The 113,374-nt window shown below is 56.3% G+C and carries 107 protein-coding genes, 5 tRNA genes and 1 riboswitch (2 of these 113 cut by a window edge); of the genes, 66 read left to right on the top strand and 46 right to left on the bottom strand.

Annotation, left to right across the window (positions count from 1 at the left end; translation table 11 throughout):
• The 22 genes from sdhA to ACN28Q_RS05455 all read left to right on the top strand — a co-directional run.
• A protein-coding gene (gene sdhA / locus ACN28Q_RS05560; protein WP_095845432.1) for a succinate dehydrogenase flavoprotein subunit crosses the window boundary here: on the top strand, positions 1-518 show its final stretch. It extends 1,249 nt beyond the left edge of the window; only the last 518 of its 1,767 coding nucleotides appear in the window; its start codon lies beyond the left edge, outside the window; its stop codon occupies positions 516-518.
• 17 nt (positions 519-535) lie between these two features.
• Positions 536-1,252 carry a succinate dehydrogenase iron-sulfur subunit gene (locus ACN28Q_RS05555; RefSeq protein WP_095845431.1) on the top strand — a complete coding sequence of 239 codons (717 nt, stop codon included), beginning with the start codon at positions 536-538 and terminating at the stop codon, positions 1,250-1,252.
• Positions 1,253-1,670: 418 nt separating this feature from the next.
• Positions 1,671-4,478, top strand: coding sequence for a 2-oxoglutarate dehydrogenase E1 component (gene sucA, locus ACN28Q_RS05550; protein ID WP_095845430.1), 2,808 nt, complete (start codon positions 1,671-1,673; stop codon positions 4,476-4,478).
• Positions 4,479-4,495: 17 nt separating this feature from the next.
• The gene (gene odhB / locus ACN28Q_RS05545; RefSeq protein WP_095845429.1) at positions 4,496-5,725 is read left to right on the top strand and encodes a 2-oxoglutarate dehydrogenase complex dihydrolipoyllysine-residue succinyltransferase; all 1,230 of its coding nucleotides are present in this window, start codon (positions 4,496-4,498) and stop codon (positions 5,723-5,725) included.
• A 226-nt stretch (positions 5,726-5,951) separates the two neighbouring features.
• Entirely contained in the window at positions 5,952-7,118 is a 1,167-nt protein-coding gene (gene sucC / locus ACN28Q_RS05540; protein WP_095845428.1) for an ADP-forming succinate--CoA ligase subunit beta, read from the top strand.
• On the top strand, positions 7,118-7,990 hold the full coding sequence (gene sucD / locus ACN28Q_RS05535) for a succinate--CoA ligase subunit alpha (RefSeq protein WP_095845427.1): 873 nt from the start codon (positions 7,118-7,120) through the stop codon (positions 7,988-7,990). Before sucC ends, sucD begins: the two co-directional genes overlap by 1 nt.
• A gap of 953 nt (positions 7,991-8,943) precedes the next feature.
• On the top strand, positions 8,944-10,512 hold the full coding sequence (gene cydA, locus ACN28Q_RS05530) for a cytochrome ubiquinol oxidase subunit I (protein ID WP_095845426.1): 1,569 nt from the start codon (positions 8,944-8,946) through the stop codon (positions 10,510-10,512).
• Positions 10,513-10,526: 14 nt separating this feature from the next.
• A complete protein-coding gene (gene cydB / locus ACN28Q_RS05525) occupies positions 10,527-11,666 on the top strand; it encodes a cytochrome d ubiquinol oxidase subunit II (protein WP_095845425.1) in 1,140 nt (379 codons plus the stop codon).
• A 17-nt stretch (positions 11,667-11,683) separates the two neighbouring features.
• A complete protein-coding gene (gene cydX, locus ACN28Q_RS05520) occupies positions 11,684-11,797 on the top strand; it encodes a cytochrome bd-I oxidase subunit CydX (RefSeq protein ID WP_021805265.1) in 114 nt (37 codons plus the stop codon).
• On the top strand, positions 11,797-12,090 hold the full coding sequence (ybgE, locus tag ACN28Q_RS05515) for a cyd operon protein YbgE (protein WP_095845424.1): 294 nt from the start codon (positions 11,797-11,799) through the stop codon (positions 12,088-12,090). Before cydX ends, ybgE begins: the two co-directional genes overlap by 1 nt.
• Before the next feature lie 130 nt (positions 12,091-12,220).
• Entirely contained in the window at positions 12,221-12,625 is a 405-nt protein-coding gene (ybgC, locus tag ACN28Q_RS05510) for a tol-pal system-associated acyl-CoA thioesterase (RefSeq protein ID WP_095845423.1), read from the top strand.
• 5 nt (positions 12,626-12,630) lie between these two features.
• On the top strand, positions 12,631-13,305 hold the full coding sequence (tolQ, locus tag ACN28Q_RS05505) for a Tol-Pal system protein TolQ (protein ID WP_183096480.1): 675 nt from the start codon (positions 12,631-12,633) through the stop codon (positions 13,303-13,305).
• Positions 13,306-13,318: 13 nt separating this feature from the next.
• On the top strand, positions 13,319-13,741 hold the full coding sequence (tolR, locus tag ACN28Q_RS05500; protein ID WP_095845421.1) for a colicin uptake protein TolR: 423 nt from the start codon (positions 13,319-13,321) through the stop codon (positions 13,739-13,741).
• A gap of 78 nt (positions 13,742-13,819) precedes the next feature.
• Positions 13,820-15,049 carry a cell envelope integrity protein TolA gene (gene tolA, locus ACN28Q_RS05495; RefSeq protein ID WP_095848927.1) on the top strand — a complete coding sequence of 410 codons (1,230 nt, stop codon included), beginning with the start codon at positions 13,820-13,822 and terminating at the stop codon, positions 15,047-15,049.
• Between the two features lie 133 nt (positions 15,050-15,182).
• Positions 15,183-16,475 carry a Tol-Pal system beta propeller repeat protein TolB gene (gene tolB / locus ACN28Q_RS05490; RefSeq protein ID WP_095845420.1) on the top strand — a complete coding sequence of 431 codons (1,293 nt, stop codon included), beginning with the start codon at positions 15,183-15,185 and terminating at the stop codon, positions 16,473-16,475.
• Positions 16,476-16,519: 44 nt separating this feature from the next.
• Positions 16,520-17,035 carry a peptidoglycan-associated lipoprotein Pal gene (gene pal / locus ACN28Q_RS05485; protein WP_095845419.1) on the top strand — a complete coding sequence of 172 codons (516 nt, stop codon included), beginning with the start codon at positions 16,520-16,522 and terminating at the stop codon, positions 17,033-17,035.
• Between the two features lie 9 nt (positions 17,036-17,044).
• Positions 17,045-17,821: a cell division protein CpoB gene (cpoB, locus tag ACN28Q_RS05480; protein ID WP_095845418.1), complete on the top strand. Its 777-nt coding sequence runs from the start codon at positions 17,045-17,047 to the stop codon at positions 17,819-17,821.
• Between the two features lie 177 nt (positions 17,822-17,998).
• A tRNA-Lys gene (locus ACN28Q_RS05475) sits at positions 17,999-18,074 on the top strand.
• A gap of 32 nt (positions 18,075-18,106) precedes the next feature.
• Positions 18,107-18,182: transfer RNA gene (locus tag ACN28Q_RS05470), tRNA-Val, on the top strand.
• Positions 18,183-18,189: 7 nt separating this feature from the next.
• Positions 18,190-18,265 (top strand) — tRNA-Lys (locus ACN28Q_RS05465).
• Between the two features lie 64 nt (positions 18,266-18,329).
• Positions 18,330-18,405 (top strand) — tRNA-Lys (locus ACN28Q_RS05460).
• A gap of 63 nt (positions 18,406-18,468) precedes the next feature.
• Positions 18,469-18,544 (top strand) — tRNA-Lys (locus tag ACN28Q_RS05455).
• Positions 18,545-19,135: 591 nt separating this feature from the next.
• Here ACN28Q_RS05455 and ACN28Q_RS05450 read toward each other — a convergent pair.
• The 5 genes from ACN28Q_RS05450 to ACN28Q_RS05430 form a co-directional block, all read right to left on the bottom strand.
• Positions 19,136-19,468 carry a hypothetical protein gene (locus ACN28Q_RS05450; protein ID WP_095845417.1) on the bottom strand — a complete coding sequence of 111 codons (333 nt, stop codon included), beginning with the start codon at positions 19,466-19,468 and terminating at the stop codon, positions 19,136-19,138.
• A 1-nt stretch (position 19,469) separates the two neighbouring features.
• On the bottom strand, positions 19,470-22,100 hold the full coding sequence (locus ACN28Q_RS05445; RefSeq protein WP_095845416.1) for a family 78 glycoside hydrolase catalytic domain: 2,631 nt from the start codon (positions 22,098-22,100) through the stop codon (positions 19,470-19,472).
• A gap of 47 nt (positions 22,101-22,147) precedes the next feature.
• Positions 22,148-23,428, bottom strand: coding sequence for an MFS transporter (locus ACN28Q_RS05440; protein ID WP_095845415.1), 1,281 nt, complete (start codon positions 23,426-23,428; stop codon positions 22,148-22,150).
• A 141-nt stretch (positions 23,429-23,569) separates the two neighbouring features.
• The gene (locus ACN28Q_RS05435; RefSeq protein WP_095845414.1) at positions 23,570-24,265 is read right to left on the bottom strand and encodes a FadR/GntR family transcriptional regulator; all 696 of its coding nucleotides are present in this window, start codon (positions 24,263-24,265) and stop codon (positions 23,570-23,572) included.
• Positions 24,266-24,291: 26 nt separating this feature from the next.
• The gene (locus tag ACN28Q_RS05430; protein ID WP_095845413.1) at positions 24,292-25,323 is read right to left on the bottom strand and encodes a zinc-binding dehydrogenase; all 1,032 of its coding nucleotides are present in this window, start codon (positions 25,321-25,323) and stop codon (positions 24,292-24,294) included.
• Between the two features lie 764 nt (positions 25,324-26,087).
• On the opposite strand from ACN28Q_RS05430, the gene nadA reads away from it, so the two are divergent.
• The 3 genes from nadA to aroG all read left to right on the top strand — a co-directional run bounded on the left by nadA (position 26,088) and on the right by aroG (position 29,236).
• Complete coding sequence (gene nadA / locus ACN28Q_RS05425) at positions 26,088-27,149, top strand: quinolinate synthase NadA (protein WP_095845411.1); 1,062 nt, start codon at positions 26,088-26,090, stop codon at positions 27,147-27,149.
• Between the two features lie 28 nt (positions 27,150-27,177).
• Positions 27,178-27,903, top strand: coding sequence for a nicotinamide riboside transporter PnuC (gene pnuC / locus ACN28Q_RS05420; protein WP_095845410.1), 726 nt, complete (start codon positions 27,178-27,180; stop codon positions 27,901-27,903).
• A 280-nt stretch (positions 27,904-28,183) separates the two neighbouring features.
• Positions 28,184-29,236 (top strand): 3-deoxy-7-phosphoheptulonate synthase AroG, encoded by a 1,053-nt coding sequence (gene aroG, locus ACN28Q_RS05415; RefSeq protein WP_095845409.1) that lies wholly within the window; start codon positions 28,184-28,186, stop codon positions 29,234-29,236.
• 119 nt (positions 29,237-29,355) lie between these two features.
• On the opposite strand, the gene gpmA is transcribed toward aroG, so the two are convergent.
• The 6 genes from gpmA to ACN28Q_RS05385 all read right to left on the bottom strand — a co-directional run bounded on the left by gpmA (position 29,356) and on the right by ACN28Q_RS05385 (position 35,191).
• The gene (gene gpmA, locus ACN28Q_RS05410; protein WP_095845408.1) at positions 29,356-30,108 is read right to left on the bottom strand and encodes a 2,3-diphosphoglycerate-dependent phosphoglycerate mutase; all 753 of its coding nucleotides are present in this window, start codon (positions 30,106-30,108) and stop codon (positions 29,356-29,358) included.
• Positions 30,109-30,325: 217 nt separating this feature from the next.
• Entirely contained in the window at positions 30,326-30,667 is a 342-nt protein-coding gene (locus tag ACN28Q_RS05405) for a PsiF family protein (RefSeq protein WP_095845407.1), read from the bottom strand.
• A 194-nt stretch (positions 30,668-30,861) separates the two neighbouring features.
• Positions 30,862-31,902 (bottom strand): galactose-1-epimerase, encoded by a 1,041-nt coding sequence (galM, locus tag ACN28Q_RS05400; RefSeq protein WP_095845406.1) that lies wholly within the window; start codon positions 31,900-31,902, stop codon positions 30,862-30,864.
• A complete protein-coding gene (gene galK / locus ACN28Q_RS05395; protein ID WP_095845405.1) occupies positions 31,896-33,047 on the bottom strand; it encodes a galactokinase in 1,152 nt (383 codons plus the stop codon). The genes galM and galK overlap by 7 nt, the downstream gene beginning before the upstream one ends.
• A gap of 4 nt (positions 33,048-33,051) precedes the next feature.
• Entirely contained in the window at positions 33,052-34,098 is a 1,047-nt protein-coding gene (galT, locus tag ACN28Q_RS05390) for a galactose-1-phosphate uridylyltransferase (RefSeq protein ID WP_095845404.1), read from the bottom strand.
• Positions 34,099-34,372: 274 nt separating this feature from the next.
• Positions 34,373-35,191 carry a CPBP family intramembrane glutamic endopeptidase gene (locus ACN28Q_RS05385; protein ID WP_095848926.1) on the bottom strand — a complete coding sequence of 273 codons (819 nt, stop codon included), beginning with the start codon at positions 35,189-35,191 and terminating at the stop codon, positions 34,373-34,375.
• A gap of 450 nt (positions 35,192-35,641) precedes the next feature.
• On the opposite strand from ACN28Q_RS05385, the gene ACN28Q_RS05380 reads away from it, so the two are divergent.
• Both ACN28Q_RS05380 and ACN28Q_RS05375 read left to right on the top strand, forming a co-directional pair.
• Complete coding sequence (locus ACN28Q_RS05380; protein WP_183096671.1) at positions 35,642-37,174, top strand: carbohydrate porin; 1,533 nt, start codon at positions 35,642-35,644, stop codon at positions 37,172-37,174.
• Positions 37,175-37,393: 219 nt separating this feature from the next.
• Positions 37,394-38,764 carry a sucrose-specific PTS transporter subunit IIBC gene (locus ACN28Q_RS05375; RefSeq protein ID WP_095845403.1) on the top strand — a complete coding sequence of 457 codons (1,371 nt, stop codon included), beginning with the start codon at positions 37,394-37,396 and terminating at the stop codon, positions 38,762-38,764.
• Between the two features lie 48 nt (positions 38,765-38,812).
• Here the strand turns inward: ACN28Q_RS05375 and ACN28Q_RS05370 are convergent, their stop codons facing one another.
• From ACN28Q_RS05370 to modE, 3 genes are all read right to left on the bottom strand, one after another.
• Positions 38,813-39,385: a cysteine hydrolase family protein gene (locus ACN28Q_RS05370; RefSeq protein ID WP_095845402.1), complete on the bottom strand. Its 573-nt coding sequence runs from the start codon at positions 39,383-39,385 to the stop codon at positions 38,813-38,815.
• Positions 39,386-39,503: 118 nt separating this feature from the next.
• Complete coding sequence (gene modF / locus ACN28Q_RS05365) at positions 39,504-40,976, bottom strand: molybdate ABC transporter ATP-binding protein ModF (protein ID WP_095845401.1); 1,473 nt, start codon at positions 40,974-40,976, stop codon at positions 39,504-39,506.
• Positions 40,977-41,068: 92 nt separating this feature from the next.
• On the bottom strand, positions 41,069-41,860 hold the full coding sequence (gene modE / locus ACN28Q_RS05360) for a molybdenum-dependent transcriptional regulator (protein ID WP_095845400.1): 792 nt from the start codon (positions 41,858-41,860) through the stop codon (positions 41,069-41,071).
• 174 nt (positions 41,861-42,034) lie between these two features.
• Here modE and ACN28Q_RS05355 point away from each other — a divergent pair, with 174 nt between their 5' ends.
• The 4 genes from ACN28Q_RS05355 (at position 42,035) to modC (ending at position 44,947) form a co-directional block, all read left to right on the top strand.
• Complete coding sequence (locus tag ACN28Q_RS05355) at positions 42,035-42,196, top strand: AcrZ family multidrug efflux pump-associated protein (RefSeq protein ID WP_095848924.1); 162 nt, start codon at positions 42,035-42,037, stop codon at positions 42,194-42,196.
• A 179-nt stretch (positions 42,197-42,375) separates the two neighbouring features.
• The gene (gene modA, locus ACN28Q_RS05350) at positions 42,376-43,146 is read left to right on the top strand and encodes a molybdate ABC transporter substrate-binding protein (protein ID WP_095845399.1); all 771 of its coding nucleotides are present in this window, start codon (positions 42,376-42,378) and stop codon (positions 43,144-43,146) included.
• Positions 43,146-43,835: a molybdate ABC transporter permease subunit gene (gene modB / locus ACN28Q_RS05345; RefSeq protein ID WP_095845398.1), complete on the top strand. Its 690-nt coding sequence runs from the start codon at positions 43,146-43,148 to the stop codon at positions 43,833-43,835. The genes modA and modB overlap by 1 nt, the downstream gene beginning before the upstream one ends.
• Positions 43,836-43,837: 2 nt before the next feature.
• Entirely contained in the window at positions 43,838-44,947 is a 1,110-nt protein-coding gene (modC, locus tag ACN28Q_RS05340) for a molybdenum ABC transporter ATP-binding protein ModC (protein WP_095845397.1), read from the top strand.
• 122 nt (positions 44,948-45,069) lie between these two features.
• Here modC and ACN28Q_RS05335 read toward each other — a convergent pair whose 3' ends face one another.
• Together ACN28Q_RS05335 and ACN28Q_RS05330 are read right to left on the bottom strand one after the other, a co-directional pair.
• Positions 45,070-45,891: a pyridoxal phosphatase gene (locus ACN28Q_RS05335; protein ID WP_095845396.1), complete on the bottom strand. Its 822-nt coding sequence runs from the start codon at positions 45,889-45,891 to the stop codon at positions 45,070-45,072.
• A 90-nt stretch (positions 45,892-45,981) separates the two neighbouring features.
• A complete protein-coding gene (locus ACN28Q_RS05330) occupies positions 45,982-47,538 on the bottom strand; it encodes an L-lactate permease (RefSeq protein WP_095845395.1) in 1,557 nt (518 codons plus the stop codon).
• Positions 47,539-47,884: 346 nt separating this feature from the next.
• Between ACN28Q_RS05330 and pgl the strand changes: the two genes are divergently transcribed.
• Positions 47,885-48,880: a 6-phosphogluconolactonase gene (gene pgl, locus ACN28Q_RS05325; RefSeq protein WP_095845394.1), complete on the top strand. Its 996-nt coding sequence runs from the start codon at positions 47,885-47,887 to the stop codon at positions 48,878-48,880.
• A gap of 53 nt (positions 48,881-48,933) precedes the next feature.
• Here the strand turns inward: pgl and ACN28Q_RS05320 are convergent, their stop codons facing one another.
• Positions 48,934-49,416, bottom strand: a complete 483-nt coding sequence (locus tag ACN28Q_RS05320; RefSeq protein ID WP_095845393.1) for a kinase inhibitor — start codon at positions 49,414-49,416, stop codon at positions 48,934-48,936.
• Between the two features lie 32 nt (positions 49,417-49,448).
• Complete coding sequence (gene dmeF, locus ACN28Q_RS05315; protein ID WP_269467120.1) at positions 49,449-50,348, bottom strand: CDF family Co(II)/Ni(II) efflux transporter DmeF; 900 nt, start codon at positions 50,346-50,348, stop codon at positions 49,449-49,451.
• Between the two features lie 142 nt (positions 50,349-50,490).
• Between dmeF and ACN28Q_RS05310 the strand changes: the two genes are divergently transcribed.
• Positions 50,491-50,766: a metal/formaldehyde-sensitive transcriptional repressor gene (locus tag ACN28Q_RS05310; protein ID WP_095845391.1), complete on the top strand. Its 276-nt coding sequence runs from the start codon at positions 50,491-50,493 to the stop codon at positions 50,764-50,766.
• A 2-nt stretch (positions 50,767-50,768) separates the two neighbouring features.
• The gene (locus ACN28Q_RS05305) at positions 50,769-51,170 is read left to right on the top strand and encodes a YkvA family protein (RefSeq protein WP_095845390.1); all 402 of its coding nucleotides are present in this window, start codon (positions 50,769-50,771) and stop codon (positions 51,168-51,170) included.
• Positions 51,171-51,197: 27 nt separating this feature from the next.
• Here the strand turns inward: ACN28Q_RS05305 and bioA are convergent, their stop codons facing one another.
• The gene (gene bioA, locus ACN28Q_RS05300; protein ID WP_095845389.1) at positions 51,198-52,472 is read right to left on the bottom strand and encodes an adenosylmethionine--8-amino-7-oxononanoate transaminase; all 1,275 of its coding nucleotides are present in this window, start codon (positions 52,470-52,472) and stop codon (positions 51,198-51,200) included.
• Positions 52,473-52,560: 88 nt separating this feature from the next.
• On the opposite strand from bioA, the gene bioB reads away from it, so the two are divergent.
• Genes bioB through bioD form a run of 4 tightly spaced genes read left to right on the top strand, consistent with a single transcriptional unit; the run spans position 52,561 to position 56,173 of the window.
• Positions 52,561-53,598 carry a biotin synthase BioB gene (bioB, locus tag ACN28Q_RS05295; RefSeq protein WP_095845388.1) on the top strand — a complete coding sequence of 346 codons (1,038 nt, stop codon included), beginning with the start codon at positions 52,561-52,563 and terminating at the stop codon, positions 53,596-53,598.
• A complete protein-coding gene (gene bioF / locus ACN28Q_RS05290) occupies positions 53,598-54,749 on the top strand; it encodes an 8-amino-7-oxononanoate synthase (protein WP_095845387.1) in 1,152 nt (383 codons plus the stop codon). The genes bioB and bioF overlap by 1 nt, the downstream gene beginning before the upstream one ends.
• Positions 54,733-55,500 carry a malonyl-ACP O-methyltransferase BioC gene (gene bioC, locus ACN28Q_RS05285; protein WP_095845386.1) on the top strand — a complete coding sequence of 256 codons (768 nt, stop codon included), beginning with the start codon at positions 54,733-54,735 and terminating at the stop codon, positions 55,498-55,500. The genes bioF and bioC overlap by 17 nt, the downstream gene beginning before the upstream one ends.
• Positions 55,493-56,173: a dethiobiotin synthase gene (gene bioD / locus ACN28Q_RS05280; RefSeq protein ID WP_095845385.1), complete on the top strand. Its 681-nt coding sequence runs from the start codon at positions 55,493-55,495 to the stop codon at positions 56,171-56,173. Before bioC ends, bioD begins: the two co-directional genes overlap by 8 nt.
• Before the next feature lie 43 nt (positions 56,174-56,216).
• On the opposite strand, the gene ACN28Q_RS05275 is transcribed toward bioD, so the two are convergent.
• On the bottom strand, positions 56,217-56,927 hold the full coding sequence (locus ACN28Q_RS05275) for an ABC transporter ATP-binding protein (protein ID WP_095845384.1): 711 nt from the start codon (positions 56,925-56,927) through the stop codon (positions 56,217-56,219).
• 1,331 nt (positions 56,928-58,258) lie between these two features.
• Here ACN28Q_RS05275 and uvrB point away from each other — a divergent pair.
• Entirely contained in the window at positions 58,259-60,271 is a 2,013-nt protein-coding gene (gene uvrB / locus ACN28Q_RS05270) for an excinuclease ABC subunit UvrB (protein WP_095845382.1), read from the top strand.
• Between the two features lie 115 nt (positions 60,272-60,386).
• Positions 60,387-60,632, top strand: coding sequence for a VF530 family protein (locus ACN28Q_RS05265; RefSeq protein ID WP_095845381.1), 246 nt, complete (start codon positions 60,387-60,389; stop codon positions 60,630-60,632).
• A gap of 18 nt (positions 60,633-60,650) precedes the next feature.
• Here the strand turns inward: ACN28Q_RS05265 and yvcK are convergent, their stop codons facing one another.
• Complete coding sequence (yvcK, locus tag ACN28Q_RS05260; RefSeq protein ID WP_095845380.1) at positions 60,651-61,568, bottom strand: uridine diphosphate-N-acetylglucosamine-binding protein YvcK; 918 nt, start codon at positions 61,566-61,568, stop codon at positions 60,651-60,653.
• Between the two features lie 259 nt (positions 61,569-61,827).
• Positions 61,828-61,971, top strand: a riboswitch (molybdenum cofactor riboswitch).
• Between yvcK and moaA the strand changes: the two genes are divergently transcribed.
• From moaA to ACN28Q_RS05225, 7 genes are all read left to right on the top strand, one after another.
• Positions 61,958-62,944 carry a GTP 3',8-cyclase MoaA gene (moaA, locus tag ACN28Q_RS05255; RefSeq protein ID WP_095845379.1) on the top strand — a complete coding sequence of 329 codons (987 nt, stop codon included), beginning with the start codon at positions 61,958-61,960 and terminating at the stop codon, positions 62,942-62,944. (Overlaps the previous riboswitch by 14 nt.)
• A gap of 53 nt (positions 62,945-62,997) precedes the next feature.
• Positions 62,998-63,510, top strand: a complete 513-nt coding sequence (gene moaB / locus ACN28Q_RS05250) for a molybdenum cofactor biosynthesis protein B (RefSeq protein WP_095845378.1) — start codon at positions 62,998-63,000, stop codon at positions 63,508-63,510.
• Between the two features lie 4 nt (positions 63,511-63,514).
• Positions 63,515-63,991 (top strand): cyclic pyranopterin monophosphate synthase MoaC, encoded by a 477-nt coding sequence (gene moaC / locus ACN28Q_RS05245; protein ID WP_095845377.1) that lies wholly within the window; start codon positions 63,515-63,517, stop codon positions 63,989-63,991.
• A gap of 3 nt (positions 63,992-63,994) precedes the next feature.
• Positions 63,995-64,240, top strand: coding sequence for a molybdopterin synthase sulfur carrier subunit (moaD, locus tag ACN28Q_RS05240; RefSeq protein WP_095845376.1), 246 nt, complete (start codon positions 63,995-63,997; stop codon positions 64,238-64,240).
• Positions 64,241-64,242: 2 nt separating this feature from the next.
• Entirely contained in the window at positions 64,243-64,695 is a 453-nt protein-coding gene (gene moaE / locus ACN28Q_RS05235) for a molybdopterin synthase catalytic subunit MoaE (protein WP_095845375.1), read from the top strand.
• 140 nt (positions 64,696-64,835) lie between these two features.
• On the top strand, positions 64,836-65,546 hold the full coding sequence (locus tag ACN28Q_RS05230; protein ID WP_095845374.1) for a Bax inhibitor-1/YccA family protein: 711 nt from the start codon (positions 64,836-64,838) through the stop codon (positions 65,544-65,546).
• A 157-nt stretch (positions 65,547-65,703) separates the two neighbouring features.
• Positions 65,704-66,174 carry a DUF2628 domain-containing protein gene (locus ACN28Q_RS05225; RefSeq protein WP_230469397.1) on the top strand — a complete coding sequence of 157 codons (471 nt, stop codon included), beginning with the start codon at positions 65,704-65,706 and terminating at the stop codon, positions 66,172-66,174.
• Positions 66,175-66,224: 50 nt separating this feature from the next.
• On the opposite strand, the gene ACN28Q_RS05220 is transcribed toward ACN28Q_RS05225, so the two are convergent.
• The 6 genes from ACN28Q_RS05220 to ACN28Q_RS05195 form a co-directional block, all read right to left on the bottom strand.
• Positions 66,225-66,539, bottom strand: a complete 315-nt coding sequence (locus tag ACN28Q_RS05220) for a hypothetical protein (protein ID WP_230469396.1) — start codon at positions 66,537-66,539, stop codon at positions 66,225-66,227.
• A 55-nt stretch (positions 66,540-66,594) separates the two neighbouring features.
• A complete protein-coding gene (locus tag ACN28Q_RS05215) occupies positions 66,595-67,701 on the bottom strand; it encodes an ABC transporter permease (RefSeq protein WP_095845372.1) in 1,107 nt (368 codons plus the stop codon).
• A 9-nt stretch (positions 67,702-67,710) separates the two neighbouring features.
• A complete protein-coding gene (locus ACN28Q_RS05210) occupies positions 67,711-68,847 on the bottom strand; it encodes an ABC transporter permease (protein ID WP_095845371.1) in 1,137 nt (378 codons plus the stop codon).
• Entirely contained in the window at positions 68,844-70,583 is a 1,740-nt protein-coding gene (locus tag ACN28Q_RS05205) for an ATP-binding cassette domain-containing protein (protein WP_095845370.1), read from the bottom strand. Before ACN28Q_RS05205 ends, ACN28Q_RS05210 begins: the two co-directional genes overlap by 4 nt.
• 72 nt (positions 70,584-70,655) lie before the next feature.
• Positions 70,656-71,651, bottom strand: a complete 996-nt coding sequence (hlyD, locus tag ACN28Q_RS05200; RefSeq protein ID WP_095845369.1) for a secretion protein HlyD — start codon at positions 71,649-71,651, stop codon at positions 70,656-70,658.
• A gap of 21 nt (positions 71,652-71,672) precedes the next feature.
• Complete coding sequence (locus tag ACN28Q_RS05195) at positions 71,673-72,371, bottom strand: CerR family C-terminal domain-containing protein (protein ID WP_095845368.1); 699 nt, start codon at positions 72,369-72,371, stop codon at positions 71,673-71,675.
• 354 nt (positions 72,372-72,725) lie between these two features.
• Between ACN28Q_RS05195 and rhlE the strand changes: the two genes are divergently transcribed.
• The 4 genes from rhlE (at position 72,726) to ACN28Q_RS05175 (ending at position 77,399) form a co-directional block, all read left to right on the top strand.
• Complete coding sequence (gene rhlE, locus ACN28Q_RS05190; protein ID WP_095845366.1) at positions 72,726-74,093, top strand: ATP-dependent RNA helicase RhlE; 1,368 nt, start codon at positions 72,726-72,728, stop codon at positions 74,091-74,093.
• Positions 74,094-74,304: 211 nt separating this feature from the next.
• Positions 74,305-75,270 carry a D-2-hydroxyacid dehydrogenase family protein gene (locus tag ACN28Q_RS05185; RefSeq protein ID WP_095845365.1) on the top strand — a complete coding sequence of 322 codons (966 nt, stop codon included), beginning with the start codon at positions 74,305-74,307 and terminating at the stop codon, positions 75,268-75,270.
• Between the two features lie 66 nt (positions 75,271-75,336).
• Positions 75,337-76,281, top strand: coding sequence for a tRNA dihydrouridine(16) synthase DusC (gene dusC / locus ACN28Q_RS05180; protein ID WP_165907004.1), 945 nt, complete (start codon positions 75,337-75,339; stop codon positions 76,279-76,281).
• 242 nt (positions 76,282-76,523) lie between these two features.
• Positions 76,524-77,399: an ATP-grasp fold amidoligase family protein gene (locus ACN28Q_RS05175; protein ID WP_329957312.1), complete on the top strand. Its 876-nt coding sequence runs from the start codon at positions 76,524-76,526 to the stop codon at positions 77,397-77,399.
• A 79-nt stretch (positions 77,400-77,478) separates the two neighbouring features.
• On the opposite strand, the gene ansP is transcribed toward ACN28Q_RS05175, so the two are convergent.
• From ansP to ACN28Q_RS05160, 3 genes are all read right to left on the bottom strand, one after another.
• Positions 77,479-78,945, bottom strand: a complete 1,467-nt coding sequence (gene ansP, locus ACN28Q_RS05170) for an L-asparagine permease (RefSeq protein ID WP_095845362.1) — start codon at positions 78,943-78,945, stop codon at positions 77,479-77,481.
• Between the two features lie 304 nt (positions 78,946-79,249).
• A complete protein-coding gene (locus ACN28Q_RS05165; protein WP_095845360.1) occupies positions 79,250-79,810 on the bottom strand; it encodes a DedA family protein in 561 nt (186 codons plus the stop codon).
• A gap of 79 nt (positions 79,811-79,889) precedes the next feature.
• Entirely contained in the window at positions 79,890-80,573 is a 684-nt protein-coding gene (locus tag ACN28Q_RS05160; RefSeq protein ID WP_095845359.1) for a DJ-1/PfpI family protein, read from the bottom strand.
• A gap of 118 nt (positions 80,574-80,691) precedes the next feature.
• Here ACN28Q_RS05160 and ACN28Q_RS05155 point away from each other — a divergent pair, with 118 nt between their 5' ends.
• The 3 genes from ACN28Q_RS05155 (at position 80,692) to ACN28Q_RS05145 (ending at position 84,157) form a co-directional block, all read left to right on the top strand.
• Complete coding sequence (locus ACN28Q_RS05155) at positions 80,692-81,795, top strand: adenosylhomocysteinase (RefSeq protein WP_095845358.1); 1,104 nt, start codon at positions 80,692-80,694, stop codon at positions 81,793-81,795.
• Between the two features lie 363 nt (positions 81,796-82,158).
• On the top strand, positions 82,159-83,085 hold the full coding sequence (gene pbpG / locus ACN28Q_RS05150; RefSeq protein ID WP_095845357.1) for a D-alanyl-D-alanine endopeptidase: 927 nt from the start codon (positions 82,159-82,161) through the stop codon (positions 83,083-83,085).
• A gap of 154 nt (positions 83,086-83,239) precedes the next feature.
• Positions 83,240-84,157: a DUF808 domain-containing protein gene (locus ACN28Q_RS05145; RefSeq protein WP_095845356.1), complete on the top strand. Its 918-nt coding sequence runs from the start codon at positions 83,240-83,242 to the stop codon at positions 84,155-84,157.
• Positions 84,158-84,186: 29 nt separating this feature from the next.
• Here the strand turns inward: ACN28Q_RS05145 and ACN28Q_RS05140 are convergent, their stop codons facing one another.
• From ACN28Q_RS05140 to ACN28Q_RS05120, 5 genes are all read right to left on the bottom strand, one after another.
• Positions 84,187-84,741 (bottom strand): GNAT family N-acetyltransferase, encoded by a 555-nt coding sequence (locus tag ACN28Q_RS05140; RefSeq protein WP_095845355.1) that lies wholly within the window; start codon positions 84,739-84,741, stop codon positions 84,187-84,189.
• Between the two features lie 126 nt (positions 84,742-84,867).
• Positions 84,868-85,893: a MerR family transcriptional regulator gene (locus tag ACN28Q_RS05135; protein ID WP_095845354.1), complete on the bottom strand. Its 1,026-nt coding sequence runs from the start codon at positions 85,891-85,893 to the stop codon at positions 84,868-84,870.
• Between the two features lie 144 nt (positions 85,894-86,037).
• A complete protein-coding gene (locus ACN28Q_RS05130; protein WP_095845353.1) occupies positions 86,038-86,850 on the bottom strand; it encodes a MetQ/NlpA family lipoprotein in 813 nt (270 codons plus the stop codon).
• A gap of 120 nt (positions 86,851-86,970) precedes the next feature.
• The gene (locus ACN28Q_RS05125; protein WP_230469394.1) at positions 86,971-87,690 is read right to left on the bottom strand and encodes an N-acetylmuramoyl-L-alanine amidase-like domain-containing protein; all 720 of its coding nucleotides are present in this window, start codon (positions 87,688-87,690) and stop codon (positions 86,971-86,973) included.
• 33 nt (positions 87,691-87,723) lie between these two features.
• Positions 87,724-88,191, bottom strand: coding sequence for an acyltransferase (locus tag ACN28Q_RS05120; RefSeq protein WP_095845351.1), 468 nt, complete (start codon positions 88,189-88,191; stop codon positions 87,724-87,726).
• Between the two features lie 174 nt (positions 88,192-88,365).
• Here ACN28Q_RS05120 and ACN28Q_RS05115 point away from each other — a divergent pair, with 174 nt between their 5' ends.
• The gene (locus ACN28Q_RS05115) at positions 88,366-88,956 is read left to right on the top strand and encodes a Yip1 family protein (RefSeq protein ID WP_095845350.1); all 591 of its coding nucleotides are present in this window, start codon (positions 88,366-88,368) and stop codon (positions 88,954-88,956) included.
• A 58-nt stretch (positions 88,957-89,014) separates the two neighbouring features.
• On the opposite strand, the gene dld is transcribed toward ACN28Q_RS05115, so the two are convergent.
• The gene (dld, locus tag ACN28Q_RS05110) at positions 89,015-90,730 is read right to left on the bottom strand and encodes a D-lactate dehydrogenase (RefSeq protein WP_095848922.1); all 1,716 of its coding nucleotides are present in this window, start codon (positions 90,728-90,730) and stop codon (positions 89,015-89,017) included.
• A gap of 481 nt (positions 90,731-91,211) precedes the next feature.
• Between dld and ddlA the strand changes: the two genes are divergently transcribed.
• Complete coding sequence (gene ddlA / locus ACN28Q_RS05105) at positions 91,212-92,318, top strand: D-alanine--D-alanine ligase (RefSeq protein WP_095845349.1); 1,107 nt, start codon at positions 91,212-91,214, stop codon at positions 92,316-92,318.
• Positions 92,319-92,840: 522 nt separating this feature from the next.
• Here the strand turns inward: ddlA and ACN28Q_RS05100 are convergent.
• Complete coding sequence (locus ACN28Q_RS05100; protein ID WP_095845348.1) at positions 92,841-93,623, bottom strand: ABC transporter substrate-binding protein; 783 nt, start codon at positions 93,621-93,623, stop codon at positions 92,841-92,843.
• Between the two features lie 34 nt (positions 93,624-93,657).
• Positions 93,658-94,812 (bottom strand): methionine aminotransferase, encoded by a 1,155-nt coding sequence (locus tag ACN28Q_RS05095; RefSeq protein WP_095845347.1) that lies wholly within the window; start codon positions 94,810-94,812, stop codon positions 93,658-93,660.
• 118 nt (positions 94,813-94,930) lie between these two features.
• Here ACN28Q_RS05095 and ACN28Q_RS05090 point away from each other — a divergent pair, with 118 nt between their 5' ends.
• Positions 94,931-95,863: a LysR substrate-binding domain-containing protein gene (locus ACN28Q_RS05090; protein WP_095845346.1), complete on the top strand. Its 933-nt coding sequence runs from the start codon at positions 94,931-94,933 to the stop codon at positions 95,861-95,863.
• Between the two features lie 113 nt (positions 95,864-95,976).
• Positions 95,977-98,274 carry a beta-glucosidase BglX gene (gene bglX / locus ACN28Q_RS05085; RefSeq protein ID WP_095845345.1) on the top strand — a complete coding sequence of 766 codons (2,298 nt, stop codon included), beginning with the start codon at positions 95,977-95,979 and terminating at the stop codon, positions 98,272-98,274.
• Between the two features lie 231 nt (positions 98,275-98,505).
• On the opposite strand, the gene ACN28Q_RS05080 is transcribed toward bglX, so the two are convergent.
• The 3 genes from ACN28Q_RS05080 to yajD all read right to left on the bottom strand — a co-directional run bounded on the left by ACN28Q_RS05080 (position 98,506) and on the right by yajD (position 100,084).
• Complete coding sequence (locus tag ACN28Q_RS05080; RefSeq protein ID WP_095845344.1) at positions 98,506-98,805, bottom strand: hypothetical protein; 300 nt, start codon at positions 98,803-98,805, stop codon at positions 98,506-98,508.
• Positions 98,802-99,437, bottom strand: coding sequence for a division plane positioning ATPase MipZ (locus tag ACN28Q_RS05075; RefSeq protein WP_095845343.1), 636 nt, complete (start codon positions 99,435-99,437; stop codon positions 98,802-98,804). The genes ACN28Q_RS05080 and ACN28Q_RS05075 overlap by 4 nt, the downstream gene beginning before the upstream one ends.
• Positions 99,438-99,742: 305 nt before the next feature.
• The gene (yajD, locus tag ACN28Q_RS05070) at positions 99,743-100,084 is read right to left on the bottom strand and encodes an HNH nuclease YajD (protein ID WP_095845342.1); all 342 of its coding nucleotides are present in this window, start codon (positions 100,082-100,084) and stop codon (positions 99,743-99,745) included.
• 295 nt (positions 100,085-100,379) lie between these two features.
• Here yajD and ACN28Q_RS05065 point away from each other — a divergent pair, with 295 nt between their 5' ends.
• Positions 100,380-101,291, top strand: a complete 912-nt coding sequence (locus tag ACN28Q_RS05065; RefSeq protein WP_095845341.1) for an EamA family transporter — start codon at positions 100,380-100,382, stop codon at positions 101,289-101,291.
• A 168-nt stretch (positions 101,292-101,459) separates the two neighbouring features.
• Here the strand turns inward: ACN28Q_RS05065 and ACN28Q_RS05060 are convergent, their stop codons facing one another.
• The 3 genes from ACN28Q_RS05060 to dapF form a co-directional block, all read right to left on the bottom strand.
• A complete protein-coding gene (locus ACN28Q_RS05060; protein WP_095845340.1) occupies positions 101,460-102,311 on the bottom strand; it encodes a PA4780 family RIO1-like protein kinase in 852 nt (283 codons plus the stop codon).
• A gap of 117 nt (positions 102,312-102,428) precedes the next feature.
• Positions 102,429-103,919: an alpha-amylase gene (gene amyA, locus ACN28Q_RS05055; protein WP_095845339.1), complete on the bottom strand. Its 1,491-nt coding sequence runs from the start codon at positions 103,917-103,919 to the stop codon at positions 102,429-102,431.
• A gap of 162 nt (positions 103,920-104,081) precedes the next feature.
• Complete coding sequence (dapF, locus tag ACN28Q_RS05050) at positions 104,082-104,957, bottom strand: diaminopimelate epimerase (RefSeq protein WP_095848921.1); 876 nt, start codon at positions 104,955-104,957, stop codon at positions 104,082-104,084.
• A 256-nt stretch (positions 104,958-105,213) separates the two neighbouring features.
• Between dapF and ACN28Q_RS05045 the strand changes: the two genes are divergently transcribed.
• The 6 genes from ACN28Q_RS05045 to ACN28Q_RS05020 are packed head-to-tail and all read left to right on the top strand — an operon-like array spanning position 105,214 to position 111,567.
• A complete protein-coding gene (locus ACN28Q_RS05045; RefSeq protein ID WP_095845338.1) occupies positions 105,214-106,416 on the top strand; it encodes an SfnB family sulfur acquisition oxidoreductase in 1,203 nt (400 codons plus the stop codon).
• Between the two features lie 10 nt (positions 106,417-106,426).
• Positions 106,427-107,632: an SfnB family sulfur acquisition oxidoreductase gene (locus tag ACN28Q_RS05040; RefSeq protein ID WP_095845337.1), complete on the top strand. Its 1,206-nt coding sequence runs from the start codon at positions 106,427-106,429 to the stop codon at positions 107,630-107,632.
• Positions 107,629-109,014: an LLM class flavin-dependent oxidoreductase gene (locus ACN28Q_RS05035; RefSeq protein WP_095845336.1), complete on the top strand. Its 1,386-nt coding sequence runs from the start codon at positions 107,629-107,631 to the stop codon at positions 109,012-109,014. Before ACN28Q_RS05040 ends, ACN28Q_RS05035 begins: the two co-directional genes overlap by 4 nt.
• An 18-nt stretch (positions 109,015-109,032) precedes the next feature.
• The gene (locus ACN28Q_RS05030; protein ID WP_095845335.1) at positions 109,033-109,845 is read left to right on the top strand and encodes a MetQ/NlpA family ABC transporter substrate-binding protein; all 813 of its coding nucleotides are present in this window, start codon (positions 109,033-109,035) and stop codon (positions 109,843-109,845) included.
• 2 nt (positions 109,846-109,847) lie between these two features.
• Complete coding sequence (locus ACN28Q_RS05025; protein ID WP_095845334.1) at positions 109,848-110,933, top strand: methionine ABC transporter ATP-binding protein; 1,086 nt, start codon at positions 109,848-109,850, stop codon at positions 110,931-110,933.
• A complete protein-coding gene (locus tag ACN28Q_RS05020; protein WP_095845333.1) occupies positions 110,917-111,567 on the top strand; it encodes a methionine ABC transporter permease in 651 nt (216 codons plus the stop codon). The genes ACN28Q_RS05025 and ACN28Q_RS05020 overlap by 17 nt, the downstream gene beginning before the upstream one ends.
• A 36-nt stretch (positions 111,568-111,603) precedes the next feature.
• Here ACN28Q_RS05020 and ACN28Q_RS05015 read toward each other — a convergent pair whose 3' ends face one another.
• Together ACN28Q_RS05015 and bhsA are read right to left on the bottom strand one after the other, a co-directional pair.
• Positions 111,604-112,563, bottom strand: coding sequence for a sulfonate ABC transporter substrate-binding protein (locus ACN28Q_RS05015; protein WP_095845332.1), 960 nt, complete (start codon positions 112,561-112,563; stop codon positions 111,604-111,606).
• 214 nt (positions 112,564-112,777) lie between these two features.
• Positions 112,778-113,035 (bottom strand): multiple stress resistance protein BhsA, encoded by a 258-nt coding sequence (bhsA, locus tag ACN28Q_RS05010; RefSeq protein WP_095845331.1) that lies wholly within the window; start codon positions 113,033-113,035, stop codon positions 112,778-112,780.
• A 166-nt stretch (positions 113,036-113,201) separates the two neighbouring features.
• Here bhsA and ACN28Q_RS05005 point away from each other — a divergent pair, with 166 nt between their 5' ends.
• Positions 113,202-113,374, top strand: partial view of a TetR/AcrR family transcriptional regulator gene (locus tag ACN28Q_RS05005; protein WP_095845330.1) — the 5' end (the start) only. 481 nt of this gene lie beyond the right edge of the window; 173 of the gene's 654 nt are visible here — the first part of the coding sequence; the start codon lies at positions 113,202-113,204; its stop codon lies off the right edge, out of view.

The raw sequence follows: 113,374 nt of genomic DNA, 5'->3' as shown, positions 1-113,374 counted from the left end.
TGCATCTGCAGGAATCCCTGGAAGAACAAGGCGCCAGCCGTGACGCCAGCGATTCCGACGTTGAGGCCTCGCTGGAGCGCCTTAACCGCTGGAACAATAACCGCAGCGGTGAAGATCCGGTTGAAATCCGCAAAGCGCTGCAATCCTGCATGCAGCACAATTTCTCGGTGTTCCGCGAAGGCGACGCGATGGCCAAAGGGTTGGAAGAGTTGAAAGTGATCCGCGAGCGCCTGAAGAATGCGCGCTTGGACGATACCTCAACGGAGTTCAATACCCAGCGCATCGAATGCCTGGAGTTGGATAACCTGATGGAGACGGCGTTTTCCACCGCCGTATCGGCCAACTACCGCACGGAAAGTCGCGGCGCCCACAGCCGTTTTGACTACCCGGATCGGGATGACGCTAATTGGCTGTGCCATTCGCTGTATCTGCCGCAGTCGGAAAGCATGACGCGCCGTAGCGTGAATATGCAGCCGACGTTGCGCCCGGCATTCCCGCCAAAAGTGCGTTCTTATTAATTGCGGAGAAGGGATAAATGAAACTCGAATTTTCAATCTATCGCTATAACCCGGATGTTGATGATGCGCCGCACATGCAGGATTACACGCTGGAAGCGGAAGACGGCCGGGATATGATGTTGTTGGACGCGCTGATCCAACTGAAAGAAAAGGATCCGACCTTGGCGTTTCGCCGTTCCTGCCGTGAAGGGGTCTGCGGCTCCGACGGGCTGAATATGAACGGTAAAAACGGCCTGGCCTGTATCACCCCGGTATCTGCGCTGCGCAAAGGCAATAACAAGATCGTGATCCGGCCGCTGCCGGGATTGCCGGTGATCCGCGATCTGGTGGTGGACATGGGGCAGTTCTATACCCAGTATGAAAAGATTAAGCCTTACTTATTGAATGACGGTAAAAATCCACCGGCGCGCGAACACCTGCAATCGCCGGAGCAGCGCGCTAAACTGGATGGTTTGTATGAGTGCATTCTGTGTGCCTGCTGTTCAACCTCGTGCCCGTCATTCTGGTGGAACCCTGATAAGTTCGTTGGGCCGGCTGGGCTGCTGGCGGCATACCGCTTCCTGATCGACAGCCGCGATACCGAAACGGCAGAACGTTTGGATGATCTGAACGATGCTTTTAGTGTTTTCCGCTGCCATAGCATTATGAATTGTGTCAGTGTATGTCCCAAAGGCCTTAATCCAACGCGTGCAATTGGCCATATTAAGTCAATGTTGCTGCAGCGTAGCGCTTAAAGAGTACAAGATGCTGTGCCGGGGTTTCCCCGGCCTCATCGCTGGGCAGGAAGCGCCTAAAAACCGATGGTGATTGCCATGCTGGCAAACTTTGTTTTTCCTCGGTTTTTAGATGTTCCTTGTAATGGGCCGCGAGGCCCGGGATAAAACGTACGTGAGGCTTGAATTCGGCAAGCGGTTATTTTTTGGCAATGGGGAACGGCGCGCCTGAGCATATTTTCGCCAGTCGGCGCTGGTAAGGGCATTTAAACGCCGGTATCGCGTTTGTGCGCTGTCCTGGCAATAATAACGCGGTTGTGACGAGTTCAGGATAAGGCCGCAGGTACGGCGAGTGAACCGTTTTACGGCAAACCGTCTTTTTCACGGTAACCATGTTAACCACGGCGAAAACTGAAGCTTTAAAGCTTAAGGGATCATAATGCAGAACGGCGCAATGAAGGCCTGGCTGGATTCCTCCTATCTGGCGGGCGCGAACCAGTCCTACATAGAGCAGCTCTATGAAGATTTTCTAACCGATCCGGGCTCCGTTGAGGATAGCTGGCGTTCTATCTTTCAGCAGCTTCCTACCGTAAGAGCCACACCCGATCAGCTCCATTCCCAAACGCGCGAGTATTTCCGCCGCCTGGCGAAAGATAGCGCACGTTATCACTCCACCATCAGCGATCCGCAGACCGATGCCAAACAGGTCAAGGTGCTGCAATTAATCAACGCATTCCGCTTTCGCGGGCACCAGCATGCCAACCTGGATCCGCTTGGGCTATGGCAACAGGAACGGGTGCAGGATCTGGATCCTGCCTACCACAACCTGACTGAAGCCGATTTTCAGGAAACCTTTAACGTGGGGTCTTTCGCCATTGGCAGAGAAACCATGCGGCTGAGCGATTTGTATGCCGCGCTGAAACAAACCTATTGCGGTTCGATCGGCGCTGAATACATGCACATTACCAATACTGATGAAAAACGCTGGATCCAGCAGCGTATTGAATCGGTTGTCGGCCAGGCCAGCTTCAGCAACGAGGAGAAGCGCCGTTTTCTGCAAGAACTGACGGCGGCCGAAGGGCTGGAACGCTATCTGGGGGCCAAGTTCCCCGGCGCGAAGCGCTTCTCGCTGGAAGGCGGCGATGCGCTGGTGCCGATGCTGAAAGAAATGGTGCGCCATGCCGGCAGCAATGGCACGCGTGAAGTGGTGCTTGGTATGGCCCACCGCGGCCGCCTGAACGTGCTGATCAATGTGCTGGGTAAAAAGCCGGCTGATTTGTTCGACGAGTTTGCCGGTAAGCATAAAGAACACCTGGGCACTGGCGATGTGAAATATCACCAGGGCTATTCGTCCGACGTGGAAACCGAAGGCGGCATGGTTCACCTGGCGCTGGCGTTTAACCCCTCGCACCTGGAAATCGTTAGCCCGGTGGTGATGGGCTCGGTACGCGCCCGCCGCGATCGTCTTGATGAAGCGCACAGCAACATGGTGTTGCCGATCACTATCCATGGTGATGCCGCTATTACCGGCCAGGGGGTTATTCAGGAAACCCTGAACATGTCGCAGGCCCGCGGCTATGAGGTGGGCGGTACGGTGCGCATCGTGATTAACAACCAGGTGGGTTTCACCACCTCCAACCCGTATGATGCACGCTCCACCGAGTATTGCACTGATATCGCTAAAATGGTGCAGGCGCCGATTTTCCATGTGAACGCAGACGATCCGGAAGCCGTTGCCTTCGTGACCCGGATAGCGTTGGATTTCCGTAACACCTTCAAACGTGACGTGATGATCGATCTGGTCTGTTACCGTCGTCATGGCCATAACGAAGCGGATGAGCCGAGTGCCACTCAGCCGTTGATGTATCAAAAGATCAAGAAACACCCAACGCCGCGCAAGCTCTATGCTGACAAACTGACAGAGCAGAATATCGCCAGCCTGGAAGATGCCACGGAAATGGTCAATCTGTACCGTGATGCGCTCGATGACGGTGAGTGCGTTGTGGATTCATGGCGCCCGATGAACCTTCACTCTTTCACCTGGTCGCCTTATCTGAACCATGAATGGGACGAAGAATATCCAAGCAAAGTGGATATGAAACGCCTGCAGGAGCTGGCGCGCCGTATCAGCCGCGTGCCGGATGGGGTCGAAATGCAGTCCCGCGTGGCGAAAATCTACGGCGATCGCGCCGAGATGGCCGCGGGCAACAAGCTGTTCGACTGGGGCGGGGCCGAAACATTGGCGTATGCGACGCTGGTGGACGAAGGTATCCCCATCCGTATTTCCGGCGAAGACTCCGGCCGCGGGACGTTCTTCCACCGCCACGCCGTGGTGCATAACCAGAAAGATGGTTCGGTCTATGTGCCGTTGGCCAATATCCACAGCGGGCAGGGCGAGTTCAAGGTGTGGGATTCCGTGCTGTCTGAAGAGGCGGTGCTGGCGTTCGAATATGGCTATGCCACCGCCGAACCGCGCACCTTGACGATCTGGGAAGCGCAGTTTGGTGATTTCGCCAACGGCGCCCAGGTGGTGATCGATCAGTTCATCAGCTCTGGCGAGCAAAAATGGGGCCGTATGTGCGGCCTGGTGATGCTGCTGCCGCATGGCTATGAAGGGCAGGGGCCGGAACACTCCTCCGCCCGCCTGGAGCGTTATCTGCAGCTGTGTGCGGAACAGAATATGCAGGTGTGCATTCCGTCGACGCCGGCGCAGGTTTACCACATGTTGCGCCGCCAGGCGCTGCGCGGTATGCGCCGCCCGCTGGTGGTGATGTCGCCCAAATCTCTGCTGCGCCACCCGCTGGCGACCTCTTCGCTGGACGAGTTGGCCAACGGCGCCTTCCAGCCGGCGATTGGCGAGATCGATGAGCTGGATCCGAAAGCGGTGAAGCGCGTCGTGCTGTGCGCCGGCAAGGTGTATTACGACCTGCTGGAACAGCGCCGTAAGAATGAGCAGCAGGATGTGGCGATTGTGCGTATCGAGCAATTGTATCCGTTCCCGCATCAGGCGGTTCAGGCGGTGCTGGAAAAATACGCCCATGTGCATGATTTTGTCTGGTGCCAGGAAGAGCCGTTGAACCAGGGGGCCTGGTACTGCAGCCAGCATAATTTCCGTGAAGTGATCCCGTTCGGGGCCTCTTTACGTTACGCCGGGCGGCCAGCCTCCGCCTCGCCGGCGGTGGGTTATATGTCCGTGCACCAGAAGCAGCAACAGGCTCTGGTGAATGACGCGCTGAATATTGATTAAAAATTAAGGGAAAGCTAATGAGTAGCGTAGATATTCTGGTTCCTGACCTTCCTGAATCGGTTGCCGATGCTTCGGTTGCCACCTGGCACAAAAAACCGGGCGATAGCGTTCAGCGTGACGAAATCTTGGTTGAGATTGAAACCGACAAAGTGGTGCTGGAAGTGCCGGCCAGCGAAGCGGGCGTGCTTGATGCCATTCTGGAAGATGAAGGCGCCACGGTGACTTCCCGGCAGATCCTCGGCCGCATTCGCCAGGGCGACAACTCCGGCAAGCCGACGGCGGAAAAAAGCCAAAGCAAAGAAGCCACGCCGGCCCAGCGCGCCACCGCCAGCCTGGAAGAAGAGAGCAATGACGCATTAAGCCCGGCGATTCGCCGCCTGATTGCTGAACATGAACTTGATGCCAGCGCCATTAAAGGCAGCGGCGTGGGTGGCCGTATCACCCGTGAAGATGTGGAAGCGCATCTGGCCAACGCGGCGAAGCCCGCTCAGCAGCCTGCCGCTGCGCCGGCGGCCGAAGCGGCGCCTCAGCCCGCGGCGTTGAACGGCCGCAGTGAAAAACGCGTGCCAATGACCCGCCTGCGCAAACGCGTGGCGGAACGCCTGCTGGAGGCCAAAAACAGCACGGCCATGTTGACGACTTTCAATGAAATCAACATGAAGCCGATCATGGATCTGCGTAAACAGTACGGCGAAGCGTTTGAAAAGCGTCACGGCGTGCGCCTGGGCTTCATGTCCTTCTACATCAAGGCGGTGGTTGAAGCATTGAAACGCTATCCGGAAGTGAATGCTTCCATTGATGGCGAAGACGTGGTTTATCACAATTACTTTGATGTCAGCATTGCGGTATCGACGCCGCGCGGCCTGGTGACCCCGGTTCTGCGCGATGTAGATAGCCTCAGCATGGCGGACATTGAGAAAAAAATTAAAGAGCTGGCGGTGAAAGGCCGTGACGGCAAGCTGAAAGTGGAAGAACTGACCGGCGGTAACTTCACCATCACCAACGGCGGCGTGTTCGGTTCACTGATGTCGACACCTATCATCAACCCGCCGCAAAGCGCCATTTTGGGGATGCACGCGATCAAGGATCGGCCGATGGCGGTAAACGGCCAGGTGGTGATCCTGCCGATGATGTATCTGGCTCTCTCTTACGATCACCGGCTGATCGACGGGCGTGAGTCCGTGGGTTATTTGGTGGCGGTCAAAGAGATGCTGGAAGATCCGACTCGCCTGCTGCTGGACGTCTAGTACCAGGCCATTGCCGCCCTGCGCTGTGCTGCCGGGCGGCTATTTGACGCAGCATAAGGTGTGCTTGGCCGTGTGTGCTGGTCTATGATGGCAGCCATACCCGAATACGGCGGGGAGACACATGGCGCGCGGTATCGTGCCTTCACGGTACTCTGTGGCCGATAAGTCATGCGGTTTTCGCAATCGTGGCCCGGCTAAAACTTTCAGACAGAACGGATTGAATATCATGAACTTACACGAATATCAGGCAAAACAGCTGTTTGCTCGGTATGGCTTGCCGGCTCCCGCCGGTTACGCCTGCACGACGCCGCGTGAAGCAGAAGAAGCCGCTTCCAAAATCGGCAGTGGTCCATGGGTGGTCAAATGCCAGGTGCATGCGGGCGGCCGTGGTAAATCGGGCGGCGTCAAGGTAGTGAACAGTAAGGAAGAGATTCGTGCTTTTGCTGAACAATGGCTGGGCAAACGCCTGGTGACCTACCAGACGGATGAGCTGGGCCAGCCGGTTAACCAGATCCTGGTTGAAGCGGCCACCGACATCGACAAGGAACTGTATCTGGGCGCAGTGGTGGATCGCAGTAGCCGCCGCGTGGTCTTCATGGCCTCTACTGAAGGCGGTGTGGAAATCGAGAAGGTTGCCGAGCACACCCCTGAATTGATCCACAAGATGAGTATCGATCCGCTGACCGGGCCACAGCCTTATCAGGGCCGCGAGCTGGCATTCAAGCTGGGGCTGTCGGGGAAACAGGTTAGCCAGTTCAGCAAAATTTTCATGGGATTGGCGAAGTTGTTCCTGGAACGCGATCTGGCGCTGGTTGAAATCAACCCGCTGGTGATCACCAAACAGGGCGATTTAATCTGCCTGGACGGCAAGTTGGGCGTTGACGGCAATGCGCTGTTCCGCCAGCCGGAACTGCGCGAGATGCATGATATCTCGCAGGAAGATGAGCGCGAATCCCGTGCGTCCCAGTGGGAACTGAACTATGTCGCCCTGGACGGAAACATCGGCTGTATGGTGAACGGCGCCGGGCTGGCGATGGGCACCATGGACATTGTCAAATTGCACGGCGGTGAGCCGGCCAACTTCCTTGACGTGGGCGGCGGCGCAACCAAAGAACGCGTGACCGAGGCGTTTAAAATCATCCTGTCTGACGACAAGGTGAAGGCGGTTCTGGTGAATATTTTTGGTGGTATCGTGCGCTGCGATCTGATCGCCGACGGTATCATTGGTGCGGTGGCCGAGGTGGGCGTGAATGTCCCTGTAGTGGTGCGCTTGGAAGGTAACAATGCCGAATTGGGCGCCAAAAAACTGGCGGACAGCGGTTTGAACATCATTGCTGCGACCAGCCTGACAGATGCGGCTCAGCAAGTTGTTGCGGCAGTGGAGGGGGAATAATGTCCATTTTAATTGATAAGAACACCAAAGTAATTTGCCAGGGCTTTACCGGTAGCCAGGGCACCTTCCACTCCGAACAGGCCATTGCCTACGGCACGAAAATGGTCGGCGGCGTGACGCCGGGCAAAGGCGGCACCACCCATTTGGGGCTGCCGGTATTCAATACCGTACGCGAAGCGGTAGAAGCCACGGGCGCTACGGCATCGGTAATTTACGTGCCGGCCCCGTTCTGCAAAGATTCTATCCTGGAAGCGATTGATGCCGGTATCAAGCTGATTATCACCATTACGGAAGGCATCCCGACGCTGGATATGCTGACCGTTAAAGTGAAGCTGGACGAGGCCGGTGTGCGGATGATCGGCCCGAACTGCCCGGGCGTGATCACCCCAGGCGAATGTAAAATCGGTATTATGCCGGGCCATATTCACCTGCCGGGCAAAGTAGGTATTGTTTCCCGCTCCGGTACTCTGACCTATGAAGCGGTGAAACAAACCACCGATGTGGGTTTGGGGCAGTCCACCTGCGTTGGCATCGGCGGCGATCCTATCCCAGGCTCCAATTTCATCGATATCCTGAAACTGTTCCAGGAAGATCCGCAAACTGAAGCCATTGTGATGATCGGTGAAATCGGCGGCAGCGCGGAAGAAGAAGCCGCGGCGTACATCAAGGCGCACGTGACCAAGCCTGTGGTTGGCTATATCGCCGGCGTCACCGCGCCTAAGGGCAAACGTATGGGCCACGCGGGCGCGATCATAGCCGGCGGTAAAGGCACTGCGGATGAAAAATTCGCGGCGCTGGAAGCGGCAGGGGTGAAAACCGTACGCAGCCTGGCTGATATTGGCGATGCCATCAAAACCGTATTGGGCAACTGAGCCATAGCGTAATCTGGTAATAACTTATGTGTTGTAGGCCACCCACTGGGTGGCTTCTTTTTTTGGGTGCAGTTTAGCAGCGCAGATGGTTTTTTTATGAGAGAGGGACGTTTTTTGCTAACACGCCGTTTTTACCCTGCGAGTCGCCGTAATGTATTTCCGTAACGCAGTTAATTAAAATGACTCTAAATGTTATTTTTTTATTTCTTTTTACGTTTATTAATCGTGATTGCATCTCAACGCTGGTTTATTAATAGCTAAATTATCACGCAGGCGTTTGCCGTGTCTGGCGCGTAAGGGCGTCGTCGCGCGGTTGAGCACCGGGCATGGCGTGAAGGGAAAAGCATTCTCTCGGCGGCAGAAAAAACGGCTATGATTAATGTAGTAAATCGATTTTGTGATGTAAGTCACTATGTTCGATATATGGGAATAAATGGTTAATATATTTCGTGTCATAAGTAGGTGAAAATAAAAACACCCATCTTTTATGCTACATTAAATTAACATAATGAACATGATGGAAAAACAATTAACTCATTGATTAACATGTCATAAGAAAATTATGCGAAATAGTGTGATGAATCTGGAAATAAAAGCGATATAGGCTTAAATTGTTCCAGATCAAATTAAGCCTGAGCACCTCTTTTGGCTGTCTTTTGACCTATAGCCAAAAGTCTAACCCACGTCACGTAAAAACCTATTTATTGTGTGGGATTGGGCGAGTATCATCCATTCTGTATTCAGGCATGGGCGATCTTGTTGTATTTGTTACCCGCTGTCGGTTTTCAGTGTTGTGCTTTGTGTCTGTTGTGATGCGCGGGCCTGAGCATGTTGTTGAAAGCGGAGAGGCTGGATCAATTTGTTGTGTTTTTAGGGCATTCACTGCGGGGCGTTAGCGGCACTATGCCGGTAACCGCAAGTCGGAGTCTTCCTGCGAGGAGCAAGGAGTCAAGATGTTTGATATTGTCGAGCTGTCGCGCTTACAGTTTGCGTTAACGGCGATGTACCATTTCTTATTTGTTCCACTAACGCTCGGTATGGCGTTTCTGTTGGCAATTATGGAAACGGTATATGTGCTGTCAGGCAAACAAATCTATAAAGATATGACCAAATTCTGGGGCAAGCTGTTTGCAATCAACTTTGCCCTGGGTGTGGCCACCGGTTTGACCATGGAGTTCCAGTTCGGGACCAACTGGTCTTACTTCTCTCACTACGTCGGTGACATCTTCGGGGCCCCGTTGGCTATCGAAGGTCTGATGGCGTTCTTCCTTGAATCGACGCTGGTCGGCCTGTTCTTCTTCGGCTGGGATCGTCTGAGCAAGGTGCAGCACATGGCGGTAACCTGGTTTGTGGCCCTCGGCTCCAACCTTTCCGCTTTGTGGATCCTGGTCGCTAACGGCTGGATGCAGAACCCTATCGCCTCTGACTTCAACTTCGAAACCATGCGTATGGAGATGGTGAGCTTCTCCGAACTGGTTTTGAACCCGGTTGCGCAGGTGAAGTTTGTGCATACCGTCGCTGCCGGTTACACCACCGGTGCGATGTTCGTGTTGGGCATCAGCGCTTACTACCTGCTGAAAGGCCGTGATGTGGCGTTCGCCAAACGCTCCTTCGCCATCGCCGCCAGCTTCGGTATGGCCGCCGTACTGTCCGTTATCGTGCTGGGTGATGAGTCCGGTTATGAAATGGGCGACGTGCAGAAAACCAAACTGGCAGCGATCGAAGCCGAGTGGGAAACCCAACCGGCGCCGGCGGCCTTTACCCTGTTCGGTATCCCGAACCAGGATAAACAGGAAAACGCATACGCGATCCAAATCCCTTATGCGCTGGGCCTGATCGCGACCCGCTCCACCAATACCCAGGTTACCGGCCTGAAAGATTTGATGGCGCAGCATGAATTGCGTATCCGTAACGGTATGACCGCTTACCACCTGCTGGAAGAACTGCGCGCTGGCAATACCGATCCGAACGTGCGTGCCGAATTCAACAAGACCAAGCAGGATCTGGGCTATGGCATGTTGCTTAAACGCTATACGCCGAACGTGACCGATGCCACGGAAGCGCAGATTGCTCAGGCAACCAAAGATTCCATCCCACGCGTGGCGCCGCTGTACTTTGCTTTCCGTATCATGGTGGCCTGTGGCGTGCTGATGCTGATCATTATCGGCCTGTCTTTCCTGAGCGTTGTGCGTGGCCGTATCGGCCAGAAAAAATGGCTGCTGCGTGCTGCGTTGTTTGGTATTCCGTTACCGTGGATTGCAGTGGAAGCCGGCTGGTTCGTGGCTGAATATGGCCGCCAGCCTTGGGCGATCGGTGAGGTGCTGCCGACGGCCGTTGCCAACTCGTCACTGACGGCGGGCGATATCCTGTTCTCCATGGGGCTGATTTGCGGTTTGTATACTCTGTTCCTGGTGGCTGAGCTGTATCTGATGTTTAAATTCGCGCGCCTGGGCCCTAGCAGCCTGAAAACCGGCCGTTACCATTTTGAACAATCGACTGCCGCCTTGCAGGAAGCACGTTAAACAGGAGTCCACGTATGTTTGACTATGAAGTACTACGATTTATCTGGTGGATACTGGTTGGCGTGCTGCTGATCGGTTTCGCTATCACCGACGGTTTTGATATGGGCGTCGGCATTTTGGTGCGCCTGATCGGGAAAACCGATACCGAACGCCGTGTGATGATCAACGCTATCGCCCCGCACTGGGACGGTAACCAGGTTTGGTTGATCACCGCCGGTGGCGCGCTGTTTGCTGCCTGGCCAATGGTCTACGCCGCGGCCTTCTCCGGCTTTTACGTGGCGATGATCCTGGTGCTGGCTTCGTTGTTCTTCCGCCCGGTCGGTTTTGACTACCGCTCCAAGCTGGAAAACAGCCGCTGGCGCAATATGTGGGACTGGGGCATCTTCATCGGCTCATTCGTGCCGGCCTTGGTATTCGGCGTGGCCTTCGGTAACCTGCTGCAGGGCGTGCCGTTCCACGTGGATGAGTATCTGCGCCTGTTCTATACCGGTAACTTCTTCCAACTGCTGAATCCGTTTGGCCTGTTGGCCGGTATCGTCAGCCTGACCATGCTGATTACTCAAGGGGCGACCTATCTGCAGATGCGCACCACCGGTGAGATTCACCTGCGTTCCCGTACTGCGGCACAGTTGGCAACGCTGATCATGGCGATCTGCTTCCTGTTGGCCGGTGTCTGGTTGGTGAAAGGCATTGATGGCTATGTGATCACCTCTGCGCTGAACACGATGGCGGAGTCTAACCCGCTGCGTAAAGAGGTGGCCCATCAGGCTGGTGCTTGGCTGATCAACTACAACAAATATCCGCTGCTGTGGGCATTGCCGGCGCTGGGTGTGGTACTGCCACTGTTTACCATCCTGTTCTCCCGGTTGGAAAAAGGCGCGCTGGCATTTGTGACGTCGTCATTGACCATCGCCTGTGTGATCCTGACGGCGGGTATCACCATGTTCCCGTTCGTGATGCCTTCCAGCACCAACCCGAACGTTAGCCTGACCATGTGGGACGCCACTTCCAGCCTGCTGACCCTGCAGGTGATGACCGTTGTGGCCGCGATCTTCGTGCCCATCGTTTTGGCGTACACCAGTTGGGCGTACTACAAAATGTTCGGGCGTCTGGATAAGAACTATATCGAAAGCAACAAGCACTCGTTGTACTAAGGAAAAGGAGCTAAACCATGTGGTATTTTGCCTGGATTCTCGGAACGCTTCTTGCCTGCGCCTTCGGCATCATCACGGCGCTGGCGCTTGAGCACAGCGAAGATTCAAAAGCGCAGCAAGACGGCAAGTAATGGGTTCGTTAGCCGATAAGCTGTACGCGATTACCGATAAGGGCCCGGTTCGGGCCCTCTCATTGGTGCTGGCGTTGGTGGTTGCGGGGTGTGTGTTCTGGGATCCTTCTCGGTTTGCCGCACGCACCAGCGCGTTTGAAGTGTGGCAGGGTATTTTGCTGATTTGGGCCGTTTGCGCCGGGGTGGTTCATGGCTTTGGTTTCCGCCCGCAACGCGCATTCTGGCGTGCATTTTTCGCGCCACTTCCGGCAATTGTGATCCTCATCGCGGGATTACTTTACGTAACTTTATAATCTGTTCGAAATACCTGAGTTATGGGCCATTCTGGCCCATAATTATTTGCATTCCCCCTCTGGTACCCCATTCCAAACCCGATCTCTCTTGCGTATAGTAGCAGCGTTAATTGCATTGCTGGGAAGTAGAGTGAGTAATATGTTGTTCCGATGGCCGGTGCGTGTCTACTTTGAAGATACCGATGCCGGTGGCGTGGTGTATCACGCTCGCTATGTCGCCTTTTTTGAAAGAGCGCGCACTGAAATGTTGCGTCAGCATAACTTTCATCAGCAGCAACTGCTCAGTGAACACGTCGCTTTTATGGTCCGGCGTATAACGGTGGAGTACCTGCATCCTGCACGCCTTGATGAGCTGCTGGAAGTGCAGAGTGAAATCACCCAGATACGCGGGGCTTCTCTCACGTTTGCTCAACGCATTGTCAATTCTGACGGTACTCTTTTGAGTCAGGCCGATGTGTTGATTGCATGCATTGATCCACACCAAATGAAGCCGGTAGCGCTTCCTAAGTCTATTGTCGCGGAGTTTAAGCAGTGACTGAGATGAATATCCTAGATTTATTCTTGAAGGCGAGCCTGCTGGTTAAGCTTATCATGCTGGTTTTGATAGGCTTTTCCGTAGTCTCCTGGGCGATTATCATCCAGCGTACCCGTATTCTGAATGCGGCGACGCGCGACGCCGAAGCCTTTGAAGACAAGTTCTGGTCCGGTATTGAGCTTTCACGCCTGTATCAGGAAAGCCAGGCGCGCCGTGACAGCCTGACAGGTACTGAACAGATTTTTTATGCCGGCTTTAAAGAGTTTGCCCGCTTGCACCGCGCCAATAACCACGCGCCGGATGCGGTGATTGAGGGTGCTTCACGCGCGATGCGTATTTCGCTCAATCGTGAACTGGAAAGCCTGGAAAACCACATCCCCTTCCTGGGCACGGTCGGCTCCATCAGCCCGTATATCGGTCTGTTTGGTACCGTATGGGGGATCATGCATGCCTTTATCGCCTTGGGCGCTGTGAAGCAGGCAACGCTGCAGATGGTTGCGCCCGGTATCGCCGAAGCGCTGATCGCCACCGCGATCGGTCTGTTCGCTGCGATCCCGGCGGTCATGGCGTATAACCGCCTCAACCTGCGGGTTAACAAGCTTGAGCAGAATTACGACAACTTTATGGAAGAGTTTACCGCCATTCTGTACCGTCAGGCCTTCTCCAGCAGCAGCAAATAAGTAGGAGGATAGCATGGCGCGTAGACGTGGCCGTCGTGAGCTGAAGTCTGAAATCAACATTGTTCCGCTGTTGGATGTGTTGCTGGTGTTGCTGCTGATCTTTATGGCAACCGCACCTATCATCACCCAGAGTGTGGAGGTCGATCTGCCGGATGCCACTGATTCCAAAACGGTATCCAGCGATGATAATCCGCCGGTTATCCTGGAGGTTTCAGGCGTTGGTCAATACACCATGGTGGTTGACCATAACCGTATGGAGCTATTACCGCCTGAGCAGGTGGCAGCGGAGGCCAAATCACGCTTGGCGGCGAACCCGAAGACGGTCTTCTTGATCGGCGGGGCGAAGGAAGTGCCTTATGATGAGATCATCAAGGCATTAAATATCCTGCACCAGGCGGGCGTGGCTTCGGTTGGGTTGATGACTCAACCTATCTAGCCGCCTGGCGAGTGGCACCCGGTTCCTGCGTAACTGATGCGGGAACCCCGTTTAGGCACCAGTTTTTGGGACTCTATTTTGGTAAAACCAACTGAGCAAAACGATAAGCTGAACCGCGCCGTTATTGTTTCGGTGGTTCTGCACTTCGTATTGATTGCCCTGTTGATCTGGGGCTCGCTGCATGAAAATGCCGAAATGAGCGCTGGCGGCGGCGGTGACGGCACCGCTATCGGCGCCGTGATGGTTGATCCGGGGGCGGTGGTCGAGCAGTACAATCGCCAGCAGCAGCAGAACAATGATGCGCAGCGTGCGGAGAAACAGCGCCAGAAGAAGGCGGAACAGCAGGCTGAAGAGCTGCAGCAGAAGCAGGCGGCAGAGCAGCAGCGCCTGAAAGCGCTGGAGCAAGAGCGCCTGGCGGCGCAGGAAAAGGCCGCCCAGGAAAAAGCGGCCCAGGCAGAGCAGCAGAAGCAGGCGGCGGAGCAACAACAGCAGGCCGCCGAGCAGCAGAAAGCGGCGGAAGCCGCCGCGGCGAAGGCCAAACAACAGCAAAAGGCGGCGGAAGAAGCCGCGGCTAAAGCAAAAGCCGAAGCGGATAAAATCGCCCAGGCGCAGGCCGAGGCACAGAAAAAGGCCGAGGCGGAAGCCAAGAAAGAAGCTGCGGCCGCCGCAGCGGCCAAGAAGCAGGCGGAAGAGGCGAAGAAAGCCGCTGCCGCAGCAGCAGAGCAAAAAGCCGCAGAAGCCGCTGAGAAAAAAGCGGCCGCTGACGCAGAGAAGAAAGCCGCCGCAGAAGCCGAGAAGAAGGCTGCCGCCGAGGCAGAGAAGAAAGCTGCCGCCGCTGAGAAGGCTGCGGCAGCCAAGAAAGCCGCAGCGGATGCCAAGAAGAAAGCCGCGGCAGAGGCGGCGAAGCAGTCTTCAGACGTCGACGATCTGTTTGGTGGTTTGGCTGATGGCAAGAATGCACCGAAGGGTGGCGGCGCCACTCAGAAAGGCGACGGTAAACCGGCCGGCCAGGGCAATGCGAAAACGGCGGGCGCCAGTGGGGCGGATATTAGTGGTTATATGGGGCAGATTACCGCAGCTATTGAGAACAAGTTTTATGATCCAAGTTCGTTTTCGGGTAAAACATGCGACTTACGTATTAAATTGGCACCAGATGGCCTGTTGATCAGTGTACAGCCTGCGGGTGGGGATCCTGCACTGTGTCAGGCGGCCGTGGCCGCAGCGAAACAGGCTAATATTCCCAAGCCGCCAAGCGATGCGGTTTATCAGCACTTTAAGAATTCGACCCTTGAATTCAAACCGCGATAACGGTTGATTAACTGAGTAATACCGCAGGGATGTACTAAGGTAACCAACAGGGATTATGTAGTGTTGTGTGTGTTGGTTTGTTAAAATTCTGCTAATTTATCGCAGGCAATCCTGTCTGGATAAGGGAGATGAGATGAAGCAGGCATTTCGAGTAGCGCTAGGTTTTTTAATACTGTGGGCCTCCGTGCTGCACGCGGAAGTTCGCATTGAAATCACCCAAGGGGTCGACTCCGCTCGCCCGATTGGCGTGGTGCCGTTTAAATGGGCGGGCCCAGGTACGCCGCCGGAAGATATCGGCAAAATTGTGGGTGCCGATCTGCGCAACAGTGGCAAATTCAACCCGATTGACGCCGCGCGCATGCCGCAGCAACCGTCCACGGCGTCTGAAGTGACCCCTGCGGCCTGGACGGCGTTGGGGATTGACGCTGTGGTTGTCGGGCAGATCCAGCCTGGTGCTGACGGCAGCTATCTGGTGTCTTACCAACTGGTCGACACTTCTGGCGCGCCGGGCACGGTATTGGCGCAAAATCAGTATAAGGTAACCAAGCAATGGTTGCGTTATGCTGCGCATACCGCCAGCGATGAAGTGTTTGAGAAACTGACAGGCATCAAGGGCGCATTCCGCACCCGCATCGCCTATGTGGTTCAAACCAACGGCGGCAAGTTCCCGTATGAACTGCGCGTAGCGGATTACGACGGCTTCAACCAGTTTGTGGTGCACCGTTCGCCGGAACCGCTGATGTCGCCAGCCTGGTCGCCAGACGGCAGCAAGCTGGCCTATGTGACCTTTGAAAGCGGCCGTTCAGCGTTGGTTGTCCAGACGCTGTCCAGCAGTGCGGTTCGCCAGATTGCCTCGTTCCCGCGCCACAACGGTGCGCCGGCGTTCTCGCCGGACGGTAGCCGCCTGGCCTTTGCGCTGTCTAAATCCGGTAGCCTGAATCTGTACGTAATGAACCTGGGTTCCGGGCAAATTACTCAGGTGACCGATGGCCGCAGCAACAATACGGAGCCAACCTGGTTCCCGGATAGCCAGTCGCTGGCATACACTTCCGATCAGGGCGGGCGTCCGCAGATTTATAAAATTAGTGCAAATGGCGGTGCTCCACAGCGCCTGACCTGGGAAGGTTCTCAGAATCAGGACTCTGAAGTTAGCGCCGACGGTAAATTCCTGGTGATGGTGAGCTCCAACAATGGGGTTCAGCATATCGCCAAACAGGATCTGGGTTCGGGCGCCGTTCAAGTTTTAACGGATACCTTCCTGGACGAAACGCCAAGTATCGCACCTAACGGCACCATGGTGATCTATAGCTCGACGCAAGGTATGGGCTCTGTGCTGCAATTGGTTTCGACCGACGGGCGTTTCAAAGCGCGTCTTCCGGCAACTGATGGACAGGTAAAATTTCCTGCCTGGTCGCCGTATCTGTGATGCATGTGTAAATATGTATGGCAAACTCTAAAAGGAACAAAGAAATGCAACTGAACAAAGTGCTGAAAGGGCTTCTGCTGGCACTGCCAGTTCTGGCTGTAGCAGCTTGTAGTTCTAACAAAAGCGCTAACAATGACCAATCAGGCATGGGCGCTGGCGCCGGCACTGGTATGGAAAGCGGTAGCAGCAACCTGTCTTCCGAAGAACAAGCTCGTCTGCAGATGCAAGAACTGCAGAAGAACAACATTGTTTACTTCGGCCTGGACAAGTATGACATCACTTCTGAGTTCTCTCAGATGCTGGATGCGCACGCGGCTTTCCTGCGTAACAACCCATCCTACAAAGTGACCGTTGAAGGCCACGCGGATGAGCGCGGTACGCCGGAATACAACATCGCCCTGGGCGAACGCCGTGCTAACGCCGTGAAAATGTACCTGCAAGGTAAAGGCGTTTCTGCTGATCAGATCTCTATCGTTTCTTACGGTAAAGAAAAACCAGCAGTACTGGGCCACGACGAAGCGGCTTATGCTAAAAACCGTCGTGCCGTTCTGGTTTACTAAGAGAATCGCATGAACAGTAACTTCAGACGTCATTTTTTGGGTCTGTCGTTACTGGTTGGCGTAGCGGCTCCATGGGCCGCTACTGCCCAAGCGCCAATCAGTAATGTCGGCTCCGGCTCGGTTGAAGACCGCGTCACCTCACTTGAGCGTATTACCAATGCTCAAGGCCAGCTTTTAAACCAACTTCAGCAGCAAGCCTCCGATAACCAGCGTGATATCGATACCCTGCGCGGGCAGATTCAAGAAAGCCAGTACCAATTGAATCAGGTTGTTGAACGCCAGAAGCAGATCTACCAGCAAATTGACAGCCTTAGCCAAGGGGGCGCACAGGCTCCTGCCGCTTCGGCGGGCGCAGGTGCCGCTGCGGCTAATGCGGATTCCGCGAGTTCGGGCGCACAGGCCCCGGCCAGCACGGGCGATGCGAACAGCGATTACAACGCCGCTGTGTCGCTGGCGCTGGAAAAAAAACAGTATGACCAGGCGATCACGGCCTTTCAGTCCTTCGTAAAACAGTATCCGCAGTCTACCTACCAGCCCAACGCCAACTATTGGCTGGGGCAGTTGTTTTACAACAAGGGTAAAAAAGACGATGCGGCCTACTATTTTGCTGTGGTGGTGAAGAACTACGCCAAATCACCGAAAGCGCCAGATGCCATGTATAAAGTTGGGATTATCATGCAGGAAAAAGGGCAGGCCGATAAGGCCAGGGCCGTTTTCCAACAGGTGGTAAAACAGTATCCAACCAGCGATGCGGCCAAACAGGCAAAAAAACGCATCGCCAGTTAAATCAGTAAAAATGAGCCCGGATATTGGCCTTTTTGGCCGATTTCTGGGCTCATTCGTGTGAAGAACAAGCAGTTGAACCGGTGTTAATGAAATTTAGGTTGCGCTGCCAAGATAAATTAGTAATATATGCCGCCGTTGCCAAGACATCTTGCAAGATGTTAAAGCAGCAGGGAAATTGGGTCGTTAGCTCAGTTGGTAGAGCAGTTGACTTTTAATCAATTGGTCGCAGGTTCGAATCCTGCACGACCCACCAATTTCCTGGTAATAGCAGTAACCATATTTAGTGGGTGATTAGCTCAGTTGGTAGAGCATCTCCTTTACACGGAGGGGGTCGGCGGTTCGAGCCCGTCATCACCCACCACTGTTATGGGTCGTTAGCTCAGTTGGTAGAGCAGTTGACTTTTAATCAATTGGTCGCAGGTTCGAATCCTGCACGACCCACCATTTAGTGTTTTGATAATACAGCCCTCCGTTCTGTATTCATCGTTCGGCAGTAAACCACATCAGTGGGTCGTTAGCTCAGTTGGTAGAGCAGTTGACTTTTAATCAATTGGTCGCAGGTTCGAATCCTGCACGACCCACCATCTGGTTTTTGATAATACAGTTCTCCATTCTGTATTCACCGTTCAGCAGTAAACCATATCAATGGGTCGTTAGCTCAGTTGGTAGAGCAGTTGACTTTTAATCAATTGGTCGCAGGTTCGAATCCTGCACGACCCACCAATGTAAAAAAGCGCCCTAAAGGCGCTTTTTTGCTATGCACCGAACTTAATGATTCGAACCTCGTGAGGCGACGGCCCGAAGGGCGAGCAAAGCGAGTTATCCTGCACGACCTGCCAACAAACCTTCCTGGGGTGCCCTATAGGCCCGGAGAAGTAAGAAAACCACATCCCTATCAACAGTGATAAGGCTAGCCGTTTCCCGATGACGCACCTGCTGCTGTAATGGCAGATCTAACGCTCGTACGCCACTCAAGAGGGTATCACAGGGCTATAGAAAAACGGCTCTGGACGCTCTCAATGGCGCATATGACGATGAAACGGGCTCTTTGTTACCATACCGGCGTTGGCCGTATATTCCTGACCACTTCGTCTATAGCGGTGTACCGGCGGCGGTAAGTATCAAGGGAGTTGGTATCCCTGGTTTCTTCTCTGCTGATGGGCCAGCCAGTGCTTCCTCCTGAAACTGTTCATGTGCGGTGCCTGCCGGATTTTTATCGCTAAAGCCATTACAGTGAAGCCACAGATCTCTGGCTGATACGCTGTTAATCGTATAATGGCTATCTAAAGCCAGACGAAAAGCCAAAGAGCCCCATCATTTAGATAACTTTTCCCAGAAATGGAAATATTGTTGAGACTGAAGATTCTCCTCCCATTGCTGGCCATAGGCTTGTTTAGCAATGGGCGCTAACTTATAAAAAACATCGGTAATAAAGAGCTGAATATTGCGTGTGGATATATCTATCTGCCGTTCTGATAAGCCGCTGGCTGGATTTCCATTAAGATCCCAAGATTCGGCATGAACAGTGCCGTCGATACTCATATACTCCCCGAGTAAACATACAGCATGAGTATTATCAATGCTGATGATTTTTGCCACGGTGCCTGAATTGGTCATACATTCGACGGGATGTAGTGGAATTAACATATTATCTTTCCTCCTCGATGAGAATCACAGAGCGCTTTCCATTACCATCCCCCTCTAATTTCCACAGATAATGATAATCACCATGCGTGTTTAGCGGGATGGTTATGTCATCAAGCACCAGTTTTCCGCTACAGCCAAAAGGGATATGAAGCCGGATCGAGATCGCCTCCTCATCACGTAGCCAGTAAATGGATACTTCGCCAAACGGAGAGAGATAACGCGCCTTTGCCCAATCTACTTCTGCAAAACAGTGCGGCTGGAATAGGATCTGTTTATATCCTGGCGTTGCAGGCACTATTCCAGCCAGATACTGATACAGCCAATTGCCCACGGCGCCGAGAGCATAATGATTGAATGAGGTCATTTGGCCGCTATTGACCTTGCCATTCGGCAATAAACTATCCCATCGCTCCCATATTGTTGTGGCTCCCTGCATGACGGGATAAAGCCAGGATGGACAGGTTTCTTCTGTAAGCTGGCGGAAAGCTGTCTGGGAATAACCAGTGAGACACAACGCTTTTGAGATCAGTGGCGTGCCGACAAATCCGGTGGCGATATGGTAACCTGATTGCTTCACCAGGGCGCATAAACGCTGGCCCGCCATCTCACGTTGGCTATCTGTCAGATATAAACCAAAGCATATAATTAACGCATAGGCGGTCTGGCTTTCCCGTTCAACCCTCCCTGAATGGCTGACGTAACGCTGGACGAAAGCCGCGCGGATATCCTCAAACAAACGCCAGAAGGCCCGGTTGTCTTCGGTCTTATTCAGCACGCTGGCCATTTTTGATAAATGGTAAGCTGACCAGGCAAAATAGGCTGTCGCGACCAGCCCCTTATCCGTCATCGCCGCAGAAGGATCTTCAGGCGGAGCCGCTGGATCCAGCCAATCGCCAAACTGAAAGCCCTGAACCCAAATTAACGATTCTCCGGCACGCGTCCGCTCGAGATTTACCCATGCCTTCGCACTTTGGTATTGATCGGCGAGTATCTTTTCGTCAGCCGTGCTCCAGTACAGATCCCAAGGGGTCAGCACTGCTGCATCCCCCCATGCTGCCGTGGCATGCTGACTGTTCCATGTCCACGGCTCATAATCAGGTATAGCCGGAATATACCAGGGAACCACCCCCGAAGCGTGTTGGTCGCAGGCCAGATCTTTTAGCCAACCACGCATCATTCCCGAACAATCATAAAGAAATTGTGCTGTTGGCATAAAAATTTGGATATCTCCTGTCCAGCCCAGCCGTTCATCTCGTTGTGGGCAGTCCGTCGGAATATCCAGGAAGTTACCACGCATTGACCAGATGATATTGTCACTAAGTTTATTCAACCTGTCATCTGAACATGAAAACCAGCCTGTTCTCCGTAGATCGGAATGGTAAATACAGGCGGTAACGTTAATGGTATTGATAATAGCTTCGGGGGCTTCTATTTCCAGATAGCGGAATCCATGAAAAGTGAAACGAGGCTCCCAGTCAATACTGGCTTGGTTAGCAAAAATATAGGCATCAGCCGCGGTGGCGGTACGCAATGTCCGGGTATAAAGGGCATTATCTTGAATAACTTCAGCATGGCGTAGTTTGATGATTTCACCATATTGACCATTGGCCCGTAAACGAACGCGACCAACCAGGTTTTGCCCAAAATCAAAAATCCATTTCCCCTTTCCAACGGCCCAACTATCGACGGGTTGCAGTTGTTCCGTACAGACCACGAGTGGGCCATCGGGTGCTTTGAGGGTTTGGTAATCTTGCCTGCCAGTAGATACGGGGTACCATTGGCTGTCGTCAAATTCGGCCTCTGCCCAGCCTTTAGGTTCAAGCCGCCCGTCGTAAATTTCGCCTTCATAGAGCCCGCTGAATAATACCGGCCCGGGAATGGAACGCCATTGGGAATCGGACGCTATTGTCGTTTTTGTTCCGTCCTGGAACTCAATCTCCAGTTGCGCGATCAATGCAATATCTTGTCCCCATGCATCGCGTAATCCCCCCCTGCATCCTATACGCCCCCGGTACCAGCCATCGCCCATCAGTGCCGAGATAACGTTTTCACCACGAACCAGTAATGATGTTACGTCCAGTGTGATGTAACGAAGCCTATGATGGTAGCTACTCCAGCCCGGAAGGAGGGCAAAATTGTCGGTGCGTTTACCATTGATCGTGGTTTCAAAAAGCCCATGGGCACTAACGTAAAGCCTGCCTTTAACGGCAGCTTTATCGAGAAAAAACCGATGACGAATAATGGGGGGATGTCTGTCACTTCCCGGTATTTCCTGCCAACCCGGCCCGACAGGAAGTGCTTTCCAGTCTGCAGGGGAAAGTCCTCGTTCAACATAGCTATCAGGGCTCCATGCAGAAGAGAGCCCGCCCGCATCTTTGATTCGGACTGCTACGGTTGCGCTTTCACGGGGCGCCAGTGGTTTAGCCGGCCATGGAACAAGAACGGGATCTCTCCATAAGAAGGGGCCATAAATTACGGTTTCGCCATCGCGTGTTATCATGATTTCATAACTGCTTGGGCATAACTCATGTTCGCAATGAACCTGCCAAGATATACGCGGGCAAGGTTCATCGATGCCCAATAACCGGGCATGGTGCTCGAAAACGGGGGCGGTAAGTTGAACTGATAACATAATCACTTCCTGAATGATATTGAACCCGTAATTTCAATCTGATTTTATTACTTTAAAACCAGCTCGGTATTTTCTGTTTTTTCCCGGGATACAACCCCTTTGAAGCCCGTGATAATCAGAAAGGCGAATACGCCGCCGATAAAAGTAATCGACATCAGTAGCCACATTAATAATGAAGGGCTATATTTTATAATCGCAGGCGACGCCAGCGATACCAGAGCAACAATGAAGCGTGAAACTGCATACGTCATTCCCTGTACCGTGGCCCGAATATTTACCGGGAATCGCTCCTGAATCCAGACTTTATAAATGGCTTCACCAGAAAATGGCACGCTTACACTATAAATAAACAGGCAAATGAACATCGTTGTGGCATCCTGCGCACCGTTATAGGCCATAACAGAAATAGCAATCAATTGCCCGGCCAATCCTATAAAGTAAAGGCGGTTACGCCAGGGCGTATCTGCAATGCGGCTAAATATGATTGCACAGATCAATCCAATGACAATCGTTGGAAAAGAGATGCCAGTAGCCATTTCCTGGCTGGCGCCGCTGACTGTGGTGAGGAGATAAAATTTGAATTGCCCGGTAGTATTCGCTGTTATATTTTCAAAGATATAATATCCACCGATTAAAACGAGCGGTAGCAATAGCCCCGTAGAAAAAATAGCCTTATAACCTAACTTGGTTCCATTATATTCATCACTTTCCACCGGCAATTGCTGCTCAAGATCTCGAATGGGTTTATAGAAACAGCGCAGCAACCAGGTTATTGTTCCCAATACGGCAAGGTGCGCCCACAACAATTTTAATCCATTTATCCCCATGGCTGAGACGGCGAAACCAATTGCAGTCACCCCCAGAATGCCGACACTCCACATGACCTGAGTAAACGCGATTAGCTTCCCTTGCTTACCCTTAGGCGCTCGTTCGGATATAATTGATAACGATGTTGGTAAATCAGCCCCTGCCGCAACACCACTGATAATAATGCCAACAAATAATAGATGTAAATCATTAGCGAACACAATACAGTAAACACCTATCGAGTACATCGCGACCGTGATACTGAATACGCGGGTTCTCCCGCAGATATCGGCCAGTCGACCACCAACCAAAGCACCTACTGCAATACAGGCAGTAGAGACTGCAGAAATAGAACCAATAACCAACGCGCTCGCCTTATAATGTGATTCCCATAAGGCAAGACTAATTCCTATTGATACAATAAGTCCTGCATCCAGATAGGACGCCATCCCAGCAAGAACAGTTGTTATCCATAATGATCTATTACGTTGTCTTTCCATATTGTTGTTATGGTTCTTCATATAGTCACCATTAATAAACAATCACAACGTATTGCTGTAATTGTTTTAAGATTCTTGTTTTATAAGAAAGGAAAAGCAATGGTTTATTCTATACTCGTCATACTTCAAGTTGCAGATGTGTTGGCTTTCCTGCAACTCGAATTATTTAGAGTATATATACGAGCTTACCCTTTCAAGATGTTTTAATATACGGGATTTTGCTTCTGCTTTATTAGAACTCCTTATTGCCATAACCATAGCTCTGTGATCGTTGTTGAAGGCAACGAGATTTTCGGGGCTTGCGTTAGGTTCATCGAGGTTTGAATAATGGATATTACTACGGCGATTCCAAATGATTTCATTCATCTCGCTAAGAATGTTATTCCCCGAAATTTTACCTATATGCAAATGAAATCTTCGGTCCATACGATAGAAATCAGGCACCCGGCATTCTTGAATACAAAAGTCCATTTCATCAACCAGCATACTCAGTGTATCGATATCCTCATCCGTGCGGGATAATGCAACGATACCAACAAGTTCGCTTTCTATCGCCTGGCGAGCCTGAATGACATCATGAGGGGAGTATTCATAAGATGGCATATGTATGCTTTCCCGACCATGCGTTTCGCAAACGTAGATCCCGCTTCCGGAGCGAATCTCGATCCACCCAGATAATTCCAGAACAATCAGCGCTTCACGTAGCGTTGAACGGCCAATATTCAACAGCTTTGACATTTCTCGTTCTGCTGGTAAAGAGTCACCGGGTTTATAATGCTGTTGACGAATAAGATTTATTAATACATTCGCGGCCTTCTGGTATAAACGATCTTTCTTAACTACTGGGGTAATGAACATAGAGACGACTCCTCTGGAAAGATTATTTAACGAGAATGAGCAACCGCATTCACTTTTAGATGCCGTTCGGGAAAGTCTGACAATTCCCTGATCATTGCCGGTATTTCTTCCATCGTAATCACTTTGCTAATGATAGCATCAGCACAAACTGTGCCTGACGAAAGTAGTTCAATGGCCTCGTTGAACTCATTGGCACTGGTTCGTGAACCGCGAATATCAATTTCTTTAAAAGTAATCAAGTTAGTTGGCAGGGAAGTTTCCTGCTTTGGCCAGCCGGTGAAAGCAATCCGGCCTGCAAATGAGACATAATCAAGTGTGGCACGGACAGCGCTATTAGCACCCGATGCTTCAATAACAACTTCCGCCATTCTACCGTGGGTGATCTCACCGATTCGTTTAATAACGTCTGTGGTCTTCGGATTAATAATATGCTCAATACCTGCTTTATAAGCATGATCGAGTCTTTCTTGGACAATATCTATCAGTATCGGCGTTGCCTGGTAATGTATGGCGACAAGTGCAGCCATGAATCCTATCGCACCTGCACCAATAATGACGACATGTTCGCCGATTTTGGTATCTGTCCGATGTAAGGCGTGTAAAGCAATGGTCAGTGGTTCAGCTAAAGGGGTACTGGCCAATGGCATATTTTCTGGCAGTTTATGTAATAAATGAGCGGGATGAACAAATTTTTCGCGCATACCACCATCAATGTGGACACCGATAACCCTTAAATTCTCGCAACAATTTGTTCTACCTAGCTTGCATGGGTAACATTTACCACACCATATATAGGGATCGACAATAACGCGGTCGCCAACTGCAAGATTCTTTGGATTATTATTATTGATTTTCAAGATACGACCCGCCACTTCATGCCCCAGTATTCGGGGGTAGGTGACAAGTGGATTTGTTCCTCTGAATGCACCAATATCTGAACCACAAATCCCCATTGCTTCAACTTCAATGAGCGCTTCATCTTCTTGTGGTTCAGTCAACCCGACCTGCTTCATATCGACAGTGCCAGGCTCGTTTAAAACAATACAATTCACATTCATAAATTTACCTTTGTAAACTCCGGGTTATTCTTCTCTATGTTATTTATGGAATTGGTCATCTGGCCTGACCAAATTTTAGTTAATTAAACAACTCGTCTAATTTTTAATAAACAATGACAGTGTTAAACTGTGATTTAGATTGCACAAATAATAATAACTCTTTATTTAACAGCTGCTTGAATTAAATCTTTGGTTAATGATTTGCTAATTATTAATAATGTTTTTTGTGATATTGATTCGCGTATTCTTCGTGATATTGCCAGCCGTAATGAATTGGTGGCAATAATAAAAAGGTGATTTTATTAAAAACGTGGTCATGCGTGAAGTGGGTGTAATACGACAGAGGAGAGGCTGTGCCGAATAGTCTGTTTTTCATTGAATATGATTCATTCTGCAAGTAGTGATTCCCATGGACGGCCAACAGCTGTAGATGCTGGCCAATGAATTGGCAAAAAGACTTAACACCCCTGAAGAGCCGTTGGGCAAGATCCATTCAAGCCGCGCCATTGGCATGTTTACCTTCCTGATTTACTCCGCGTTCATTCACGTGTTGCGTAGTTACACACTTCCACTGTTCATACCCATACTCCTGGCGTGCTTCAGTGCGCATGTGTTTTCAATAAATTAAACAAAAATCCACACTTTTAGAAAATAACAGCGACATTTCACTTTTTGTTAGGTATTTTGTTTAGTATGTAAAACACCGGCGGTTTGCGGAGCAGAAATCATCGTAAGCCTTGCCGGCCAGCGCAGAGATGACAGCGATGAGTGAAATGTTTGATGCCAACGCGGCGGTATATCCGTTCCCGCCAAAGCCTGTGCCGTTGGATGCCGCGGAAAACGCGTTCTATCGCCAGAAAATCAAAACCCTGCTCAAACAACGCGATGCGGTGATGGTTGCGCATTACTATACCGATCCGGAAATTCAGGCGCTGGCGGAAGAAACCGGTGGCTGTGTGGCGGATTCCCTGGAGATGGCGCGCTTTGGCTGCCAGCACCCGGCCTCCACGCTGCTCGTGGCCGGCGTGCGCTTTATGGGGGAAACCGCCAAAATCCTTAGCCCTAAGAAGCAGGTGCTAATGCCCACGCTGCAGGCGGAATGTTCATTGGATCTGGGCTGCCCTGCGGCGGAATTCGCCGCCTTTTGCGATAGCCACCCGGACCGGACCGTCGTGGTGTATGCCAATACTTCGGCTGCCGTTAAGGCGCGTGCCGATTGGGTGGTGACCTCCAGCATTGCCGTCGAACTGATTGAGCATCTGGATAGCCTGGGCGAGAAAATTATCTGGGCGCCGGATCGCCATTTAGGCAACTATGTGCAAAAACAGACGGGCGCGGACATACTGTGCTGGCAGGGCGCCTGTATCGTTCATGACGAGTTTAAAACTCAGGCGCTGATGCGCATGAAAGCCTTATATCCCGCGGCGGCAATACTGGTGCATCCGGAGTCGCCGCAGGCGGTGGTCGATCTGGCCGATGCGGTGGGCTCTACCAGCCAACTGATCCAGGCGGCCAAAACCTTGCCGCAACGCCAGCTGATTGTCGCGACCGATCGCGGCATCTTTTATAAGATGCAGCAGGCATGCCCGGATAAAGCGTTGTTCGAAGCGCCGACCGCCGGTGAAGGCGCCACCTGCCGCAGCTGTGCGCATTGCCCGTGGATGGCGATGAATGGCCTGAAAGCGATTGCCGAAGGGTTGGCGCTCGGCGGGCGGCAGCATGAAATCCAGGTGGATGCGCAACTGCGCGCGCAAGCGCTGCTGCCGCTGAACCGCATGTTGGAATTTGCTGCCCGTTTGAATATGCAGGTCAAAGGGAACGCCTAACTTTTAATCATGAGATAAGGACGAGAAGATGAGTTTTTTCAGTACCAGCAATATCTTGGTGCATATTCCCTTGGGCGCAGGAGGGTATGATCTCTCCTGGATAGAAGCCATCGGCACGCTGTTTGGCCTGTTGTGCATCTGGTATGCCAGCAAAGAGAAAATCATCAACTATCCGCTTGGCCTGATCAACGTCACGCTGTTCGCCGTAATATTTTTCCAGATCCAACTGTATGCCAGCCTGTTGCTGCAGCTATTTTTCTTTGCCGCCAATATTTACGGTTGGTACGCCTGGAGCCGCAAGACGGCGGATCGGCAGGCTGAATTGCAGATCCGCTGGCTGCCGTTGCCCAAGGCCCTGGCCTGGGCGGCGGTGTGCGCCATCGGCATTGTGCTGATGACCTTTAATATCGATGCCGTCTTTGCCTGGCTGACGCGGCTTGCGGTCACGGTGATGCAAGGCCTGGGCATGTCGATCAGCATGCCGGCGCTCCAGCCGGATGCTTTCCCATTCTGGGATTCCACCATGATGGTGCTGTCGATTGTGGCGATGATCCTGATGACCCGCAAATACGTTGAGAACTGGCTGCTGTGGGTGGTGATTGACGTGATCAGCGTGGCGATCTTCGCCTATCAAGGCGTTTACGCCATGGCGCTGGAATACGCTATCCTGACGCTGATCGCGCTTAACGGTTGCTGGCTGTGGATCAAAAGCGCCGCCCACAACCGTTCACGGCCGTTGTCGTCAGTGCAATAATTCGCGGCCGCACAGGCAAGGGCGTGGTGGCTGCGGCCATTGCGCCATTATTTGCCGGCTGGCCCTGTCAAAAGCACCGCTGATGCAGCCGGTGCTTTTACTTTTTTCGGCAAGTTTGCCGTATTGGTACGTTGTTCTGATATATAAGAATTATTCGCCAATAAATTGATCGCAGCGATTTCGCGTGCCAAAGGTGATTTACAGCGCCTGTCGTGCAGGCTAGATTGATGCCATCTGATCTATGCCTTAAGAAACATTATCGATACCGAATGGAAAAGTTATGAGTTACCAAAACGACGATTTACGTATTAAAGATATTAAGGAACTCCTGCCGCCAGTGGCTTTGTTAGAGAAGTTCCCGGCCACGGAAAAGGCTGCGGAGACGGTGTCCCAGGCGCGCAACGCGATTCACAAGATCCTTCGCGGCAATGACGATCGTCTGCTGGTAGTGATCGGCCCATGCTCTATTCACGATCCGAAAGCGGCCAAAGAATATGCGGCGCGTTTGCTGAACTTGCGCCATGAATTGCAGGATGATCTGGAAGTTGTGATGCGTGTTTACTTTGAAAAACCGCGCACTACTGTGGGCTGGAAAGGTTTGATCAACGATCCGTTGATGGATCACAGCTTCCAGATTAATGATGGCCTGCGCCTGGCTCGTAAGTTGCTGCTGGATATCAACGACACCGGGCTGCCGGCTGCCGGGGAGTTCCTCGACATGATCACCCCGCAATATCTGGCGGATCTGATGAGCTGGGGGGCTATCGGCGCCCGTACTACGGAATCGCAGGTACACCGCGAGCTGGCTTCCGGCCTGTCATGCCCGGTTGGTTTTAAAAATGGCACCGATGGCACCATCAAGGTCGCTATTGATGCGATTAACGCTGCGGGCGCGCCGCACTGCTTCCTGTCGGTAACCAAATGGGGCCATTCGGCGATCGTTAACACCAGCGGTAATGGCGACTGCCATATCATCCTGCGCGGTGGTAAAGAGCCAAACTACAGCGCGGCGCATGTGCAGCAAGTGAAAGAGGTGCTGAGCAAGGTGGGTTTGCCGGCGCAGGTAATGATCGATTTCAGCCACGCCAACAGCAGCAAACAGTTCAAGAAGCAGCTGGATGTGAGCGCAGACGTTTGCCAGCAACTGCGTGGCGGTGAGAAGGGCATCATCGGCGTTATGATCGAAAGCCACCTGGTTGAAGGCAATCAGGCGCTGGAAAGCGGCGAGCCGTTGGTATACGGGCAAAGCGTGACGGATGCCTGCATCGGCTGGGAAGACACCGAAACCGTGCTACGCGATTTGGCCGCGGCGGTGCGTGCTCGCCGTAGCTGATATTGATATGCCGGGCAGGTGTCAGCAACCTGCCGTAAACGCGGATAAAAAAATGCCAGTCAGTTAGCCTGACTGGCATTTTTGCTATTAGCCGGCTTGGTTATGCCGGCGCGCAATGATTACTTCGCTTTACCCTGGTTCGCCACGGCAGCGGCTTTCGCTGCGATCTCGTCGGCGTTGCCCAGATAGTAGTGTTTGATCGGTTTGAAGTTTTCGTCGAACTCATACACCAACGGCACGCCGGTTGGGATGTTCAGTTCAAGGATGGCTTCTTCGCTCATGTTATCCAGGTATTTCACCAGCGCACGCAGGGAGTTGCCGTGAGCGGCAATGATCACGCGCTCACCGCTTTTGATGCGTGGCAGAATGCTTTCATTCCAGTAAGGGATTACACGTTCGATGGTCAGCGCCAGGCTTTCGGTCAGCGGCAGCTCTTTTTCGGTCAGTTTTGCGTAACGTGGATCGTGGCCAGGATAGCGTTCGTCGTCTTTGGTCAGTGCCGGTGGGGTAACGGCGAAGCCGCGGCGCCATTGTTTCACCTGGTCGTCGCCGTATTTTTCAGCGGTTTCCGCTTTGTTCAGGCCCTGCAGCGCACCGTAGTGGCGTTCGTTCAGCTTCCAGGATTTCTCCGTTGGCAGCCAGACCTGATCCAGTTCGTCCAGCACGCTCCACAGAGTATGAATCGCACGTTTCAGTACGGAGGTATAAGCGAAATCGAAGGAGAAACCTTCGTCTTTCAGCAGCTTACCTGCTGCTTTCGCTTCGGAGCGCCCTTTGTCGGACAGGTCAACATCATACCAACCGGTAAAGCGGTTTTCGTTGTTCCACTGGCTTTCGCCGTGACGCACCAGAACTAGCTTAGTTACAGCCATAGCTTAACTCCTTAATAATCTGACGATTCAATGATAACGAATATCATTATATTGCCGTGCCCGGTGGCTCGGCAATCGATAGTGTTTAACCATAGCCAATTTCTTGGCACAAAGTAAGGGATTGGTTAAGGAAAAAGCTGAATCGATCAGGCTGGCGGGCAGATAAGGCACGACGCGAATGAAATTTATTCAACCGCGCCGTGGAAGGTTGGTGGGATTACGCCGCTTTTTTCAGGCAGTGGCCCATAAAGGTTTTACGCGCTTCGCCCTTCAGGTCTTTTTTGGCCGCTTCGGCATTGCAGCTTTTCATTTTCTGCTGCTGTGGCGTGAGGTGTTTTTCAGCAGTTTGATGGCCTTCAGATTTCAGGCAGGTGCTCATGAAGGTGGAACGATCGGCACCCTTTAGCGCTTTGCCAGAGGCTTGCTGGTTGCAATCCGTCATGCGTTGCTGCTGGGCAGCCTGCGCCGGGGAAGGGGTTTTTGCTGGGTGTTCAGCGGCCATCAGGTTGCTGCTCAGCATTAAACCAGCCAGTAATGGGAGTGCGGTAATCAGACGCATTAAAAATTCCTTTTGCTATTGGCCGGCCAGGAACGGCCGAAGATTGTGAAGCGGCACAACAGGTTGTGCTTATCACCGTAATCTGATTTTAGTGCCGGGAATGGAATAAGAAAAGGCGCGGCGCGCTTGCCCCCGCGCTAAAGCGTAAGCATTTATAACAGCCGAGCCCCGGCCGGTTGCCGGCGCTCGCTGGGTTACAAAGCGAAAAATTGGTAATGCGTTGCGCTGCGGTACGTTTGGCCGGGCTGCAGCCAGCAGTCAGGCTGCGGCCATTCAGGGTGGTTAGGGCTATCGGGTAAAAACTCGCTTTCCAGCGCAATGCCGGCATAGTTGGTGTAGCTGCCGCCGTCGCGCGCTGGCGTGCCGGCCAGGAAGTTGCCGCTGTATAACTGCACCGCGGGGGCGCTGGTGAACATACTCATTTGCACTTTATTGTCTGCCGCCCACAGATGGGCGCAGGGATCGGCCAATGCGCCGGGCTGGCGCAGCAAGTAGGCATGATCGTAGCCTTTTACCCGCTGTTGATCGCGATCGTGTAAAAAATCCCGCAGCAGGGTTTTCGGCTGGCGGAAATCCATGCCGGTTCCATCTACCGCCGTCAGCGCGGCACGGGGGATGCCGTCACTGTCGACCGGCAGATAACGGTCTGCAAACAGCTGCAACCGCTGTTTGCGTGCGTCCGTGCCGGCGCCGTCCAGATTAAAATAGGCATGATTGGTCAGGTTGACCGGGCAGGGACGATCGCTTTGCGCCCAAAAGACGATCTCTACACGGTTATCGGCCGTCAGGCGGTAAGTCACCTGCGCATCGAGGTTGCCGGGGAAGCCCTGATCGCCATTTTTAGAATGCAGGCGATAAGTGACCTGCTGTGCATCTTGTTGGCTGGCCTGCCAGCGGCGGGCATGGAACCCAGCCTGCCCGCCATGCAGTTGATGCTGGCCCTGATTGGCGGCCAGCGGGTGCGGCTTGCCGTCGATTTGCAACTGGGCCAGGGCGATGCGGTTGGCGTAGCGGCCGATGGTGGCCCCCAGATAAGCTCCCTGATGCGGGTAATCGGCGGGGGAAGGGCACCCTAGCAGCAGCTCACGCCGCTCGCCGCTTTTTAGCGGTAAAACGGCGGACAGCCAGGTTGCGCCCCAATCCATCAGCGTGACCGTCATACCGTTGGCATTGTGCAGAGTAACCAGATTGAACGGCTGCCCATCGGGGGCGGGTGCGTCCGCGGGGGTTAACATTGGCTCGCTCCTTGTGATGCTTGGCACACGTAAAAGGTTTCAGTAAGGCCGTTGGTCCGCAGTGGGTATTCGCGCGCTACGGCTTCGCGTACCGATGCGACCAGTTCCTGGGGCATCAGCGCCACGACGCAACCGCCAAAGCCGCCGCCGGTCATACGCACCCCACCGCGTTCGCCTATCACCGATTTAACGATCTCCACTAATGCGTTGATAGGCGGTACGGTAATCTCAAAGTCGTCACGCATTGAAGCGTGTGATTGCGCCATCAACAGCCCCATCTGCTGCAGATCGCCCGCCGCCAGCGCATTTGCGGCGGCCAGCGTGCGCGCGTTTTCAGTGATCACATGGCGCGCCCGCTTGGCAACGATCGGATCCAACCCCGCATGGCTGCCTGCGAACTGCTCCTCATCAACATCGCGCAGCGCTTTAACGCCAAAAAACCGCGCGGCTTCTTCGCACTGTTTGCGGCGGGTGTTGTATTCGCTGTCCACCAGGCCGCGTTTAACGTTGGAGTTGATGATCACCACGGCCACGTTTTCCGGCATGGATACGGCTTGGGTGGCCAGAGAGCGGCAGTCGATCAACAGCGCGTGATCCTGTTTGCCCAATGCCGAAATAAGCTGATCCATAATGCCGCAGTTACAGCCAACGAACTGGTTTTCTGCTTCCTGCCCATTCAGCGCCAGCGTCACGCCGTCAAGCGGCAGGCCATACAGCGCCTGCAAGGCTTGGCCAACGGCAACCTCCAGTGAAGCCGAGGAACTCAGGCCGGCACCCTGGGGCACATTACCGCTGATCACCAGATCCGCGCCGCCGAAATCGCTGCAACGGTTTAGCAGGTGTTTTACCACGCCGCGCACGTAGTTCGCCCATTGCCAATCGGGGTGCGGTGTTATCGGGCTGGCGAGGGAAAACAGATCCTGCTGATTATCATAGTCCGCCGCCAGCGCACGAATTTGACCATCGTCACGTTTTGCTGAGCTGATAACCGTTTGGTAATCAATGGCGCAGGGCAGCACAAAGCCGTCGTTGTAATCGGTATGTTCGCCAATCAGGTTCACCCGCCCCGGAGCCTGAACGGTCAGAGCCGGTGGATAGCCGAAGTGTTGTACAAAGGCGTTTTGGGTATGGTTTTTCAAACTCATGGTGTCACTCTCCGGCTTCAAGGTAATGGGTATCGCTAACGGCGCGCAGCCGCTCTGCCGCTTGCTCCGCGGTGAGATCGCGTTGGGTTTCCGCCAGCATTTCGTAGCCCACCATAAATTTGCGTACCGTGGCGGAGCGCAACAACGGCGGATAAAAGTGGGCGTGCAGTTGCCAGTGCCGGTTATCGGCGCCGTTGAATGGCGCGCCATGCCAGCCCATGGAATAGGGGAAAGAGCACTGGAACAGATTGTCGTAACGGCTGGTCAGCTTTTTCAGCGCCAGCGCCAAATCCTGGCATTGGCCGTGGCTTAAATCGGGCAGGCGTTGCACTGGCGCCTTGGGCAGCAGAAGGGTTTCAAACGGCCAGGCGGCCCAGTAGGGCACCACGGCCAGCCAGTGCTCGGTTTCCACCACGGTGCGGCGGCCATCGGCCTGCTCGCGTTGCACATAGTCCATCAGCATCACGCTGCCGTGCTGGGTGAGATACTCGCGTTGCAGGTGGTCTTCACGTTCAGCTTCGTTCGGCAAAAAGCTGTTGGCCCATACCTGGCCGTGCGGGTGCGGGTTAGAGCAGCCCATCGCTGCGCCTTTGTTCTCAAACACCTGCACCCAAGGGTAACGTTGGCCCAGCTCGGCGGTCTGCTGTTGCCAGGCGGCAATCACCTGTTCCAGCGCCGGCAGGGAAAGCTGCGGCAGCGTTTTACTGTGATCGGGGGAAAAGCAGATGACCCGGCTGGTGCCGCGTGCGCTTTGGCAACGCATCAACGGATCGCTGTTTTCCGGCGCCGGCGGGGTGTCGCTCATCAGGGCGGCAAAGTCATTGGTGAACACGTAGGTGCCCGAATAATCTGGGTTTTTGTCACCAGTAACGCGGGTATTGCCGGGGCAAAGAAAGCACTGGGCATCGTGTGCGGGCAATGTCAGCCGTGCCGGGGCTTCTTGTTGCCCTTGCCAGGGGCGTTTGGCGCGGTGCGGCGATACCAATACCCACTGGCCGGTGAGCGGATTAAAACGGCGATGCGGGTGATCGATAGGATTAAACTCCGTCATGATTCTTCCTTTCAGGTGCCTGTGTTTGGGCCGTCTCTGCAATCGTTTTCAGCGTGTGGTTAGCCCCCGTGCTGAACGAATGGCGGCTTATGTTGGGCAAAAAGATAGCACCATGGCGCGTGAAAAAAGGTGATCCAGCGCGAAAAATGGAATCGTTTACACAGCGATTTCAAACGTAAACTAACGTGCTAACGCCAGAGCTGGCGATTTAATGACTATGAGGGTGGTAGCGTTTTCATTATGCGCGCCGGCAGGGAGCCCTGCCGGCGGCCGGTCAGGCGTGCAGGTAGTGTGGATAGGTGAAAAACAGCAGATGTATGACGTTCAGGCCAAAGTGGAACAGGATCGGTACCCACAGGCGCCCACTCCACATCCAGGCCAGCCCATAGATCAGCCCGGCCAGGGTCGCGAAGCCCACCAGCAGCATACCGCCGGCCAGATGGGCGGCGCCAAACGCCAGCGCGGTGATAATCAACGCCGGATAGGCGCCCAGCCATTGGCGCAGGCGCTGTTGCAGGTAGCCGCGGAACAGCGCTTCTTCCGCCATGGCGACGAAAAACAGGTTGGCCATCAGGAACGCCAGTATCCATTCTGGCGCATGCAGTTCGATTTTCAACCCACCCAGGCCCACGGCCAGCAGCAGCAGCACCGGGATGGACAGGATCAGCAGCAGCCAGGCGACCGGGGTAGCGTTTTTGTCTGCCTGGGCGGCATTAAACAGCGTGGGCAAGCAGGCAAACAGCAGGAAGGGGAGCAGCGCCTTATCGAAGTTGTAATACAGTTTGAATGATGCACTCAGCGGCCCGGGCTGGCCATCAATCATCACTGGGTTATTAAAACCGGGGAGCAGATGGCAAAACAGGGCGATGGCGCCGATCACCAGTATGGCTTCCAGCGCAATGGACAATGCGGATGGCTGCCGATAGCGCAACTTAAGCCCAATCAGCACCGCAAACCCCGCCAAAATGCCTAAGCCCGTGGGGGTAATGATATGGTGATAAATCCCCATTCCCACGGAGGCGAGAAGAATCAGCCAGGCGACAAGCTGATTGAAGGGCAAGAAAAATAATGAAGCCGAAAGAACTCCCCACATCGTCGTTATTCCTTTGCGATTGTTATCCAGGGCTGGTACGCGCAGGCCGCGTTGCCCAATAGATGGCTGAACGGATAGTAACACAAGGCAACCTGACCACAGATTGATACCGCAGTAATCGCCCTGATGGAATAGCAACTCGTGCCAGCCCCTGGCCGTGAATGAAATAATAATCGTATCTTCACGTGGTTCGCAGCCCGCCGCATTAGGATTTGCCTGTAAAAAATTGCCTGCCGCCCGTTTGTTAGCCGAAAAACAACGCTGCTCATCGGTTGCTTTTCCCGCGGAAAACGCGTTATGCCCCATGGTTTTGCCAACAGGATCACAGATACTGAATCGGGTTAGCAAAATATCTTGTTAACGCGTTATGTCCTCATTAATCTCCCTGTAAAACCGATTTAGCTATTTTAGCAAAAAACAAGATATACCTCTGATGGGAACACTAAGATGATGATAAAACGCAGTTATCTTGCTGTAACGATGGGTCTGATACTTTCTGGTTCCGCGATGGCGGCATCGACCACCGATAGCCTTGAAGCACGGCTAAATGCGCTCGAAAAACGCCTGCAACTGGCGGAACAGCGCGCGGCGCAGGCGGAAGCCCGCGCCGATGCGGCAGAAAAACAGACGCAACAGCTGGCGACGCGCACAACGCAGGCCGAGCAAAAAACCGCGCAGGTCGCGCAAAAAACGGCTGATCTGGCCAGCCAGAATAAAGTCGCCAATGGCTTTGAATTTCACGGCTATGCCCGTTCCGGCTTGTCGACCAACGGCTCGCCGCGCAGCTCCCTGGTTGATATTGGGCCAGGGATGACGCCGGCAGGCAGCACCGGCGGCCACGTCGGCCGTCTGGGCAATGAAGATGATACGTATGTTGAAATGAAGTTGGAGCACAAACAGAAGTTGGATAACGGGGCGACCACCCGTTTCAAAGTGATGATGGCCGACGGCCAGCGCAGCTATAACGACTGGACGGCGTCCACCAGCGATCTCAACGTGCGTGAAGCGTTTGTCGAGTTGGGTTCGCTGCCAAGCTTCACCGGCGCATTGAAAGACAGCACAATCTGGGCGGGTAAGCGTTTTGATCGCGATAATTTCGATATCCACTGGATCGACTCCGATGTGATCTTCCTCGCCGGTACCGGCGGCGGTATCTACGACGTGAAATGGGCGGATAACTTCAAGAGTAACTTCTCGCTATATGGCCGCAGTCTGGGCGATATCGAAGGGCTGGATGACAGCATCCAGAACTACATTCTGACGGCCAATAACTACGTTGGCCCGTTCCAGTTCATGCTCAGCGGCTTGCGCGCCAAAGACAATGATGCGCGGGCAAATACCGGCCATAACAGCGCTTATACCGTGACCAACAACAACGCGGGCGATACCGGTTACCATGCGATGCTGGCCTGGCACGGCGACAGTTTCTACGGGCTACGCAACGGCACCTCGACAACCGCACTGCTGTATGGCCACGGTCTGGGGGCCGAGGTGAAGTCTATCGGTTCCGACGGCAACCTGACCGATGATGCCAGCACCTGGCGCCTGGCCACCTATGGCACCACTTCGCTGAATAAAACCTGGAGTTTCGCACCTTCTGTTTTGGCGCAGACCAGTAAGGACCGCTACATCAAAGGCGACAGCTATGACTGGGTCACCTTCAACGCCCGCTTCATCCAGGAAATTAACCAGAACTTTGCGCTGGCTTACGAGGGCAGCTACCAATATATGGATCTTGATCCGCAAGGTTACCTGAGCCGTAACCACGTGAGCGGCGGGTTCTATAAATTGACGTTTGCGCCAACGTTTAAGGTGGGCGACATCGCCGATTTCTTCAGCCGCCCGGAACTGCGCGTCTTCGCCTCCTGGATGGATTGGGATAAGCGGCTGGATAACTACGCCACGGATGATGCATTCGGCGCCAAAGGCTTTACCGCTGGCGGTGAATGGAACTTTGGCGTCCAGATGGAAACCTGGTTCTAACTTTACGCATACGGCCACCGGCGCCCGGCCTGGGCAGCCGGTGCCACGATCCCCATCAGTATCAAGCTGCAGGAAAGCGGCAGCCGAACAAACCACGCTGCGGGTCAGGGCGGGGCGGTTGTGGAGTGCCCAGGGAGGGATGATTGAACGCAGGCGATGCGCTGCAACTGAAACATGAAGGGGATAGCGGTTGCCTGATTCATCATACAGAGGAATACCATGGACATTAACGCTACAGCAAACGCGTTGCTTCCCCTCTTGGGCGGGAAAGAAAATATCGCCAGCGCCGCACACTGCGCCACCCGGTTGCGCCTGGTGCTCAGCGACGACAGCCTGGCGGATAAAGCCGCTATTGAAAAGCTTGATGGGGTAAAAGGCTGTTTCCATAATGCCGGCCAGATGCAGATTATTTTTGGCACCGGGCTGGTCAATAAAGTGCATGCAGCCTTTATTCAGGCCGCCGGTATTAGCGAATCCAGCAAATCTGAAGCCGCCAACATCGCCGCCAAAAAGCTGAACCCGCTGCAGCGCCTGGCACGTTTACTGTCGAACATCTTCGTACCGATCATCCCCGCCATCGTGGCCTCCGGCCTGTTGATGGGGCTGCTTGGTATGGTGAAAACCTACGGCTGGGCCGATGCCAACAGCGCACTGTTTGTGATGCTGGACATGTTCAGCTCGGCGGCGTTTATCATTCTGCCGATCCTGATTGGCTTTACGGCGGCGCGTGAGTTTGGCGGCAATCCTTACCTGGGCGCCACGCTGGGCGGCATCCTGACTCACCCGGCGTTGACCAACGCCTGGGGCGTTGCCGGCGGCTTCCAGACGATGAATTTCTTTGGCCTGGATGTGGCGATGATCGGCTATCAGGGCACGGTTTTCCCGGTCTTGCTGGCGGTGTGGTTTATGAGCCAGCTGGAAAAACGCCTGCGCAAGATCATCCCTGACGCACTGGATCTGATCCTGACGCCGTTTCTGACGGTAATTATCTCCGGCTTTATCGCCATGCTGTTTATCGGCCCGGCAGGCCGCGCCCTGGGCGACGGCATCTCGTTGGTGCTTAGCACCCTGATCGCTCATGCCGGTTGGCTGGCGGGCCTGCTGTTCGGCGGTCTGTATTCCGTTATTGTGATCACCGGCATCCACCACAGCTTCCACGCCATTGAAGCTGGGCTGTTGGGCAATCCCAATATTGGCGTGAATTTCCTGTTGCCGATTTGGGCGATGGCGAACGTCGCGCAGGGGGGCGCCTGTTTGGCGGTGTATTTCAAAACCCGTGACGCCAAAATCAAAGCGATTGTGATCCCGTCTTCGTTCTCTTGCCTGCTGGGCATTACCGAAGCGGCGATTTTCGGCATCAACCTGCGCTTTATGAAACCGTTTATTGCCGCGTTGATCGGCGGGGCGCTCGGCGGTGCCTGGGTGGTGGCGATGCACGTCAATATGACGGCGGTAGGGCTGACCGGCCTGCCGGGCATGGCTATCGCCCAGGCCGGATCGTTGCTTAATTACACCATCGGTATGGTGATCGCTTTTGCCGGGGCGTTTGTTATCTCGCTGCTGTTGAAATACAAAACCGACGGCCAATAAGGCTTCTGGTGGTTCTCTGCTTAACGCCCTGGCCGCCGGCCCGGGCGTTTATCCTTTCATCCAACGTTGCGACTGGCTGATATCCGCGAAGTTTTGCAACGTATCCAGGCTTTGCTGGTGCAGTTCCTGGGTGGGCGCCGCACATAAATCCTGTAACACAGACACTTTGAAACCGGCGTCATGCGCCTGGCGCACGCTGCTTTCGATCGCCAACGGAGTGCTGACGCCGGCTATCAGCAGGTGGTGGCAGCGCTGGCCGCGCAGCCAGGCCAAGAGATTGTTGCCGGCGAAGGCGCTGACAGCCTTTTTATCAAACAGCAGATCCTCCGGCTGCTGATCCAGCCCGTGCAGCCAATGGCAGCCGCCGTTGCTCAGGCGTAGCGCCCCGGTTTGCTTGAGGTGGTTAAACAGCGGCGAGTGCGGCGGCATATCGTGGTAGTCGTCGGCAAAGCCGGTGCGCACCCATATCACCGGGATCTTGCGCACGCGGGCATAGGCGGTGGCCACATTGATGTGGGCTATCAGATCCCGCGCCACGGCCTGCGGGTAGCAGTGATTGGCACGGCCTTTGGCGCCGGCAAAATCTTCAATAAGATCGACAACGATTAGCGCAGCGGACATGGCTTCTCCAAAAACGGTAATTCATCTTTTCATGATAAAAGGCCGCGCGGGATGTGCTGTAGCGAAGTGTTGCCGGATATGTCATCGGCTGCGCGGCATGGCCACGCAGCCTGAGCCGCTAAGCCAGTTGCTGGTGTTGGTAGCGGTAGTGCTCGCCATCGGGGATGAAGGCCAGGCGGTGGGTAATGCACTGCGGGGCATCTTCCGCATGGTGCGAGACAAACAGCAGTTGGGTGCTGCCCTGGCTTATCAGCACATCGACAAAGCGGCGCACCAACTGACGATTGAGCGGATCAAGCCCCTGCAACGGCTCGTCGAGGATCAGCAGCGCCGGGTGTTTGACCAGGGCGCGGGCGATCAGAACCAGGCGCTGTTGCCCCCAGGAAAGGCTGTGGAAGGGGGCATCCCCCTGGGTCTGGCTGAACCCCAGCAGCGCCAGCCATTGGCCCGCCAACTGGCGATGGCGATCGGACACCGCCTGATAGATACCGATCGAATCAAAGAAACCAGAGGTAATGACGTTGCGTACGCTGGCGCTGACGCGGTAGTCCAGATGCAGGCTGCTGCTGACGTAGCCGATGTGGCGTTTGATATCCCAGATGGTTTCACCGCTGCCGCGCCGGCGGCCGAACAGCGACAGATCGTTGCTGTAACCCTGCGGGTGATCGCCGGTGATCAGGCTGAGCAGGGTGGATTTCCCTGCGCCGTTCGGCCCGATAATTTGCCAGTGTTCACCGTGGTTCACCTGCCAATCCAGGTGGTTGAGGATCGGCCGTTCATTGTAGCTGACCACGCCGTCGCGCAGCACAATCAGCGGTTGATCCTGCGGCGGTTTGGTTTCCTGCGCTGGTGTTTCGGTTTCCGGCAGCGCCAGGCCGTCAAGGTGTTCACTGTGCGCCAACTGCGCCACCAGCGCTTCGGCCATAACCTCGGCGCGTGGGCCGGTGTTGGTCAGGGTGCAGTCCGCCAGCACGCCGACCTGCTGAACGAAATCCGGGATATCATCAAAGCGGTTCAGCACCAACACCAGCGTATAGCCCTGCTGCGACAGCGTGGCCAACAACGCCGCCAACTGCGCCCGTGAATTGACGTCCAGGCCGTCAAAGGGTTCATCCAGGATCAGCAAGTCCGGCTGTGGCATCAATGCACGGCACAGCAGCGTTTTACGGGTTTCACCGGTGGAAAGGTATTTGAAGCGGCGGGAGAGCAGGGCGCTGATGCCAAACTGTGCGGCCAACTGCGCGCAACGGGCCGCATCTTGCACCTCTTCCTGGATGATTTCGCTGCAGGTTCGGCCCGTGTCGTCTTCGCCGGGGCTGAGCATATCGGTGTTGTTGCGCTGCCATTCTTCGCTGACCAGCTTTTGCAGTTGTTCGAATGAAATGCGCACCACGCGATGAAAGGTGCTGTGCTGCTCGCCGTGCAGCAGCACCAGTTCGCCGGCCAGGGCGCGCGCCAGAGCAGACTTCCCACTGCCGTTGGCGCCGACAAACGCCCAACTGTCACCTGAATCAATGGTCAGCGCATCCAGCGCCAGCGTACGGGTATCACTAATGCGGAACGAACCTTGCGAAATCTGCAACGACGACATCAACTATTCCTTTTTATGCAATTTTATTCTTAGGAATAGGCGCTTCGGCCGGCGATGTCAATCGGCACGGGCGGCTTTTTACGCCGCCTGGGCTAGCACAGCGTGGCGATAATCACGCGATCGGCATTGAACAACGCGGTCACCGCCATGCCCGTGCTTAGCTGCAACTGCTGCAGTTCCTGATTGGTGAGCGTCGCGCACAGCGTTTCGCCGCCGGCCAGTTGCACCAGCACTTCACTGTGATCGGGGCCGGGCTGGATATGGCTTACGCAGCCCGGCAGATGATTATCCGCCGCGTGGGCTAATGCCGGATCGGTCGTCAGTTTCACCCAGGGCGCCTTGATCAACGCCAGCACTTCTTTGCCGGGGGCCAATTGCAGGCGGTTGGCGCTTTGCTCCGTGAGCGCGACGGCCAGGTGGGTTTTGCCATCGGCCAACAGCAGGTTGACGTGCTGCTGAACCTGGTGGTGATCGCGTTCGATAACCGTGCCGAAGAACTGGTTACGGGCGCTGGTTTGCAGGGAAAAACGGGAGATGGCCGCCAACAGACTATCCAGCGGCAGCTCATCCTGGCGCAGCACGTCGAACGCTTTTTGCTGGATCTGCGCCAGCAGATCGTAGAGCTGGATTAACCGCTGGCCGTAGTGGGTGACCTGCGCGCCGCCGCCGCCTTTGCCGCCGGTTACGCTTTCCACCACCGGGTGATCCGCCAGTTGGTTCATTTCATTAATCGCATCCCAGGCGCTTTTATAGCTGATGCCTGCCAGTTTGGCGCCCTGGCTGATGGAGCCGGAGTTCAGCACCTGTTTGAGCAGCGCGATACGCCGTGGATCGGCAAAGAGCTTTTGCTGAAGTTTAATGGTGAGGAGGATTTCGGCCTGCATAACACATCCTGTTGACTCAAAAGCGTTATTGTCGCTGATTTGGCGTTAACAACCAAATGAGCACGTTTGGCAGATGATAAATTTCACCTGGGCCTTAAAATGACCACGTTTTACCTGTATTTTAGTGTAGAAACCAGAGACGGTTGTTTAAATCAGCAGTTAAGCGAGGCTACGATGCTGGAACTATTAAAAAGTCTGTTATTCGCCGTGGTAATGGTGCCGGTTGTGATGGCCATTATCCTTGGCCTGATCTATGGCCTGGGTGAGGTTTTCAACGTGTTGTCTAAAGTGGGCCATTCAAGCGAAAAATCTAGCCAGGCCACACAGCAAAAATAACCGCTCCGCGGCACCGCCAGTTTAGGGCATTACGGTGCCTTTTTTTCACCCATCCGCCCTCGCCCTACGTGCGTTCTTTGTGCCACTTCGCAAAAGCCAATCACTCTCTTTACACCCAACGCTATAGTCTTCATTATACAGCGTAGAATGTGTTCATTTATTAATTGGCGGAGAAAACAATGAAAAAGCAATGGACCAAATGGATCGGCGGTATGGTGTTGGCTTCCGGCATGGTGATGCAGGCGTCGGCGGCGGATAAAATCACGGTATTTGCAGCGGCTTCGCTGACCAATGCGCTGCAGGATATCGCGACACAGTATCAGCATGGCAAGGATGTGCAGGTTGTTTCTTCTTTCGCTTCTTCTTCCACGCTGGCGCGCCAGATTGAACAAGGCGCGCCGGCCGATATGTTTATCTCAGCCGATCAGCAGTGGATGGATTACGCCATTGATAAACAGCAAATGGTGAAAGAAACCCGTTACACCCTGTTGGGCAATGAGCTGGTGCTGATCGCCGCACAAGACAGCAAACAGGACAAACTGACCATTTCCAAACAGACGGACTGGACCAAACTGCTTAACGGCAGCCGCCTGGCGGTGGGCGATCCGGATCACGTGCCGGCGGGTATCTATGCCAAAGAAGCGTTAGGTAATCTTGGTGCCTGGGCGGTGCTGGAGCCTAAACTGGCGCGCGCCAATAACGTGCGCAGCGCGATGGCGCTGGTGGAGCGTGGTGAAGCGCCGCTAGGCATCGTCTACGGTTCCGATGCCGTTGCCAGCAACAAGGTGAAAGTCGTCGGCGTCTTCCCGGAAGACAGCCACAAGCCGGTTGAATACCCAATGGCGATTGTTAAGGATCGCCAGATCCCTGCCGTCACCGCGTTCTATGACTACCTGAAGGGCCCGGAAGCGGCCGTCGTGTTTAAAAAATATGGCTTTACCCCACGCTAATGATGCTGAGCGAGTATGAGTGGCAGGCGGTTGAACTGAGCCTCAAAGTCTCGGTGGTGGCGGTGATCGGCAGTTTGCCACTGGGCATATTGATGGCCTGGATCCTGGTGCGCTGCCGGTTCCCTGGGAAATCGCTGCTGGACAGCGTGATTCATCTGCCGTTGGTGCTGCCGCCGGTGGTGATCGGCTATTTACTGCTGGTCGCCATGGGGCGGCGCGGCGTGATCGGCGAATGGCTGTATGACTGGTTCGGCTTTAGCTTCAGTTTTAGCTGGCGCGGCGCCGCACTGGCTTCGGCGGTGGTGGCGTTTCCGCTGATGGTGCGTGCCATCCGGCTGGCGTTGGAGGCGATCGATACCCGTTTGGAGCAGGCGGCGCGCACGCTGGGCGCCAACCCATGGCGGGTGTTTTTCACTATTACGCTGCCGCTCTCCCTGCCGGGTATTATTGTCGGCGTGGTGCTGGCCTTTGCCCGTTCGCTGGGGGAGTTTGGCGCCACCATTACCTTCGTTTCCAACATTCCGGGGGAAACCCGCACTATTCCGCTGGCGATGTATACCCTGATTGAAACGCCGGGAGCGGAAGCGGCAGCGGCGCGCCTGTGCGTGATAGCCATCGTGCTTTCCCTGGCTTCTTTGTTGATATCCGAATGGCTGTCCCGCTGGGGCCGTAAGCGGTTAGGGGTGTAGTCATGCTGGAACTGGATTTTTCGCAACGGCTTGGCGATCTTGATCTGCAGGTGAAAGCCAACCTGCCGGCGCACGGGATCACGGCCATTTTTGGGTTGTCCGGCGCCGGCAAGACCTCGCTGATTAACGCCGTCGGCGGCCTGACGCGGCCGCAACGCGGGCGCATTGTGCTCAATGGCCGGGTGTTGTTGGATACCGCCGCCGGGCTATGTTTGCCGCCGGAAAAACGCCGCATCGGCTATGTTTTTCAGGATGCCCGCCTGTTCCCGCACTATCGGGTGCGCGGTAATTTGCAATATGGCATGGCTGCGGCTATGCGCAGCCAGTTTGATGCCATCGTCGAGCTGCTGGGGATTGCGCCGCTGTTGAACCGCCTGCCGATGACGTTGTCCGGCGGTGAAAAACAGCGCGTGGCGATTGGCCGGGCGCTGCTGACCGCGCCAGAGGTGCTGTTGATGGACGAGCCGCTGGCATCGCTTGATCAGCCGCGCAAGCGTGAGCTGTTGCCCTATCTGGAACGGCTGGCGCAGGATGTGAAGATCCCGATTCTCTACGTCAGCCACAGCATGGAAGAAATTCTGCGCCTTGCCGAACAGGTGATGGTGCTGGATCAGGGAAAAGTGCGTGCGTTTGGCGCACTGGAAGACGTCTGGGCCAGCAGCGTACTGCGGCCGTGGCTGCAACAAGCGGATCAAAGCAGCGTGCTGAATGTTCGCGTTATGGAGCACCATTCCCACTATGCGATGACTGCGTTGGGGGTTGGGGATTATCCCTTATGGGTGGGGCGCATTCAGGCGCCGGTTGGCACGGCGTTACGCGTCCGTGTTGATTCTTCCGATGTTTCTTTGGTGCTGCAGCCCCCGGTGAACAGCAGTATTCGCAATGTGCTGCCGGCGCAGGTGCTTGAATGTCTGGATGTGGACGAGCAGGTGGAGGTGAAGCTGGCCGTGGGGGATAACGTACTCTGGGCGCGGATCACACCATGGGCGCGCGATGAACTGGCGATCCAGCCGGGGATGAAGCTGTATGCACAGGTGAAAAGCGTGGCGATTAGTCGCGAACGGCCTCACCCTCACCCCAACCCTCTCCCGCAGGGAGAGGGAGCAGCCTGAGTTGGGTTTGTGTTCCGGGCTTAAATCTCGTTCTCTGTAAACATGTGCGTATAGATAGACGGAGGATCTTCTCCGCGGAAGCAGAGAAGATCAACGTATAAGAGATAGCGGGGAAGAGAGCTTTATGCCAGAACTCGGGTGCGGATCACGTCGGCGATGCCTGGCTGCAGATGATCGGCGATCACCAAATCGGCGCGTTCCTTGATGGCATCATCCGCGTTGCCCATTGCGACGCCAAGCCCGGCCGTTTCCAGCATGCTCAGATCGTTATAGTTATCGCCGAACGCCACAACCTGATCCATGCTCAAACCCTGGGATTCTACCCACTGGCGCAGGCGCTTGCCTTTGCTGTTGCCGCTTTTGGCGACGTCCACCTGATCGTGCCATGACCATTCGCAGGCCAGCCCCAGCTCTTTCTCAACCGTTTCGGCAAAGGTGCGCAAGGCCGGGATATCATTATGCGAGGTAGCGAACTTCCAGATCGCCTGCGCGTCGTCGGTTGCCTGCATCAGGCTGTCAACTTGCAGCAACGTTGGGCGATGCGCCGTTGGCAGGGTTTCGGCCCAGGCCAGCGAACGGGTGACGTGGCCGGTTTCTTCCTGATACAGCATGGCATCGTCCACATACATCAGCCCGTGGATGCGGCTCTGCTTAAGCAACTGCAACACCTGCTGCGCCTGCGCTTTTGGCAGCGGATCGGCATCCAGCACCTTTTGCTGATGGATATCGTAGAGGTAGGTGCCGTTGCAGCAAATAGCCGGGGTATCAAGCTGTAACGCATGGTAGAACGGATAGATTGCCACGTGGTGGCGGCCGGTCACCACCACCACTTTAATCCCGGCAGCCTGTGCTGCCGCCAGCGCTTCAAGCGACTGAGGCAAGATCCGTTTTTGTTTGTCCAACAGGGTGCCGTCCAAATCGAGGGCAATAACGCGATAGCTCATAGCGTGTCTCATTAATTGTCAGCGAAATAATCAACCGATGGTACACCGTCTCACCCCCGGATAAAACCGTAATACCCGCCGCGCTTTCCGCTATGCCATAAACAGGTAATACACCAGGCCCACCTTCAGGCCGAGAATAATGATATAGGCTGCGCAGTACTTCAGGGTGCCGGCCATGATGGCGCTGCCCTGGCCTTCCATACGCGTGGCGGAAACGGCAATGGCGATACTCTGTGGGGAGATCATTTTGCCGCCGGTTGCGCCAGAGGTGTTGGCCGCCGCCAGCCACAGCGGATCGACATGCAGTTTTTCCGCCGCCGCGGTTTGCAGTTTGCCGAACAGCACGTTGGAGTTGGTGTCGCTCCCGGTGACAAAGGTGCCCAGCGCGCCGATGACCGGCGCGATAAACAGATAAGCGCCGCCGGTGGTGTTAACCATGGTTTGCGCCAGCGTAGCGATAACCCCACTGACGTCCATCACGGTGGCCATCGCTACGATCGCGGTAATGGCGATGATGGAGTTCTTCAACTGTTTTACGGTGCCCCAAAAGGTCTTGAGCATGTCAGGCAGAGACGCGCCCTGGATAAAACCGCCCAACAGGGTCGCGATGATAATCAGTACCCCAGGCGTGGCGATCCAGTCGATTTTGAGCTTGAGCGCACCGCCGTTGGCCAACGGCAACGCCAGGCTGGAGGCCACCTGCGCCACGGCGCTTTTGATGCCGGGGAACAGCGGTGAGCACAGCAGGATAAAGACGAAAATCAGCAGGTAAATGGCGCAGGCCTGCAGCAGTTGGGGCAGGGTATAGTGGGGGCGGGCAGATAATGCCGTGTTGGCGATGCGGTAGGCGTCGTCAACCGCCGCGCCCTTGCGCCTTTTGGCCAACAGCGCGACGGCCAGCAGGCTCACCAGGCTGCCAGCGAACGCCGGCAGTTCGGCTCCCAGGTGAACTGCAACGAAATACTGTGGGATCAGGGTGGTGATACCGCACAGCAAGGTGATGCCAAATACGCCGTGGATGGCTTTAACCCCGCCGCCGATGATCGCGACGATCACAAAAGGCAGCAAAATATTAAATAACGCCAGTTGGGCGATAATCGTTCCGCCCAGCGCGGTGACCGGTAGATTGACCTGCTCGGCCAGAATAGAAACCGGGATACCTACCGCGCCAAACGCGGTTGGCACCGTGTTGGCCACCAGCGAGGCGATGGCGGCTTTAAGCGGGTTGAACCCGAGCGCGATCAAAATCCCGATCGGGATCGCCACCGCCGTGCCGTAACCGGCGGCCGCTTCCAGAAAGCCGCCGAAGCACCAGGAAATCAGCAGCACCTGAATACGCTTATCATCACTGATGCTGGCCAGTACATCCCGCAGTACGTCCATGCTGCGTGTTTTCAGCATCAGGTTGTAGCTGTAAATCGCCCCCAGGATCACGATGATAATCGGCCACAGCCCTTTGATGAAACCGTAGATAACCGCCGATGTCAGGGTTTGCAACGGGGTGTGCCAGAAAAAGGCGGCCACACCTAAAGAAAGCAGGAGGGTAACAATAACGGCGTAGTGGATAGGTGTCTTGACCTTAAGAATTAAAAATATCATGACTAAAAGCGGGGAAACCCCCAGCAGAAACTGCAGATATTCTTGCATAAAGCTCCCTAACTGCGCAGGCGAAAAATTATTAGTATGATGATTTAACCGGTTGTTTTTGTAGCGTGAAAATAGGTTCAAATCAGGGGGCTGGATCGCTTCAGGGGAAAAAATGCAAAAAAAGACGCATTTTTAAAAAAATATTTATCAAGAATATTATTTATCTTTTATTAATAACTTTGATGAATTTTCGGGTTATTTAACCGAGAGCAAGCGGGTAAATAAATTGGCTATAAACGCCGCAATGCGCACGCACACCGATAGCCGACGGCCGGCGCCTGAGGTAAGCTAAGGAAAACCGCAAAAATGAAACCGGTTTCTCTTTTACCCTGTTCAAGGAGCCCAAATGAAGCAAATCGTTTATGTCGCCAGCCCGGAAAGCCAGCAGATTCACGTATGGCAATTGGATGATGCCGGTGCGTTGGCACTGCTGCAGACCGTTGACGTACCCGGGCAGGTGCAGCCGATCGCCATTCATCCGGACAAACGCTATCTGTACGTTGGCGTCCGCCCCGCCTTTGGCGTGGTGAGCTACCGTATCGATGAGGACGGCAGGCTGCAGGAGGCCGGGATGGCGCCGTTGCCGGGTGGGCCGACGCATATTTCCACCGATTTGCAGGGGCGTTATTTGTTCTCGGTTTCATACAGCGGCAACTGTGCCAGCGTCAGCCCGATCGGCGAAGATGGCGTTGTGGCCGCGCCGCTGCAGGAAATCAACGGTTTGACGGCGCCGCACTCGGCGAATATCGATCCGACCAACCAACTGGTGCTGATCCCGTGCCTGAAGGAAGACCGCATTCGCCTGTTTGATCTGAGCCCACAGGGGCAACTGGCGCCCCATAGCCAGCCAGAGATCGACGCTGCCAGCGGCGCCGGCCCACGCCACATGGCTTTCCATCCCAATCAACGTTATGCGTATTGCGTTAATGAACTGGACAGCACGGTGGATGTGCTGGCGATCGGCGAAGACGGCAAAAAATACACCACGGTGCAGACGCTCGACGTTATGCCCGCGGATTTCAGCGGCACCCGTTGGGCGGCGGATATCCACATCACGCCGGATGGCCGCTTCCTGTATACCAGCGATCGCACCGCCAGCATTCTGACGATTTTCCGCGTGGCGCAAGACGGCAGCGCGCTGAGCGTCGTCGGGCACCACCCTACGGAACAGCAGCCGCGCGGCTTTAATATCGATCACAGTGGGCGCTATGTGATTTCCGCCGGGCAGCAGTCCGATCATATTGCGGTCTATGCGATTAATAGCGCGGATGGCACATTGAAAACGCTGGCGCGTTACCCGGTGGGTAAAGGCCCGATGTGGGTAAGCATTCTGGCGCAGTAAAGCGGTAAGATTGAGGGCGCAACGCCGTTGCGCCCTGATTATTATTCGCGGGGTTAGCTGTAGATTACCGTCAGTGCCGCACTGCCCAGCGTATGGAAGTGCACGTTAAAGCCTACCAGAGCGCCGCTTGAACCTTCATCAACGTCAATGTGATCGACATCCAGCGCGTATACCGTGAACTGGTAGCGGTGGCTTTCGCCCTGTGGCGGCGCTGCGCCGCCATAGCCGGCTTTACCGAAGTCGGTGCGGCCCTGCACTGCACCCGCTGGCAGCCCCGGTTTGCCCGAGCCGGCCCCTTGCGGCAGCTCACGCACGTCGGCCGGGATATTGGCGACGGTCCAGTGCCACCAGCCGGAACCGGTCGGCGCATCGGGATCGTAAGCGGTGATCACAAAACTTTTAGTGCCTTCCGGCGCCCCATCCCAGGCCAGGTGCGGCGAAAGGTTCTCGCCCTGATAGCCCATGCCATTGAACACCTGCTTTTCAGGCATTTTGGCGCCGTCTTGCAGATCATTACTGTACAAACGAAAAGCCATGATGACTCCTGGTTGTCGAGAAAAGCGAACTCTTAAACTAGATCGTTTTGCCTGAACAATACAACCGTTGGCGTTGGGTGGCTGATTTCCACCGTGATATGCACCAACGCATTGTGCGCGCGCAGCAATTGGCGCACGCGTTCGGGCGTGAGAGTAGCATCTGGGCTGCTTAGCGCCAATATGCAGTGATATTTCCCTTTGCCGATGCGGCCCAGGTGCAGATCGGTCAGGGTTAATCTATAGCCGGAGTGGGCCAGCGTGTCTTTAATCTCCTCAACCAGCGGGTTATCCATTTCGGCATCCAGCAGGATCTTTCCCGTTTCACGCAGCAGGCTATAGGCCCAAGCGGCAACCAACCCGGCACCGACGATCCCGATCAGTGGATCAAGCCAGGCGGCGCCCCATAGCAGGCCGCCCACCAGCGCCAGAATGGCCAGCACCGAGGTGGCGGCGTCGGCCAGCACGTGCAAATAGGCCGAGCGCAGGTTGAGATCTTCGCCGTGGCCGTGATGATGCCCATGCCCATGCCCGTGATCCGGCGTCGCGCGCAACAGCCAGGCGCAAATCAGGTTAACCGCCAGCCCGGCAACGCCAATGGCGATGGCTTCACTGTAGTGGATCGGCGTTGGCGTGAAGAGGCGTTCGACAGACTGGAACAGCATCAACACGGCAACTACTACCAGCAGAACCGCGCTGGTATAGCCTGCCAGCACTTCGATTTTCCAGGTGCCGAGGCTGAAGCGGCGGTTATTCGCCAACCTGCGGGCGGCAGTATAGGCCAACACGGAAAGCCCCATTGCCAGCGCGTGTGAACTCATGTGCCAACCGTCCGCCAGCAGTGCCATCGAGTTGAACAACCAGCCGCAGACAATCTCAATGACCATCATCGCCGCGGTGAGGATGGCCGCCCAACGGGTGTGCTTTTCTGCCAATGGATTCCCATCGTCAAAAATGTGATTATGTTGTGGCCGGACGGTTAATGTGGATGAAGGCATAATGACAAGTCCCTACGTCATGGGTGAATGATAAATTATACTATACCCCAGTATAGTAGTTAACAAACGGAAATCGTTTATGAGCCATACGATCAAAGATCAAAAGAAGCTATTGGCGCGGGTGCGTCGCATCAAAGGGCAGGCTGATGCGCTGGAGCGCGCATTGGAGAGCGGGAGTGAATGTTCTGAGATCCTGCAACAAATTGCGGCGGTACGCGGCGCGGTCAATGGCTTGATGGCTCAGGTATTGGAAGGGCACGTGCGCAATCATCTGGCGGCGGAAGACGCAACGCCCCAGCAGCGCGAGCAGGACGTTGAACAACTGATGTCCGTTTTACGCACTTATATGAAATAACCATGATCTCTTTTAAAAAACGTTCGCCTTGGTTTGGCTGGCTGCGCCGCTGGGCCAACGGCATCAAACGCGACATTTATGCATTGTGGTTGGCCGCGCGCGATCGGCGCACGCCCTGGTATGCCAAACTTATCGCCCTGTTGGTGGCGGGTTATGCCGTATCGCCTATCGATCTGATCCCGGATTTTATCCCGGTATTCGGCTATCTGGACGACGTGATCCTAGTGCCGCTCGGCATCATGCTGGCGGTGCGTCTTATCCCGAAACCATTGATGCAAGAGTTTCGCGCCAGGGCGCAAAAGCGTATGGATAACCCGACCGGCCGCCTGGCGATGGTGGTGATTATTGCGCTATGGATCCTGTGCCTGGTTTGGCTGGCCCGTTACTTGAACCAGCATTGGTAGCGCCAGGCCCCGGGCGGGGCCTGGCCGTCAACGTACGGCTTCGGCAACCGCGGCCGTGAGCCGGCTGAGCTGTTCGAGCTGAATGATATAGGGCGGCATCAGGTAGATGAGCTTGCCGAACGGCCTGATCCACACACCGCGCGCGACAAAGCCTTTCTGCAACTGCGCCACATCCACCGCATCATGCATCTCAACCACGCCGATGGCGCCCAGTACGCGCACGTCGGCCACTTTCGGCATGTGCGCCAGCGGCAACAACTGCTGTTTCAGCTGCGTTTCGATCGCTGCAACCTGCTGCTGCCAATGGTTCTCCGCCAGTAAATCCAGGCTGGCGCAAGCCACCGCGCACGCCAGCGGGTTGCCCATAAAGGTTGGCCCGTGCATAAAACAGCCCGCCGCGCCGTTGCTGATGGTTTCCGCCACCTGTCTGCTGGTCAGGGTGGCGGATAACGTCATGTAGCCGCCAGTCAGTGCCTTGCCCAGGCACAGAATATCCGGCACCACCGCAGCGTGTTCGCAGGCGAACAGCGTGCCGGTGCGGCCAAAGCCGGTGGCGATTTCATCGGCAATCAATAGCACCTGATAGCGATCGCACAGTTCGCGCACGCGTTGTAAGTAGGTGGGGTGGTAGATACGCATGCCGCCGGCGCCTTGCACTACCGGCTCCAGAATCACGGCGGCAATCTCGCCGGCATGCTGTTCCAGCAGTTGTTTAAACGGGGTGATGTCCTGCTCATCCCAAACGCCGCCGAACCGGCTCTGTGGCGCGCGTGCAAACAGATGCGGCGCCAGATAGCCCTGATACAGGCTATGCATGGAGTTATCCGGATCGCACACCGACATGGCGCCCAGCGTGTCGCCGTGGTAGCCATGGCGCAGCGTCAGGAAGCGCTGCCGGCGTTCGCCTTTCGCCTGCCAATACTGCAAGGCCATTTTCATTGCCACTTCTACCGCCACCGAGCCGGAATCCGCCAGGAATACGCATTCCAGCCGTTCGGGCGTCATCGCCACCAATTTTTGGCACAACGCAATCGCGCTTGGATGGGTAATACCGCCAAACATCACGTGCGCCATTTTTTCCAATTGCTGGCAGGCGGCCTGGTTCAGGCGCGGGTGGTTATAGCCGTGGATTGCCGCCCACCAGGATGACATGCCGTCTACCAGGCGCCGACCGTCGGCCAACTGCAGCTCTACGCCGCTGGCGGCTTCCACCGGGTAGCAGGGTAATGGATGGCTCATTGAGGTGTAGGGGTGCCAGATGTGGCGCCGATCAAATTCGAGCGCCGAAGGGGATAGCGACATACTTGTAAACCAATTTGATTACCGAATGGTTGACAGTATATCCACAATATTTAAACTGACGAGACTTTTTTATTTTGGAGACGCCATAATGGCTGACCGCATTCACTGGACCGTAGGGCGTGCCCAAGCCCTGTTTGAAAAACCTTTGCTTGAGCTGTTGTTTGAAGCGCAAACCGTGCACCGCCAGCACTTCGACCCGCGCCAGGTGCAGGTGAGCACGCTGTTGTCGATCAAAACCGGCGCCTGCCCGGAAGACTGCAAATATTGCCCGCAAAGCTCGCGTTACAAGACCGGGCTGGAAGCCGAGCGCCTGATGCAGGTGGAACAGGTGCTGGTTTCGGCGCGCAAGGCCAAAGCCGCCGGGTCCACCCGTTTTTGCATGGGCGCCGCCTGGAAAAACCCGCACGAGCGCGATATGCCCTACCTGCAGCAAATGGTGCAGGGCGTGAAGGCCATGGGGCTGGAAACCTGCATGACGCTGGGCACCCTGAATAACGATCAGGCGGAGCGGCTGGCGGAGGCCGGGCTGGATTATTACAACCACAACCTGGACACTTCGCCGGAATTCTACGGCAACATCATCACCACCCGCAGCTATCAGGAGCGCCTGGACACGCTGGAAAAAGTGCGTGAAGCCGGTATCAAAGTCTGCTCCGGCGGCATTGTCGGGCTGGGGGAGACGGTGCGCGATCGCGCCGGCCTGCTGGTGCAGTTGGCCAATCTGCCCAAGCCACCGGAAAGCGTGCCGATCAACATGCTGGTGAAGGTCAAGGGCACGCCGCTGGCGGATAACGAAGACGTTGATCCGTTTGATTTTATCCGCACCATCGCCGTGGCGCGCATTATGATGCCGTCTTCCTACGTGCGGCTGTCCGCCGGGCGTGAACAGATGAATGAACAGACTCAGGCTATGTGCTTTATGGCCGGCGCCAACTCCATATTCTACGGTTGCAAGCTGCTGACTACGCCAAACCCGGAAGAAGACAAAGACCTGCAGCTGTTCCGCAAGCTGGGGCTGAACCCACAGCAAACCGAAACCGAGCACGGCGATAATCAACAGCAGCAGGTGCTGGCGAGGCAGTTGCTGAATGCCGATACGGCTGAATATTACAACGCGGCGCTATAATGGACTGGCAGCAGCGTATTGCCCAGGGGCTGGAAGCGCGGCGGCAAGCCGCTGCCTATCGCAGCCGGCAGGTTAACCAGGGGGGGAATGGCCGCCTGATTCAGCTTAACGGCGAACATTACCTCAATTTCTCCGGTAATGATTACCTCGGCCTGAGCCAGGATGAGGCGGTTATCGCCGCTTGGCAGCAGGGCGCGCGGCGCTATGGCGTAGGCAGCGGCGGCTCCGGCCACGTGACCGGCTATAGCGAAGCCCATTACGCGCTGGAGCAGCAGCTTGCAGCATGGCTTGGCTACCCGCGCGCGCTGTTGTTCATTTCCGGCTATGCGGCCAATCAGGCGTTGCTGGCGGCGTTGATGCAGGCGGACGATCGCATTTTGGCGGATAAGCTGAGCCATGCCTCGTTAATGGAAGCGGCTGCTCACTCACCTGCGCAACTGCGGCGCTTTCACCACAACCAGCCCGCGGCGCTGGCGGCGTTGCTGGATAAACCCTGCGGCGGCCAGACGCTGGCGGTGACCGAAGGGGTATTCAGCATGGACGGCGACAGCGCGCCGCTGGCTGAATTGCACCGTTTAACCCGGCGGGCAGGCGCCTGGCTGATGGTTGACGACGCGCACGGCATCGGCGTGTGCGGCGAGCAGGGCCGAGGCAGTTGCTGGCAGCAGGGGGTGCGGCCGGAAGTGTTGGTGGCGACCTTCGGCAAAGCGTTCGGCGTCAGCGGCGCCGCAGTGCTGTGCGACGAACCGCTGGCCGAGTACCTGTTGCAGTTTGCTCGCCACCTGATTTACAGCACCGCCATGCCGCCGGCACAGGCCTGCGCGCTGCAGGCGGCGTTGCAGCGTATCCAGCAGGGTGATGCGTTGCGCGCGCGCCTTCAGGCGCATATTCAACGCTTCCGCGCCGGTGTGGCGGGCATGCCGCTCACGCTCACCGATTCGCAAACCGCTATCCAGCCGCTGCTGGTGGGGGATAACCAGCGGGCGCTCGATCTGGCCCAGCGCCTGCGGGCGCAAGGCCTGTGGGTGAGCGCCATCCGCCCGCCAACGGTACCGCCGGGCGGCGCGCGGCTGCGCATCACCCTGACGGCGGCGCACCAGCCACAGGATATCGATCGCCTGCTGGAGGTGTTGCATGCCGTCAGCGTTTGACGCCGTCAATAAACTGGCGGTCGCTTCGGCCTTCAGCCGCGCCGCCGGCAGCTACGACGCCGCGGCTGTCTTGCAGCGCAGCGTTGGTGAACGCTTACTGGGGATGGGGGCGGCGCACGCCGGCCGCCACGTATTGGATGCCGGCTGCGGCACCGGCTATTTCAGTCGCCACTGGCGCGAACAGGGGAAACGGGTCACCGCGCTCGATCTGGCCCCCGGCATGCTGGCTTACGCCCGCCAACAACAGGCGGCCGACGATTACCTGCTGGGGGATATCGAACACATCCCGTTGCCGGACGCCGCGGTGGATATCTGCTTCAGCAGCCTGGTGATGCAATGGTGCGCCAGCCTGCCGCAGGCGCTGGCGGAGCTGTATCGGGTCACCCGTCCCGGCGGGGTGATCCTATTTTCCACCCTGGCGCAAGGTTCTCTGTATGAACTGGGGGACGCCTGGCAACTGGTGGACGGCGAGCGCCACGTGAATGATTTTCTGCCGCTGACGCAGATAGGCGCCGCCTGCGGTACCTATCGCCATCAGTTGCAGGCTGCCTGGCACACCCTGGACTACCCGGATGTCATAGCGCTGATGCGCTCATTGAAAGGCATCGGCGCGACGCACCTGCACGGCGGGCGCGGGGCCGGGCTGCTTTCCCGCCGGCGGCTGGCTGCATTGCAGGCCTCTTACCCTCGCCAGCACGGGCAGTTTCCGCTCAGTTATCATTTAGCCTATGGAGTCATTTATCGTGATTAAGCGTTGGTTTATCACCGGGACGGATACTGAAGTGGGGAAAACCGTGGCCAGCAGCGCGCTGCTGCAGGCGGCGAACCAGCAAGGGTACCGCAGCGCGGGCTATAAGCCGGTGGCTTCCGGCAGCGTGATGACGGCGCAGGGGCTGCGTAACGATGATGCGTTGGCGCTGCAGGCCAACAGCAGCGTCACGCTGGATTATAGCGAAGTGAACCCTTACACCTTCGCCGAGCCGACGTCGCCGCACATCGTCAGCGCCGCTGAAGCGCGGCCAATCGATCCGGCACATTTATCCGCCGGGCTGCGTCATCTGGAGCAACGCGCAGACTGGCTGCTGGTTGAAGGGGCTGGCGGTTGGTTCACCCCGCTGTCGGAAAGCTATACCTTTGCTGATTGGGTAAAAGCGGAACGGCTACCGGTGATTTTGGTGGTGGGCGTTAAACTGGGTTGCATCAACCATGCGGTGTTGACCGCACAGGCCATTACGCAGGCGGGGTTAACATTGGCCGGTTGGATTGCGAATGATGTGGTGGCGCCTGGGGTTCGTCATCAGGAATACCTGGCAACTCTGCGCCGCATGCTGGCTGCGCCGCTGTTGGGGGAAATCCCGCATTTGCCGCAGATTGAGCGCCAGCCGCTTGGCCAGTATCTTGATTTAGGGGCGTTGCCGGCCTGAACCGTAATAGCAGGGCGCAGCGTACACGTTGCGCCCTGTTTGTTTACACTGCCAGATAGGCATTAATCAATTCCTCATCCAACTGTTCCAGCGTGCCATTAGCCACGTTGCGGCCTTTATCCATCAGGCAGAAGCGATCTGCCACGCGGCGTACGAACGGCAATGAATGTTCCACCAGCAGGATGGTCATCCCCAGCTCGCGGTTGATTTTACGGATCACATTAGTGATATCCGCCGCGATGGACGGCTGAATGCCGGCCGTCGGCTCATCCAGAATCATCAGTTCCGGCTCCAGCACCAGCGCGCGGCCAATCGCCAACAGTTGCTGTTCGCCGTCGCACAAATCGCCGGCGCGGCGGGAGCGCATATCGTACAGATTGGGGAACAGATCATAGACCAACGGCGGGATACGATGCGGTTTATCGCGCCCCGCCATCAGCGCCACCTGCAGGTTTTCTTCCACGCTAAACTGGGAAAAAATTTGTCGCCCTTGCGGTACATAGCTGATACCCAGCGCCGCGCGGGTTTCCACCGGCTGTTGCAGCAGGTTTTGCGGCGGCGCATCCGTAGGCTGCCAGGTCATACTGCCGCTGACCACCGGCAAGTGGCCCATGATGCAGTTGACCAGTGTGGTTTTGCCCACGCCGTTGCGGCCAAGCAGGGTGGTGCATTGGCCGCGCGGCAGCTCCAGGTTGATATCCCACAGCGTATGATTTTGTCCGTAATACTGATTTAACGACCTTAAACTTAACATCGGCATTCTCCTCAAAGGCCTGGCACTTGTGGATGTGCGCCTCAATGGCGCTGGCGTAACGCCGGTATGGCAATCAAACGTCAACGTCCTGAGTGTATCCACACTCCTTAACTGTACTCGCCGCGTTAGCGGTTTCTTTCCCAAGTGTATTAACGGCCAGAATAAAATGCCGTTCCGGCTACCGTGGGTGGTTAGCGCAGAAAGGCCGCTAAAATTTAATATTCAGGAAAAAATGGCCATTAAAAGCCGGATTCCCGTTATGTTTCGCTTTTATGACTGCGTTAGCGGTGATTTGTTTTACCGGTAACAGGCCAACTCAAGCAGAGGATTCTATCGTACAGGCGGGGTTCACTCTCTATCCGCGCTGTCCATCCTTAACGGGGTTTTGCAATTAGCAGGCCAACTTTATCGCGGCGATAAAAAAGCGTCTTGTTAGCGTGGTGTTAACCTGGCGGCAGGGGCGAGGCGGGTTGGCGGCAAGGCGGCGCAGGCAAAGTCTGGGCGGTAAGCGCCGGGTGTGCACTTTTGCGGTGCTGCCGGGATTGGTTATGGTGCACAGGATTTCACCCATCGGGCAGGTAAACCCCCCTTGCGGCGGTTGAAAATGGAAAATGAATTTCGGCCGGGCCGGTTTATTAGCATTAATCGGCATAAACACAGCGATTTTTTTATGAAAAAAATAACTAAAAAGACCCTTTAAGCCGTTTTGACTAGCGAAAGGCGTTCTTTCTGAAGCTCCCGTGGTTGGCGGGGTGGTAAGAGTTATCCACTATTCCTGTGGATAACCTTGTGTATTAGATTTAGAAAAACGCCTTAAAGCGAGAGCCGGCGCGGGTTGTGTTCGCGTTGCCCGTATTCTCATCTTTTTATTAAATTATATATTTATCAAATAATTAACTAAAATCAAGCGATGCCTGATGAAGCCAATGCGTTTGCCTGGATTTTTACCGTTGTGTTACTGATAAGTTAACGCGGAGCGGGTTTTGGGGATAAATCTGTGATTGACAATAAAAATGTCACCGTATTGTCATCGCCGGCGTGCGCGTAAAGCCGGGCAACGGTGCATGGCTGGCCGATCTTGGGGCAGTTGTGCCGTGGGCATCGCGGTTGCCTGGTGTGCCGCTGGGCTCTGGTGCCGGGCTAAATGGCGGCAGGCTGCGGTTTTCCCATCGCCAACGCCACGGCGGGTAAATCTGCTTGAAGCTGGTTTTATATCCAGTATCATAATGGCACTGGCGCAATTCGCCGGGGCTTTCCATACTTAAGGGCCGCCCCGTGAAGCGATTCACGGGGCGCCTGAGCGCGCATTTCTCACGGGGTAGCCTAGTCTGATGAGTAAACTGTTCAAACTGCATTCTGAGTTCAAACCGGCCGGCGATCAGCCGGAGGCCATCCGCAAACTGGAAGAAGGGCTGGAAGACGGCCTGGCGCATCAGACGTTGCTGGGGGTAACCGGTTCGGGTAAAACCTTCACGATCGCTAATGTGATTGCCGATCTGAATCGGCCAACCATGGTGCTGGCGCCGAATAAAACGCTGGCGGCGCAGCTGTATGGCGAGATGAAAGAGTTCTTCCCGGAGAACGCGGTGGAGTATTTTGTCTCTTACTACGATTACTACCAGCCGGAAGCCTATGTGCCGAGCTCCGATACCTTTATCGAAAAAGACGCCTCGGTGAACGAACACATCGAGCAGATGCGTCTGTCGGCCACCAAGGCGCTGCTGGAGCGGCGCGATGTGGTGGTGGTGGCCTCGGTGTCCGCCATCTACGGTTTGGGCGATCCGGATCTGTACCTGAAGATGATGCTGCACCTGACCAACGGGATGATTATCGATCAGCGTTCAATCCTGCGCCGGCTGGCGGAGCTGCAGTATACCCGCAACGATCAGGCCTTTCAGCGCGCCACCTTCCGCGTGCGCGGCGAAGTAATTGATATCTTCCCGGCGGAATCCGATGAGCTGGCGCTGCGCGTGGAACTGTTCGACGAGGAAGTGGAGCGGCTGTCGCTGTTTGATCCGCTCACCGGCCAGATCCAGCAGGTGGTGCCACGGTTTACCATTTATCCCAAATCGCACTACGTCACGCCGCGTGAACGTATTTTGCAGGCCATGGAAGAGATCAAGCTGGAGCTGGCCGAGCGGCGCAAAGTGCTGCTGGCCAATAACAAGCTGCTGGAAGAACAGCGCCTGACGCAGCGCACCCAGTTTGATCTGGAGATGATGAACGAACTGGGCTATTGCTCCGGCATTGAAAACTACTCGCGTTACCTTTCCGGGCGCGGGCCGGGCGAGCCGCCGCCCACGCTGTTCGATTACCTGCCGGCGGATGGCTTGCTGGTGGTGGACGAATCTCACGTGACGATCCCGCAGATCGGCGGTATGTACAAGGGCGACCGTTCACGCAAGGAAACGCTGGTGGAATATGGCTTCCGCCTGCCTTCCGCGTTGGACAACCGCCCGATGCGTTTTGAAGAGTTTGAAGCGCTGGCGCCGCAGACGATCTATGTTTCCGCCACGCCGGGCAAATATGAGCTGGAGAAATCCGGTGGTGAAATTATCGAGCAGGTGGTCAGGCCGACCGGCCTGCTGGATCCGGAAATCGAAGTGCGGCCGGTCACCACGCAGGTGGACGATCTGCTGTCTGAAATCCGCAAGCGGGCGGCGATCAACGAACGTGTGTTGGTGACCACGCTGACCAAACGGATGGCGGAAGATCTGACGGAATATCTGGAAGAACACGGTGAGCGCGTGCGCTACCTGCACTCGGATATCGATACCGTGGAGCGCGTTGAGATCATCCGCGATCTGCGCCTGGGGGAATTCGATGTGTTGGTGGGCATTAACCTGTTGCGTGAGGGGTTGGATATGCCGGAGGTTTCGCTGGTGGCGATTCTGGACGCCGATAAAGAAGGCTTCCTGCGTTCCGAACGCTCACTGATCCAGACCATCGGCCGTGCGGCGCGTAACCTGAACGGCAAGGCGATCCTTTACGGCGATAAAATTACTGATTCCATGGCCAGGGCGATCGGTGAAACCGAGCGCCGCCGCGCCAAACAGCAGGCATACAACGCCGAGCGAGGCATCACGCCGAAAGGCCTGAATAAAAAGATCGGCGATATTCTGCAAATTGGCCAGTCGGTCAACGGTAAAAACCTGGCGAAGGGCAAAGGCAAAGTGGCAAGCCAGCCGCAGAATCAGCTGCTGTCGCCAAAAGCGCTCGAGAAGAAAATCCGCGAACTGGAAGCGCAAATGTATACCCATGCACAGAACCTGGAGTTTGAGCAGGCAGCGGCACTGCGCGATGAAATCCAGCAGTTGCGCGAGCAGTTTATCGCCATTTCCTGATGCATAGTGCAGCGGGGCCGTACTTGGCCCCGCTAATGCCGGGGAAACAAAAGTCCTTGCCGCACCCGCCAAAGCTGATTATGGTGTGCGGCCAATTGAAAAACGAGCTGCCGATATGACCACCTTCCCCTCAAAAGATCCGCTGCATGGCATCACTCTGGAGCAGTTGCTGAACGCACTGGTGGCCCAGTATGGCTGGCCGGGGCTGGCGGAGCGTATTCGCATCAACTGTTTTCGCAGCGATCCGAGCATTAAATCTAGTTTGAAGTTTTTGCGCCGCACGCCGTGGGCGCGTAAGCAGGTCGAAGAGTTGTATATTCGCACCGTCAGCGATAACCCGTGGCTACGCGGCCGCGATTAGACGGCCTTTCTTGCGCGATCAACGGCGGGTGGCCAGCTCGGAGAGGGCGCGATCCAACGCCTGGCGCAGCAGTTGGCGATCGTGGCGGTAAGGGATATCGCTGGCTTCCAGCGCTTGCTGGATCACCACGCGATCCTGCACCTGGTGGGTATCGGCCGCGGGGCAAGCGATCACCGCATCGATCATCCTGCGGCCAATATGTTCTTCCATCATATTCAGTTTGTCCTTCAATGACAGCGACGCCGCGGCCACGCTAAGCTCGCGCCCCAGATTGTTGATATAAATCACATTGGCACTGCTGCGCCGCAGCGCTTGGGCCAGATCCGCCAGCAGCAGCGGCGGCATCAGGCTGGTGAGGAAGCTGCCCGGGCCAATCAGGATCACATCGGCCTGTGCTATGGCGTCGAGCGCTTCGCGCGTGGCGTGCACCGGGGCGGAAAGCAGCAGCGCCTGCGGCATGTGGGTTAGCCGATCGATATTGACCTCGCCGTAAACCTGGTTGCCTTCACGATCGTAGGCCACCAGATCCACCGGCTGCTCTGACATCGGGATCAGCAGCGCGTCCACTTTCAGCAGGCTGCGGATCAGGTTGATGGCTTCCAGCGGGCGCACGCTGAGATTCTCCAGCGCTTTGAGCATCAAATTGCCCAGATTATGCCCAGCCAGTTCACCACTACCACTAAAACGGTATTCGAACATGGCCGATGCTACGCTAGGATCGGTAATCAGCTGGTTGAGGCAATTGCGCAAATCCCCCCAGGCGATCCCGCCCTCTGAACGGCGAATACGGCCGGTGGAGCCGCCGTTGTCGGTGGTGGTGACGATACCGGTCAGGCGGGAGCCGAGCGATGAGAGCGAAGACATCACGCGGCCAAGGCCATGGCCACCGCCCAGTGCTACCACCCGATCCAGATCGGCCAGGGTTCGATTACGCATAAATTTCCTTAAAGAGGGGCTGACTGCCTGCTTAAATTAACCGATCCGATGAAAAAACGCGAAACCGCGTGCCGTTTGCGTGACTTTAGCCAATCCCTCTGTGAAATGGGTATTTTTCGTGATTAATGTGTTAGCCACGGGGGTGAAAACGCTATCTACATTATTATATAACGAAATTGCCCGTTGGCTATCACCGGGAATTGGCGCTAGAATTCTGCCGAAAACCGCGGTTTTATCCCGGCAACGGCTGTTCGCCGGGTTGAAATCAAAACTCCTAGCCCTTGGGCCTGTGTTGTTCCCATCGAACAATATGGCGTTTGGGCCGTGGCGAAGCCTGCCACCAGGGTGCCAGTGGAAACGCCGGCATCTCCCGTATTTGGAAAGGTGTTATGGTGCCGCAACTCACTGATGCTTTTGCGCGCAAGTTTTACTATTTGCGCCTGTCGATCACCGACGTGTGCAATTTTCGTTGCACCTACTGTTTACCGGGCGGCTATCAGCCGAACGGCAGTCCGAAAACCTTTCTTTCACTGGATGAGATCCGGCGGGTTAGCCGCGCGTTTGCCCAACTGGGGACGGAGAAAGTGCGCCTGACCGGTGGCGAACCATCGCTGCGGCGCGACTTTACCGACATTATTGCCGCCGTGCGCGAAAACCCGATGGTTCGCCAGCTTGCCGTGACCACCAACGGTTACCGTTTGGCGCGCGACGTAGAACGCTGGCGCGACGCCGGGTTAACGGCGATTAACGTCAGCGTTGATAGCCTGGATGCCCGCCAGTTTCACGCCATTACCGGCCAGGATCGTTTTCAGCAGGTGATGGCCGGCATTGATGCCGCTTTTGCCGCCGGTTACCGCAAGGTGAAAGTTAACGCGGTGCTGATGCGCGACGTGAACCACCATCAGCTCGGCGCTTTTCTGCGCTGGATTAAGGATCGCCCGATTCAACTGCGCTTTATTGAACTGATGGAAACCGGCGAAGGCGGGCAGCTGTTTCGCAAACACCATGTCTCCGGCGATGTGATCCGCCGGCAGTTGGAACGTGAAGGGTGGTGCCGTTTGCCACGCGGGCGCAGCGATGGCCCGGCGCTGGTGTTCAGCCACCCGGATTACCAGGGCGAGGTGGGGTTAATCATGCCCTATGCGAAGGATTTCTGCGCCAGCTGCAACCGCCTGCGGGTATCCGCCATTGGCAACCTGCATCTGTGCCTGTTTGGCGAGCAGGGGATCCCGCTGCGCGATCTGCTGGCGGCGGATAACCAACTGGAACAGCTGAAGCTGCGCATTCAGGGCGGGCTGCTGAACAAAAAGCAGACCCACTTCCTGCACCAGGGCAACAGCGGCATAACGCAGAATCTGTCGTTTATCGGCGGTTAATGCCGGCGCGAACGGTAACGCGCGGCACCACATCAGCAGGAGCGAGACACATTATGAGCCATACCAGCAGTGAATTTATTCCGTTGCGCATCGCCGTGATGACGGTGTCCGATCGCCGCAGCGAAGCGGAGGATACCTCCGGCGACTACTTGCAGCAGGCAGCGCAAGAAACCGGCCACACGGTGGTGGCCCGCGCGTTGGTCAAAGACAATGTTTACCAGATCCGCGCGCAGATCTCGCTTTGGATCGCCAGCGATGACGTGCAGGCGGTATTGGTTAACGGCGGCACGGGGTTTACCGAACGGGATAATACCCCGCAGGCGCTGTTGCCGTTGTTCGATCGGGAAATCGAAGGTTTCGGCGAGCTGTTTCGCATGGTCTCTTATGAAGAGATCGGCACGGCGACTATTCAGTCGCGCGCGCTGGCCGGCATCGCCAACCGTACCGTGATTTTTGCCGTGCCGGGTTCCACCCGCGCCTGCCGCACCGCGTGGGAGCGGGTTATCGAAGAACAACTGGACGCGCGGCATCGCCCGTGTAATTTTCAGCCGCATGTGAAAAAGTAGCCTTATGAACCCATTAACTCATATTAACGCCGCCGGCGAAGCCCATATGGTGGATGTCTCCGCCAAGGCGGACACTGTGCGGGAAGCCCGCGCCGAGGCGTTTGTCACCATGCATGCCGAGACGTTGGCGATGATCGTCGAAGGCCGCCATCACAAGGGCGATGTGTTCGCTACCGCGCGCATCGCCGGCATCCAGGCGGCGAAGCGCACCTGGGAGTTGATCCCGTTGTGCCACCCGCTGATGCTGAGCAAGGTCGAAGTGCAGTTGGAAGCGCAGCCGGCCCATAGCCGCGTGCGTATCGAAACCTGCTGCCGCCTAAGCGGGAAAACCGGCGTGGAAATGGAAGCGCTCACCGCCGCTTCGGTGGCGGCGCTGACCATTTACGACATGTGCAAGGCGGTGCAAAAGGACATGGTGATCGGCCCCGTGCGCCTGCTGGCGAAAAGCGGCGGTAAATCCGGCGACTTCAGGGTGGAATAGCGCATGATTGATATTCTGTTTTTTGCCCAGGTGCGTGAATTGGTCGGCGTGCCCAGCCTGCGCCTGGCGGCAGAGTTCCCGACCGTGGAGGCGTTGCGCCAGGCGCTGTGCGCGCGTGGCGATCGCTGGGCGTTGGCGCTGGAAAACGGCAAGCTGTTGGCGGCGGTCAATCAGGCGTTGGTTCCGCTGGAACACCCGCTGTGCGCCGGCGACGAGGTGGCGTTCTTTCCACCGGTAACCGGGGGATAACCATGAGCAATACCCGTATTCGCGTTGGCCATGCGCCGTTTAACGTCGGTGATGAATATGCCTGGCTGGCGCAGTGCGCCGACGATGGCGCGGTAGTGACCTTCACCGGTAAGGTACGCAATCATAACCTGGGTGACGATGTCAGTGCGCTGACGCTGGAACACTACCCGGGCATGACGGAAAAAACGCTGGCCGAGATTGTTGAACAGGCCCGCCAACGCTGGCCGTTGCAGCGGGTCGCGGTGATTCACCGGATCGGCGAGCTGTTTCCCGGCGATGAAATTGTGTTCGTCGGCGTGACCGGCGCGCACCGCAGCCAGGCCTTTGAAGCCGCCGAATTTATTATGGATTATCTGAAGACGCGCGCGCCGTTCTGGAAGCGTGAAGCCACCGGGCAGGGGGAGCGCTGGGTGGAGGCGCGTGCCGCGGATACGCTGGCGGCGAAGCGCTGGTGAGCAGGTAAATCATTGTTCAACGGCGCGTAATTAATAGTGCTGCGCGCTCCCGGCGGTGCGTTATTGTGGTACTCTTAATAACGGCAGGGCTATGGCATATGCCATCCCGAATCTTGTTCAACATGCAAAAGGTAACCGTCATGGACCGATATCCACGTTCTAATGGTTCAATTGTCGAACGTGCTGGCAGCGGCATTCAGGCCTATATGGCGCAGGTGTATGGCTGGATGACCTGCGGCCTGTTGCTGACGGCGTTTGTCTCATGGTATGCGGCCAACACGCCTGCAATCCTCAACTTTATTTTTTCCAGCCAGATCACCTTCTTCGGGCTGATTATTGTGCAACTGGCGCTGGTGTTCGTTATTTCCGGCATGGTTAACCGCCTGAGCGGGGCGATGGCCACTTCGCTGTTTATGCTGTATTCGGCGTTGACCGGGCTGACGCTTTCCAGCATTTTCATTGCCTACACTTATTCTTCCATCGCCAGCACCTTCGTGGTCACCGCCGGGATGTTCGGCGCCATGAGCCTGTATGGCTACACCACCAAGCGCGATCTGAGCGGCTTCGGCAGCCTGTTGTTTATGGCGTTGATCGGTATTGTGTTGGCGTCGCTGGTTAATATCTGGCTGAAGAGCAGCGCATTGATGTGGGCGATCACTTACATCGGCGTGGTGGTATTTGTTGGCCTGACGGCCTACGACACCCAGAAACTGAAAGCGATGGGCGAACAGCTCAACGCGGATGATAAAGACCATTTCCGCAAATATGCGATTGTCGGCGCGCTGACGCTGTATCTCGACTTTATCAACCTGTTCCTGATGCTGCTGCGGATTTTCGGCAACCGCCGTTAATCGCTAATCCTTCGCTGCTACCCGCACCGTTGTTTCTCAAAGGGCCCTGTTTTGCAGGGCCTTTTGTTATCTGTCTACTTAAGCGACAGTCATGCTTTTTCACGCTGTTTTATTGACACTGCGCCAGGCATTGCGTTGAATAAACAGGTTATATGGGATGGCAGTAGTAAAACACAATGATAATGGTAACGAGGGATTTATGAGTAAAGAGCTAAGCCCAAAGTGGCAAGCGCGTTTTGCCTTATATGATAGCGTGGGTGGGAATGTCACTTCCCCTGAATATCAGCGGAAGCTAAAGGAGATGAAGTTCTTCGCACGGCTTAAATACGTCATGAACTTTTACGCCTTTTTCTTCGGCATTATTTATTTTTGTATTTTGGGCTTGTGGAAGAAAGGCCTGGTGCTGTTTGTGGTGATATGTGCCATCAACTTAATCCTGGGGATGATTGAATACAGCAATGGCGTGAACCTTGATGCCTGGGCGCGCGGCGTGAACGTTGCCTATGCGTGTGCGTGCGGTAGCCTCGCCAACTACAGCTATTACCTGAAAGAAGTGAAGGGCATTCAGAGCTGGAACCCATTGGAAGGTTTAACCAAAGCGTCGGCGGCAAGAATCGCCCAGCGCTAATGGGCAGAAAAGGGCAAACGGATTGCCCTTTTTGGCTATCACGGCTGGCCTTATGAGGAGGCGAAGGCGATAGCGATGAGATAGAGTGCAAAAATCGCCAGTGCGATCAGTAAAGAGAATAGCGCCCGCCATTTCAATGACGATTTGAACAGCCCGATGATGGCGAAATAGAACACCACGAAGTTCGCAATCACATTCACGCCGGCCATGGCCAGCACCACCAGATCAAGCCACTCTCCGCTGTCTTCCGGCAGAAAAAAACCGGCCGCAAAAATCAGCATGACCAGCAGCAGGCTGATGCCGGCAAGCCGGAAGCCAAAACGGGTCATTTTATTGAATTCATTGTCTTTAACTGCTTCTGCCAAAACGCCTCCATGAATAATCGATGACAAGACAAATGCCGTTACCGCAGCCCCGCTCTTAGGCGATTTTACGCCGGAACATGGCATAAGCCACGCTGCCGGTGGTGACGGTGATCACCAGTAACGGCCACAGGCTGTGCCAGATAATGCCGAAGCTGGCGTCTTTCAAATAAATCTGCTTGGTGATGTCGGTAAAGTGACGGATTGGGTTAATCCAGGTCAGGTTCTGCAGCCACACCGGCATATTTTCCACCGGCGAAACATAGCCTGAAAGCAGGATCGCCGGCATCATAAACACGAATACGCCGATAAACGCCTGCTGCTGGGTTGCGCACAGCGCCGAGATCAACAAGCCGAAGCCCACCAGGGACAGCCCGTAGGCCAGCATGGTGCCATAAAACAGCAGCAGGGAGCCAGCGAACGGGATCTGGAACAGGAAAATACCGATCAACAGCACGATGGATGCCTGGAACGAAGCGACAATCAGCGCCGGCACGGCCTTGCCGATAAAGATTTGCCAGGTGGTGAGCGGGGAGACCAGCAGCTGTTCCAGCGTGCCCTGTTCACGCTCGCGCGCCACTGAAAGCGAAGTGACGATCAGCACGCCGATGGTGGTGATCATGGCGATCAGGGACGGAACCACAAACCATTTGTAATCCAGGTTGGGGTTATACCAGTTGCGCACCACCAGCTCGCTGTTATTGGGTTTCTGCCGGCCGCCGATCAACGCCTCCTGATAATCCTGCACGATGTGCTGGACATAATTGGCGGCAATCTGCGCACTGTTCGAGTTGCGGCCATCCAGAATCAATTGCAGCGGCGCGGTGTTGCCGGTGGCAATATCACGTGAAAATTGCGCCGGAAAGCGGATCAGCAGCAGTGCTTTCCGGTTGTCGAGAGTGGACTGAATTTCCTGCGGGTTGCGCAGCAGCAAAACCTGTGAGAAGGCTTTGGCCTTGGCAAAGCGCTGGGTCAGCTCGATCGAAGCCTGGCCGTTGTCTTCGCTGTAAATGGCGATCGTGGCATTGGTGACTTCAAGCGTGGCGGCGAACGGGAACAACAACACCTGCACCAGCACCGGCATGATCAGAATGGTGCGGGTTTGCGGATCGCGCAGCAGCGTTTGCAGTTCCTTGATGATAAGCGTTAATAAACGGTGCAACATGCTCCCCCCTTAATCCAGCCGCCGCTGGGTTTTCCAGGCCGTCAGCCCGATAAACACCACCGCAGAAGCGATCAGCAACAGCAGATTGATGAACAGCACCGTGCCGATATTCCCCGCCAGAAACAGCGTTTGCAGGGTGCTGACGAAGTAGCGCGCCGGAATGAGGTAAGTGAAGGCGCGCACCACGGCCGGCATACTGTCGATCTGGAAAATAAACCCCGAAAGCATGATTGAAGGCAGGAAGGCGGCGTTCAGCGCCACCATTGCCGCGTTGAACTGATTGCGCGTCACGGAAGAAATCAGCAGCCCCATGCCGAGCGTGCTGGCCAGGAACAGGCTGCTGATGATAAACAGAATCAGCCACGAGCCGCGGTAAGGCACCTTGAGCACGAAGAGCGATATTGCCATACACAGCGCCATGGCGAGCATGCCCAGCAGATAGTAGGGCAGCAGTTTGGAGAGCAACAGCTCACCACGCGTCACCTGTGTCGACAGCAGGGCCTCCATGGTGCCGCGCTCCCACTCGCGGGCGATCACCAACGAAGTCAGGATCGCGCCGATCACCGTCATGATAATGGTGATCGCCCCAGGAATGATGAAGTGCTGGCTTATCGCCGCCGGGTTGAACCAATAGCGCATTTGGATCTCGATCAGCGGTTTATCCTCCTGCCCGCGATCGGTAGCGCGCTGCTGCTGCCAGATCTGCCATACCCCCTGGGTATAGGCCTGTACAAAGTTGGCGGTGTTGGGTTCGCTGCCGTCGGTGATGACCTGGATCGGTGCCTGATCGTAAGGGCGCGCCATGCGTTGGGCAAAATCAGTGGGGATCACCACCAGCCCACGGATCTCGCCGGCCTGCATTTTCTGGATCAACGCCTGCCGGTTATCGCTGACGGTTGGATCGATATACGGCGATCCGGTAAACGCACTGACCAGATCCCGCGCCTCTTCGCTTTGCTGCTCGAGCAAAATGCCCAGCCGCAGTTTGCTGGAATCCAGATTGATGCCGTAGCCGAAGATAAACAGCAGTAGCAGCGGGATGACGAACGCGATCAGCCCGCTGCTGGGATCGCGCAGGATCTGGCGGGTTTCTTTCAGGCACAGCGCGCGCAAACGCCGCCAGGAAAAGCCGCTGCTTTCACTCATGATGTTTTCTCCTGCCGATCGTAGCCTTGCACCAGCTCAATAAACGCATCTTCCATTGACGGGTTGGGATTCTGTTCGCTGGCGACCTGGTGTTTAAGATCGTCCGGCGTGCCGGCGGCGATGATCTTGCCGTGATACACCAGCCCGATGCGATCGCAGTATTCCGCCTCGTCCATGAAGTGGGTGGTCACCATGACCGTCACGCCTTTGTCCACCATGCCATTGATATGCAGCCAGAATTCACGCCGGGTTAGCGGATCGACGCCCGAGGTGGGTTCGTCGAGGAACAGAATATCGGGTTCGTGCATCAGCGCGCAGGCCAGCGCCAGGCGCTGCTTAAACCCCAGCGGCAGCGAATCCGGGGTTTGGTCGATAATCGGGCCGAAGTTAAACGCGCGCGACATCTCATCGATTTTATCGCGCTGCCTTTTGCCGCTGAGGCCATACACGCCGGAAAAGAATTTCAGGTTTTGCCCCACCGTGAGGTTGCCGTACAGCGAGAATTTTTGCGCCATATAGCCCAGGCGCTGGCGTGCTTTGCCGGAGCTGGTTTTTAAATCCATCCCCAGCACCAGGGCCTTACCGCCGCTGGGCGTCAGCAGGCCGCACATCATTTTGAAGGTGGTGGATTTGCCCGCACCGTTCGGCCCCAGCAGGCCGAAGATTTCGCCGCGCTGTACTTTGAAATCCACGTTATCGGTGGCGGCGAAGTTGCCAAATTTTTTGGTCAGCCCTTGCGCTTCAATCACGGTTTCCGCGCTGTCGCCCTGTACCGTTGGCATGATCTCCGCCAGCGCCGAGCGGCTGTTGGGGCCGCCGCCGAGCAGATCGATAAATGCATCCTCAAAACGCGGCTCGGCTTCGCGCAGTTTGGCATTTGGCAGATCCAGCGCCTGTAATACCTGCGGGTGTTCGGCGTCGGGTTTTAGCATCAGGCGCAGATATTTGCCCTGGATCACCCCGTCGGTGACTGCCGGCAAGCAAATCGCGCGCTGTAACAACGCGCGCGGGTTGTCGCCCGGCGCATCGAGCAGGATCGAACGGCCAGCCATGCGCTGGGTCAGCGCCTGCGGCGCGCCGCTGAACAGCAGCTCGCCTTCGTTCAGCAGCAGCACTTCCCGGCATTGTTCGGCCTCATCAAGATAAGAGGTGCTCCAGAGGATCAGCATGCCGTCGTTGGCCAGTTCATGCACCATACGCCACAGTTCGCGGCGCGAGATCGGATCGACGCCCACCCCAGGCTCATCCAGCAGCAGCACCTGCGGCTGACCAACCAGCGTACAGGCCAGCCCCAGCTTTTGCTTCATGCCGCCGGAAAGCTTGCCGGCCAGGCGATCGGTAAAGTGGGTGAGATCGGTAAATTCCAGCAGTTGTTTGAAGGTTTGCTGACGCGCTTCGCCGGTGACGCCGCGCAGATCGGCATACAGCGTCAGGTTTTCCATCACCGTCAGGTCTTCATACAGGCCGAATTTTTGCGGCATATAGCCAAGAATGGCGTGCAGTTGACGATCCTGAGCGATCGGATCCAACCCGGCGACGCGCAGTTGGCCGCTACTGGGCTTCAACAGCCCGGCCAGCATGCGCAACAGGGTGGTTTTGCCCGCGCCGTCCGGCCCGACCAGGCCGGTCACCGCACCGCTGCGTAGCGTGGTGGTCAGGCTGGCGACCGCCGGTTTTTCGAGTGACGGAAAGCGTTTTTCCAGCGCTTCCAGCTCAATCACATGTGCCTGTTCCATGACATCCCTAAACGTCAGAAGCTATCACGAGGTATAGCGTTTTGCAGGCTGGCGGGCAGCCTGCGCCGAATCCTACTGGGCGGCGCCGTTGTCAAAGCGCAGCGTCACCGGCATCCCCTGACGCAGGGCATCGTCGGCGTCGGTCACCACCACGCGCAGACGGTAGACCAGATCGGTGCGTAGATCCGGCGTTTCGACGCTTTTTGGCGTGAATTCGGCGGTGGGGGAAACAAAGCCGATCCTGCCGTGATAGGGTTTATCCGGCCGGCTGTCGGTGTAAATGGCAAGCCCGGTGCCCGGCACCGCCTGGCCCAGGTGGGCTTCGCTGACATAGGCGCGCACCCAAACCGGGTTGGTTAGCGAAACGGTGAACACGGTGCTGCTGGCGCTGAGCATGGTGCCCGGCTCCACCGCACGGGTCAGCACCGTACCGGCGGATGGCGCCAGCAGGGCGGTATCCTGCAGGTTGAGCTGCGCCTGTGCCAATGCCGCCTGGCTTTGGGCCAGATCGGCCCTGGCCTGTTCGATTTCCTGCGGCCGGTTGCCGCTCTGGTATTGGGTGAGTTTATCTTTTGCCGCCTGCAGATTGGCCTGCGCCTGGTTACGCGCGGTACGGGCATCTTCCAATGCATCGGCGGACGTGGCGTTTTTGGCCCACAGCCCCTGCTGGCGTTTCAAAAAGCTGTCGGCATAGCTGAATGCCGATTGCCGTTGCGCCACCTCTGCGCGCACCTGGGCGATCTCTTCATTGCGGTAGCCGGCCAGCAGCAGATCCAGCTTGGCCTGCGCGCTACCGGCGTTGGCCTCTGCTTGCCGCAGCGCGTTGATGTAGGGGCCATCGTCCAGCTTGCCGAGCGGTTGCCCCAGCTGAACGCGATCGCCTTCATCAACCGCCAGCGAAGCCAGTCGGCCATCAACGCGGAAACCGAGATTGACGGTGCGGATATCGACGTTACCGTACAGCGTCAGCGGCGTGTTTTGCCGTTGTTGGTAAGATAAAAATCCATAGACGGCGGCGGCGATTGCCAAGATAGCCACTACCACAACGGCACTTCTTTTCTTGTTCATAACACTCCCTGCCAACGTTTTTTATGCGCCATAGCGCTGGCGCAACCCGTGAACCAGAAGATCAATATGTTCAACCAATACGGCCCTGATCTGCGCCGCCTGTTCCTCGCCAATCTGTTGCCAACCGACCTGGCGGCAGATGGTTTCTCGCGCCACGCGGAACGCCAGGACTTCGCCGATCAGCGCATGGGTATGCAGCACGACTTTGTCCGATTCCGGCGCCATGCCGGTACTGGCCGCCAGCAACCGGCACAGTTGTCTATGCACCGGCGCCGTTATCTGCTCGTGGATCAGCGGGAAGACATCGGTGGGTGACAACTGCTCGCGTGACATGATTTTGCTTATCTTGATGGTTTGCGGCTGAGTCATCAGTTCACTGAACATCAGCAGCCCGCGCTTAAGGTAGTGCAGGTAGCTTTCAGGCGGGCGCTGTGCGGCCGGCAGCAGCCAGAAGCGCTCAATTTCTTCAGCCAGCGGGCCGAATACTTGCTGGAAAAAATCAGCGATCCACTGCGCTACGGCACGATACAGGCCTTCTTTTGAATTGAAGTAGTAGGTAATAGCGGCGATATTTTGCCCGGCCAGCCGGGCGATTTCCCGCGTGGTGGCGCCGCGCAGGCCGTATTCGCCAAACACCTCAATGGCGGCGGCGATCAGCTGCTGGCGCGCCTGTTCGCCGCGTGCCTGGCTGGCAACCTGTTTGTTCTCCGCTGAAGGCATAACGCGAATCCATAAAAATTAATCAATCATATGATTAACTTTAGGCTTCGTAGTGGGCCATGTAAACCGGCCCGTGCGTTTTTCTCCTTCGCGGCCAGCCAGGTTTGATGGCGTTTTTCGCGTGTTGCAGCGGCATTGTGCGTTTCATCACGTAAAATTGCTTTTTTTTCTTCGACTTCTGCTACAATCACCCGCTTGGTGCACTGCAGTTTGTGCCAATCCCTCGTGGTCATCCCGGGAATGTTGCCAGCGGCTGAATGCCGGGCACATCCTTATGCCCCGTCTGATCATCCTCCCAGGAAACTGCACCGAACTGATGTTCAGGTTAGGGGGGATCTGGAGTTTTTCTCTACTATGTCATTTGAAAACCTCGGCTTAAGTGCTGAAATTCTGCGCGCTGTTGAAGAACAGGGCTATCGTGAACCTACGCCAATCCAGCGTCAGGCCATTCCTGTGGTATTGGAAGGCCGCGATCTGATGGCCAGCGCCCAGACCGGCACCGGGAAAACCGCCGGTTTTACCCTGCCGTTACTGCAATTGCTGAGCAAACATGACCATGCGGCCAAAGGCCGCCGCCCGGTGCGGGCGCTGATCCTGACGCCAACCCGTGAATTGGCGGCGCAGATCGGCGAAAACGTCGTGGCTTATAGCAAACACCTGCGCCTGCGTTCGCTGGTGGTGTTCGGCGGTGTGAGCATCAACCCGCAGATGATGAAGCTGCGCGGCGGCGTCGACATTCTGGTGGCAACGCCGGGGCGCCTGCTGGATCTGGAACACCAGAACGCAGTAGATCTGTCGAAAATTGAAATTCTGGTGCTGGATGAAGCCGACCGCATGCTGGATATGGGGTTCATCCACGATATCCGCCGCGTGCTGGCCAAGCTGCCGTCAAAACGCCAGAACCTGCTGTTCTCCGCCACGTTCTCGGACGATATCAAAGGGCTGGCGAGCAAACTGCTGCATAACCCGGCCTCTGTTGAAGTGGCGCGCCGCAATACCGCCTCTGAGCAAGTGGCGCAGAGCGTGCACTTTGTGGATAAAAAGCGTAAGCGCGAGCTGCTTTCCCAGATGATCGGCGCCGGCGACTGGCGGCAGGTGCTGGTGTTTAACCGCACCAAACACGGTGCTAACCACCTGGCGGAGCAGTTGAATAAGGACGGCATTACCGCCGCCGCTATTCATGGCAACAAGAGCCAGGGCGCGCGTACCCGTGCGCTGTCCGATTTTAAAGATGGCAGGATCCGCGTGCTGGTTGCGACTGATATCGCCGCTCGCGGTCTGGATATCGATCAGTTGCCGCACGTCGTGAACTACGAACTGCCTAACGTGCCGGAAGACTACGTGCACCGTATTGGCCGTACCGGCCGTGCTGAACGCACCGGCGAAGCTATTTCACTGGTTTGCGTTGATGAGCACAAACTGCTGCGCGATATCGAACGGCTGCTGAAACGCGAAATTCCGCGCATTGCTATCCCGGGCTATGAGCCGGATCCGTCCATCAAGGCGGAGCCGATCATCAACGGTCGCCAGGGCGGCGGGCGTGGTGCGCCGCGCGGCAATGGCGGTGGGCAGCGCCGTAGTCAAGGTGGCGGTCAGCGCTCTGCCAACGGCAGCGGCCAACGCGAAAGCCGCGAAGGCGGCCATGCGCGCCCGCAGGGTGAAGGCCAGCGCCGCAGCGGTGCGCCAGCACGCCGCCCGCGCAGCCGTAAGCCTACGGAATAAATAACGCGGCGCGAATACCACGCGCGCGGTTCCTTCAATGCCAGCCAGAGCGATCCGGCTGGCATTTTTTTATCGTCATTTCCTCGTCGGCGGCTTGCGAAAATGTTAACCGCCCGGCATTAACGGCGTGCCGGCGCCGTTTGTTGCAGCTGAACGCCCCGATCCGTACTACGCTGTAATGCGGCGGAATGTGCCGGTGAGGGGAACATGAATGAAACTCAAATGTGCCATACTCGACGATTACCAGCAGGTGGCGCTGGCGATGGCGGATTGGGCGCCGATTGCCGATCGGGTTGAGGTGTTTAGCATCAGTGAACATATCGCCGACGAGGCGCAGTTGGCCGCACGGCTCAACGATTGCGCGATTGTGGTGATTATGCGTGAGCGCACGCCGATCACGGCAACGCTGTTGGCCCGCTTGCCGGCGCTGAAGCTGTTGGTGACCTCGGGGATGCGCAATGCCGCCGTGGATTTGGCCGCTGCGGCGCGCCAGGGCGTGGTGGTGTGCGGGACCGACAGCGGTTCCGCACCGCCGATGGAATTGACCTGGGCGTTAATCCTTGGCCTGACCAAACACCTGATGACGGAAAGCAACGGCCTGCGCCACAACGGGCCGTGGCAACAGCAGGTGGGGGTTAGCCTGCATGGCAAAACCCTCGGGCTGCTAGGGCTTGGCAAAATCGGCAGCCGAATGGCGGCGGTAGGGCAGGCGTTTGGCATGCGCGTTATCGCCTGGAGCCAGAACCTGACGGCGCAGCGGGCGGCCGAAGTGGGCGTAACCCTGGCGCCATCCAAGCAGGCGCTGTTTGAGCAAAGCGATGTGCTCTCCGTGCACCTGGTGCTGAGTGAACGCAGCCGTGGCCTGGTGGGGCGGAGCGAACTGCGCGCAATGAAGCCTGGGGCTTTCCTGATTAATACCTCGCGGGCGGCCATTGTGGATCAGCCAGCCTTGCTTGAAGCCTTGCAACAGGGCTGGATCGCCGGCGCCGGCCTGGACGTGTTTGAGCAAGAGCCGCTGCCGGGCGACCATCCATTGCGCCGCTTGCCTAACGTGCTGGCGACGCCGCACCTGGGCTATGTCGCCGACAGTAACTATCGCACTTACTTTCAGCAGGCGGTGGAGGATATTCAGGCGTTTATCGACGGCGCGCCGGTACCGCGGCGGATTGTTGCATGATGGGCTTGTCGCGCGCAGGCATTAGCCCGTATCATTGCGCGTCTTTTTGGCTGGGGTGGTTTGTTCATGCGTGTGTTACTGGCTCCGATGGAAGGGGTGCTCGATTCTTTGGTGCGTGAATTGCTCACCGAAGTGAACGATTACGATCTTTGCATCACCGAGTTCCTGCGCGTTGTCGACCAACTGCTGCCGGAAAAATTGTTCTACCGGCTGTGCCCGGAATTGCGTCATGCCAGCCGTACTCCGTCTGGCACTCTGGTGCGTATTCAACTGCTTGGCCAATACCCGCAGTGGCTGGCGGAAAACGCGGCCCGGGCGGTGGCGCTGGGTTCTTATGGTGTTGATCTGAACTGCGGCTGCCCGTCAAAAACGGTTAACGGCAGCGGCGGCGGGGCGACGCTGCTCAAAGAGCCGGAGCTGATTTATCAAGGGGTGAAGGCGATGCGCGCCGCCGTGCCGGCACATCTGCCGGTGACGGTAAAAGTGCGCCTGGGGTGGGATTCATCCCATTACAGCCTGGAAATTGCCGATGCCGTGCAGCAGGCCGGTGCGACGGAGCTGGCGGTGCATGGCCGCACCAAAGAAGACGGTTATAAAGCCGAGCGCATCAACTGGCAGGCGATTGGCGAGATCCGCCGCCGCCTGACGATACCGGTGATTGCCAACGGTGAAATCTGGGACTACCAAAGCGCGCAGGATTGTCTGCAGGCGACCGGTTGTGATGCGGTGATGTTGGGGCGTGGCGCCCTGAATATACCGAACCTGAGCCGGGTGGTGAAATATAACGAACCGCGTATGCCATGGCCCGACGTAATGCAGCTGTTGCTGAAATATGCCTATCTGGAAAAACAAGGCGATACCGGCCTTTATCATGTGGCGCGAATTAAACAGTGGTTGGGCTACTTACGTAAAGAATATAACGAGGCCAGCGAAATGTTTAGCGAAATTCGTGCGCTCACCCGCTCCGCCGATATTGCCAGGGCTATTTTTCGCAATGCCGAAATAGCATAGCACTCAAATTATTTAAACAATGATGATTACAATGATTCCCAGTTACACTTGGCGATATTTAGCCGGTATATTGGCCGGTTATTGTCGTTTATTTGCGGTGACTTGATTTTATCTTGTTGTTTTTAAACTAAATTCATCTATTTTTCATATTTTTCACTCTCCGGTTTTTTATGATTATATAAATTTTCACTGTGCCCGGTTAGACGCGTCACTTAAGCTTTTTATCTGAATTTTTTGCATGTATGTGGTCATGGAAGAAAAAAATGAGAAGCCTTATAAAACGCCTTTACCAGGCCGCACCCGATTTTATTTATTACCAGGTGGGCCATTATGCAACACACGGTTCCTTCGTTAACTTCAAGAATCCTCGAACTTTTTCAGAGAAAATTTACCATCGTATGCGTTACCCGCGTGAAGAATTCGGCCAGATTGCGGATAAGGTCGCGGTGCGTAAATATATCGCCAGCCGGGTGTCGGAAAAATATATGGCGCCGGTGATCCTGATAACCGAAGAATTTACCGCGCAGGATTACCAGGCTTTACCTTCTGCATTTGTTATCAAAACCAATAACGCCTCGTTGCAGGTGATGATTGTGAAGGATAAAACGCAGGTCTCGTTCCAGGATATTCAGAATACGCTGAAACAATGGGCAAAAGTCACCTACTGGAAACGCTATCGCGAAAAACACTATGCGAATATCCCGCCGAAAATCATTGTCGAAAAACTGCTGGATATTGAGGTTAATGGCGAGCCGATTGATTATAAAGTGCATGTTTTCAACGGCAAGGTGCCATATCTGTTTGTTGAGCTACTGCGTGGCGGGGCGCACCCGACCTCACTGGAATATCTGGATGAGCACTGCCACCACTGTTTCTTCATTCAGGATGACATCCCGCAGCTGAATACCCTGTATGAAAAGCCGCAGTTCTGGGATGAAATGATTGACGTCGCCAAGGCGGTGTCTGCGGATCTGGATTATTGCCGGGTCGATTTTTATCTGACGCAGGAACAGATCTATATTGGCGAACTGACACTAACCCCGGCGGCCGGCAATGAGGTGTTCCTGCCGCATTCAACCGATCGCCTGCTGGGGGATTTGATGGTGCAGGAGTGGTGAGCGCTTACCGGCGTTTTAACGCCGTTTAGGCATAAAAATCCCCCGCGTTGATTAACGGCGGGGGAGTATGGCGTGGCGATCAGCGGTCGGTTTTTTCTTCGAGCGCTTGTTGCTCGTGTTTCACTTCCGCCGCGCGTTTACGCAGGCCGAACCAGCCAAGCACCAGCAGCACAGCCAGCAACGGAATGGTGGCCACGGTCCAGGTGCCGTTCGGGTAGTCAAACGCCATCATGACCAGCACCACCAGCAGGAACAGCAGCGTTATCCATGAGGTGACCGGCGCGCCCGGCATTTTGAAGGAAACCGGCTTGGCTTTACCTTCCTTGATGGCTTTGCGCAGGCGCATTTGGCAGATGATGATAAATGCCCATGAGCTGATAATGCCCAACGAGGCGATGTTAAGCACAATTTCGAACACCTGGGATGGCACCAGGTAGTTCAGAATCACGCCCAGCACATAGATGCAGCAGGTGACCAGAATGCCGGCATAGGGCACCTTCTGGCTGCTCATCTTCGACATCAGCTTCGGCGCGGAACCGCCCATCGACAGAGAACGCAGAATACGGCCGGTGGAATACAGCCCGGAGTTCAGGCTGGAAAGCGCGGCGGTGAGCACCACAATGTTCATGATGGTGCCGATATAAGGCACGCCGAGCTTGCTAAAGAAGGTGACGAACGGGCTTTGCCCTGCCTGGTAGGCATTCCACGGCAGCAGCAGCACCAACAGCACCACGGAGCCGACGTAAAACAGGCCGATACGCCAGATCACACTGTTGACCGCCTTGGGCAGCATTTTTTCCGGGTCTTTGCACTCACCGGCGGCAGTGCCGATCAATTCCACGCCGGCGAAGGCGAAGATCACCCCTTGCATCAGCACCAGTGCCGGCAGCAGGCCGTGCGGGAATACGCCGCCGTTTTCAGTGATCAGGTGCATGCCGGTGGTGTTGCCGTCGATCGGTGTGCCAACCCCGAGCAACACCACGCCGACCACCAGAAAGGCGGCGATGGCGGCCACTTTGATTAGTGCAAACCAGAACTCCATTTCGGCGAACCATTTCACACCGATCATGTTCATGGTGGCGACGATACCCAGCGCGCACAGGGCGAACAGCCACTGCGGCACGTCGGCAAAGGTTCCCCAATAGTGCATATAAAGCGCGACCGCGGTGATATCGACAATGCCGGTCATTGCCCAGTTGAGGAAGTACATCCAGCCGGCAACGTACGAGGCTTTTTCGCCGAGAAATTCACGGGCGTAAGAGACGAAGCTGCCGCTGCTTGGGCGGTGTAGCACCAACTCGCCCAGCGCGCGCAGAATGAAGAAAGAGATAATACCGCACGCCAGATAAACCAGCGCCAGCGCCGGGCCGGCCTGTTCCAGACGGCCGCCGGTGCCGAGGAACAACCCGGTACCGATCGAGCCACCGATGGCGATCATTTGGATCTGCCGGTTACCCATGCTTTTGTGGTAACCGGATTCATGGGAGTCTAACCAACGTCTTCTGGCTGCGAGCTTGTCGTGCGCAGATTTATTATGTGATTTCATCGTTCGTCCTGTTTTCCTGTCTATCGTTTTCTGCCCTCAAGGGAGCAAACGATTGCTATCGCTAATCGTTATTACGAAGGAGCATCGCCGCATTTTGCCGTTTGTTTTTTGTGCCGCGGCTGAAAAATAACAGCGAAGCATGCTACCTTTTCTCTGGAAATGAGGCAAAAAATCCTGTGCCAAAATCGTTATTATTTGTTTTTTTCTGTTGTTTGGCGTTAGAAACGGAATATTATTCAAAAGGATACATAGGGCTGGGCGGCACGATGCTGGCGCTGTTTGGCGCCAAACTGCTGCTGAGCCGTTAGGCCTTACGGCGGCGCCACCAGTGGCGCACCAGCAACATCACCAGAATCACCAACGCGACGAACAGCAGGCTGGAGAGCTTTTTGTCGAAGCCGGCAACAACGTGTTCCATTGCCCGGCCGCCAAAATAGCCCAGCATGACGAACAGTGTGGCCCACAGGATGGCGCCCAGAATATTCAGCGGCACAAAGCGTGACGGGGGCAGCTTGCTGGCGCCGATCAAGACCGGGCCGATAATGCGAAAGCCATACATAAAACGCACGCCGATCACAAACAGCATCGGGTGGCGGGTAATCAGCCGTTGTGCGCGCGTGATGCGTTGCTGCTGACCTTTCAGGCGTGAAATCACCCGTTCGCCATAGCGGCGCCCGGCAAAATACAGCAATTGATCGCCCAGCGTGCCACCAAACGCCACCACGGCAATCACCCACGGCCAGTGCAGCAACCCTTCATGTGCCGCAATGCCGCCCAGCAGCGTGATGGTTTCCCCCTCCGCCAGGCAGCCGAAAAACAGCGCCCAATAGCCGTATTCGCTAATATAGTGTGCCAGGATGTTCATCCTTAAATCCTTGTCTTGCCAGCTAGTAGGGGCTCATTATACTCCTTGCCGCCCAGGCTGTATTGAACCGCTGCCGGGGTTAACCGCATCTGGCGGCAATCTGCGCAACCAGCGCCTGCCGTTGCCGCAGGCTTTCGGCCATATTTTCCCGCACCTTTTTTACTATCGCCGGCGGCGACAGTGCCGGCGTGCCGCCGACAAACGGCGGGGCCGGAGCATATTCAAAGCCCAGTTGAATGGCCTGTGCGGTTTCCTCACCGTGCAGTTCGGCGATGAGCGTCAGTGCAAAATCAATCCCGGCCGTGACGCCGCCGCCAGTGATCACATTGCCATCGCGCACCACACGTTCGCTGCTGGCAATGGCGCCGAACAGCGGCAGGCAGTCGCACATCGACCAATGGCTGGTGGCGCGTTTGCCGCGCAACAAGCCCGCGGCCCCCAGGATCAGCGAACCGGTGCAGACGGATGTGATATAGCGGGCGCCGCGCGCCAGGCGTTGGATCTGCGCCATATATTGCTCATCCTGCATCGCCTGGGTGCAACCGCCGCCGCCCGGCACGCACAGCACGTCGCAATGGGCGATCTGCGCCAGTGGCCGCAGATGGTTGAAAAACAGGCCGTCCCCGTCGATCTCTGCGCCGTCTACGGAGGCGGCGATGACCGTGGTATTGGGCATCCGTGAGAGGAATTGATATGGGCCAGTGAAATCAAGCTGGGTGACGCCAGAATAAAGTGGGAAAACGATCGTTAACGGTTCGGCCATGATTTTTACCTTGAGCGGGTGATTTAACCTGAGTAATGATAGTTGCCAATGTTCTGATATATAGCAAGGCTGCTGTTGCAAGCCATGACAGGCGGTAAAGCGAAAAAAGGAGTGCGGGATGTCCCTGGATTTTGAACGTGAACTGAATTGGGCGTTGGGCCAGATGCCGCGCACCCGGGCGGCGGTGGCGGCATTACCGGATCTGCACGGCGTGCGCCTGGCGTGCAGCATGCATTTGGATCTGAAAATGGTGCCGCTGGTTGCCGGCCTGCTAAACAAGGGCGCAGCGGTATATCTGACCACCTGCAACCCCACCACGGTGCAGGATGAGGTGGTGGCCTGGCTGGAGCGCCACGGCGCGCAGGCTTTTGCCTGGCGCGATATGGATCAGGCGGATTGGTCGGCATCTTTCGATCGCGCGTTGGCCTGGGGGCCGACCCATCTGTGTGAGATGGGTGCCGATCTGACCGCCCGCCTGCACCAGGCGGGAGGCGATCTGCCGATCAAGGCCGGGCTGGAAGCCACCGGTTCCGGTATCAGCCGGCTGGACGGCATGGCGCCGCGTTACCCCATCTTCAACTGGGACGATCTGCCGGTTAAAGAAGGGCTGCATAACCGCCATATGGTTGGCCTGACGGCCTGGCATACTTTTTTCCAGACCACCCGGCTGACGCTGCATGAAAAATGCGTGCTGGTTATCGGCTATGGGCTGGTGGGGCAAGGCGTGGCGGCGGCTGCCAGGGCCTATGGCGGGCAGGTGATGGTGGCCGAAATCGATCCGGCCCGCGCTCTGCAGGCGCGCTATGACGGTTGGCAAGTGGTTGATTTGGCCGAGGCGGTGCCGCTGGCCGACGTGATAGCCACCGCCACCGGGGCCAGCAATGTGCTTTGCGCCCGGCATTTGCAGCAAACCAAAAACGGCGTATTTATTCTCAACGTTGGCCACGTGGCAGCGGAAATTGACGTGGATTTTCTGCAGACGCTGCCGCACAGCCAGCCGATGCCGTTTATTGATGCCTACCAGATGGGCGACAATACGCTTTATCTGTTGGCCAACGGTTCGATGCTGAACCTGACGGCCGGCTACGGCGATAGCCTGAACGCATTTGACGTTACGCTGGCGGTGATGGCGGCGGGCATCGGCCATATTATCGGTGCCGGCGCGCAACAGCCCGCCGGGGTGTATCTGTTGCCCCGTTCCGCCTGGCAAGCGGCGCTGTAACTTTTGTATGATTTGCCCGCAGCCCAGAGCGCCCGCGGGCTGCGTTAGGTTTCTATAGACAGAATTTGTCACAAATCGCCACTGACAATCCCAGTGCTAACTTTATTAGGCTCACATATAATTCGCCCCATGAATGTTTGGCGATAGCCGGTTTCCCTCACCCCGGCCCTCTCCCAAGGGGAGAGGGGGCGTCTATATTGATAGTGGCTCTGGTGGTTAGCACTGGTGCAGAGCTGACCATTCCTTCTCCCAAGGGGAGAGGGGGCGGCCTCGATAGTCAGCGCTAACTATCCCCTCTCCCTTTGGGAGAGGGCTAGGGTGAGGGCGACAAACAGCAATCTTCCCTTATTTGTGACAAGAGTAATGCATGTGAAAATCCGAGTACTTGTTTTGGCCCTGCTCGCTTTACAAGCGGGCGCAGGCCTGGCGCCGCGTGCGCTGGCCAGTGAAAATACCCCTGCATTACATGCCGCCCAGCCGGAACTGGCCTCCGGCAGTGCCATGGTGGTGGATATGCGCACCCATAACGTGATTTATGCCCGTAACCCGGATGAAGTGGTGCCGATCGCCTCCATCACCAAGCTGATGACGGCGATGGTGACGCTGGATGCCCACCTGCCGTTGGATGAGATGCTGGCGGTGGATATCCATCAGACCCTGGAAATGCGGGGCGTCTATTCCCGCGTGCGGTTGAACAGTGAAATCAGCCGCAAGGATATGCTGCTGCTGGCGCTGATGTCTTCCGAAAACCGCGCCGCCGCCAGCCTGGCGCATCATTATCCCGGCGGGTACGACGCCTTTATCCGCGCCATGAACGCCAAAGCCAAAGCGTTGGGGATGACGCACACCCACTATGTGGAGCCGACCGGGCTATCGATTCATAACGTTTCGACCGCGCGCGATCTGACCAAGCTATTGATTGCCTCCAAACAGTACCCGCTGATCGGCCAATTGAGCACCACCACCGAACGTATGGCGGCGTTTAAGGGGCCAAACTATACCTTGCCGTTCCGTAACACCAACCACCTGGTTTATAACCCGAAGTGGAATATTCAACTGACCAAGACCGGTTTCACCAATGAGGCCGGCCACTGCTTGGTGATGCGCACGGTGATCGGCAGCCGCCCGGTGTCGCTGGTGGTGCTGGATGCCTTTGGTAAATATACCCACTTTGCCGATGCCAACCGCCTGCGCAGTTGGATTGAAACCGGTAAGGTGACGCCAATCCCGCCGGCGGCGCGTGATTATCGCCGGCAAAAAGATGCGCGCCTGGCGCAGAACGCCGAATAACCCGCCTTTGCCTGCCGGGCTTTCCGGCAGGCCCATTCTCTCTTTTCTTTCATCGCTTGATTAAAGTTAGCCACGCATTCGCTGCTAAATCCCGCTATGCTAGTTACTGTATTGCATTGTCATATTTCTTTTTTTTGATTAAGGATGGCGCATCTTGGCCGGAAGTAGCTTACTGACGTTAATCGATGACATCGCCTCGTTGCTGGATGATGTCTCGCTGATGACCAAAATGGCGGCAAAGAAAACCGCCGGCGTGCTGGGCGATGATTTGGCGCTCAATGCCCAACAGGTGACCGGGGTTTCCGCAGACCGTGAATTGCCGGTGGTATGGCGCGTGGCGAAAGGATCGTTTATCAACAAAGCGATTCTGGTGCCGCTGGCGTTGTTGATCAGTGCGTTTGCCCCTTGGGCGATCACCCCGTTGCTGATGGTGGGTGGCGCCTATCTCTGCTTTGAGGGCTTTGAAAAGGTGTTCCACAGCCTGTTTCATAAGAAAGGCGAAGGGGAAGACAAAGACGGCCCGGGCGCCAATGAAGACGTGGCGGCCTATGAAACCCGCAAGATTACCGGCGCTATCCGCACCGATTTTGTGCTGTCGGCCGAAATTATCGCTATTACTCTGGGCACCGTGGCCGCCGCCACCTTTACGCAACAGGTGATTGTGCTGTGCGGTATCGCCATCGTTATGACTATCGGCGTGTATGGCATTGTGGCGGGCATTGTGAAGCTGGATGATTTGGGGCTGTATTTAAGCCGCAAGACCAGCACGCTGGTGCGGAGCGTGGGCAACGGTATTGTGCGTGCGGCGCCGTACCTGATGAAAACGCTGTCGGTGGTGGGCACTATTGCCATGTTTATGGTGGGCGGCGGCATCCTGACTCATGGCCTGCCGGCGGTACACCATCTGTTTGAAGGCTGGGCGGCAGACACCTCGGTGGTGCCGACGTTCGGCCTGCTGCTGCAAGGCGTCGTGCCTTCGCTGCTGAACGTGGTGTTCGGCATTGTTGCCGGTGGCCTGGTGTTGCTGGTGGTTTCCGTACTGGGCGCTATCCGCGCACGCTACAAAGCCTGATTCCCCTCAGTCTGCACTGACACTGCCGGTTAAACCGGCAGTGTATGATTGCTTTCCCCTAGCGGCAGTTGCATCACATGCGTGTCGCGCCAACTGCCCAGCTTGAAGCCGACGGCGTTGAGCGTGCCGACGCTGGTGAACCCATGCTTGCGGTGCAACGCCAGCGATCCCAAATTCTCTGCCGAATTGCCGATGATGGCCAGCATTTGCCGCCAGGGCCCCTGTTCACAGCGGGCGATCAGCGCCGCCATCAGGCTGCTGCCGATCCCTTTGCCCTGCATCCCTTCGGCAATGTATACCGAGTTTTCGATGGTAAAGCGGTAGGCGGGGCGCGGCCGGTATTGCGCGGCGTAGCAATAGCCCACCACCTGGCTGTTGAGCCGGGCTACCAGCCAGAACAGATCGTCCGCCAATACCTTTTGGCGGCGTGCTTCCATTTCAGCCAGCGACGGCGGCGTTTCCTCGAATGAGGCGGCACCGTACAACACATGGTATTGATAAATCTGCTGCACGGCGGCCATATCCTCACTGTTGGCATCGGTGATGGTGAGCTGCGCGGGTGTCGGCGTTGCGGATAACGACATATATGTCCTTGTTAATAGAGGGGGAATCAGGCCGCCGCGGCGGCCTGAAAGATAATCCCATTATGCCCTTGGTTTTTTAGCCCGATAAATTGATTTTTGCTATGACCGTCATAAGAAAACATCGGATCAGCGTTGCATGCCGTGCCCTATTGCCTGTTGCAGATAGCTGAGCAGCGCCGGTGTGAGCCAGGTCCCCTCCGCCAGCGCCGGTTCCTGCGCCATGGCATGGCGGATTTTCGCCTGTGTGGCGGGATCGTCGCTGGCGTAAGAGCGAAACAGCGCCAGCCACTCCCCCGCCAGTTGCCCGGCCAGGGCGGAGCTTGCCGGCACGCCGTCTGCCATTGCCTGGTGGAATTTTGCGATCAGCGGCGGCCATTCGTGCAGGCGATCGAAATAGTGCCGACGGACATACGCATATTCATCTGCTGACAGATAGTTTTGGAAAATCGCCAGCTTGCTTTCGCCAAATGCCCGTGTGATGTAATCCACCACGGCAGGCGTGATGCCGGTTTGCTGGCGTATGGCGGGTTCATGGCTATGCATGGCGTTCAACTTCACCAGGAACGTCGGGTTCTTGGCGGTATCGCGTTCCAGCGTGCACATCCAACGGCGCGCCAGCGCCTGTGCTTGCGGGGTTTGTTCACTGGTGCCGGTATCGAGCAGCGCCTGAGCCTCGGCAACCATCTCTGCCCACTGTTGTTCACGGGTTTCATCAGGTTGGTAAAAGGGTAACTGCGCCAATTCATCCACGGTAAAATAGTTATCGTACATTGCCATTAACTCCAATGTGGTTAGCCAATCATTCAGTTCAGGCTCATTCCCGGCGGTCAACTGTGTATGCAAATGCTGCAGCCGGCCACGCAGCGCGGTCATCTGCGCCAGTTGCCGATCGAGCATGGTGATTTGTTGTTCGATGACGAAAGGCAGCGCCAGATCGGCACGCTGCAGAATAGCGCCGACTTCCGCCAGTGCGACCCCCATGCGGCGCAACGCCTGGATATGATGCAGCCGGGTGATATCCGCCCGGTTATACAAACGATAACCGGCTTCGGAACGCGCCGATGGCACCAACAGCCCGATGCTGTCGTAGTAATGCAGCGTGCGGATTGTAAGCCCGCAGCGGCGTGCCAGTTCGCCAACTTTCAATAGCATAAGATGATCTCCGTGATGCCTGTGGCGCAGATTACTGCCTGACGCGGCGTCAGGGTCAAGCGCTGGATAGCGGATTATTTGCTGTTGTTGCCGATCACGGCAAAAAAGAGGGCTCCTCCCGCCGGGAGGAGCAGAGCGCGGGAGTTACCAGCCTTTAACTGCGCCGCCGTTGAAGATTTTTTCCGCGGCGGCGGCGACTTCGTCCGACTCATAGGCTTTGACGAAGTTCTGCACATTTTGCGCGTCTTTATTGTCTTCACGTGCGACCACGATATTGGTGTACGGCGAATCTTTATCTTCGATGAAGATCCCGTCTTTGGTTGGCGTCAGGCCGATTTGGTTAATGTAGGTAGTGCTGATAATCGCCACCGTCACTTTGGGATCGTCCAGCACGTGCGGCAATTGGGCGCCTTCCAGCTCCATGATCTGGTAGTTGTGCGGGTTAGCGCTGATATCCAGTGCGGTGGGTAATAAGCCCTTACCTGGCTTCAGCGTAATAAGCCCGGTTTTTTGCAGCAGCAGCAATGCGCGGCCCAGATTGGTGGGATCGTTTGGGATCGCAATCACGTCACCATCCTGCAGCGCTTGCACCGATTTGATCTTTTTCGAATAACCGGCCATGGGGAACACGAAGGTATTGCCTACCGCCACCAGCTTGTAGCCATGATCGCGGTTTTGCTGTTCCAGGAACGGGCGGTGTTGAAACACATTGGCGTCCAGCTCACCTTTGTCGGTAGCGTCGTTCGGCAGCAGCGAGCCACTAAAGCCGACCAGCTCGACATCCAGGCCATATTTTTGTTTCGCTACCTGTTTGGCGACTTCCGCCACGTCCTGCTCGGCGCCGTTGATCACGCCGACCTTGATATGATTTTGATCCGATTTCCGATCGCAGCCCTGCAGCAGCAACGTTGCCGCCAGAGCCGCTGCCAATGCGCCGTAGCGCCAGCGGGTTGCCATAATCTACTCCCTGAAAAACAATGAAAAAATGTGGTTTTTGTGCTGATAGCTAAGCGCAGGGCCGGAGCGATGTCAAACAGCCCTTAAGCATAAGTGGCTATGGCTCATAACCATTAATTATTATTCTGGCCGCAGCACCACGATGCCTGAGGTGGCCCTGACGTATTCGATAAAAGGGGAATCGACCACTTTGTGCCGGCTTGGGTGAGAGGATGCATGGCGCAGCACCGGCCCGGCGGCGGTGTGTACCAGAATGCCGACGTGGGTGACGTCCAAACCGGCGAGCGGGGTGTAAATGCCGATGTAATCACCGCTGCGCAGGCGGGAGATGCAGCCTGCGTCGACGTCTGTGCCGGGGATATGGGTGATGGTGCGCGCCACCACCGGCAGGCCTGCCAGGTAAACGCCCCCGTCGGCCTTTTGGTTAAGGCTTTTTTCGACCGTTACGGCCAGTGAACCGATCAGGGCCGTGATGTCGCGGGCCACGACTTTGCTGCGGCAGGCCCAGTCGCTAAAGAAATGCTTGCGCTGGGGGAAGCTGATTTCACCGTCGGCATAGCGGGTTTCGATCAGGTTTTGTATAAACGCGGCTACGCTGTCTGATACACCCAGCGCGGCGACATAATCGAGCAAGGTAAAGCAGTCCAGCCCGCGGAAATCGATGATTAACCGTTCCGGCACCGTCGCCGAGCCGACAAGCTGGTTGGCCGCATAGGGGAGCCCCAGGAATTGCTGCGCCAGCAGGGCGCGCAGCTCACCTTTGGCGGCGCCTGGCGGGGTGGCCGCGCGTAGCGCGAGGCAGGCCTGAAGGGTATGCAAGGTTTGCGGATCGAGCGTCATCGGATACCTGTTTATTGGGGGCATGGCGCAAGTTTAGGGCAGCGCTCTTAATAGCCTTGCCGGGTTGCCGGCGTAAATGCCCTTGCGGGCGATGTCATGAGTCACCACCGCCCCGGCGCCGATTACCGCTCCGCTGCAGATGGTTACCGCCAGAATGGTCGCGCCGGAGCCGATAGAAACCCGATCGCCAATCCAGGTGCGCCCCCAGCTTTCTGGGTTAGCGTCCGGCGCGCCCTGTTTGAACAGATCGTTAGCGAACATCACGCCGTGGCCGATAAAACAATCCTCGCCGATGGTCACGTATTCACAGATAAAACTGTGGGATTGCACTTTGCTGCGGGCGCCAATGCAGGTATTGCGCTGGATCTCAACAAACGGGCCAATAAACACCCCATCGCTAAGATGGCAGCCGTACAGGTTGCAGGGTTCGATCACCGTGACGTTTTCACCGGTTTCAACATCGACGATGCCTGCCTGAAGGGTACGCAGGGAAGATGGCATAAGGTTCCTCAGCGGGGAGCGGTGGCTTGATTATAAAACAACGGCGGCGAGGCGTGCGAGTGGTGATTGATTGACTATAATTTGTACTGACACTGGCGATTAAGCGAAGCCATTTCGTGGCCGGGTGAGTCACCCGCCGCGGGCATACTGCGGCAAAATGTGGGGGAGGGGATTATGGTCAATCATGTTTGGGGGTTGCTGGCGCATCCTGCTACCGAATTCAAACAGATAAAACGCGAGAACGAGTCGATCGCACACCTCTATACACATCACGTGCTGTTACTGGCCGCGGTTCCGGTGATCTGCGCCTTTATCGGCACCACCCAACTGGGGTGGCTTTCCGGCGGCGGGCACGCCATACGGCTGGGCATCCCGGCGGCGTTATTTGCCGCATTGCTGTTTTATGTGTTGATGCTGGCGGGCGTTGCGGTGATGGGGCAGGTGATTCACTGGATGGCGCGGCGTTATGATTCACGCCCGAGCCTGCACCGCTGCATGGTGTTTGCCGGCTACGTAGCGACACCGATGTTCCTTAGCGGTGTGGTCGCCCTGTACCCGATGGTATGGCTGTGTTTGTTTGTCGGTATTATCGGGCTGTGCTATTCCGGCTACCTGCTGTATCTGGGCATTCCGCATTTCCTGAATATTGATAGCCAGGAAGGGTTTATCTTCTCAAGCTCCACCTTCGCCATTGGGATCCTGGTGCTTGAGCTGATGCTTGGCCTGACGGTGGTGCTGTGGGGGTATGGTTCGTGGTTGTTCTGACCCTGGCGTTGTCGAACGCCCCAGCGGATTAGCGCCGGGGCGTGTGCCGGGGCCGGCGTTAGTGGCCGTCGCCCTGCCAGTTTTTCAACTTGCTGGTTTTGCCTATGCCCGGATTAAAGCTATTGGTTGGGTCGGCGGCTTGGTAAAAGGCCTTCAACGCCGGTTTGGCGTGGTACAGGTGGCCGACGTTGTGCTCGGCCGGGTATTCTGCGCCACGCTTATCAAGCAGCGCCAGCATTTGCTCTTTCAACTGGTGGGTATCCACCCCTTTCTTCACGACGTAATCCTGATGGAACACGTGGCACATAAAGTGGCCGTAATACAGCTTGTACACCAGTTGGCTGTCGATCTCCGGCGGCAGGGTTTCAAACCATTCGGTATCGTTACGGCGCAAGGCGATGTCCAACGGCAGAATGTTTTCCACCTCATTGGCGTGGACGGCATGGTAGCGCACCGCCGCCCCGGCGGCAGCGAAACGGTGTAGAAAGGCTTTCTTGCCTTCTTCCTCTGTGCAGACGAAGAACTCCCCCTCGGCCTGGGCAAAATAGGTTTTCAGGTAAGTATGCGCTTCCTCTATCCCTGCCCCTGACATTTTCAGCAGCAGATGGTGTTCGAAGCGATCGCGGTATTCCTTCATCCGTTTCGGCAGGTGGTTGGGCACCAGGTGGCTCAGCCCCTGCATCACCCGATCGGTCAGGTTGTGCGGCAGCAGCGGCAACTTGTTGAAACTGGCGTCCAGCCGGCCCTTCAGGGTAAAGAAGCGCGGCATTTGATCGGTGCCGAGTTTGTCGATCATGATAAAGGTGTCTTTGCCGTACACTTCAGCAATATCGAAAATATCGCGGTGCATATATTCACCGGCCACCGGCAGGTTGCTGAACTGGCTGAGAATATGGCGGCGCAGCTCGGTCAACACTTCGGTATGGTTGGTGCCAATGTAGAACACCTGCTGCTGGTTTTCCTTCTCGAAGGTGTCCAGCCGCACGGCGAATACCGCCAGCTTGCCGGCACAGCCGGCGGCCTCGTACAGCCGGCGCTTATCCGCATTAAAGCGGGAAGGGGTATCGGCATCCACATCGCGCACCCGCTGGGCATACTCGTGATCGGAAGCCTGATGGCCGCTATGTTCCACGTCTTCCGGGCGATAGTCGCCTTGCTCGAGCCTGGTTAAAATTTCTTCCGGCGTGCTGCCCAGCTTAATGCCAAGATGGTTGACCAGCCGCAGTTGCCCATCGGCATCCAGTTGGGCGAACAGCGCCATTTCGGTATAGGCCGGCCCGCGTTTAACCAGCGAACCGCCGGAGTTATTGCACACGCCGCCCACTACCGAAGCGCCGATACAGGAAGAGCCGATGACTGAGTGCGGTTCACGGCCATAGGGTTTGAGCACTTTTTCCAGTTTGTACAGGGTGCCGCCGGGGAAGCTGATCACCTGTTTACCGTTATCCAGCACCTGAATATGATCCAGGCGCAGGGTGCTGATGATAACGATGTCGCGACCGTAATCATCGCCGCTTGGCGTTGAACCTTCGGTCAGGCCGGTATTGGCGGCTTGCATGATGACGATTTTGTCTGCGGCGACGCAGGCCTGCAGGATCTGCCAGATATGCAACAGGCGGTTGGGAAACACCACCGCCAGCGCGTTGCCGCCGCCGGAGCGGAACCCTTTACGATAGCGTTCGGTATCGCGCTCGCCGGTAAGCACCTGGGCGCTGCCGACAATATTTTTCAGTTGTTTGATAAATTCCTGATTTTCCTGACTTGCGGACTGCATGATGCATACTCCCTGTGACATACAATGTTGTCCCAAATCCCCGCTTTCAGTATTGATAACAAGCGTTTGGGGCGGTGGCGGCGCTGCATTGGCTGATAGGTGCAACGCCGGCGTGGTCAGATGACCGGCCACGTGGTTCTGTGTTGTGCGAGCGCAACGCCCGCTGGCGGAAGGATGAGTGGCCGGGATGGGGTACCATTCATTGGCGCTGAACGCGGCGGTGCGGCGGTAACTTTCCATGCTGGAAGTGCCTTCGCAAATGACAGGGTTGAGCATAGCAAAGAGTTGTGTCAACGGCGCGGTGGAATGTTACATTTGTACAATCTGTTTACAATATCGTGCGGCTCGTCGCTATTTTAGCCGCTTTGCCGCCGGCCACCGGTTTTGCCATGATAATTGCGCAGCCAATGATTGCCGATGCCGGGCATTGCGTTTATTGTGATTACAGCTTTTTACATGACTTTTCAGAAGGATTGCAGGCGTGGCTAAATTACGTGTTGGGGTGATTTTTGGCGGTAAATCGGCGGAGCATGAGGTTTCGTTGCAATCGGCAAAAAACATTGTGGATGCCATCGACAAAGAGAAATTCGACGTCACGCTGTTGGGGATCGATAAGCAAGGGCAATGGCATATCAATGATGCGTCCAACTATCTGCTGCATGCGGAAAACCCGGCGTTGATCGCACTCAACCACTCCAATAAAAATGTTGCGCTGATCCCGGGCCAGGAAAAACAGCAGTTAATCGAGGCCGGTAGCGCCGGCGCGCTGACCCAGCTTGATGTGGTGTTCCCGATCGTGCACGGTACGCTGGGCGAAGACGGCTCGTTGCAAGGGCTGTTGCGTATGGCCAATATTCCGTTCGTCGGGGCCGGGGTGCTTGGCTCTGCGGTCAGCATGGATAAAGACGTCACCAAACGCCTGCTGCGCGATGCTGGGCTGGCCGTGGCGCCGTTTGTGACCTTAACGCGCAGTAACCGCAGCAAATTCAGCTTTGAACAAGTGAGTGATAGCCTGGGCCTGCCGCTGTTTATCAAGCCGGCTAACCAGGGCTCTTCGGTCGGCGTTAGCAAAGTGAAAAACCAGGCAGAGTTTGAGCAGGCGGTGGCGCTGGCATTTAGCTTTGATCACAAGGTGCTGGTGGAATCCGCCATTGTTGGCCGTGAGATCGAATGCGCCGTGCTCGGCAATGATGAGCCGCAGGCCAGCGTGTGCGGTGAAATTGTGTTGAGCGATGAGTTTTACTCTTACGACACCAAGTACATCAATGAGCAGGGCGCGCAGGTGATGGTGCCGGCGGCGATTTCATCCGAGGCCAGCGATAAAATCCGCGATGTGGCGTTGAAGACGTTTCGCGCGCTGGACTGCACGGGCATGGCGCGCGTCGATGTGTTCCTGACGCCGGATAACAACGTGATTGTCAACGAAATTAATACGTTGCCGGGGTTCACCAATATCAGTATGTACCCTAAGCTGTGGGGCGCCAGCGGCGTGAGTTACACCCAACTGATTACGACGTTGATCGAGCTGGCGCTGGAACGCCATCAGCAGGATCGCGCATTGCAAAGCTCGGTGTTCGATCGCAGTTAGTACCCTTCACCTTCTGCCCTCACCCCGGCCCTCTCCCACAGGGAGAGGGAGCCGTTCAGGTGTTGTTATCCGTAAAGCGTTATCCTGCCGGCTTTTATGGGGAGGCGGGAGTACTCACCCCCAAAGATGATATGTGCACATTCAGTCCCCTCTCCCACTGGGAGAGGGTTAGGGTGAGGGCCCGTTCTCTGAAAGCAATGCGTGCACATTCAGTTCCCTCTCCCAGTGGGAGAGGGTTAGGGTGAGGGCTGTTCTCTGAAGGCAATGTGTGCACATTCAGTTCCCTCTCCCACTGGGAGAGGGTTAGGGTGAGGGCCCGTTCTCTGAAAGCAATGCGTGCACATTCAGTTCCCACTCCCTGTGGGAGAGGGTCAGGGTGAGGGGCCGTTCTCTGAAGGCAATGTGTGCACATTCCGTTCCCTCTCCCTGTGGGAGAGGGTTAGGGTGAGGGGCCGTTCTCTGAAGGTAATGTGTGCACATTCAATCCCCTCTCCCTGTGGGAGAGGGTTAGGGTGAGGGGGGTTACTTCACCGTCACATCAATATCGCCAAAATACTTCTTCGCCAGCGTATTGATCGTGCCCTGCTGCTGAACTTCGGCAATGGCGGCGTTCAGCTTGTTGCGCAGCGCGTCATCGCCTTTACGCAGGCCGAAGGCGATGCCTTCACCGAAGATTTTCTCGTCGTGTACCGTATCGCCAACGAACGCAAACCCTTTGCCATCCGGCCGATCGAGGAAGCCGCCCTGGCCTGCTGGAGCCATGATCAAGGTGGCGTCAAGGCGGCCGGCGGTCAGATCCAGATAAACCTGGTTTTGATCCTGATAAGAAACCACGTTCACCCCTTTCGGCGCCCAGTGCGCCTTGGCGTAGCTCTCCTGGATTGAGCCTTGCAACACGCCGACGCTTTTACCGGCCAGCGACTGTGCATCTGGCTTCAGGCCGCTGTCTGCTTTGGCAATCAGGCGGTTCGGCACTTGGTAGATGGCATTGGTGAAATCAATCGCCTGTTTGCGCTGCTGGGTGATGTTCATCGCCGAATTGATAACGTCGAATTTGCGTGCCTGCAGCGCCGGGATCAGGCTGTCAAACGATGCCTCCACCCAGCTGCATTTCAGTTTCGCTGCCGCGCACACCGCGTTGCCCAAATCAATATCGAAGCCTTCCAACTGCCCGCTGGCGGACTTTGATTCGAACGGCGGATACAATGCCTCCAGGCCAAAACGCATGCTTTGTTCCGCGCCCAGGGTTGCGCCACTTGCCAGCAGGCAGCCGGCGGCAATCAGCATTTTCAGTGAGTTTTTCATCTGTGTTCTTTTCCCGTAGTCAGCGTGCAATGGATTATACCTGGCACAGGCGGCGGGCGCCTTCGAGCAGGGTATCGTTATCTTTAGAGAAGCTTAACCGAATGATGCCGGTGTCCGTGCCGTTGCTGTAAAACGCCGACAGCGGAATGGTTGCGACCTTGGCTTCGCGGATCAGGCGCACCGCAAAGTCGTTATCGCTTTCATTGCTGAAACCGCTAAAGCGCGCCAGCATAAAGAAGCTCCCGCGGCTTGGCAGCAGTTCAAAACGCGAATCTTTCAGCGCGTTGGCCAGCAGATCGCGCTTTTGCTGGTAAAACGCAGCCAGCCCCAGATAGCTTTGCGCATCGGCCAGCGCCGCGGCAAAGGCATATTGCATCGGGGTGTCGGCCGAGAACACCATAAACTGGTGCACTTTACGAATCTCATCCATCAGCGCGGCTGGCGCCATGCAGTAACCCACGCGCCAGCCAGTCACGTGGTAGGTTTTGCCAAAGGAAGAGACCACCACGCTGCGTTCAGCTAACTGCGGGTGGCGCGCCATGCTGTGGTGGAGTTGGCCGTCGAACACCACGTGTTCATAAACTTCGTCGGACAGGATCACGATATCAGTATTGCGCGTTAGCGCGATCAATCGTTCAATATCATGTTCATTCAGCACGTTGCCGCTGGGGTTGTGCGGGCTATTGATAATGATCATGCGCGTGTTGCCGTTGATGGCGGCGGCCACTTGATCCCAATCAATGTGAAAATCTTCCAGCGAGAGCGCGATCGCCACCGGCGTGGCGCCCTGCAGGCGCACGATCGGGGCATAGCTGTCAAACGCCGGCTCAAAGTAGATCACCTCATCGCCCGGGTGCACCAGCGCGCTGATTGAGGAATATAACCCTTCGCTGGCGCTGGCGATCACGGTGATTTCATCATCGGGGTGATAGCGTGCGCCATATAATTTTTCAATCTTTGCCGCCAACGCCGCGCGCAATGCCGCCACACCGCTCATCGGCGCATACTGGTTATGACCCGCGCGCATGGCTTGCGCCACAGCTTCGGTCAGTTCGGGCGCGCAGGCGAAATTCGGTGCGCCCTGCGACAGGTTAAGAGCCTGATGTTCAGCGCTAAGCTGGCCGATCACGGTAAAAATAGTGGTGCCAACGTCCGGTAGTTTTGAACGTTGTGAGCAGGCGCTCTGCATGAGGGACTCCTGTTTAAGCATGGGCGATTGTTTGATTAGGCATCAGAAACCTTTGGGCTAACAAGGGAAACTTTGTCATACTTGCCATGCATTCAGATCATGGCTTACGGGAGCCGTTATGCAGTCATCACTGCCGTCGCTTGATGTATTGAAAACCTTCGTCGTGGTGGCGCAGCGGCTGAATTTTACCCATGCCGCCAACGCATTACACCTGACCCAGGGGGCCGTCAGCCGCCAGATTCTGGGCCTGGAGCGGCAGTTGGGCTATCCGCTGTTCAGCCGGCGCGCGCGCGGCCTGGCGCTCACGCCGCAAGGGGCGAAGCTGCTGGCGCCGGTACAACAGGCGCTGGGGCAACTGGAAGAAGCGCTGGTCAGCGTCAGCGCGCAGCCCGGTACTCTGCGTATTAAATGCCCGACCTGCGCCATGCGCTGGGTGTTGCCGCGTATTATTCGTTTGCAGAATGAACGGCCGGAAATGCACATCGAATTAACCGCTGCGGTTTCGCACGGGCTGGATTTCAGCACCGAGAGTTTTGACGCCGCGGTGGTGTTCGGGCCGCCGCCAGGCAAGCGGTTGGCGGCGCACCTGCTGTTTGACGAGGTGCTTACGCCGGTCTGCACGCCGTCTTATTTGGCCGATTTGGGCCGTGCTCCCACCCTGGAGGATTTGACGGGGAAAATCCTGTTGCACCCCACGCGCGATCGCCGTGACTGGCTGCGTTGGCTGAAGGCCGCCGGGCAAAAAGGGCCGCCGGCGGCCAAAGCACAGCATTTTGACACGCTTGATCTGGCGATGAGCGCTGCGCTGCAAGGGTTCGGCATCGCTATCGGCGATCCCTGCCTGTTGGAAGACGATCTTCAGGCCGGCCGCATCGTTACGCCATTTCCCGTTAGCGTGGTCAGTGGCGCCGCGTATTATCTGGTCTATCCTGAAAGAGCAGTGATGCCGGCCGCGCTGGCGGCATTGGTGGGGTGGTTGAGCCGCGAGGCGCAAAGCAGCCGTGAACGCCAGGCGCAATATCGCTCCGCTCACGCCGGTAATGCTTTGTAAATATTATTCCTACTAATTGTTTATGCTGCGAAAAGGCCTGTGGCAAACTATTTCTTCACGTCGATCAATCATTCTGTCCGCTGGTAGCGGCGGCAGTCGCCTGAGATAACAATATGAAATGGCTCTGTGTGGTGCGTGTGTTAGCCGGTCTGGCCATCAGCCCGGCATTTGCGCAAGGAACGGGCGCAACGCAAGGAATCAATGTTCAACAGCGTGATGCATTTATTGCCAAACTGATGGGGCAGATGACGCTTGAAGAGAAAATCGGCCAGTTGCGTTTAATCAGCGTGGGGCCGGATAACCCGAAAGAAGTGATTCGGGAAGGGATCCGCAAAGGGCAGATTGGCGCGATTTTCAATACGGTGACCCGGCCGGATATCCGGGTGATGCAGGATCAGGCGATGCAGCTCAGCCGTCTGAAAATTCCTCTTTTCTTTGCCTATGACGTTGTACACGGACAGCGAACCATCTTCCCGATAAGCCTAGGGCTGGCGGCCAGTTTTGATACGCAGGCTATCGCCCAGAGTGCCCGTATCGCCGCCATGGAAGCCAGCGATGACGGCCTGAACATGACGTTTGCGCCAATGGTGGATATCACGCGCGATCCGCGCTGGGGAAGGGTGTCGGAAGGCTTTGGCGAAGACACCTGGCTGGTGTCAAAGATTGCCCGGCTGATGGTGGATAATCTGCAAAATGGCGATCCGGCCAAACCGGGGGCGGTGATGGCCAGCGTCAAGCATTTTGCGCTGTACGGCGCTACGGAAGGTGGGCGTGATTACAACACCGTCGACATGAGCCCGCTGCGGATGTATCAGGACTATCTGCCGCCTTACCGGGCGGCGATCGATGCCGGCAGCGGCGGGGTGATGGTGTCGCTCAACTCGATTAACGGCATACCCGCCACCGCGAACCCGTGGCTGCTGAAGGATTTACTGCGCAACCAGTGGGGCTTCGGCGGGATCACCATCAGCGATCACGGCGCCATCAAAGAGCTGATCAAGCACGGCGTGGCGATGGATGCGCGTGATGCGGTGCGCCTGGCGATCACCTCCGGCGTGGATATGAGCATGAGCGATGAGTTCTACGATAAGTATCTGCCGGGGCTGGTGAAAGCGGGCCTGGTGAAGGAAAGCGATATCGATCGCGCCTGCCGCAATGTGCTGAACACCAAATATGCCATGGGGCTGTTTAATGATCCTTATGCGCATCTTGGCCCGGTCGGCAGCGATCCACAGGATACCAATGCGGAAAGCCGCCTGCACCGGGCCGAAGCCCGCGAAGTGGCGCGAACAACCATGGTGCTGTTGAAGAACGATCGCCAGACGCTGCCGCTGCGCAAACAGGGCACTATTGCCCTTATTGGGCCGTTGGCCGACAGCCAGCGTGACGTGATGGGCAGCTGGTCGGCCGCTGGAGTGGTCAAGCAGTCGATCACCCTGCGCGCCGGCTTGCAAAATGTGGTGGGTGATAAGGCAAAAATTCTGTATGCCAAAGGCGCGAATATTACTCAGGATAAAAGCATTATTGATTATCTGAACCTGTATGAGCCGGCGGTGGTGTTTGATGATCGCCCGCCGCAGCAGATGCTTGATGAAGCGCTGGCGGTAGCCCGGCAGGCCGATGTGATCGTGGCCGTCGTCGGGGAATCGCAGGGGATGGCGCATGAAGCATCCAGCCGTGCCGACATTACTATCCCGCAGAGCCAGCGCGATCTGATCGCCGCCCTGAAAGCCACCGGCAAGCCCCTGGTGCTGGTGCTGATGAATGGCCGCCCGTTGGCGCTAAGCTGGGAAAGCCAACAGGCCGATGCGATGTTGGAAACCTGGTTCAGCGGCACGGAGGGGGGCAATGCGATAGCCGATGTGCTGTTCGGCGATTATAACCCTTCGGGCAAGCTGCCGATGACTTTCCCGCGTTCCGTCGGGCAGATCCCGATGTATTACAACCATCTGAATACCGGCCGGCCATTTAACCCTGATAAGCCGAACAAGTACACTTCGCGCTACTTTGATTCGCCGAATGGGCCGCTGTATCCGTTCGGCTATGGCTTGAGCTATACCACCTTCAGCCTGACGGATCTGAAGTTGTCTGGCTCGCAGATGGCGCGTAACGGCAAAATCACCGCCAGCGTAACGCTGAAAAACACCGGTAAGTATGACGGCGCTACGATCGTGCAGCTGTATGTGCAGGATGTCGCCGCATCGGTCAGCCGCCCAGTGAAGGAACTGCGCAATTTTAAAAAGGTGATGTTGAAGGCCGGTGAGACGCAGCGGGTTGAATTGCCCATCACCGAAGACGATCTCAAGTTTTATAATGCCAGCCTGAAGTGGGGCGCCGAGCCAGGTCAGTTTACTGTGTTTGTGGGCCTGGATTCCGATAATCTGTTGCAGCAGAGTTTTAGCCTGCAATAAGCTTTGCTCTTTTCCCTCACCCTAACCCTCTCCCAGCGGGAGAGGGGATAGCCCGGTGTTGGATGTAGCTCTGGTTAACGGATAAGAAAATCCTGGTGCTGGATACGGCTTTGGTGAATGGAAAAGGAGCCTACTAACGGGCACTATCTGCTCCCTCTCCCTGGGGGAGAGGGTTGGGGTGAGGGGCCGTACAGCATAGCTATTAGCTTACTTAGCTAATAGCTTAATAAGTTAACTGCGTGCTTTCAGCAATGCCAACAGCTGTGCTTCGTTGTTGCCCGCCAGACCGTCAATCGCCAGCTTAATCACGTCAGAACGGGTAATGCGCACAATACCGTTGCGCGCCGCCAGCACGATAATTTCGTCAATCATCTCAACATGGCTGTCGGTCAGGCTAACCGAGATGGCTTTATAAGTGCGTTTGCGCCCTTGCGGTTTGCTTTCAACCGCAGGAACCGCCAGCGTATGGGATGTGGCGCTATTGATAAACTCATCTTCCGTCATTCGCTGGGTTGGCGTGCGTTTTTTCATAAGATGACTTCCTTGACCAGGCTTTCAATCTCATTTTGCGCTTTTTCATTATTGGCTTCGTGAATAGTGATCGCTTCGCCCCAGGCATCGCGGTAGATTTTGCGATCGCACAGGCGGTTGTTCACCAGCGTAAACTCCGGGTATTCGCTTAACACTTCCGCCGCTTCATTGGCTTCATTGATGAAGATGTTGGTCGGGCACATGTTCAACACAATGTAGCCTTTCACCTTTTCATTATATTCCTGCGCGGTAGAGAACATTTCCGAAAGGTAGCCGATGGTATCCAGATCCATCTGCGAAGGGCGCAGCGGGGAGAGGAACAAATCGGCCGCCAACAGGCCGGAACGCAATTCGGCGCTGTCCCGCCCGGCGGTATCGACAATCACATAGTCGTAATGGCGATCCAATTCCAGCAGCGTTTCTTTGATCTTTCCTGAAGCGGCAACGACAGGGATGTGCGGCAGGCCGCCAACGTTTTGCCGATCGTTGTACCAGGTCATGATCGATTTCTGGTCGTCGGCATCAACGATGATCGCCGTTTTGCCCTGCTTGAGAATTAAGTAACCGGCAATATTTACTGCCTTTGTCGATTTCCCGACGCCGCCCTTTTGGGAGCCAATCAAAACAATCATACTGCCATCTCTTAAATTATTAAGCTGATAACTTATTAAGTTAGTTGCTTGATAGGTTGATAATTAAACAGGCTAATAAGCGCTACCTTTAACAATATGCCTTAACGATTGGCGCTTGCCAAGCTGCGATTTTATTGGCCTGAGCCGATATTTTGCTGGCAAAGTGCCCTGCGGGTAAGTAGGAATGTTCCGGGAAAACAGAAGTGATAAGTTATTGGCTTATTAAGCTAGTAACTTATTGGGTTGGTAACTTATTGCCGGTGCGGTTGCAACCGGCAATCACGCCGGGCGGCATTTCGCCGGCGTTATTTTTTCATCATGGCTTTCAGGTTGGCGAATGGGTTGTGCGTGGCCACGCCCACGTCTTTTTGCGCATCTTCCCCGGCCACGACCGTTGTGCCGTATAAATCCGCCTGCGTATATTTTTCATGTTCGTGGTCATGGCAATACAGACACAGCATTTCCCAGTTACTGCCGTCTTCCGGATTATTACTGTGATCGTGATCGATGTGGTGCACCGTCAGTTCACGCAGGTTGGAGTAAACAAACTCGCGTGAACAGCGCCCACACACCCAGGGGAACAGTTTCAGCGCTTTTTCGCGGTAGCCCATTTCCAGCTTCGCGTAGTTTTTCGGGATATATGCCATAGCGGATCCATTGGTTGAATATGTTGGTCATCCTTCAAGCCGTGTGTGCACTGGTTTTCCTGCCACCCTAATCAGGCAGAGTGACAATCAGGGGAAAGCCGGCCGGTGCGCCTTGAAGGCGTGGGGCTGAGTAAACCTCTGGCTAACATAATACCATAATGCGCCTGCGGGATAGCGCGGGTGCGTTTTGCCTACAGCCTGTGTTGCTGAAGATTGCACAGATCTGTATGTATTGCCCCACGGCATTTCACTGTAGTCTGCGATGAGGTGTGTTAATCAGGAATGGTGGGGGAACATGACGTTACGCGATCGGTTGCTGGCGCTGTTGGTTGTGGTTATCTGGGGCATGAATTTTGTCGTAATCAAATACGGGCTACAGGGTGTGCCGCCGTTTCTGCTGGCCGGTCTACGTTTTTTGCTGGTAGGGGTACCGGCAATCTTCTTTATTCCTCGCCCCAAATTGCCTTGGACGTGGCTGGTTTATTATGGCCTTACCATGAGCTTTGGTCAGTTCGCCCTCCTGTTTCTTGCGATTAAGCTGGGGATGCCGGCCGGGTTGGCTTCGCTGGTGATCCAGGCCCAGGTGTTCTTTACCCTGCTGCTGGGGATGGTGCTGATGGGGGATAAACTGCGTGCCAATCACCTGGCCGGTATCGCTGTTGCCTGTGCGGGGATGCTATTGCTGGCCCTCGCTAGCCTGCGCCACCAACTGGGCGGCAGCGCCGTGCCGCTGGCCGGCTTGTTGCTGACGCTTGGCGCCGCGTTTTCCTGGGCGCTGGGCAATATGGCCAACAAAAAAATTATGGCGACGTTTCCGCAACAGGGGATCCTGCCGTTGGTGGTATGGAGTGCCTTGATCCCGGTGTTACCGTTTTTGGCATGCAGTTGGCTATTTGACGATCGCTTGCAGGTTGTCGCCAGCTTGGTTCACCCGCAGTTAAGCAGTGTATTGGTGGTGCTGTATCTGGCCTTTGCCGCCACACTGTTCGGCTATTCAGTGTGGGGCAGTCTGTTGGCGCGCTACGAAACCTGGCGTGTGGCGCCGCTGGCACTGTTGGTGCCGTTGGTCGGGTTGATTGGCGCCTGGGCTATTGTGGGGGAAGCATTGTCGGCGCTACAGACCGCCGGCGCGCTGCTGGTGCTGTGCGGCATGGCGGTCAATATGTTTGGGCTGCCACGCTGGCGCCAATTAGGGAAGCGAACCTGATAATGAATTTATCGGCCATGTATTCTGGTTCTGGTCGATTGAAATTGTGCGCCGTGATTTGCGTAACCGTATTACTAAACAGCCGGATGTTTCGTTAGCGTAACCGCTTACTGACATACTTATATAAAATACCCTATGTAAAGACAGGGTATTTTTTTATCTGGAGCCTTACTGATTATTTTCTTGCCGGGCCAGTTGCTGCCGTTGGTGCTCATCGTGGGCGGCCTGAATTTCTTCCAGTACGGCGCCAATATCGGCGCGCTTATTGTCCTCGGCCACGTAGCCGCTCAGTTCACTCTCCGGCGTCAGGTTGCCTTCCTGATATAACGCCCAAATTTCCTTGGCGTACTGGCTGCCAAGCAGCTGCGGCGCAAATTGGCCGTAATATTGCGTCATATTATTAATGTCGCGTTCGAACATGCTTTTGGCATGGTTGTTGGCCGCTGCATCGACCACCTGCGGCAAGTCGATAATCACCGGGCCGTCTTTATCCATCAATACGTTGAATTCCGACAGGTCGCCGTGAACCAGCCCGGCGCACAGCATGCGGACGGCGTAGTTCATCATCAACGCGTGATCGGCCAGCGCCTGCTGCGGCTCCAGCGTAATATCGCTCAGGCGCGGCGCCACCATGCCTTCTTCGTCGGTGATCAGCTCCATCAGCAGCACGCCGTCCAGGCAAATATCCGGCTGCGGCACGCGCACGCCTGCTTTCGCCAGCAGATAGAGTGCGTCTACTTCTGTGTTTTGCCAGGCTTCTTCAAGCTGCTGGCGGCCAAAGCGCGAGCCTTTGCTCATGGCGCGCGCGTTGCGGCTGTTGCGCACCTTGCGGCCTTCCTGGTAGTTCACGGCCTGCTTGAAATTGCGTTTTTCTGCTTCTTTGTACACTTTGGCGCAGCGGATCTCATCGCCACAGCGCACGATAAACACATCGGCCTCTTTGCCGCTTTTCAAGCGGCGGATGACGTCATCAATTAAACCATCATCAACCAATGGCTGGAGTCGTTTTGGTATTTTCATGCAGCCTTGTACCCTATTTAGGCTCCGGTGTGAATGGGTTACTGCTGTCAACAGCGTGATTTAGACCGGAAAGCGCCAAAGTAGTTTCCCACCGTTACCAGTCTGTACACGCCAGCATTACAAATTTTCGGCCAAAATCCAAACGCTAACGCTGCCGCCGTTAACCGTGAACGTAGCATTGCCGTGCTCGTCAGTCACGATCTCCTCTTCACGATGGCCGAGAAAATCACGCCAGGTTGTGTTGGCGAGGGCTTCGCCCAGGCCGACGGTTTTCCTGCTTTCTGCGCCATTGGTCAGCACCACCACACAGCCCGGGGCTTCCGCGGTGCCGCTGCGGCTGAAGGCGATACAGTGCTTATCGTCGAAATAATCGGTTTGTGCGCCGTTGCTAAAGCGCTGGCGCGCGGCAATCAACTGCGCCAGCTCGGGAATAACCGGCAGGTCTATCTGGTACTCACCGCCGTCGTCCCCTTGGTCCTCATAGCTGGCACCGTACAAATCGGGATAGAACACGCAGGGCACGCCTTGTTCACGCAGCAGCACCAGCGCATAGGCCAGCGGTTTGAACCACGGGGCTACCGGCGCCTCCAGGGACTGGAGCGGTTGGGTATCGTGGTTGGCGACAAAGGTGACGGCGTGGGCGGGATCGTTGGCGACCAGGGTATCGGCGAAGATGTTCGCCATATCAAACTCATCGCCCTGCTGCGACGCCAGGTGGAATTTCAGGTGCAGCCCCACATCGAACAGCATGATTTGGCCTTCCACCAGATCGATATATTGTTGCAGCGCATCCAGATCGGGCGACCAATACTCCGCCACGATGAACAGATCGCGTTCGGCAGCGGCGCGCACGTGCTCCGCCCAGTCATTGAAAAACCAGGCGGGGATATGCTTGACGGCGTCCAGCCGGAAGCCATCGCACGGCAGCGTTTCCATCAGCCAGCGTCCCCAGTATTTCAACTCTTCCACCACGGCGCTATTGCGGAACTCCACGTCGGCGCCCATCAGGTAGTCGAAATTGCCTTTTTCGTCGTCAACCTGCTCGTTCCAGCCCTCGTCGCCGTAGTCGTTGGCGATCTTGAAAATGCCTTTTTCATCCGGCTGCTCAATATAATCAACGCCGCTGAAGCATTTATAATCCCAGATGAATTTTGAATACTGCCCCTGGCGCCCCGGAAAGGTAAAGCGGGTATAGGCCAGCGCATCCAGCCCTTCATCATCGATATTATTGCGATCGTTCGCGTCCACCCGGTAAACGTGTACCTGCTCTTTTTCGTCGGCGCCGATTTTATGGTTGAACACCACGTCATAGATCACGCGCAGGCCGTTATCGCGCAACGCCGCCGTGGCGTTGAGCAGGGCCTCCTTGTCGCCATATTTGGTGGCCGTGCTGCCTTTCTGGTCAAACTCCCCCAGATCAAACAGGTCATAGGTATCGTAGCCCACCGAGTAGCCGCCGCTCGCCCCTTTATAAACCGGCGGCAGCCAAACATCGGTAATGCCGAGTTCGGCTATTTGCGCCGCACGCTCGGCCGCCTCGTGCCAAAGTTTGCCGCCGTCGGGGTAATACCAATGGAAAAATTGCAGCAGGGTGGTTTTTTGCGTCATGAGACAATATCCCGGTTGGTGAAAGGGGGCTAGCCGGCCTTTAGCCGGCGCCGGATAGGCGATTGCCAGCGGTGCGCTTGTGCCGGCGGGGCAAGTGCAACCGGATAGGGAAGGGGGCGCAGCCTGTTTTAATCATGATCCAATTTTGTCAAAAGGGAAATGTCAGGCGTGAAAAGGCGCTGGATAGAGCGCCAGCAGGCCGGGGAGCAGGCAGTCCGGATCGAGCGTAACGGTGGCAATTTTATGCACAGGGCCGCGCATGGTTACCAGGAAGCCCGCGCTAAAACTAATCTGTAGCTCGCCGCCGGGCATCTGCACCACCACCTGATCATCCACCAGCCCGAGCTTACGCATCACGCTGGCGGCGGCGCAACTGCTGCTGCCGGAAGCCAGCGTAAACCCGGCGCCCCGTTCCCAAATACCGATGCGGATCGTGTGGCGATCGACCACTTCCACCAATTGCACGTTGGTGCGTTTAGGGAATAACGGATGATGTTCGATTTGCGGCCCCAGTTGGCGCACCTGGGCCAGATCCAGCTTATCTACCCGTACCACGCAGTGCGGGTTGCCCATCGACACCAGCGAAACCTTAATGGGGCCGCCGGCCAGTGGCAACGGATAATCCAGCGCTTCAGGGCTTTCGATCAGCGCTGGCAGCGCCGCTGGGTTAAAGTTGGCATGGCCCATTTCCACGGTGATCTGATGCTTGTCTTGCCCAACCTGGCAATGCACATCGCCGCCGGCGGTGTGCACCAGAAAAGGCGGGTGGCCAACGCGGCCGCAATCAAATAAATAGCGGGCATAAATCCGCAGGCCGTTGCCGCTTTTTTCCGCCTCGGAGCCATCTGGGTTGATGATGCGTAGGGTTGGGGCACTGGCGTCGCCGCTGTCGATTAACAGCCCGTCGGCGCCGATGCCGTAATGGCGGTGGCACAGAATGCGGATTTGTTCTTTATCCAGTTGGTCTGCCACCGAACGATGGCAGACCAGATAATCGTTGCCAAGCCCGTGATATTTGCTAAAAACGAGGGAAGTCATGATAAAAAACGCCATACGGTTAACAAAGATACAGTATACCCCATGCGGGGCTGGGCTTAGTAAAGCAAATAGACAATGCTGCCAGCTATATTAAATAATTCGCTAACCTTTGCCATTATTCTAATAATGACTTCCCTTTACTTCTGGTTGGGCCGGTTATTATTATCGACTCAATAACATATATTTCACCTTTTAATGAATTACTGCCCTTAGCGGTAATTCTCGTAATGCTTCTACCCTAATCAGAGGAATAATCATGCCTGAGCATGGTGATGCTGCTATTGCCCGCGTTATCACAAACGAACAGGAGGCGCTGCAGGCCGCGCAGGCGGTTGCCCAGGCGGCACGCAAAGAGGCAGTGCTGCGCGATCGTGAGCGCATTTACCCGGCGGAGCTGCTGGCCCTTTTCACCTTTAGCGGGCTGGGATCTATTTCCGTGCCGCGCAAATGGGGCGGCGGCGGTTTGCCTTATACCACGATAGCTGAAGTTTTCCGTTTAATTTCCGCCGTCGATCCGGCCCTTGGCCAAATACCGCAAAATCATTTCGGCATTATTCAATTTATTCTTGATGAAGGCACGGTAGAACAACAACGTTATCTGTTTGAACGCATTGTCGCCGGGCAGCGTTTAGGCAACGGCGGGCCGGAAAAAAACACCCGCCATACGCGGGAAGTGCAAGCGCGTTTGCGGCAAACGCCGCAGGGGCTGCAACTGACCGGCGATAAGTTTTATTCCACCGGGGCGCTGTTCGCCGATATCGTGGTGACCACGGCATTAAACAATGCCGGCCAGGCGGTGATGGCGTTTATTCCGCGCCCGGCGCCGGGGCTGGAGATTATTGATGATTGGTCCGGCATGGGGCAGCGCACCACGGCCAGCGGCACCGTGCGCCTGCGTGATACGCCGGTGGATCCGGCGTTGGTGATTCCGCAGCCGGATACTGAAAAGCCCTCCCTGCGCGGGCCGGTATCGCAGTTGATCCAGGCCGCGATTGACGCCGGAATTGCGCAGGGCGCGTTGGACGAAGCCTGCGAATTTGTGCGTGCCCGTTCGCGCCCCTGGGTGGATGCGGGGGTAAGCAGCAACGCGGAAGATCCCTACCTGGTGGCGGATATCGGCCGGGTGAGTATGGAATTGACCGCGGCGAATGCGCTGTTGCAGCGCGCCGCGCGCCTGCTGGACGCGCTCGATCCGGCCAACCTGACGGCGGCCGATGCGGCCAGAGCGTCAATCGCCGTTGCCGAAGCCAAAGTGTTGACCACCGAGGTGGCCTTGCTGGCAAGCGAAAAACTGCTGGAGTGGGCCGGCAGCCGCGGCACCCTGCTGGAACATGGGCTCGATCGCCACTGGCGCAATGCCCGCACCCACACCCTGCACGATCCGGTGCGCTGGAAAAACCATGCCATCGGCAACTATTACCTGAATGGGCAGTTCCCGGTGCGCCACGCCTGGATTTAAGGAGATTGCGATGACATATCAACCTGATACCGGCGAACAGGCAACGCGGATCGACAGCGCGGAAGCGGCGCACCAGGTGGCCGGGCAACTGGCGCAGCAGTTTCGCCGCGGCGCGGGCGAGCGCGATCGCCAACGGCAGCTGCCGGTTGATGAACTGCGCGCCCTGTTCCGCTCTGGGCTTGGCGCGGTGACCGTGCCGCGGGCCTATGGCGGGATAGCTTTGCCGACCGCAGAGCTGGCGAAGCTGATGACCACCCTGAGCGAAGCGGATGCTTCGATCGGCCAGATACCGCAAAACCATTTTTATGCGCTGGAGGTGCTGCGGGTTAACGGCAGCGAAGCGCAAAAACAGCGGCTGTACGCCGAAGTGCTGGCCGGGGCGCATTTCGGCAATGCGTTGGCAGAGTTTCAGGCGCCAGCGGCGCACCAACGCACCACGCGTGTCTACCGCCAACAGGGGAACTGGTTGCTGGAGGGACGCAAATTTTACGCCACCGGCGCGCTGTTTGCCGATCGCATTCCTACCGCCGCCTACAACGAGCAGGGGAGTGAACAACTGGTGTTCGTGCCGCGCCGGGCGGCCGGCGTGCAGGTGATCGACGATTGGTCGGGCTTTGGCCAGCGAACCACCGGCAGCGGCACGGTCATTTTTGAACGTTGCAACGTGGACGAGCAGGATATCGTGCCGTTCCAGGCGGCGTTTGATCGCCCGACGGCCGTTGGCCCGTTCGCCCAGATCCTGCATGCGGCGATTGATCAAGGGATCGCCCGGGCCGCGTTCCAGGATCTGCTGGCGTTCGTGCGCGAGCGCTCGCGGCCATGGCCGGATGCCGGGGTGGAAAAAGCCGGCGACGATCCGCTGACGCTGGATCGCCTCGGCCGGTTGGCGGCGCGCTTGCAGGCCGGCGAAGCGTTGCTGGCGCTGGCGGGCGACGCGGTAGATGCCGCGCAGCAGCACAGCGATGCCGAAACGGTGGCGGTGGCCTCTGTTGAGGTTGCCAAAGCCCGCGCCTGGACCACGGAGCTCTCCCTGGCGGCGGCGAATTTGCTGTTCGAACTGTCCGGTTCGCGCGCCACGCTGCAGGAATACCAGTTGGATCGCCACTGGCGCAATGCCCGCACCCACACGCTGCACGATCCGGTACGCTGGAAGTTCCCGGCGATCGGCAATTACGTGCTCAACGGCGTGCTGCCCGCGCGGCGGGGGACGCTATGAGCCCAAGCGCGAACAAAGAAATCCTGCTCAATGCGTTCAACATGAACTGCGTAGGGCATATCCACCACGGCATGTGGACGCATCCGCAGGACCGCTCGGTGGAGTTCAATCGCCTGGAGTATTGGCTCGATCTGGCCCGCCTGCTGGAGCGCGGGCTGTTCGACGGCCTGTTTATCGCCGATATTTTGGGGGTGTATGACGTTTATCAAAACGGCATTGATCTGACCGCGCGCGAAGCCATTCAACTGCCGGTTAACGATCCGCTGTTGCTGGTATCGGCGATGGCGAGCGTGACGCAGCACCTGGGCTTTGGCTTAACGGCCAACGTCAGCTATGAATCGCCGTATTTATTCGCGCGCCGCTTTTCCACCCTGGATCATCTTAGCCAGGGGCGGGTAGGGTGGAACATCGTAACCGGCTATCTGGACAGCGCGGCGCGGGCCATGGGCCAGCAACAGTTGGTGGCCCACGATCGCCGCTACGATCAGGCCGATGAGTTCCTGGACGTGGCGTATCAACTGTGGGAAGGCAGTTGGCAGGATGATGCGGTGCTGGCCGACAAGCAGCGGCGTATCTATGCCGCCGCCGATAAAATTCATCAAATCCGCCACCGCGGGGAATTTTACCAGGTGGAGGGCTACCACCTGTCTTCACCTTCGCCGCAGCGCACGCCGCTGCTGTTCCAGGCCGGCGCTTCGGCGCGCGGCATCCGTTTTGCCGCCCGTCATGCGGAATGCACCTTTGTTAACGGCGCCACGCCGGCGGCCATGAAGGCGCAGGTCGATAAGCTGCGGGCCGCCGTGGTCGAGGCCGGGCGGGCGGCGGAAGATCTGAAAATCTTCATGGGCATCAGCGTGATCGTCGCCCCCACGGCGCGCGAGGCGCAGGAAAAGCATCAGGAATATCTGCGCTACGCCAGCCCGGAAGCGGGGCTGGCGCACTTTTCCAGCTCGACCGGCATTGATTTTTCCCGTTTTGCCCTCGATGAGCCGGTTGCCGGCGGGCCAACACGGGCGATCGAATCGGTATCCAACACTTACAGCGGCTGGACCAAAAGACGGCTGCTGGAACAGCATGCGCTGGGTGGGCGTTACCCGCTGATCGTCGGCGATCCGCAGCAGGTGGCGGATCACCTGCTGCTATGGGTGGACCAGGCCGGGATTGATGGCTTCAACCTGACGCGCATTGTTAATCCGCAAAGCTATACCGATTTTATCGATCTGGTGATCCCTGAACTGCAGGCCCGCGGCCGTTATAAAACCGCCTATGCCGCCGGCTCGTTCAGGAAAAAACTTTTTCAGCAGCAGGATTGCCTGCCGACAAGCCACCCTGCTGCCCGTTGGCGTACACCGGCCGCGGCCGGCGATCGCATTATTGCCTAACCTCCTGGAGCTTTTACCATGTCATTTTCCTTATTCCGTGCGCGCCATGTCCTGTTTGCCGCCCTATTGGGCATCGCCCACGCCGCTGTGGCGGCCGATTACAGCGGGCCGTTGAAAGTGGGCACCACCGCGGCGTTTGCCCCGCCGCTGGAAACCGCCGTCGAAGAAGCCAAAAAGCAGGGGCTGAATGTTGAACTGATCGAATTCAGCGATTGGATCGCCCCTAACGTCAGCCTGGAAAACGGTGATATTGACGTAAACCTGTTCCAGCACCGGCCATTTTTGGATAACGCCAACCAAGAAAGCGGCTTCCATCTGGTGGCTTACGCGCCGGCCATCATTAACAACGTCGGGCTTTACTCGAAAAAGCACAGCAAGCTGGATCAGATCCCGCAAGGCGGCACGGTAGCGATCGCCAACGATCCGATCAACGGCGGGCGCGGGCTGTTGCTGCTGCAAAAAGCCGGGCTGATCAAATTGAAACCGGGCAGCGGCATCAAATCCACCCAGAGCGATATTGTTGAAAACCCGAAAAAGCTCAAGATCATCGAAGTGGAAGCGGTGCAGCTTTCGCGCTCGCTGGATGAAGTGGATCTGGCGCAGGGCTACCCACATTACCTGCGCTTGTCCGGGGCGATTGATCCCAACAACGCGCTGTTGTTCGACGGGCTGGAAAACCCGGAATACGTGATCCAGTTTGTGATCCGCGATGGCCACCAGGACGATCCGCGGCTGCGCAAGTTTGTCGATATCTACCAGCATTCACCCGTGGTGCGCGCCAAGCTGGATAGCTTCTACGGCAAACTTTATCAACCCGGTTGGAGCCAGTAGCCATGAGCAGTTTGGTGATGCCGGAAAACGCCGCTGAATGGGCCGAAGCGTCAACCCGCCGGCCGGGTGACTGGCATGTGAAGCTGTCTGCGGTGGTGAAACGTTACCCCGGGCAACAAACGGATGCGCTGAAAAATATCCATTTGCAGGTTCGGCGCGGGGAGATCTTCGGCATCATAGGCCGCAGCGGGGCGGGCAAATCGACGTTGATTCGCCTGCTTAACCGCCTGGAAGAGCCCACGGCGGGCCAGGTGGTGATCGACGGCGTGGATCTGGGGTCGTTGACGCACGCGCAGCTGGTGGCCTGGCGCCGGCGCACCGGCATGATTTTCCAGCATTTCAATTTGCTTTCGGCCAAAACCGTGCGGGAAAACATTGAATTGCCGATGCGCGTTGCCGGCGTGCCCGCCGCCGTGCGGCGGCAGAAAACCGACACGCTGCTGGCGCTGGTGGGGCTGGAAGCGCGGCAACACGCCTACCCGGCGCAGCTTTCCGGCGGGCAGAAGCAGCGCGTCGGTATTGCCCGGGCGCTGGTGCACGATCCGGAACTGCTGCTGTGCGATGAAGCCACGTCGGCGTTGGATCCTGAAACCACCCGCTCGATCTTGGCGCTGCTGCGAAAAATCAACCGTGAACTGCATATTACGATCGTGCTGATCACCCATGAAATGGATGTGATCCACGATCTTTGCCAGCGCGTCGCGGTGATTGAGCGCGGTGAGATCGTCGAAAGCGGGCCGGTTTGGCAGGTGTACGGCAATCCGCAGCAGGAAACCACGCGTATCCTGTTGGCCCCCGATCGCGATGCCTTGCCGGAAGATCTGCAACGGCGGCTGCGGCCGGAACCTGCCGCCGGCTATGGCCCGCTTATCCGCCTGCGCTATAACGGCAGCGGCGCAATGCCGCAGCTCAATCATCTGATAGCAGCATTCGGCAGCGATATTACGCTGCTGCAAAGTTCGCTGGAAAACGTACAGGGTAAAAACATCGGCCAGCTTTTACTGCGGGTGGCGCAGCCGTTGCCGCAGCCATTGCCCGCCGGGCTTGCCGATCACGTGGAGATCCTCGGTTATGTCGCTGCTTCTTGATCGCCTGTGGGCGGGGTTGGTTGAAACGCTGATGATGGTGGGGGTGTCCTCGCTGTTGGCGTTGATCATGGGGCTGCCGTTAGCGGTGATCCTGGTGGTGACCGATCGCGGCTCGCTGTATCCCAGCCGGTTGCTTAACCGCGTGCTGGGCTGGCTGGTGAACTTGTTCCGCTCGATCCCGTTTCTGATCCTGATGGTCGCTTTGATCCCGTTTACCCGCATGATTGTCGGCACGTCGTATGGCGTGTGGGCGGCAACGGTGCCGCTGACGCTGGCGGCGATGCCGTTCTTTGCCCGCATCGCGGAAGTCAGCCTGCGTGAAGTGGATGATGGCCTGATTGAAGCGGCGCAGGCGATGGGGTTTAACCGTTGGCACATCGTCTGGCACGTTTTGCTGCCGGAGGCGCGGCCGGGCATTGTCAGCGGCTTTACCATCACGCTGGTGACGATGATCAACGCCTCGGCGATGGCCGGCGCCATCGGCGCCGGTGGGTTGGGGGATTTGGCCTATCGTTATGGCTACCAGCGCTTTGATACCCAGGTGATGTTGACGGTTATCGTGGTGCTGGTGGCGTTAGTCACACTGCTGCAGTTCTTCGGCGATCGCTTGTCGCGCCGGCTGAATCACCGCTGAAATCTATCGGCGCTCCCAGCGCGGAGCGCCGGATGCTTACCGATCCTGCGACCATTTGGCGCTGCTGACGTCAACCTTCACCGGCAACAACCCGATCTGGGTGAATTTATCCGCCAGTACCTGCTGCTGCTGGAATACCTCTGGCGTCATCCGCTGCGCGCCGAACGGCATACGCGCCAACGCACGCCCCCAAATAGCGGCGTCCAGCCCGGTCGAGTCAGACAAGATTTTTGCCGCTTCCTGCGGGTTTTTGTTGGCCCAGTCGCTTAGCGTGGCGAGCTCATTAATCACCTGTTGCGCCGTGTGCGGGTAAGTGTCGGCAAATTTCCGGCTGGCCAGATAGAAGGTGTAGTGCGGTACCAACCCTTCCGCGTTTTTTATCAACTGCGCTTTGGCGTTGGTTTCCACCTCGGCGTAGAACGGATCCCAAATCACCCAGGCATCGATGGCGCCCTGCTGGAAGGCGGCGCGCGCATCGCTGGGCGGTAGATAGACGGGAGTGATGTCTTTATAGGTTAAGCCGGCGTCTTCCAGCGCGGTCACCAGCAGGTAGTTGACGTCTGAGCCCTTGTTCAGGCCGACGCGCTTGCCTTTCAAATCCGCCACGTTATGGATGGGCGAGTTTTCCGGCACCACAATCGCTTCCGTTTTAGGGTTGGCCGGTGAGTGCGCCAGATACACCAGATCGGCCTTTGCCGCCTGGGCAAAAGTCGGCGGCGCATCGCCGGTGGCGGCCAGATCGATACTGCCGACGTTCAAGCCTTCCAGCATCTGCGGGCCAGCGGGGAATTCCACCCAGCGCACGGCGATCCCTTGCCGTTTGAAGTTTTCGTCCAATGTGCCGCGGTATTTCAACAGGGCAAAGATATTGGCTTTTTGATAGCCGATATTGATGGTTTTTGGCGCATCCTCGGCAAACGCGGTTCCCGGTGCGGCGGCGCTGGCAAGCAGCAGTGTCAGGGCGAGCAAAGAAGCGCCCAATAGGTTCTGTTTCATCGTGTTATCTCATGGCTGGGGGAGAGTAGAGACGATAACAAAACACGCATATAGCAATTAAATAACTTAATTTAACTTGTTATTCATTTTTGTTTTATTTGAGGGGATCTGGTCGGGGAAATCAGGAGGGCTTGGAGAAGAAGCACCTGGCTCCTCGATGTAAAAAGAGGGCCAGGGGCGCTAATGCTTGCTGTTTATATACAGGCGTGCGGCATTAGTTGTAGATGATCGCCGTGCCATGCAGTTTGTTGTTACCGGTGGTGTCGATAACCTGGAAGGCTTTGGCACCGGCTTTATCCGCCTGGGCGGAAAGCTGGTTTTCCATGCTGGTCAGATCGGTGGCGCCGGTGGCGGTAACTACGCCGATTTTTTGCGCATTTGCCGGTTGTTCGGTAACCAGTTGAGCGGCGAATGAACCAAAAGAAACCGTGGTCAGTGCGATAGCTGCAAGTGCCATTTTAATGTTTTTCATAATGTTATTTCCTGTTTGTGTCGTTTTTTCAGTATTGGTTTTCGTATTCGCTAAATTAATTAACGATCGATAACTAAATGCTAGTCTTTTCTCGACGGCGATGCAATATTTTTTTATAATGAACGTTAAGTTAATAGTGCGCTATTAATGAACCAGGGGAAATGCCATGACGACTAACGAAAAAAAGATGTGTGAGAAAAAAACACGCGGCAGACCGAAACAGTTCGATCGCGATCGGGCGCTCGACCAGGTGTTGAGGCTGTTCTGGCGCGACGGCTATGAATCCACCTCGCTGGCCGATCTGGTCGCGGTGACCGGCGCCAAAGCGCCGACGCTGTA

The organism is Gibbsiella quercinecans (genome assembly GCF_002291425.1).
GTDB classification, from domain to species: Bacteria; Pseudomonadota; Gammaproteobacteria; order Enterobacterales; family Enterobacteriaceae; genus Gibbsiella; species Gibbsiella quercinecans.
Note: the sequence above shows the minus strand (reverse complement) of the source record. Positions and strands in the feature narration are given on the sequence as shown.

Excerpts from the sequence above, each read along its gene's own strand:
- ACN28Q_RS05555 (WP_095845431.1), top strand. The coding sequence starts at position 536 with ATGAAACTCGAATTTTCAATCTATCGCTATAACCCGGATGTTGATGAT.
- sucA (WP_095845430.1), top strand. The coding sequence starts at position 1,671 with ATGCAGAACGGCGCAATGAAGGCCTGGCTGGATTCCTCCTATCTGGCG.
- odhB (WP_095845429.1), top strand. The coding sequence starts at position 4,496 with ATGAGTAGCGTAGATATTCTGGTTCCTGACCTTCCTGAATCGGTTGCC.
- sucC (WP_095845428.1), top strand. The coding sequence starts at position 5,952 with ATGAACTTACACGAATATCAGGCAAAACAGCTGTTTGCTCGGTATGGC.
- sucD (WP_095845427.1), top strand. The coding sequence starts at position 7,118 with ATGTCCATTTTAATTGATAAGAACACCAAAGTAATTTGCCAGGGCTTT.
- cydA (WP_095845426.1), top strand. The coding sequence starts at position 8,944 with ATGTTTGATATTGTCGAGCTGTCGCGCTTACAGTTTGCGTTAACGGCG.
- cydB (WP_095845425.1), top strand. The coding sequence starts at position 10,527 with ATGTTTGACTATGAAGTACTACGATTTATCTGGTGGATACTGGTTGGC.
- cydX (WP_021805265.1), top strand. The coding sequence starts at position 11,684 with ATGTGGTATTTTGCCTGGATTCTCGGAACGCTTCTTGCCTGCGCCTTC.
- ybgE (WP_095845424.1), top strand. The coding sequence starts at position 11,797 with ATGGGTTCGTTAGCCGATAAGCTGTACGCGATTACCGATAAGGGCCCG.
- tolQ (WP_183096480.1), top strand. The coding sequence starts at position 12,631 with ATGAATATCCTAGATTTATTCTTGAAGGCGAGCCTGCTGGTTAAGCTT.
- tolR (WP_095845421.1), top strand. The coding sequence starts at position 13,319 with ATGGCGCGTAGACGTGGCCGTCGTGAGCTGAAGTCTGAAATCAACATT.
- tolB (WP_095845420.1), top strand. The coding sequence starts at position 15,183 with ATGAAGCAGGCATTTCGAGTAGCGCTAGGTTTTTTAATACTGTGGGCC.
- pal (WP_095845419.1), top strand. The coding sequence starts at position 16,520 with ATGCAACTGAACAAAGTGCTGAAAGGGCTTCTGCTGGCACTGCCAGTT.
- cpoB (WP_095845418.1), top strand. The coding sequence starts at position 17,045 with ATGAACAGTAACTTCAGACGTCATTTTTTGGGTCTGTCGTTACTGGTT.
- ACN28Q_RS05450 (WP_095845417.1), bottom strand. The coding sequence starts at position 19,468 with ATGTTAATTCCACTACATCCCGTCGAATGTATGACCAATTCAGGCACC.
- ACN28Q_RS05445 (WP_095845416.1), bottom strand. The coding sequence starts at position 22,100 with ATGTTATCAGTTCAACTTACCGCCCCCGTTTTCGAGCACCATGCCCGG.
- ACN28Q_RS05440 (WP_095845415.1), bottom strand. The coding sequence starts at position 23,428 with ATGAAGAACCATAACAACAATATGGAAAGACAACGTAATAGATCATTA.
- ACN28Q_RS05435 (WP_095845414.1), bottom strand. The coding sequence starts at position 24,265 with ATGTTCATTACCCCAGTAGTTAAGAAAGATCGTTTATACCAGAAGGCC.
- ACN28Q_RS05430 (WP_095845413.1), bottom strand. The coding sequence starts at position 25,323 with ATGAATGTGAATTGTATTGTTTTAAACGAGCCTGGCACTGTCGATATG.
- nadA (WP_095845411.1), top strand. The coding sequence starts at position 26,088 with ATGAGTGAAATGTTTGATGCCAACGCGGCGGTATATCCGTTCCCGCCA.
- pnuC (WP_095845410.1), top strand. The coding sequence starts at position 27,178 with ATGAGTTTTTTCAGTACCAGCAATATCTTGGTGCATATTCCCTTGGGC.
- aroG (WP_095845409.1), top strand. The coding sequence starts at position 28,184 with ATGAGTTACCAAAACGACGATTTACGTATTAAAGATATTAAGGAACTC.
- gpmA (WP_095845408.1), bottom strand. The coding sequence starts at position 30,108 with ATGGCTGTAACTAAGCTAGTTCTGGTGCGTCACGGCGAAAGCCAGTGG.
- ACN28Q_RS05405 (WP_095845407.1), bottom strand. The coding sequence starts at position 30,667 with ATGCGTCTGATTACCGCACTCCCATTACTGGCTGGTTTAATGCTGAGC.
- galM (WP_095845406.1), bottom strand. The coding sequence starts at position 31,902 with ATGTTAACCCCCGCGGACGCACCCGCCCCCGATGGGCAGCCGTTCAAT.
- galK (WP_095845405.1), bottom strand. The coding sequence starts at position 33,047 with ATGAGTTTGAAAAACCATACCCAAAACGCCTTTGTACAACACTTCGGC.
- galT (WP_095845404.1), bottom strand. The coding sequence starts at position 34,098 with ATGACGGAGTTTAATCCTATCGATCACCCGCATCGCCGTTTTAATCCG.
- ACN28Q_RS05385 (WP_095848926.1), bottom strand. The coding sequence starts at position 35,191 with ATGTGGGGAGTTCTTTCGGCTTCATTATTTTTCTTGCCCTTCAATCAG.
- ACN28Q_RS05380 (WP_183096671.1), top strand. The coding sequence starts at position 35,642 with ATGATAAAACGCAGTTATCTTGCTGTAACGATGGGTCTGATACTTTCT.
- ACN28Q_RS05375 (WP_095845403.1), top strand. The coding sequence starts at position 37,394 with ATGGACATTAACGCTACAGCAAACGCGTTGCTTCCCCTCTTGGGCGGG.
- ACN28Q_RS05370 (WP_095845402.1), bottom strand. The coding sequence starts at position 39,385 with ATGTCCGCTGCGCTAATCGTTGTCGATCTTATTGAAGATTTTGCCGGC.
- modF (WP_095845401.1), bottom strand. The coding sequence starts at position 40,976 with ATGTCGTCGTTGCAGATTTCGCAAGGTTCGTTCCGCATTAGTGATACC.
- modE (WP_095845400.1), bottom strand. The coding sequence starts at position 41,860 with ATGCAGGCCGAAATCCTCCTCACCATTAAACTTCAGCAAAAGCTCTTT.
- ACN28Q_RS05355 (WP_095848924.1), top strand. The coding sequence starts at position 42,035 with ATGCTGGAACTATTAAAAAGTCTGTTATTCGCCGTGGTAATGGTGCCG.
- modA (WP_095845399.1), top strand. The coding sequence starts at position 42,376 with ATGAAAAAGCAATGGACCAAATGGATCGGCGGTATGGTGTTGGCTTCC.
- modB (WP_095845398.1), top strand. The coding sequence starts at position 43,146 with ATGATGCTGAGCGAGTATGAGTGGCAGGCGGTTGAACTGAGCCTCAAA.
- modC (WP_095845397.1), top strand. The coding sequence starts at position 43,838 with ATGCTGGAACTGGATTTTTCGCAACGGCTTGGCGATCTTGATCTGCAG.
- ACN28Q_RS05335 (WP_095845396.1), bottom strand. The coding sequence starts at position 45,891 with ATGAGCTATCGCGTTATTGCCCTCGATTTGGACGGCACCCTGTTGGAC.
- ACN28Q_RS05330 (WP_095845395.1), bottom strand. The coding sequence starts at position 47,538 with ATGCAAGAATATCTGCAGTTTCTGCTGGGGGTTTCCCCGCTTTTAGTC.
- pgl (WP_095845394.1), top strand. The coding sequence starts at position 47,885 with ATGAAGCAAATCGTTTATGTCGCCAGCCCGGAAAGCCAGCAGATTCAC.
- ACN28Q_RS05320 (WP_095845393.1), bottom strand. The coding sequence starts at position 49,416 with ATGGCTTTTCGTTTGTACAGTAATGATCTGCAAGACGGCGCCAAAATG.
- ACN28Q_RS05310 (WP_095845391.1), top strand. The coding sequence starts at position 50,491 with ATGAGCCATACGATCAAAGATCAAAAGAAGCTATTGGCGCGGGTGCGT.
- ACN28Q_RS05305 (WP_095845390.1), top strand. The coding sequence starts at position 50,769 with ATGATCTCTTTTAAAAAACGTTCGCCTTGGTTTGGCTGGCTGCGCCGC.
- bioA (WP_095845389.1), bottom strand. The coding sequence starts at position 52,472 with ATGTCGCTATCCCCTTCGGCGCTCGAATTTGATCGGCGCCACATCTGG.
- bioB (WP_095845388.1), top strand. The coding sequence starts at position 52,561 with ATGGCTGACCGCATTCACTGGACCGTAGGGCGTGCCCAAGCCCTGTTT.
- bioF (WP_095845387.1), top strand. The coding sequence starts at position 53,598 with ATGGACTGGCAGCAGCGTATTGCCCAGGGGCTGGAAGCGCGGCGGCAA.
- bioC (WP_095845386.1), top strand. The coding sequence starts at position 54,733 with ATGCCGTCAGCGTTTGACGCCGTCAATAAACTGGCGGTCGCTTCGGCC.
- ACN28Q_RS05275 (WP_095845384.1), bottom strand. The coding sequence starts at position 56,927 with ATGTTAAGTTTAAGGTCGTTAAATCAGTATTACGGACAAAATCATACG.
- uvrB (WP_095845382.1), top strand. The coding sequence starts at position 58,259 with ATGAGTAAACTGTTCAAACTGCATTCTGAGTTCAAACCGGCCGGCGAT.
- ACN28Q_RS05265 (WP_095845381.1), top strand. The coding sequence starts at position 60,387 with ATGACCACCTTCCCCTCAAAAGATCCGCTGCATGGCATCACTCTGGAG.
- yvcK (WP_095845380.1), bottom strand. The coding sequence starts at position 61,568 with ATGCGTAATCGAACCCTGGCCGATCTGGATCGGGTGGTAGCACTGGGC.
- moaA (WP_095845379.1), top strand. The coding sequence starts at position 61,958 with ATGGTGCCGCAACTCACTGATGCTTTTGCGCGCAAGTTTTACTATTTG.
- moaB (WP_095845378.1), top strand. The coding sequence starts at position 62,998 with ATGAGCCATACCAGCAGTGAATTTATTCCGTTGCGCATCGCCGTGATG.
- moaC (WP_095845377.1), top strand. The coding sequence starts at position 63,515 with ATGAACCCATTAACTCATATTAACGCCGCCGGCGAAGCCCATATGGTG.
- moaD (WP_095845376.1), top strand. The coding sequence starts at position 63,995 with ATGATTGATATTCTGTTTTTTGCCCAGGTGCGTGAATTGGTCGGCGTG.
- moaE (WP_095845375.1), top strand. The coding sequence starts at position 64,243 with ATGAGCAATACCCGTATTCGCGTTGGCCATGCGCCGTTTAACGTCGGT.
- ACN28Q_RS05230 (WP_095845374.1), top strand. The coding sequence starts at position 64,836 with ATGGACCGATATCCACGTTCTAATGGTTCAATTGTCGAACGTGCTGGC.
- ACN28Q_RS05225 (WP_230469397.1), top strand. The coding sequence starts at position 65,704 with ATGGCAGTAGTAAAACACAATGATAATGGTAACGAGGGATTTATGAGT.
- ACN28Q_RS05215 (WP_095845372.1), bottom strand. The coding sequence starts at position 67,701 with ATGTTGCACCGTTTATTAACGCTTATCATCAAGGAACTGCAAACGCTG.
- ACN28Q_RS05210 (WP_095845371.1), bottom strand. The coding sequence starts at position 68,847 with ATGAGTGAAAGCAGCGGCTTTTCCTGGCGGCGTTTGCGCGCGCTGTGC.
- ACN28Q_RS05205 (WP_095845370.1), bottom strand. The coding sequence starts at position 70,583 with ATGGAACAGGCACATGTGATTGAGCTGGAAGCGCTGGAAAAACGCTTT.
- hlyD (WP_095845369.1), bottom strand. The coding sequence starts at position 71,651 with ATGAACAAGAAAAGAAGTGCCGTTGTGGTAGTGGCTATCTTGGCAATC.
- ACN28Q_RS05195 (WP_095845368.1), bottom strand. The coding sequence starts at position 72,371 with ATGCCTTCAGCGGAGAACAAACAGGTTGCCAGCCAGGCACGCGGCGAA.
- rhlE (WP_095845366.1), top strand. The coding sequence starts at position 72,726 with ATGTCATTTGAAAACCTCGGCTTAAGTGCTGAAATTCTGCGCGCTGTT.
- ACN28Q_RS05185 (WP_095845365.1), top strand. The coding sequence starts at position 74,305 with ATGAAACTCAAATGTGCCATACTCGACGATTACCAGCAGGTGGCGCTG.
- dusC (WP_165907004.1), top strand. The coding sequence starts at position 75,337 with ATGCGTGTGTTACTGGCTCCGATGGAAGGGGTGCTCGATTCTTTGGTG.
- ACN28Q_RS05175 (WP_329957312.1), top strand. The coding sequence starts at position 76,524 with ATGTGGTCATGGAAGAAAAAAATGAGAAGCCTTATAAAACGCCTTTAC.
- ansP (WP_095845362.1), bottom strand. The coding sequence starts at position 78,945 with ATGAAATCACATAATAAATCTGCGCACGACAAGCTCGCAGCCAGAAGA.
- ACN28Q_RS05165 (WP_095845360.1), bottom strand. The coding sequence starts at position 79,810 with ATGAACATCCTGGCACACTATATTAGCGAATACGGCTATTGGGCGCTG.
- ACN28Q_RS05160 (WP_095845359.1), bottom strand. The coding sequence starts at position 80,573 with ATGGCCGAACCGTTAACGATCGTTTTCCCACTTTATTCTGGCGTCACC.
- ACN28Q_RS05155 (WP_095845358.1), top strand. The coding sequence starts at position 80,692 with ATGTCCCTGGATTTTGAACGTGAACTGAATTGGGCGTTGGGCCAGATG.
- pbpG (WP_095845357.1), top strand. The coding sequence starts at position 82,159 with ATGCATGTGAAAATCCGAGTACTTGTTTTGGCCCTGCTCGCTTTACAA.
- ACN28Q_RS05140 (WP_095845355.1), bottom strand. The coding sequence starts at position 84,741 with ATGTCGTTATCCGCAACGCCGACACCCGCGCAGCTCACCATCACCGAT.
- ACN28Q_RS05135 (WP_095845354.1), bottom strand. The coding sequence starts at position 85,893 with ATGCTATTGAAAGTTGGCGAACTGGCACGCCGCTGCGGGCTTACAATC.
- ACN28Q_RS05130 (WP_095845353.1), bottom strand. The coding sequence starts at position 86,850 with ATGGCAACCCGCTGGCGCTACGGCGCATTGGCAGCGGCTCTGGCGGCA.
- ACN28Q_RS05125 (WP_230469394.1), bottom strand. The coding sequence starts at position 87,690 with ATGACGCTCGATCCGCAAACCTTGCATACCCTTCAGGCCTGCCTCGCG.
- ACN28Q_RS05120 (WP_095845351.1), bottom strand. The coding sequence starts at position 88,191 with ATGCCATCTTCCCTGCGTACCCTTCAGGCAGGCATCGTCGATGTTGAA.
- ACN28Q_RS05115 (WP_095845350.1), top strand. The coding sequence starts at position 88,366 with ATGGTCAATCATGTTTGGGGGTTGCTGGCGCATCCTGCTACCGAATTC.
- dld (WP_095848922.1), bottom strand. The coding sequence starts at position 90,730 with ATGCAGTCCGCAAGTCAGGAAAATCAGGAATTTATCAAACAACTGAAA.
- ACN28Q_RS05100 (WP_095845348.1), bottom strand. The coding sequence starts at position 93,623 with ATGAAAAACTCACTGAAAATGCTGATTGCCGCCGGCTGCCTGCTGGCA.
- ACN28Q_RS05095 (WP_095845347.1), bottom strand. The coding sequence starts at position 94,812 with ATGCAGAGCGCCTGCTCACAACGTTCAAAACTACCGGACGTTGGCACC.
- ACN28Q_RS05090 (WP_095845346.1), top strand. The coding sequence starts at position 94,931 with ATGCAGTCATCACTGCCGTCGCTTGATGTATTGAAAACCTTCGTCGTG.
- bglX (WP_095845345.1), top strand. The coding sequence starts at position 95,977 with ATGAAATGGCTCTGTGTGGTGCGTGTGTTAGCCGGTCTGGCCATCAGC.
- ACN28Q_RS05080 (WP_095845344.1), bottom strand. The coding sequence starts at position 98,805 with ATGAAAAAACGCACGCCAACCCAGCGAATGACGGAAGATGAGTTTATC.
- ACN28Q_RS05075 (WP_095845343.1), bottom strand. The coding sequence starts at position 99,437 with ATGATTGTTTTGATTGGCTCCCAAAAGGGCGGCGTCGGGAAATCGACA.
- yajD (WP_095845342.1), bottom strand. The coding sequence starts at position 100,084 with ATGGCATATATCCCGAAAAACTACGCGAAGCTGGAAATGGGCTACCGC.
- ACN28Q_RS05065 (WP_095845341.1), top strand. The coding sequence starts at position 100,380 with ATGACGTTACGCGATCGGTTGCTGGCGCTGTTGGTTGTGGTTATCTGG.
- ACN28Q_RS05060 (WP_095845340.1), bottom strand. The coding sequence starts at position 102,311 with ATGAAAATACCAAAACGACTCCAGCCATTGGTTGATGATGGTTTAATT.
- amyA (WP_095845339.1), bottom strand. The coding sequence starts at position 103,919 with ATGACGCAAAAAACCACCCTGCTGCAATTTTTCCATTGGTATTACCCC.
- dapF (WP_095848921.1), bottom strand. The coding sequence starts at position 104,957 with ATGACTTCCCTCGTTTTTAGCAAATATCACGGGCTTGGCAACGATTAT.
- ACN28Q_RS05045 (WP_095845338.1), top strand. The coding sequence starts at position 105,214 with ATGCCTGAGCATGGTGATGCTGCTATTGCCCGCGTTATCACAAACGAA.
- ACN28Q_RS05040 (WP_095845337.1), top strand. The coding sequence starts at position 106,427 with ATGACATATCAACCTGATACCGGCGAACAGGCAACGCGGATCGACAGC.
- ACN28Q_RS05035 (WP_095845336.1), top strand. The coding sequence starts at position 107,629 with ATGAGCCCAAGCGCGAACAAAGAAATCCTGCTCAATGCGTTCAACATG.
- ACN28Q_RS05030 (WP_095845335.1), top strand. The coding sequence starts at position 109,033 with ATGTCATTTTCCTTATTCCGTGCGCGCCATGTCCTGTTTGCCGCCCTA.
- ACN28Q_RS05025 (WP_095845334.1), top strand. The coding sequence starts at position 109,848 with ATGAGCAGTTTGGTGATGCCGGAAAACGCCGCTGAATGGGCCGAAGCG.
- ACN28Q_RS05020 (WP_095845333.1), top strand. The coding sequence starts at position 110,917 with ATGTCGCTGCTTCTTGATCGCCTGTGGGCGGGGTTGGTTGAAACGCTG.
- ACN28Q_RS05015 (WP_095845332.1), bottom strand. The coding sequence starts at position 112,563 with ATGAAACAGAACCTATTGGGCGCTTCTTTGCTCGCCCTGACACTGCTG.
- bhsA (WP_095845331.1), bottom strand. The coding sequence starts at position 113,035 with ATGAAAAACATTAAAATGGCACTTGCAGCTATCGCACTGACCACGGTT.